Origin of the sequence: Chelatococcus albus, assembly GCF_030067675.1 — a bacterium.
Taxonomy (GTDB): Bacteria; Pseudomonadota; Alphaproteobacteria; order Rhizobiales; family Beijerinckiaceae; genus Chelatococcus_A; species Chelatococcus_A albus.
The window spans coordinates 279,286-391,146 of sequence record NZ_JASJEV010000003.1; the positions used below are offsets into that span (position 1 = coordinate 279,286).

Here is a 111,861-nt window from a genome sequence, read left to right on the forward strand (position 1 = left end):
GAGGCCGGTCGTTACCATTCGCTCACCGTCGAGCTCGACGAGGACGACGACGGCCCTCTCGTGCCGACGGCCTGGTCCGACGAAGGGGAGATCATGGCGCTGCGCCATCGGGAGGCGCCGACCTTCGGCGTGCAGTTCCATCCGGAATCGATCCTGACCGTGCACGGCCATGCGCTCCTCGCCAATTTCCTTCGCTTCGCGCGGGACGGAGGCGCTCCGTGATCTGGCTGAACGGACGACTGCATCAGGGCACGACCGTGCCCTTCGACGTGACCGACCGCGGCCTCCTCCTCGCTGACGGCCTCTTCGAGACGATCGCCGTCTTCGGCGGCAGGCCCTTCCGCCTTGCCGACCATCTCGACCGGCTGCTGCGGGGGGCAGGCGTCATCGGCCTGCCGGTCGAGCCCGCGCGGCTCAACGAGGCGGTCGCCGCCCTCGCACCGCACGCGGCGGAAGGGCTCGGCGTCCTGCGCCTCACCGTAACTCGCGGCGCCGGGCCGCGCGGCCTCGCCGCGCCGGCACAGGCGCTGCCGACCGTGCTTGCGACCCTCGCCAGCTGGTCCCCGTCGCTCGTCATGCGGCCCGTCAGGCTCGCCACGAGCCGCATCAGGCGCAATGCCGCCTCTCCCAGCTCCCGGCTGAAGACGCTCGCCTATCTCGACAACGTGCTGGGGCTCGAGGAAGCCCGCCGCGCCGGGGCGGACGACGCCCTCTTCCTCGACACGGCGGGGCTCGTCGCCTGCGCGAGCGCCGCCAATATCTTCGCCCTCTTCGGCGGGCGGCTCGTGACGCCGCGCGTCGACGGCGCGGTTCTGCCCGGCATCACCCGCGCCGTCGTTCTCGCCACGGCTGCCGATCTCGGCCTCGACGCCGAGGAGTGTCCGCTCACGCCGGCTGAGCTCGCGGAGGCCGATGCCGTCTTCCTGACCAACAGCGCGCGGCTCGTCTGCCCGGTCACGGCCATCGACGGGCGCCAGATGCCGGCGGGCGATGCCGTCGCGCGCAAGGTTCTCGCACGCCTTGAGGCGCTCGTGCGGGACGAATGCGGCGTTGCGCTGCCGATCCCGGACTTGCCATGCGCCTGAGCGCCGCCGCCGGGAGCGGGCTCAGACGGGCCGCTTCGCCAGGAGGTCGCGGATCTCGGTGAGGAGCTTCACATCGGCCGGCGGCTCGGGGGACTTCGGCGCCTGCGCCTCCTTGCGCTTCAGGCGGTTCATCGCCTTGACGACGATGAAGAGCACCCAGGCGATGATCAGGAACTTGAGGGCGATGGTGATGAAATTGCCCCACGCGAGAACGGCGCCCTGCTTCTTCGCCTCGGCGAGCGACGTCGCGGTCACCTCCTTCGCCAGGGGTATGAAATAGTTGGAGAAGTCGAGGCCCCCCGTCACCGCACCGACGATGGGCATGATGATGTCGTCGACCATCGACGACACGATGCCGCCGAAGGCCGCACCGATGATCACGCCGATGGCGAGATCGACGACATTGCCCTTCAGGGCGAACTCCCTGAACTCCTGCATCATCGACATGGCTCGTCCCCCTCGCCTCCTTCGCCAGCTGGCCTCCGCCGGGCGACCCGACTGCAACCGGAACGGTAGTTCAGGACATTGGCATGTTGAAGCGCGCGGCAGCGCCGGAACTGCAGCCGGATACCGGTTTCGGCGGGCCGGTCGGGCTCATGGCCCCGGTGGGTGATATTGGCCTAAGCACCGATGGCGCGCCTCTCGCCGCCGCGGTAGGTTGTAGCAGCCAGTTGGTCGGGAGAGATCAGGCGGACCATGCTTGCGGGCTGGGCAGTTGTACTGTCGGCGCTCGTCTATCTGTGCGGGCTGTTCGCCGTCGCGCATTTGGGCGACACGTCCGGGCGGCGCTGGGTGAACGGGCGCCCGCGCGCCACGATCTACGCGCTCGCCCTCGCCGTCTACTGCACCTCCTGGACCTTCTTCGGCTCCGTCGGCCTCGCCGGGCGATCGGGCCTCGACTTCCTGACGATCTACATCGGCCCCATCCTCGTCATCGGTCTCGGCCATGCCTTCATCGGGCGCCTCGTGCGGCTCGCGAAGGCGCAGAACATCACCTCGATCGCCGATTTCGTCGCCGCGCGCTACGGCAAGAGCGACCGCGTGGCGGCGCTCGTCGCCATCATCGCCGTCATCGGCGCGCTGCCCTACATCGCCTTGCAGCTCAAGGCCGTGTCGTCCTCGCTCACGGTCTTCCTGACTGCCACCGAGGACGGCGCGCTCAGCCACACGGTGCCGATCTTCGGCGATCTGGCGCTGCTCGTGGCCGGTGTCCTCGCCGCCTTTGCCGTCGCCTTCGGCACGCGCCATATCGATGCCACCGAGCATCAGGACGGCCTCGTGCTCGCCATCGCGCTCGAGTCGGTCGTCAAGCTCGTCGCCTTCCTCGCCGTCGGGCTGTTCGTGACCTTCGTCATGTTCGACGGCGTCGACGACATCGTTGCGCGTGCAGCCGCGCGAACGGCCGGTCCCGGCATCCTCGACCGCACGTCCGACTGGCTGAGTCTGCTCACCCTGATCCTGCTCGCCGCCTGTGCCGGGCTGCTGCTGCCGCGGCAGTTCCACATGACCATCGTCGAGAACCGGGAGCCGGACGATGTGCGCCGCGCGGCATGGATGTTCCCGCTCTATCTCGTCCTCATCAATCTCTTCGTCATCCCGCTCGTTCTCGCTGGCGAAGCCACATTCCCGAACGGCGAGATCGACCGCGACATGACGGTGCTCGCCCTGCCGCTGCGGGACGGGGCGGGCTACGTGGCGCTTGCAGCCTTCATCGGCGGCCTGTCGGCGGCGACCGCCATGGTGATTGTCGATTCGGTCGCTCTCGCCATCATGATCTCGAACGACCTCGTCATGCCGGTCATCCTCAGGCGGCGCGGTCTTGCGGGTCGCCTCGGGGGACGTTGGCGCGCGCGCGATCACGAGGAACTCTCACCCCTCGGCGCAGATCTCGCCGGCGACCTCGGCGGATTCGTTCTCATGGTGCGCAGGGCGGCGATCGTCGCCGTGGTCCTCCTCGCCTATGTCTACTACCGGGCAGCGGGCGAAGCCGCGCTCGCCTCCATCGGCCTCCTCTCCTTTGCCGCCATCACGCAGGTTGCGCCCGCCTTCTTCGGCGGCCTCGTCTGGCGCCGCGGCACCGCCTCCGGCGCTGTCGCCGGCCTCGCCGCCGGCTTCGCCCTCTGGGTGTACACGCTGTTATTGCCGAGCCTCGTCCCGCACGAAGGCTTCTGGGGCGACGTGATGGCGCACGGGCCGTTCGGGATCGCCGCCCTGCGGCCCTCCGCCATCCTCGGAAGCGACCTGCCGCAACTCACCCACGGCGTACTGTGGAGCCTTGCGGTCAACGTCCTGGCCTATGTGGGCGTCTCGCTGATGCGCCCGGTCACCTCCATGGAACGCCTGCAGGCGAACGTGTTCGTCGCTCCCGAAGCGGCGCCCATGGCGCAGGCCCTGCGCCTCTGGCGTTCGGCCGTCACCGTCGATGACCTTCGCGCCACGGTGGCGCGCTATCTCGGCACGGAGCGCACCGAACGCTCCTTCGAGGGCTATGCGAAGGGGCGCGGCATGGCGCTCGAGGGGCATCGCGAGGCCGACATCCACATGCTGCGCTTTGCCGAGCACCTGCTCGCCTCGGCCATCGGCGCAGCCTCCTCGCGTCTCGTCCTGTCGCTCCTGCTGCGACGGCGCAACGTGTCGACCAAGGCCGCCCTGAAGCTGCTCGACGACGCCTCGGCCGCGATCCAGTACAGCCGCGACCTCCTGCAGCACGGGCTCGACCACGCCCGCCAGGGCATCACGGTGTGCGACAAGGATCTGCGCATCATGGCCTGGAACCAGGCCTTCAGCGACCTGTACGATCTGCCGCCCGATTTCGTGCGCGTCGGTCTCGGGCTCGACGAGGTGGTGCGTTTCAACGCCGAACGCGGGTCCTACGGCCCGGGGCAGGTAGACGATCACGTGGCGGCCCGGCTCGCGAGCTTCCTGCACGATACCGAGCCGGTGCGCCTGCGCCTCTACCCCTCCGGCAAGGTGATCGAGATCCGCACCAACCAGCTCCCGGACGGAGGCCTCGTCACGACCTACACCGATATCACGGAGGCCGTCGCGGCCGAGGAGGCGCTGGAAGCCGCCAACGAGACGCTGGAACGCCGCGTCCACGAGCGCACGGAGGAACTGATGCGGCTCAACGTCGAGCTCACCCGCGCCAAGGCCGAGGCCGAGGAGGCCAACGTCTCGAAGACCCGCTTCCTCGCTGCGGCGAGCCACGACATCCTGCAGCCCCTGAACGCGGCGCGGCTCTATGCCACTTCGCTCGTCGAGCGCGACCGGCAGGCCGGCGATGCGACACTCGCGGAAAACATCGATGCCTCGCTCGACGCTGTGGAGGAGATTCTCACCGCCCTCCTCGACATCTCGCGCCTCGACACCGGGGCGCTGAAAGCCGAATGGTCGAGCTTCCGCATCGACGACATCCTGCGCCAGCTCCAGCGCGAGTTCGAGCCCATGGCGCGCGAGAAAGGGCTCGATCTCGTCTTCGTGCCGTCCTCGCTCACGGTCCGCTCGGACCGGCGCCTTCTGCGCCGCCTGCTGCAGAACCTCGTGTCGAACGCCATCAAGTACACACCATCGGGAACCGTCCTGGTCGGCGGACGGCGCCGCAAGGGGAAGTTGCGACTGGAGGTGTGGGACACGGGCCTCGGCATACCGCCCTCGAAGCAGCGGCTCGTCTTCCGCGAGTTCCAGCGGCTCGAGCAGGGGGCGAAGGCTGCCCGCGGCCTCGGACTCGGCCTTTCCATCGTTGAGCGCATCGCCCGCGTGCTCGACCACAAGGTGACGTTGAAGTCCACGCCCGGCCGCGGGTCGGTCTTCGCGGTCGAAGTGCCCGTCGCGGCGCCCCTGCCGGCGATGGCGACGCGCGCGGAGGCGGTGCCGACGCCCGCGGCACCGCTCGCCGGGCTCGTGGTGCTCGCCATCGACAACGAGCCGGCGATCATCGAGGGCATGCGCGTGCTCCTCACCGGCTGGGGCTGCGAGGTGCTGACCGCAAGCGGCCTGAAGGAGGCGCAGCAGGCCCTGAAGCGCAGGCGCAGACGCCCGGACGTGCTGATCGCCGACTATCACCTGGACGAGGGCGACGGCATCGAGACGATCGTCGCCCTGCGCTGGAAGGTCGGCGGCGACCTGCCCGCCATCCTCCTCACCGCGGATCGCTCGCCGGCCGTCCGCGACCTCGCAGCCGACAAGGACATCCACGTTCTCAACAAGCCCGTGAAGCCGGCGGCCCTGCGCTCGCTGCTCGCACAATGGCGCGCGACGCGCATGGCGGCGGAATGACCCGCGCCACGATCGAGGCAGCGCCCGCGCCACCTTGCAGGGACGCGGCGAGAACGAGGCGCTGACCGCCCTGCCTCACACCAGCGGCGAGTATACCGCGCGGCCGCTCGTCAACATGTCGTCGAGGAGTTCCAGCCGGTCCTGCCCCCAAAAGATCTCGCCGTCCACCACATAGGACGGCGAGCCGAAGACATCGGCGGCAACGGCGTCCTTGAAATTCTGCTCGTAGAGCGCCTCGGTCGCGTCGCCCTTGGCTTCGAGCAGGAGTGGCGTCGGATCGAGATCGGCGTCGCGGGCGATGGCCGCGACCACGCCCTCGTCAGCGAGGTTGCGCTCCTTCTCCCAGACGGCCGCGAAGGCACGCCGCAGGAATGCATCCGGATCGAGGCCCGCGGCGACGATGGCGATGACGAAGCGGTCGACGAGATTGACGTCGAAGGGCCAGAATTTCGGCCTGAGGTGAAAGTTGAGCCCGCGCTTCTCGCGCCAGCGCTGCAGCTCGACGAAGCGATATTTCTGCCGCGCCGGATGGCGCTTGGGCAACGGCAGCCCGCCCGTCTCGGCAAAGACCTGGCCCAGAAAGACCGGCTTGTAGTTCACCTTCAGCCCGTGCCGGGCGACGATGTCCATGAACGGCCCATGACCGATATAGGCCCAGGGGCTCGCGAGGGAGAAATAATAGTCGACGGTTCGTGCCATGTTGCGCCGTTCGCGGTTGCCTCGGGCGCAGGATCGGCGAAGACGGCGGGAAAATCCACCGCCTGTGGATCACGCTTTCTCAAGCGGCCTGTTTCAGCGCCTTCTCGGCCTCGATGAAGGCCGCGACCTCCGGCGACGGCGACGGCGCTTCCACCGTGCGGCCCAGCGCCCCGAACAGACGCGCGACCGGCACGAAACCGCGTTCCCGGCGGTCATACAGGCCGCCCAGCACCAGCGCGATGGCAGCGAGCGTCTCCCCCGCACGCCCGCCGGCGAGCAGGCGATGCTCCATGACGAAGCGCGTGTCCGACCACCAGACGACCCTCGACTCCAGGCGGAAGCGCTGGAAAAGCCTCAGCTCGCGGCGGAATCGCACCTTGCTCGCCGAGAGCACCGGCATCCAGCGCTGCGCGCGCACCTGCCGCCACAGGCCCGAGCGCAGCAGGAAGTCGGCACGCCCCAGGTCCATGATCGTCAGATAGCGGCCGTTGTTCATGTGGCCGTTCGTGTCGAGATCATGGGGCCACACTCGAAAAAAGAGGCTCGACGCGCCGAAGGGCGCGTCGAGCCGAGGGCGCCAAGGAGCCGTGATGAGGAGCCAGAGGAGGCGCAGCCACAGGTTCACGGGTCACGAACCTCCGCAAGGCGACGGAAGCCACGGAATGGCGATCGAGCTCGCCGGGTCATTCCAGAGCGGGGTCCGTGGCCCCGCCCCGGATGAGCAAGCGTCAGGACGGTCCGCGGCTCAGGCCGCCTTCTTCGCCTCCGCGGCGGCGACCCTGGCCACCGCGTCGTAGAAGGTGGAGCCGTCGCGCGCCATGCGGTTCAGCAGGCGGTTCGGCTTGAAGCGATCGCCGTGTTTCTTCGCGAGCTTCTTGGCGAGCTCGACGAAGGCCGCAGCCCCCATGCCGTCGATGTAGGAGAGCGTGCCACCGGTGAAGGGCGCGAAGCCGAAGCCGAGGATCGAGCCCACGTCCGCCTCGCGCGGATCGGTGATCACCTTCTCCTCGACCGTGCGCGCCGCCTCGAGCGCCTGGGCAACGAGGAAACGCTGCTTCAACTCCTCCACATCGATCGCGTCAGGATCGAGCTTCCGCTCCTGCAGGGCCGCGAGACCCGGCCACAGGCGCTTCGGCCCGTTCTCGGGATAGTCGTAGAAGCCCTTCCGGTTCTTGCGGCCGAGGCGCCCCTCCTTCTCGACCATGGCGACGAGGAGCTTCTCCTGCGCCGGATCGATGGCCTCCGGTCCCACCTGCGCCTTCGTGGCCTTGAGGATCTTGAGCGCGAGATCGAGCGCCACCTCGTCGTTGAGCGACAGGGGGCCGACGGGCATGCCGGCCTGCCTTGCCACGTTCTCGACCATCGCCGGCGGCACGCCCTCCATCAGCATCAGGTGCCCCTCGCGCACGTAGGCCATGACGCAGCGGTTGGCATAGAAGCCGCGCGCGTCGTTGACGACGATCGGCGTCTTCTTGATGGCGCGCACATAGTCGAGCGCCACCGCGAGCGCCCGGTCGCCGGTCTTCTTGCCCTCGATGACCTCGACCAGCATCATCTTCTCGACCGGCGAGAAGAAGTGGATGCCGACGAACTGCTTGGGCCGCGCCGAGGACTGTGCGAGGCCCGAGATCGGCAGCGTCGAGGTGTTGGAGGCGAAGATGGCCCGCGGGCGGATCACCGCCTCGACCTTGGCGATGACCTCGGCCTTGACCTTCGGGTCCTCGAACACCGCCTCGATGACGAGGTCGCAGTCCTTGAGGTCGGCGTAGTCGGCGGTGGCCCTGATGCGCGCGAGAAGCGCGTCGCGGTCCGCCGTCTTGGCACGGCCCTTCATGATCTGGTCCGAGACGAGCTTGTGCGAATAGGCCTTGCCCTTCTCGGCAGCCTCCAGCGTCTGGTCGACGAGCACGACGTCCATGCCGGCGAGCGCCGTGACATAGGCGATGCCCGCGCCCATGAAGCCGGCGCCGACGACACCGACCTTGCGCAGCTTCGACGGCGGCACGTCGGCCGGGCGGCGGGCGCCCTTGTTCAGCTCCTGCATGGAGACGAAGAGCGTGCGGATCATCGCCGCCGCCTCCTTCGAGCGCAGGATCTTGGCGAAGTAGCGGCTCTCCACCGTGAGCGCCCGGTCCATGGGCAGCTGCAAGCCCTCGTAGACCGCTTGGAGGATCGCCTTCGCCGCCGGGTAGTTGTCATGCGTCTCGCGACGGTAGATGGCGTTGGCCGGCGGCCAGATCTGCATGCCGGCGGGCGAATAGACCTTGTTCGACGGCAGCTTGAAGCCCTGCACGTCCCAGGGGGCGATGCCCTTGCCGCCGCCGCGGATCCACTCCTTCGCCGTCTCCACGATCCTGTCGCGCGACGCGACCGCGTGGACGAGGCCCATGTTCTTGGCCATCAGCGGGCGGATCTGCTCGCCCTTGAAGAGCATCTGCAGCGCATCGCCCGTCTGCATCAGCCGCGCCACGCGTTGCGTGCCGCCCGCGCCGGGGAAGAGGCCCACCTTGATTTCCGGCAGGCCGACGCGCGTCGCGTCGACATCGGAGAGCACGCGGAAATGGCAGGCGAGCGCAAGCTCGAAGGCGCCGCCCAGGCAGACGCCGTGGATCGCCGCCGCAAACGGCTTGCCGCAGGTCTCGAGGCGACGGTAGAGCAGCGAGAGCTTGCGCGACTCCTCGAAGAAGAAGCGCATGGCCTCCTCTTCGCCCTTCGCCTTGACGAGGCGCTTGTACTCGGCCCCGAGGCCTTGCAGCATCGTCAGGTCGGCGCCGCCCGAAAACGCCTCCTTGCCGGAGGTGATGACGCAGCCCTTGATCGTCTCGTCGCCGGCGACCTTGTCGATGATCCGGCCGAGCTCATCCATCACCTCGGGAGTGATGACGTTCATCGAGCGTCCGGGGCTGTCCCAGGTGGCGAGCGCAATGCCGTCGGCGTCGGTTTCGAAGCGAAAATTCTTGAGGTTCATCGTTGCCTCCCGTCAGACCCGCTCGATGATCGTCGCCGTGCCCATGCCGGCGCCGATGCACAGCGTGACGAGGGCGGTCTGCTTGCCCGTGCGCTCGAGCTCGTCCAGCACCGTGCCGAGGATCATGGCACCCGTGGCGCCGAGGGGGTGACCCATGGCAATGGCGCCGCCGTTGACGTTGACCCTGTCGGGGTCGAGGTCGAAAGCCTGGTGGTAGCGCAGGACGACGGAGGCGAAGGCCTCGTTGATCTCGAAGAGGTCGATGTCCTTCACCGTCATGCCGGCACGCTTCAGCACCTTCTCCGTCACGTCGACCGGGCCGGTGAGCATCAGGGCCGGCTCCGAGCCGATGTTGGCGAAGGCGCGGATGCGGCCGCGCGGCTTGAGCCCCGCCGCTCTGCCGGCTCTCCTCGACCCGAGGAGCACGGCGGAGGCGCCGTCGACGATGCCCGACGAATTGCCGGCGTGGTGGACGTGATTGATGCTCTCGATCTCGGGATGGGCCTCCATGGCGACGGCGTCGAAGCCGCCCATCTCGCCGATCTGCACGAAGGAAGCCTTGAGCTGGCCGAGCGACTGCATGTCGGTCGAGGGCCGCATGTGTTCGTCCCGGTCAAGGAGCGTGATGCCGTTGACGTCCTTGACCGGCACCACGGAATTCCTGAAGTAGCCCTTCTCCCAGGCATTCGCCGCGCGCTTCTGGCTCTCCACCGCATAGGCGTCGACGTCGTCGCGGCTGAAGCCATACTTGGTGGCGATGAGATCGGCTGAAACGCCTTGCGGCATGAAGTAGGACTTGATGGCGATCTCCGGCTCCACCGGCCAGGCGCCTCCGGAAGCGCCGATGCCGACGCGGCTCATCGACTCGACGCCGCCGCCCACCACCATGTCGTGCTGGCCGGCCATGATCTGAGCCGCGGCGAAATTCACCGCATCGAGGCCCGAGGCGCAGAAGCGATTGATCTGCACGCCGGGCACGTGATGGCCGTAGTCGGCGTTGAGCGCCGCCGCGCGGGCGATGTCGCCCCCGGCCTCGCCGACGGGATCGACACAGCCGAGCACGACATCGTCGACGAGCTTCGTATCGAGGCCGTTGCGGTCGCGCAGGGCGCGCAGTGCGTGCGTCGCCAGCTGCAGCGATGTCACCTCGTGCAGGGCACCGTCCGGCTTGCCGCGGCCGCGTGGGGTACGCACATGATCGAAGATGTAGGCGTCGGGCATCAGAGCCTCCCTCTCGTCCCGGCCCGCGTTCAACGGAGGCCGGAAATCCGGAACCGAATGTGGTTCGGCCGCATCTCGATTGCCCGGTGGCGTCGGTTCGGCAGCCCGGGCCCGGCCTTTCGCCGCTCCGGGACGCCCGTCCCGGAGCGGCGTCGATGCATCGTTCAGAACATCTCCGCCGGCATCGCCATCATCGTGTCGGCGCCGGTGGAGATGCGCGCGAGATGCGCGCCCGTTTCGGGCAGCATCCGCTCCATGAAGAAGCGCGCAGTGAGGAGCTTCGCATCCATCCGGGCCGCTTCGCCGTTCATGTGGGCGCCGTCAGCCTTCTTGGCGAGCGCCACCTTGGCCATCCTGGCCCACATGTAGCCGAGCGCCACGAGACCGAAGAGATGCATGTAGTCGTGCGAGCCGGCGCCCGCGTTGTCGGGCTTGGCCATCGCATTCTGCATGAACCACATGGTGGCCTGCTGCAGGTGGCCGAGCGCCACCTCGAGCGGCCTGACGAAGGGTTTCATCGCGTCGTCGCCGGCGTTCTCGGCCACGAACGTGCCGAGCTCGTTGAAGAAGGCCATGACGGCGCGGCCGCCGTCGCGCGGCAGCTTGCGGCCGACGAGGTCGAGCGCCTGGATGCCGTTGGCGCCTTCATAGATCATGGCGATGCGCGCATCGCGCACGAACTGCTCCATGCCCCATTCGGCGATGTAGCCGTGGCCGCCGTATATCTGCTGGGCCTTCACCGCATTGTCGAAGCCGACATCGGTGAGCACGCCCTTCAGCACGGGCGTGAGGAGGCCCATGTGGTCGTCCGCCGCTTGACGGTCGCCCTGGTTGTCCGAGCGGTGCGCGACGTCCGCCTTGAGGGCGGTCCACAGCACCAGGGCACGCGCGGCCTCGTTGAAAGCCTTGATGGCCATCAGGTTACGCCGCACGTCCGGGTGGACGAGGATGGGATCGGCGGGCTTCTCGGGGCTCTTCGGCCCGGTCAGGGACCGGCCCTGGAGTCGCTCCTTCGCATAGGCGACCGCGTTCTGGTAGGCGACTTCCGACTGCGACAGCCCCTGGATCGCCACGCCGAGCCGCGCCTCGTTCATCATCACGAACATGGCGTTGAGGCCCTTGTTCTCGGCACCGACGAGCCAGCCCCGCGCGCCGTCGTAGTTCATGACGCAGGTCGCGTTGCCGTGGATACCCATCTTGTGCTCGATGGAGCCGCAGGCAACGCCGTTGCGCGCGCCGAGCGACCCGTCCGGGTTCACCAGGAACTTCGGCACCACGAAGAGGGATATGCCCTTCACCCCCTCCGGCGCCCCCTCGATGCGCGCGAGCACGAGATGCACGATGTTCTCGGTCAGGTCGTGCTCACCGGCGGAGATGAAGATCTTCGTGCCGGAGATGGCATAGGAGCCGTCGCCGTTCGGCACGGCTTTCGTCTTGATGAGGCCGAGGTCAGTGCCGCAGTGCGGCTCCGTCAGGTTCATGGTGCCGGACCAGCTGCCCTCGATCATCTTGGGCAGATACGTCTTCTTCTGCTCCTCCGAGCCGTGAACGAGGAGGGCCGCGATCGCCCCCATCGTCAGGCCCGGATACATGGAGAAGGCCATGTTCGCGGAAGAGGCGAATTCGTTCATCACCGCGCCGAGCGTGTAGGGCAGGCCCTGGCCGCCGTATTCGGGATCGGCGGAAAGGCCGATCCACCCGCCCTGCGCGAAGGCATCATAGGCCGCCTTGAAGCCCTTCGGCGTCGTCACGCGGCCGTCGTCGTGACGCCGGCAGCCTTCGAGGTCGCCCACCCGGTTGAGCGGCTGCAGCACCTCCTCGCACAGCTTGGCCCCCTCGCCCAGAATGGCCGCGAGCGTGTCTGGCGTTGCGTCGGCGAAGCCGGGGAGGTTGTTGTAACGCTCGATGTTGAAGACGTCGTTGAGGAGGAACAGGACATCTTCGACGGGGGCCTTGTAGGTCGGCATGGCGACGCCTCTCCCTAGTGTCGCGGAACAGCGGCCGCACGGGGCATCTCGGGCGCCCTCGTCGTCGCATGATAGTTCACATATAAACCATCTTCCCGCATTTCGAAAGGGGGGAAGCGAGAAATCGCCTTCCCGCACATCATCCTCGCATGGATGCGCGCAAAGGGCGGAGAAAAAAGGGCCGGCGCCACGATGCGCCGGCCCTCGAACGGCCTGTGCGGATGTTCTTGAGAGGAACCCGGCCGCGGGTCGGAAAGCCGATCAGCCCTTGACGATCTTGGTCTGCATGCGCGCGCGCGTCGCCTTGAGCTCGGCGATCGCCTGCTCGATCTCGGACTTCTGGGCCTCGAGATGCGCGATCTGTTCGTTGACCTGGTCGACGGACAGATTGAGTTCGGCGGACGCGGGAGCGCCGCCGTCACCGGCGAGCATCGTGCCGATCTCGCCGAGCGTGAAGCCCAGTTGCTTGCCCTTCAGGATCATGGCAAGCCGCGCCCGATCACGTCCGTCATAGAGGCGCGCAGTGCCCTTGCGCGTCGGAGCGAGCAGGCCACGGTCCTCGTAGAAGCGCAAGGTCCGCAGCGTCACGCCAAATTCACGGGCGAGGTCACCGATCGTGTAGATGCGGCCGGCGGCATCGGCGGATGTTGCGAGCGACGTTGCGGCCGTCAAGGCCGCGGCTGCGGACGATTGGGGCTTCGACATCGGTTCGGTCCAACTCCTGGCGAATGGGGGCTGCGCCCGGCAGGCAAGCGAGCGCTGGAGGTTGACGTAACTGGAGGGCTTGCGCGCAGTTGCGCAGTAAAGTCGCCTCTAGCGCGGGTTACTTACCGTAAGGCCAGAGGGTTATGCGCCCCGGCGAGCGGCGCCCCCGTTAACGGAAAGGCCAGCATTCTTAACGGCTTGTTTACCATGGCTGCGAAAAGGTGCCGTTGCGGCGGGACCCACGGACTGCGTTGACCGATTCTTCAGCATCTCGTGGTCGCGCCGCAGCCGGCGTGATCGGACACGATCGTCGCCGCAACCGGCAACCCCGTGCAGGAAGAGCGCGGCGATGACACAGAATGCGCCACAGAACGCGCCTTGGAGCGTCAAGGGCATCGATCCGGAAGCACGCGACGCGGCCAAGGAAGCCGCGCGCCGCGCCGGAATGACGCTCGGCGAGTGGCTCAACGGGGTCATCGCGGGGCAGGCGGGTCAGGACATCGCCTCCCGCCCGCCGCTCGCCCGGCCGAAGGCGCAACGGCGCGCAGCGGTCGACCACGAAGCCCACGATCGCGTGGCCGATCGGCTCGCCCGCCGCCCCCGGGACATCGGCGACACGGCCCTCGATCTCCTCGACCTGCGCCGCCCGCTCGACGACGACCGCCTGAATGGCTCCGCATCCTCCGAGGCCCTCGCGACCATCGCCCGGTGGATGGGAGAAGCTCAGGCGCGCCTCGATGCCGCCACCCGCCTCTCGTCGGAGCGACAGGAACAGACTGCCGCTGCGATCGGCGACGCGCTTACGCTCGTCACTCGCCGCCTCGACGATATCGAGCGCCGGCTGGAAAAGGGTCACCGCGCCGCCATCGACCCCTTGCGGCATACGGTCGAGCAGATCGAGGCGCGCCTGGAGCGCCTGACGGAAACACCGACTGTCGCGCCGGAGACCGCTCCCGTCGAGGAGACGTTGCGCGTGCTCGAGGATCGCCTCGCCGCCATGGTGCAGCGCATGAGCGAGGAGCACCGGACGTCGCCCGGCGGGAAGGCGCGGGACAGCCTCGCCGAACCCTCAGCCGAGCGAGCCGCCGGCCGGTCGACGCCCCGCCCCCCAGTGGCCGCGCAGCCGGCAGAAGACGAGACGGGGGCCTCGCCCTCGGCCGGATCGCGGCCGGTGCCCCAGGACAGGCTTTCGGCGGCGATCGCCGAGATCAGGGGGCGGCAGCTCGACCTCGAGCGCGGTGCCACGCTCGGCGAGCGCTTCGCGGCCATAAGCCGTCGCCTCGCCCCGGCGCCTCAGCCGGTCACCCGGCCGGCGGAGGCGGCGCCGAACGCCACGGGCGGGGCAACGACGGCAAACGCCCCGACCGTCGATCCGTCCGCAGCCAAGGCGGACGAGAAGACCGACGCAGCCTGCCGCCCGGATCGCGACGAGGCACCGGCGACGGCGCTCCGAGCCGAATCCTTGGCCCCGCCGGAACTCGGCACCATCCCGGGCGACATCGCCGACCGGCTCGAAGCCCTCTCGCGCAAGATCGAGCAGGCGCTCAGGCCGATCGTCGAGGCGCCCTTCGACCAGATGCTGCAGCGGCTCGACCGGATCGACGCTCACGTCCAGTCGGGTCCCGATGCGGCCGATATCGAGCGCCTCGAGGATCTGATCCGCTCGCTCGCCGAGCGCATCGAAACCGTCCGTGCGCCGGGGAGCGACGCGAGCGCGCTCGATGCGCTCGAGCGTCAGATCGCGCATCTCGCCGCCCGCATCGACGAGCTCGCCGGAGCCCGCGAAGGCGGCCCTGGAATCGGCAAGACCCTCGGAACCCTCGAACGTACGATGGGCGACATCGTGGGGCACCTGGAGGCCCTGCACCGCGGTACGGCCGCGGCAATCGAGCAGGCGGCGCAGGCTGCGGTCGCCGACACCCTCGCCGGGCTGCCGCACGGCGACCCGGCGCGCATCGCCGAGATCGACGCACTCCAGCGCGACTTCGGGGAGCTGCGGGCCGCGCAGGATGCTGCCGACCGGCGCACGCAGGACACCCTCGAAGCCGTGCACGACACTCTGGAGCGCGTCGTCGAGCGCCTCGCCCTGCTCGAGGAGGACATGGCGGGCAAGCGCAGGCCGCCTGCAGACGGCCTGGCCCCGCAACGCGACGACGCCCCGCGCGCCTCGATCGGGCGGGCAAGCCTCGCGCCCCTGACGGCGGCCGACCGCCCGGCTCCCGACAGCGCTGCCCTCATGGATCACGATGTGCCCCTCGAGCCGGGTTCGGGCCGTCCCCTGCCCGCCCCGGCACTGGCCGGAGCGAGCGTCGGCCCCCCCGATCCGCACAAGCTGAAGGCGAGCTTCATCGCCGCTGCACGCCGGGCGGCACAGGCGGCGGTCGCCGAGACCAGCGCTGCCAAGGCGAAGGGCAGGGCCAGCGAGCCCCTGTCCGACGACCGAGGGGCGGGCCGCAAGGGCGCTTCGCCGATGGAGCGGTTGAAGAACCAGCTCGGCGCCAAGCGCAAGCCGCTCCTCCTGGGCCTTGCGGCCATCGTCCTCGCCGTCGGCGCGGCGCAAATCGTGACCGAGTTCCTCGGCCGCGGCCAGGATCGACCGGCCGCGCGCAGCTCCGTCCAGTCGCGCGACGTCACCGGCGAGGCGCCGGAGGGCGCCCCTCGTCAAGGCTCGCCGAAGCCGGCTGCGACAGAGGCAGGGCGGGCCGGGCCGGCCTCGGCCGCGGTTCCTCCTCCCAACCCGTTCGCCGCTCCCGACGGGCCGGCGATCACGGGCTCGATCAAGGTCGCGCCGGAGCGGGGAGCGACGCCCGCGCCCGCCCCCCTGCCAGACGCCGCGCAGACGGTCACCGAGACGGACAGCGGATCAAGTGCGATCGGGCCGAAGCTCGGTCCGATCCCCGACATGCCGGCCTTTGCCGAACTGCCGGCCAATGTCGGATCGGCCGGCCTTCGACGTGCCGTTCTCGCGGGGGATCCCGCCGCCGTCTATGAGCTCGCCTCGCGCCTCGCCGAGGGACGCGGCATGCCGCGCGATCTCGCGCTGGCTGCGAAGCTCTTCGAAAAGGCGGCCGCCCACGGGCTCGCGCCTGCGCAATACCGCATCGCCAGTCAGTACGAGAAGGGGCTTGGCGTGGCGCGCGATCCGCGCATGGCCCGGGACTGGTACGAGCGCGCCGCGCAGGCCGGAAACATCAAGGCCATGCACAATCTGGCCGTGTTGCTGGCCGAGGGCGTCAACGGCAAGCCGGACTATGCTGCCGCCATCGGCTGGTTCCGCAAGGCTGCGGAACACGGCGTCCGTGACAGCCAGTACAATCTCGCGATCCTGCTCGCGCGCGGGCTCGGGACGCAGCAGAACCTCGTCGAGTCCCACATGTGGTTCGCCCTGGTGGCGGCGCTCGGGGACGAGGATGCCGGCCGCAAGCGCGACGAGGTCGCCAGCCGCCTCAAGCCGGCCGAGCTCGCGGCTGCAAAGGCGGCGGCGGACCAATGGCGCCCCAGGACGCCGACAGCGGCTGCCAATGACGTGCAGGCGCCGGAGGCCGGCTGGGACAAGACGCCCTCCGTGCCGGCGAAGACGAGCGCGGGGGAGACCAGCCCGCGCGAAAAGGGGGCGAAGAAGGCGCGCGGATAAGCCGATCGGACGCCGCCTGCCGCCCGCACCGCGACGCAGCCGCCGGCCGGCCGGCCGATTCCGACGCGGGTTGACCGTTAAGCAAGCCGAAGGCTTGATCAGGCAAGATGATCCAGGCCATCCGCGCGAGCGGGGGGTCGTTTACGCTCGTCCGGGAAGCGTGGCGTGCAGCTCTATCTCCCCATCGCGGAAATGCCCGTGAACATGTTCCTGCTGCTTGCCATGGGGGCGGCGGTGGGCTTCATCTCGGGAATGTTCGGCGTGGGCGGCGGCTTTCTCATGACCCCGCTCCTCATCTTCGTCGGTATCCCGCCGGCGATCGCGGTGGCGACCCAGACGGCGCAGATCACGGCCTCTTCCGTCACCGGCGCGCTCGGCTACTGGCGACGGCGGGCGCTCGATCTCAAGCTCGGCGGGGTGCTCGTCGCAGGCGGCTTCCTCGGCACATTGCTCGGTGTCCTGTTCTTCAATTCGATGCGCCGCATGGGGCAGCTCGATTTCGTCATCGTCGTGTCCTACGTGACGCTCTTCGGCGTCATCGGTACGCTGATGCTCGTCGAAAGCCTCAATGCGCTATGGGCTGCCCGCAAGGGCACACCCCGCCTGCTGCGCAAGCCGGGCGAGCATGCCTGGTACCTCGGCCTGCCGCTGAGGATGCGCTTCCACCGCTCGAAGCTTTACGGCAGCGTCATCCCGATCATGCTGCTCGCCGTGCTCATCGCTTTTGCCGGCGCCGTGCTCGGCATCGGCGGCGGCTTCATCCTCGTGCCCGCGCTCATCTATCTCTTCCGCATCCCCGCCGCCGTGGTCGTTGGCACCTCGCTCTTCCAGATCCTGTTCACGATGCTGGCCGCGACGCTCCTGCATGCCGTCACCAATCAGTCCGTGGACGTCGTGCTCGCGATCCTGCTCATCGTAGGCGGCGTCATGGGCGCCCAGTTCGGCGCGCGCGCGGGCCAGAAGCTCAAGGGCGAGTCCTTCCGCCTTCTGCTTGCCATCCTCGTGCTCGGGGTGGGCCTGCGCTTTGCCATCGAGATCGTCGTCCGGCCCGACGAGCCGTTCTCGGTGGTGCAGGAGGGCAGCTGATGCCCCGCGGCGTCCTCGCCCTCCTGCTCCTCCTCGCCGGTGTCGCCGGTGTCGCCGGTGTCCGCGCCGAGACACTCGTCGCCTCGCTGTCGACCCACCGCGTCGCGATCACATCGAATTACACGGGCGCCGAGATCGTCGTCTTCGGCGCCGTCGAGCGCGATCAGCAGACGGTCGCCCGTGCCGCCGGCTATGACATCGTGGTCACCGTCCGCGGTCCCCGCCGCATGACGGTCGTGCGCGAAAAGGAGAAGGCCGGCTTCATCTGGCTGAACATCTCGCGCCGCCGCTTTCCGGAGCTGCCCGTCTATCTCGTCGTACAGTCGACCCGTCCGACCGAGGACATTGCCGACGAGATGCAGCGCCTGCGCTTCAAGATCGGCCTCGATGCCATCCTCGCCGACCCCGCGCGCCGGAACGAACCGAGCGAGGTCAAGTTCCGCGATGCCCTGGTGCGCCTCAAGACCGAACAGGGGCTCTTCGCCGAGAACAGCCGCGGCGTCACCTTCCTGACGCCGACGATCTTCCGCGCTCCGATCATCCTGCCGGCGATCGCGCCGACCGGAAACTACGAGGTGGAGGTGGCGCTGTTCTCCGACGGAGTGCTGCTCACGCGCCAGAGCACGAGCTTCGAGGTGATCAAGACCGGCTTCGAACAGACGACCGTCGAACTCTCCCGCGATCATTCCCTGCTCTACGGCGCGAGCGTCGGCGTCCTCGCCCTTCTCTTCGGCTGGCTCGCCACGATCATTTTCCGGCGCGACTAGCGCGCCGTCCCGAAGGGCGGAAGCCGGCGCGCCCGACCTGCCGGCAGCCGGCCTCAGTCCGGCACGAGCAGCGGCCCGGCGATCGAGTAGAGGCGCTCCTCGCCCAGGAGATGCGCCGTCAGCCCATCCGGGAACAGGGGCTGAAAGGCGCCATGGCGCACGTTGAGCCCGCCGGCATAGGCGCCGAGCGCCGGCAGGACGCACCGGCGCTCGCTTGCCACGAAACAGCGGCGCCGCACCGCGCGCCCACGCAGGCGCACCTTGGCGACGGGATGCAGATGTGCCGCCACCTCCGGCGCCTCCGTGCCGCCCGGCTCGTGGCGGAAGGTCACGCCGCCGAGGACGAGCGTCTCCGCCACTGTGCCGCCCGCGCCCGGAGGAACGGCCGGATCGTGGTTGCCCGTCACCCAGACCCAGTCGCGCCCCCGCTGCAGATCCGCGATCGCGGCGCGATCATCGACGTCGAGCCGTCCGTGCGCGTCTCCATCGTGAAAGCTGTCGCCAAGCGCAAGGACGGCATGCGGCGCATAGCGGGCGACGAGGCGGGCGAGGCGCTGCAGCGTGGTGCGGGTATCGTAGGGGGGCAGCAGGACACCACGGCGCGCATATGACGAGCCCTTTTCGAGATGCAGGTCGGCGACGACGAGCAGGCGGTCTGCCTCGCGGAAGAGGGCGCCGGCCGGGTCGGCGATGAACGCCGCCCCGCCGAGCGTGAGCACCGTCGGCGCACGCATGCCCACCGCGGCCTTGCCCTCCACGAGGCTCATGCCAGCGCCTCCTCGATCATCAGTGCCTCGGCCTCAGCCAGGATGGCCTCCGACGCTTCGCCGTAAACCGTCTCGCGCCCGATCTCCAGCATGACGGCGACGGACAGCGGCGAAAGATGGTCGAGCGACTGGTGCACGATATGCCCGCGAATGCGCGACAGCATGTCCGTCAGCCGCTTCAGGTCGAGAAGGCCGGTCGCCGCATCTGCCCGCGCCGCGCGCAGAAGGAGATGGTCCGGCTCGTGCCGGCGCAGCACGTCGTAGACGAGATCGGTGGACATGGTGACTTGCCGCCCGGTCTTCTCCTGGCCCGGAAAGCGTCGCTCGATGAGCCCGGCGATGATGGCGCAGTGGCGGAAGGTGCGCTTCATCAGGGCCGATTCGTGCAGCCATTCCTCCAGATCGTCGCCGAGCATGTCCTCGCAGAACAGGTCCGCCATACGGAGCCGCCCGCTGGCCACGGCGGCGCCGATGTCGGCGAGGCCCCAGACAGCGAGGCCGTAGTCGTTGCAGACGAAGCCGAGCGGCCGCAGCCGCGCGCGTTCCAGCCGGCGGGTCAGCAGCATGCCGAGCGTCTGGTGGGCGAGCCGCCCCTCGAAGGGATAGGCGACGAGATAGTACCTGCCCGCCCGCGGGAAGGTCTCGACGAGCAGATCCCGCCGGCCCGGCAGCCGCGACCTGCGCCGCTGAGCCTCGAGCCATGAGGCCACCTGCTCGGGCAGGCGGTGCCAGTCGTCGGGCGCGGCGATCATCCGGCGCACGCGCTCCGCGAGGAAGGTCGAGAGCGGGAACTTGCCCCCGGCGTAGGAGGGAATCTTCGGATCGGTGCCGGCACTCGTGCGCGAGGCGACGACCTCGTTCTCGACGATGCCCGCGAAGCGCAGCACCTCGCCGGCGAAGACGAAGGTGTCGCCCGGGCTCATGGTCTCGGCGAAATATTCTTCAATCTCACCGACGATGCGGCCGCCGCGCAGGATCGTCCCGGGCATGCCCGGCGCCCGCCGACGCGGCTTAGCAATGCGCACCTTCAGCATTGGCTCCTCGACGATGGTGCCGACGTTGAGGCGGTATTGCTGGGCGACACGCGGATTGGCGACGCGCCACAGGCCATCCTTGCCATGCACGATCTTGGCGAAGCGCTCATAGGCCGTGAGCGCGTAACCGCCGGTCGCGACGAACTGCAGGACGGTGTCGAAATCGGCGCGTGACAGGCCCGCATAGGGCGCTGCGGTCACGACCTCGGCATGAAGGGCATCGGCGGCGAAAGGCTCGGCGCAGGCGACGCCGAGCACATGCTGGGCGAGCACGTCGAGGGCGCCCGCGCGCGCGTCCGGCGTGTCCTGCGCCGCTGCGGCCACGGCGTCGAGCGCGGCGCGGCATTCCAGGATCTCGAAGCGGTTGGCCGGCACGAGGAAGGCCTTGGACGGCTCGTCGAGGCGGTGGTTGGCGCGCCCGATGCGCTGCATCAGCCGGCTCGCCCCCTTGGGCGCACCCACGTTGACGACGAGATCGACGTCGCCCCAGTCGATACCGAGATCGAGCGTCGAGGTGCAGACCACGGCCTTGAGCCGCCCCTCCGCCATCGCCGCCTCGACCTTGCGGCGCTGTCCGGCGTCGAGCGAGCCATGGTGGAGCGCGATGGCGAGACCGTCGTCGTTACGCCGCCAGAGTTCCTGGAAGACGAACTCCGCCTGCATGCGCGTGTTGACGAAGACGAGCGTCAGGCGATGCGCCCTGATGGCGGCATAGATCTCGCCCATGGCATGCAGCGCGGTATGGCCGGCGAGGGGCAGCACCGCCGCCGTCTCGAGGATCCGCATGTCGGGCCGCGCACCGCCTGCGGCCGCCACGACCTCGGCCCCCGGCGCCAGATAGCGGGCGAGCACCTCGGGCTCGCGCACCGTCGCCGAGAGGCCGACCGCAGTCAGGCCCGGCGCCAGCGCCCTGAGACGTGCGAGGCCCAGCGCCAGGAGATCGCCGCGCTTCGAGGTGACGAGAGCGTGCAATTCGTCCAGCACGACGCGGCGCAGGCCACAGAAGAGCTCGCGCGCGCTCCGGTGGGCGAGCATGAGCGCGAGCTGCTCGGGCGTCGTCAGCAGGATGTCCGGCGGACGCACCATCTGGCGCGCCCGCTTGTGGGCACTCGTGTCGCCGGTGCGCGTCTCGATGCGGATGGGAAGCCCCATCTCGGCGACGGGCACCTCGAGGTTGCGGGCGATATCGACAGCAAGCGCCTTCAGGGGCGAGATGTAGAGCGTGTGAAGCCGGAGGGCAGGCTCCTCCCGCTCTTCCCCATCCCGCTCCGCCAGTTCGACCAGGCTCGGCAGGAAGCCGGCGAGTGTCTTGCCGGCGCCGGTGGGCGCGACGAGGAGGGTGGAACGGCCGGCGCGCGCCTTTTCCAGGAGCACGAGCTGGTGGGCGCGCGGGCTCCAGCCGCGCAAGGCGAACCAGGCGGCGAATCGGGCAGGCAGCACCCCGGCTGCCGTCGGGAGAGAGCGGTCCGACACGCACCAGAGGTAGCGCCGTCAGGCGCGCTCGTCACCCTCGCGGCACGGCGCCCTTCAGGATGATCGGGTGAGGACCACCACGTGGCCCGGCACCGGCGCGCCGCGGTCGAGCCGCGTCGCGGCGGATTCCAGCGACAGGACGGCGAGACCGGCCGCGGCGGCGCGCGCGCGCAGGTAGCCGGAACCATGGGCATAGCGCATGTCCTCCCCCAGCTCGAACGCCTCCTCGCCGCCGGCGCCGGGCGCCTGGACGGTGAAGGCGAACAGCCCACGGTGCTGCAGCACGCGCGCGGCCGCGGCAAAGATCGCAGCGAGCTCGCCGACATAGACGAGCACATCCGCCGCGAGGAGGAGATCGGCGCTGACCTCCTCCTCCGCGCTGAGGAAGGTCAGGAGATCGGCGACAGCGAGCGCATCATAGACCCGCTTGGCGCGCGCCTTCTCCACCATGACGGGGGACAGGTCGCAGCCGGCGAGATGCTCCGCTCGCGCCCGAACGGCCTCTCCCATCAGGCCGGTGCCGCAGCCGAGATCGAGCACCCGAGCGAAGCGCAGCCCGCGCCCTGTTGTTGCCGCCGCGGCGCGGTCGACGGCCTGCAGAAGGAGCGCCGGGCCGCGATAGGCGAGATCGCGCGTCAGATGCGCATCGAAGCGGCCGGCGTAGTCGTCGAAGAGGGCACGCACGTAAGCATCGGTCATGGCCCCTTGCACGGGCGCGAGGCCAAGGCGGGCGAGCCGCGGCCCCGCCCCGAGCACGTCCGTCGGATCGAGCCTGAGGGCCTCCCGCAAGGCCGCCGCCGCACCGGCGCGGTCGGAGAGCGCAAGCCGCGCCGTGCCCAGCAGGATCCACGCCGGCACCCAGCCCGGAACGATCTCCACTGTCTGCTGCATGAGGTCGGCCGCCGCCGCGGCATCGCCCTCCTTCAACGCCGCCTCGGCATAGGCGTAACGCCGGTCGGCGCGGAGATCACCCGAGGAGCGATGCGTGACGGCAAGCGACATGGTGCGTAGGCGCAGAGGTGAGGGCATCGGCGCGAGACAAAGCGGCCGAACCTCTTCTGCGTCAAGGCTTTTCCTGCGTGCGCCGCCGCACCGCGATGGCCCGGTCGGCGCGGCACACTGCCATCATCGCCGATCGGAGAGGACGGCGACGCAGCGACAAGGGCGAAACGCCCGCATCGACAGACCAGAGGAACGAGCCATGACCATCCTGAAGAAGACCCTCGCCGCCGCCTTCACCGTCGCCGCACTCGGCACCGGCCTCGCCGCCACCACGACGTCGGCCTCGGCTTCGCCCTACTACAAGCCGTACTGGCACCATCCCAAGTGGCATCACGGCTGGGGCTGGGGTGCGGCCGGCTTCGCGGGTGGCCTTGCGCTCGGCGCGCTGGCCGCCTCGTCCGCCCCCACCTACTACGGCGAGTGCTACTTCACCCGCCGCGAAGTCGTCGACCGCTTCGGCAACGTCTACATCCGGCGGGTTCGCGTGTGTGAATGAACGACAAGACGCCTGCCGCGCCTTCCCGGGCCTCACCTTTCGAAGGGCGAGGCCCTTCTCTTTGGGTAGCGGGCGGATGCGCCTATCTTTGAACCATGCGTCCGGCCGACATCCTGACACTCACGCCGGCGGGTCTCTTTTGCCCGCCCGGCGATTTCCACGTCGATCCCGTGCGCCCTGTTGCGAGGGCCCTGATCACCCATGGTCACTCCGATCACGCGCGGGCCGGGCACGGTGCCGTGCTCGCCACTGCCGAGACCCTGGGGATCATGGGTGTGCGCTACGGCGAGGCTTTCGCCGGATCGACGCAGATCGCGACATATGGCGAACCGATTGCACTCGGGCCGGTGCGGGTCACCTTCGTGCCCGCGGGCCACGTGCTCGGTTCGGCGCAGATCATCATCGAAGCCGGGCCGACGCGCATCGTCGTCTCCGGCGACTACAAGCGCGCCCCCGATCCCACCTGCCGTGCCTTCGAGCCGGTGTCCTGCGACGTCTTCATTACCGAGGCGACCTTCGGCCTGCCGGTTTTCCGCCACCCGGCCCCCGGCGCGGAGATCGCGAAACTCCTGCAATCGGTCGCCCTCTTTCCCGAGCAGGCGCATCTCGTCGGCGCCTATCCGCTGGGCAAGGCGCAGCGGCTGATCGCCCTGATCCGGGAGACGGGCTATGAGCGGCCCATCTACGTGCACGGCGCCATGGAAAGGCTGACGGACTACTACGTCGCCCAGAGTGTGCAGCTCGGCGACATCCGCCTCGTCCGGGCGGAGGGTCGTGCGGCCCTCGGCGGCGCCATTGTCATCTGCCCGCCGGGTGCCCTGCAGGACCTGTGGGCGCGGCGTTTCCCCGACCCGGTCGCGGCCTTCGCCTCGGGCTGGATGCGCGTGCGCGCCCGCGCCCGCCAGCGGGGCGTGGAACTGCCGCTCGTCGTGTCCGACCATGCCGACTGGGACGATCTCTGCACGACCATCGTCGAGACGGGCGCCGAGGAGGTGTGGGTCACGCACGGGCAGGAGGATGCCCTCGTGCACTGGTGCCTCCTGAACGGCATCAAGGCGCGGCCGCTGCACATGCTTGGCTACGGCGACGAGGACGCGACCGAGGCTCCGCCCGCCGCTTCGGGCCAGGCGGGCGGCCTCGATTCGACCCCGGCTGTCCAGGTCGCAACCGGCCGAGTGCCGGGCCCCGGCAGGCCACGCGAGGGGGAGCCTTCGCCATGAACCGCTTCGCCGCCCTGCTCGATCGCCTCGCCTACGAGCCGCGGCGCAACGCCAAGCTGCGGCTCATGACGGAGTTTTTCCGCGTGACGGCCGATCCCGAGCGCGGCTATGCGCTCGCGGCCCTGACGGGTGCGCTCTCCTTCGCCGGTGCGAAACCGGGCCTCATCCGCAGGCTGATCACGGAACGCACCGATCGGGTCCTCTTCGCGCTGTCCTACGACTATGTCGGCGACCTGTCGGAAACGGTGGCGCTGATGTGGCCGCAGGGAAGGACCGGCCACAACCGCCCTCCCGCCCCGACACTTGCCGAGGTCGTCGAGGCGCTTTCCGCCACGTTGAAGCCCGACCTGCCGCCCCTGCTCGCCGGCTGGCTCGACGCCCTCGACGAGACCGGGCGGTGGGCGTTGCTCAAGCTCATCACCGGAGCCTTGCGCATCGGCGTTTCGGCCAGGCTCGCCAAGGCGGCCGTGGCCGACCTCGGCGGGCTCGCCGTCAACGAGGTTGAGGAGGTCTGGCACGGGCTCGAGCCGCCCTATGTGGCGCTCTTCGCCTGGGTCGAAGGACGCGGACCGCGGCCGCAGGCGAGCGATCCCGCTCCCTTCCGCCCGCCGATGCTCGCCCACCCGCTCGATGAGGAGGATTTCGCCGCCCTCGCCCCATCCGAATTCGCCGCTGAATGGAAATGGGACGGCATCCGCGTGCAGGCGGTAAAGGCCCGCCGCACCGACGGCCGCGCCGTGGCGCGGCTCTACTCCCGCACGGGCGAGGAGATTTCGGCCGCTTTCCCCGATCTGGTGCAGGCGCTGATCGACGACGAGGCCTTCTGGGGTGCGATCGACGGCGAACTGCTGGTCCTGCGCGACGGTCGCGTGCAGAGCTTCAACGTCCTGCAGCAGCGCCTCAATCGCAAGGCCGTGACGCCGAAGCTCCTCGTCGACTTCCCCGCCCATATCCGCGCCTACGATCTCCTGGCCGACGGCGAGAGCGACCTTCGCCCCCTCCCCTTCGCGGAGCGGCGCCAGCGCCTTGAGGAGTTCGTCCGGCGCCTCGCCTCGCACCGTGTCGACCTGTCACCGCTCATCCCCTTCGTCGACTGGGCCGCGCTCGCCTCCGCGCGTGCCGAGCCCGCGTCGGCGGGCGCGGTCACCGATGCGGAAGCCGTCGAGGGCTGCATGCTGAAGCGGCTCGACAGCCCGTATGTGCCGGGCCGCCCGAAGGGCCTCTGGTTCAAATGGAAGCGCGATCCCTTCGCCGTCGATGCAGTGCTCATGTACGCCCAGCGCGGCCATGGCAAGCGCTCGTCCTTCTATTCGGACTACACCTTCGGCGTCTGGCGCGACGGCGAGGGAGGCGACGAACTGGTGCCCGTCGGCAAGGCCTATTTCGGCTTCACCGACGAGGAGCTCAAGGCTCTCGACCTCTTCGTTCGCAATCACACGGTCAACCGCTTCGGTCCGGTGCGCGAGATCGCGCACGAGCCGGACCGCGGCCTCGTGCTGGAAGTCGCCTTCGAGGGGCTGCAGCGCTCGGCGCGGCACAAATCCGGCCTCGCCATGCGCTTCCCGCGCATCAGTCGCATCCGCTGGGACAAGCCGCCGCGGGACGCCGACCGGATCGACCTCCTGGAAACCATGCTCGCGCGGATCGAGGCGGGACGCGCCGCCAGGCCCCGCGCCGCCGAAAGGGAGTGACGCGATGACCCGCTCGCTCGTCCAGATTTCCGCCGGCCCCGCTCCCGTTCAGGCGCTCGCCCGCCTGATCGTGGAGACGCGCGGCCCGGGTTTCGTCGAGATCACCTCCGACGTCGCGCGCTGGCTCGCCGGCACGGCGGTGCGCGAAGGGCTCCTCACCGTCTTCTGCCGGCACACCTCGGCTTCCCTCACCATCCAGGAGAACGCCGATCCGGACGTGCGAACGGACCTCATGACGGCGCTCGACGGCCTCGCGCCGCGCCATGCGCACTACATCCACCGCACCGAGGGGCCGGACGACATGCCGGCCCACATCCGCGGCATGCTGACCGGCGTCTCGCTCGCCATCCCGATCACATCCGCATGCATGGCACTCGGCACATGGCAGGGCATCTACCTCATCGAGCACCGCGACGCCCCACACCGGCGCGAGCTGATCCTGCACGTCGCCGGCGCCACCTAGGCAGCCCCTGACGAGGGTGCAGGAGGCGACGCGGCCAGCGGTCCCGTTGAGGACCGTCAGGCCGCCCGGTCGGCAAAGGGCCGGGCACCGGGCTCTCCGGGCCGGGGAGCCTCGACCTCGGCCGCCGCCGGCCGAAGCGCGCGATCCGCGAGCGAGACGCCGATCATGACGAGCGCCCCGAGCGGGAGAGAGACGAGCGCGATCCCGAAGGGCATGAGGCCGAACCAGTTGGCGATGCCGCGCGCGTGGCCCTCGAGAACCGCGCGTGCGGCCGCCCGCGCTGCCTCCCCTGTCGCTGCAAGCCACTCCACCTTGAGCGCGGCATAGCGGGCCGCTGCAGCAGGCGACGCGTTCGACAGCATGCTCCACGTCTCGTAGAAGGCCGGCGCGGCGAAGCGGGTCGCGAGGACATAGTAGAGGCAGAGGCCGGAACCCGCGACCATGCCTGCGACCACGCCGGCGGCGGTTGTCCGCCGCCACCAGAAGCCGAGCACGAGCGCGGGGAAAAGGCCCGACGCCGCCAGGGCGAAGGCGGCTGGCGCGAGGGCGATCGCATCCTCACGCCAGCGGAGCGCCAGCAAGGCGGCCGCGCCGGCCACCGCGACGAGGGCCAGACGCGCCACGATCAGCCGGCGGGCCGATGGCGCCTGACGGTCGATGGTGCGATGATGCAGGTCGTGCGCCAGAACGGCCGCCAGCGCGAAGGCAAGACCACCGCTCGCGGCGAGCGCCGCCGCCAGCAGCCCGGTGAAACCGAGCGTCGCCACGACGATCGGCAATCCCGCTGCTCGAGGCCCGGCGAGAAGGAGGACCGAGGGCGCCAGAGCCACATTCTCCGGCCGCAGAAATCCCGCATCGCCGACAGCCCCGCTGCAGGCGGCGGCGACCGACACCGCGTCCACGGCCGCCATGCCGCAGATCTTTACGAGCCCCTGCCGGCCTTCCGTGAAGATCCAGTCCGGCAGGCGCGCCACGGGCCGGCCGACGAGCGTCGCCGCGACGTCGTGGGACAGGATGAGAGCGTAGGCCACACCGGCGAGGGCGAAGGCCGCGCCCAGCACGACGGCCCAGGCGACGGCGCGCCGCGCCTCGCGCGCCGACGACGCTGCGATCGGCCGATGCAGGAGATGCGGCAGCGAGGCCGTGCCGGCGGCGATGGCCACCACGAGCGCGGCAGCATTCAGCGGATCGGCAGCCATCTGCATGACCAGGCCGGCACTGTCGGGCGGCACACCGCTCGTGAGCGCCGGCACGAGGGGTTCTCCCATCCCGGCGCCGGCGCGCAGCATCCGGGCGCGCAGCCACAGCATGAGAAGTGGAAGGGTGGCGGCTGCGGCCACGACGAACGCCTGCGCCACCTGCGTCCAGGTCAGTGCGCGCAGTCCGCCGAACACCGTGCAGGCGATGACGAGAAGGCTTGCCGTGACGAGCGCCGTCTCGCGCGTGAGGCCGAAGCCCCAGGCGAGAAGTTCGCCGAGCGCCCAGAGTTGCGCGGCCAGGGCCGCGGCCCCGCTCGCGAGCACGACGACGACGGCCAGGAGGCGCGGCAGCGTGCCCCCGCAGCGCAGGGCGAGGGCATCCGGCACGGTCACGGCGCCCGATGCGTTGAGAGGCCCCGCCACGAGCGCGAGCATCAGCACGAGGCCCCCGGTCATGCCGAGAACCGCGAGCAGGGCCCCGACGCCGCCGAAGAAGACGGAGCCCGGCAATCCGGTCAGGACGGCGACGGGCAGGATCGATACCGCGAGCGCCAGGCCGTTCCAGGCGGCGGCAACGCGCCGGCCGGCGGTGAAGAAGCCGGAGACGCGCATGGTGCGGCTCGCCCAGCCGAACAGCACATAGGCTGTGATGGTCGTGACGGTGAAGCCATAGGTGATGATCTGCGGCGGCAGCCCGATGCGCTCCAGGAGCGCGAAAACGAGAAAGATCGCCGCAAGGCCAGCGGCATAGAGGCTGTAGACGCGGCCGAGCGTGCGACTCTGGGGGCGTTCCGACGGCATCTCCACGGCGTCACCTCGTTCGGGAAGACCACTTCACACGTCGTCGTCGGCCGCGAATCGGCGGGCGAGTGCCGCCTCGCGTCGCACGGACCAGAGCGCGGCGCCGACGAGGCCGATCACCATTGTCCACACGAGACTGGCAAATGGCCCCTCCCCGGCCCCGCCAGCTGGCGCCAGCGCCAGGAGCAGAACGGGCGCCCCCATGCACAGGACGGCGAAGGCCGCCAGGCCCAGGGCGAGGCGCCGAGCGGCGCGCCGATGGCCTTCCACGTTTCCGCCAGCCACGTCCTGCGCCTCCTCCTCGCACATCCCGGGCGCCAGGCCGCCCGGGTGGTGTGAAGGTTGCACGGCCGGCCGTTTCACGGAAGTCTCGGGAAACGCGCCTGCCGGCACGATCCTTCGCCAAAAAGCCGATGGTTCGGCTCTTGCGGGCGCGTCCCCGGGGCGGGACAATGACTCGGGGTTTTGGGAGGATCATGCGTGAGTGACCAGTCCGAGGCGCGGATCATCATCGCCGACGATCATCCGCTGTTTCGCGGGGCGTTGCGCCAGGCGATCGGCAGCCTCATCACAGGCGCGACGATCATCGAGGCCGGCAGTTTCGACGACATGACGAAGGAACTCGCTGGAACGGCGGACGCCGATCTCGTGCTGCTCGATCTCACCATGCCGGGCGTGCAGGGCTTCTCCGGGCTGATGTACCTGCGGGCGCAGCATCCCGGCATTCCCGTCGTGGTCGTCTCCGCCAACGACGATCCGGCCACGATCCGCCGCTGCATGGAGTTCGGCGCCGCGGGCTACATCCCGAAGTCGCTCGACATCGACGGCATGGGCGCGGCGCTCAAGGTGGTGCTTGCCGGTGGCACCTGGACGCCGGCCGACGTCGACCTGTCCGGCCCGGTGGACCGCGAGACGGGCGAGATCGTCAAGCGCCTCGCCAGCCTGACGCCGCAGCAAGTGCGCGTGCTCATGATGCTGTCCGAGGGGCTCCTCAACAAGCAGATCGCCTACGAGCTCGGCGTCTCGGAGGCGACGGTGAAGGCGCACGTCTCCGCCATCCTGCAAAAGCTCGGTGTCGAGAGTCGCACCCAGGCGGTGATCGCCGCCTCCAAGATCGCCGCCGGCCAGTGGGCCGCGCCGGCGGCGAGTTGACCGCGCGGTTGCCCACGCCTCGCCTCAGGCCACGGCGATCGCCTCGATCTCGGCGTGTCAGAGCGGGTCGAGGAGCTCCGCAACGACAACCGTCGCTGCCACCTTGTGGTCACCCAGCGCCTTGGTGCGCGCCGCGGTGTTGGCGGCGCGATAACTCGCATCCTTGAGGAAGGCGATCACCTTCACGAGATTGCGCACGTCCATGTCAGCATCGCTGAGGATGGCACGGATATTGTCCCACAAGACATCGAGCTGTTCCTCGACCGTCTCCGGAATCGTTCCGTCACGGCGGATGCCGAGCGTGCCGCTGATGAACAGCATCCGTGCCGCGCTCGTCGCTTCCACCGCGTGGGCGTAGGGCCCGACGGGCGCGAACACCCCGGACGGGTTGCGGGCCTTGATCTCGATCATGATGCTTCCTCCTCCCCTGCTTGCGGATGGGGTGTTTCGGGCGATCCATTTCGGGCTGCCTCAGGCGGCGCCCAGGAACTCGTCCATGCGGGCGAGCGCCCGCTCGGCGAGCGCGCCCGGAAAGGCGACGAAGACATGCGCGCCGCCGGGCCAGACGGCGAGCTCGCTGCGATTGCCCGCCGCAGCCCACCGGGCGCTCATGAAGAGCGTGTCGTCGACGAGGAGATCGCGCGTGCCTACCGTGAAGAGCGCCGGCGGCAGGCCGGCGAGATCGGCCTGGATGGGGGAGACGTCGGGGTCGCGCACATCCCCACGCCTCCGCAGGAAGCCCTGCACGAAGAGAAAGATGTCGCGCGTGTTGAGGATGAGCTTCTCCTCGCCCCAGTTGCGCACGCTCGGCGTCATCGCGAGGTCGTAGACGCCCGCGACGAGATTGGCGGCGCGAAAGGGCCGTAGGCCGTGCCTGTCGCGCAGGCGCAGCAGGGTGACGACGGACAGATGCGCACCGGCCGATTCGCCCCCGATCATGAACCGTTCGGTGCCGAAGCGGCGCGCCCCCTCGCGCAGGAGCCAGAGAGCCGCCGCCTCGCAGTCGTCCGGTCCGGCCGGATAGGGATCTTCCGGCGCGAGCCGGTAGTCGACCGAGACGCAGGCGAGTCCGGCATTGTCGGCAAGGCGCTCGAGGCGAGGGTCCTGCTCGTCGGCCGCGCCGAGCATCCAACCGCCACCGTGGAAATGCAGATAGACGCCGCGTGGGCGCTCCGGCGCGACGATGCGCAGGGACAGGGGCCCTCCCGGCCCCTCGATCGAGACCGTCTCGGCGCGCGGGCTTTTCGGAGCGAGCGGAAAGGGGCCGAGCCCGGCGGCACGCCGCTCGCGCACGACGGCGGCGGGGAACGACCACTGGTCCGGCGCGCCGGTGAGCCTTGCGAGGATGTCGGCGTTGAGCGCCGCGGTCTCGGCGTCGACGGCAGCGGGATCGAAGAGAGTGGGATCGAGCATGGCGGGGCTGGGGCGGCTTGCCTGGGCGGGAAGAGCCTGCGATGAAACATCGGCCCCGGCGCGCGGTCCAGCCCGCGCCGCGCTGGCCTGGCAGGGAAGGGGAGCAAGGGAATGGCCAACGGATCGATGCAGCGCTTCTTCGGCGGTTCGCCGGGCGCCGTCGTGGTCAAGCTCGTCTTCCTGTCGATCCTCGTCGGCGCCTTCATGGCCTTCTTCGACATCACACCGAGAGGGCTGATCGACGGCACCGTCCGGTTCGTCCGTGGCATCCTCAATCGCGGCTTCGCGGCTGTCGAAGAAGTGTTCTGGTGGCTCGTCTACGGCGCCGTGATCGTGGTGCCCGTCTGGCTCGTGCTGCGCCTCTTCGGCGGCGGACGCTAATGCCCCGGCGCGCGCCCTCCAGGGGAGCGCGCGCGAAGACCGCAGGCCTCAGGCGAAGGCGCGCGCGATCTCGGCCGCGTCCCGGCCGACCGAGCCCGCGAGGCTCGCATTCTCGCGCGTCAGCCGCTCCGCGAGGCCGCGCTTGATCGCGCAGGCAAGCCCGGGCCCCTTGTAGACCATGGCCGAGTAGAGCTGGACGAGGGTCGCACCGGCCCGGATCTTGGTCCAGGCAGCCTCCGCGCAGTCCACTCCGCCGACGCCCACGAGGGGAAAGGCCCCGTCCACGCGCAGACAGGCCTCGGCCAGCATGCGGGTCGACAGGCGGAAGAGGGGCCTGCCCGACAGCCCCCCCGCTTCGCCCGCGACGCGTCTGTCGGCAAGGCTCGCCGGGCGCGACACCGTCGTGTTCGAGACGATGAGGCCGTCGACGGCGCGCCGCTTCGCCACGGCGACGATGGCGTCGAGCTCGTCGAGCGTCAGGTCCGGGGCGATCTTGAGGAGCACCGGCCGGCGGCCGTGCCGCTCGGCGAGGCCGTCGCGCGCCGCCAGCACGCGGGCGAGGAGATCGTCGAGCGCCGCCTCCTGCTGCAGGTCGCGCAGCCCCGGCGTGTTGGGCGACGACACGTTGACGGTGAAATAGGCGGCATGGGGTGCGAAGGCCTCGATGCCGGCGACATAGTCGGCGGCGCGATCCGTCGTGTCCTTGTTGGCCCCGATATTGACGCCGACGATGCCCGCCCGCCCCGCGCGCCGCGCGAGCCGCGCCCGCGCAGCCGCATGCCCCTCGTTGTTGAAGCCGAGGCGGTTGATGACGCCCTCGTCCGCCGGCAGCCGGAAGATGCGCGGCCGCGGGTTGCCCTCCTGCGGGCGTGGCGTGACGGTCCCGACCTCCGCGAAGCCGAAGCCGAGCGCCAGCAGCGCGTCGGGAACCTCGGCGTTCTTGTCGAAACCGGCGGCGAGGCCGACGGGATTGGGGAAGCGCAGGCCGAAAGCCTCCACCGCGAGCCGCGGATCATCCGGGGCCGGGGCCGGCAGCGGCGCGGCGGCGAGCGCTCTGACCGTCAGGCGGTGCGCCGTCTCGGGGTCGAGAGCGAAGAGGAACGGCCGGGCGAGCCCAGCGAGCACATCGATCATGGCAGATTGTCGGGGAAGCGGTGCCTGCCGCCGGCATCGAGGAGGAGCGGCACGGCGAAGCGCACGGCATCGAGCCCGAGCGGCCCGTAGAGATGGGGGAAGAGGTCGCCGCCGCGCGAGGGCTCCCAGCGCAGCGCCTCGCCGAGACGGTCGGTCTCGACGCCGACGAGCACGAGGCCGTCCTGGCCGGCGAAGTGCCTGGCCGCCGTCTCGCGCACCTGCGCGGCGGTCGAGAAATGGATATAGCCGTCGGCGATGTCGACCGGCGCGCCATCGAAACGGCCCATGGCCTCGGCCTCGCGCCACAGGGCGGAGGGGCAGATCTTGTAGACGAGGCTCAAACGCGCTCCTCCCGGCTTCGCGATGCCACGGCCGAGGCTCTACGCGGCCCGGGCGCAGAGATCAACCGCAGTTGAACGGGCTTGCGGATGGCACGGCCGACCTCGGATTGCATCGGCGATCAAAAGGTATTAAGTCCTACATCCCGATCATTCTCCCACAGCGATCCGCCGACATGGCGGCGGAGGTTACGGCCATGCTGTCGCACGAACAGATCTGGAACGCGATCGATGCGCTCGCGGCGCGCTACGACCTGTCTCCCTCGGGCCTGGCGCGCAAGGCGGGCCTCGATCCGACGACTTTCAACCGGTCCAAGCGCGCCGGCGCCGACGGGCGGCTGCGCTGGCCCTCCACGGAATCGATCGCCAAGGTGCTGGACGCCACGGGGGCGAGCCTCGATGAGTTCATGTCCCTCATCACCCGCAACGAGCGCCCGGCGAGCAGATCCATCCCTCTCATCGGTTTCGCCCAGGCCGGGAATGGCGGCTTCTTCGACGACGGCGGCTTTCCCGTCGGCACCGGCTGGGACGAGGTGGCCTTTCCCGATCTCGGCGATGACAGGGTCTATGCGCTCGAGATTTCAGGCGATTCCATGCAGCCGCTGTACCGCGACGGCGACATCATCATCGTTTCGCCGACAGCCACCATCCGGCGCGGCGACCGGGTCGTTGTGAAGACGACCGACGGCGAAGTGATGGCGAAGGAGCTGAAGCGCCGCACCGCGAAGAGCGTGGAGCTGCGCTCGCTCAATCCCGATCACGGCGATCGCGTGCTGCCGGCCTCCGACATCGCCTGGATGGCGCGCGTGATGTGGGCGAGCCAGTGACACGCGCCACAGCCGGGGCGCCGGGCGCGCTCCGCCGATCAGGCGATCCTCGCCTGCGCGCGTTCCGCGAGGAAGGCCTCGTGCTCGCGCCTCAACTGCCCTGACAGCCCCTTGGCGATGAGCGCGCGCGTCTCTGCCACGCCGTAGAGGGCGATGAACGAGCCGAAGCGCGGCCCGCGCTGCTCGCCAAGCAGGATCTGGTAGATCGTCGAGAACCACTGCTGCGACACGCCGGGGCGGCCGTCAGGGCTCTTCGACTTGCCGGACAGGTCGGGAAAGTGGCTGCGCCCCACCTCGTAGACTGCATACTGCAGAGCCTCCGCGTCGGTCGAGCCTTCGTGCCCGGCGAGCTCGGCGTCGAGCGCGGCAAGCGCCGCGCGCTCCTCCGGCGTCGGATCGCGGTACTGCTTCGCCGGCTTCACGAAATCGCGGTAATAATTCACCGCATAGCCGACGAGCTTGTCGAGGCGCGGATGGGTCTCGGGCGAGGCGGTCGGCGCGTAGCGGCGGATGAAGCCCCACAGCACAGCCGGGTCCTCGGAATTGGCGACGCCGGCGAGGTTGAGCAGCATGCCGAAGGTCAGCTGCGTGCCCGCTCCATTGGCGCCTGTCGCCGCCTCGATCGTCTCGGGCAGCGGTGGGTTGCCGGTATGGATGTGCCAGACAGGATTGCCGAGGCGGTGCTTCCACTCCTGCTTGCCGTAGGCGCCGAGGAAGCCGAGGTAGTCATCCACCTGCCGTGGAATGACGTCGAAGAACAGGCGCTTGGCCTCGCGCGGCTTGTTGTACATGAACAGCGCCAGGCTCTCCGGCGTGCCGTACTGCAGCCACTCCTCGATGGTGAGGCCATTGCCCTTGGACTTCGAGATCTTCTGGCCCTGTTCGTCGAGGAAGAGCTCGTAGTTGAAGCCCTCCGGCGGCTCGGCGCCGAGCGCGCGCGCGATCTTGCCCGAGAGCTTGACCGAGTCGATCAGGTCCTTGCCGGCCATCTCGTAGTCGACGCCCAGCGCCACCCAGCGCATGGCCCAGTCCGGCTTCCACTGCAGCTTGGCGTGACCGCCCGTGACGGGCGTCTCGAAGCGCTCGCCCGTGGCGGGATCGCGCCAGACGATGGTGCCGGCCTCTCGCTTCACCTCGTCGATGGGCACCTGCATGACGATGCCCGTCCTCGGGTGGATCGGCAGGAAGGGCGAATAGCTCTGCGCACGCTCCTCGCGCAGCGACGGCAGCATGATGGCCATCACCGCATCGTAGCGCTCCAGCACGAGCCGAAGCGTCGCGTCGAAACGGCCTGCGGTATAGCACTCGGTCGCCGACAGGAACTCGTAGTCGAAGCCGAAGCTGTCAAGGAAGGCGCGCAGACGGGCGTTGTTGTGCTCGCCGAAGCTCGCATGCGTGCCGAAGGGGTCGGGCACGCGCGTCAGCGGCTTGCCGAGATGGGCCGCCACGAGCTCCTTGTTCGGGATGTTGTCCGGCACCTTGCGCAGGCCGTCCATGTCGTCGGAGAAGGCGACGAGCCGCGTCGGGATGCGATCCTCGGTCAGCACGCGGAAGGCATGGCGCACCATGGAGGTGCGGGCCACCTCGCCGAAGGTGCCAATGTGCGGCAGGCCGGAGGGACCGTAACCCGTCTCGAACAACACCTCTTTCTTGCCGGAGCGCTCCAGGCGCGCAATGAGCTTGCGCGCCTCCTCGAAGGGCCATGCGGCCGAGACCCGGGCGGCCTCGACGAGCGCGGAATCGAGCGTGAGCGGGGCAGTCATGAACCTGATCTCTTGAACTGGTCACGTTACGCGAGCGGCCGGCGCCTCGGTCCGGCGACGGAAGGCGCGGACACTAGAGCGTCACGGGCCGATGTGGAAGCGGTTTGGCCCATTCCGGCCCTGCTTGTCCATCCCCGGCGCTCCCCGCGAGGCAGCGCGGCGCGTCGCCCGCCCCGGTTTCGTCAATAAAAGCTCACCGGGAAGTAGCGCAGGTAGAGCTCGGCAAAGGTGCCGTCGTCCCAGAGCTTGTGCAAGGCGTAGTCGAGCGCCCGCCGCAGGGGTTCGTCGTCCGGACGCAGGATGAAGCCGACCCCCTCACCGAAGAAGCGGCTTTCCAGATAGGGACCGCCGCGGAAGGTGCAGCATCCGGCCGCGTCGCTGCCGTTGAGCCACAGGGCGAGCGTCAGGCCATCGGCAAACAGGTAGTCCACCTCCCCGCGGCGCAAGGCCGCCCTGGCGGCGGCGAAATCGAGGTAGTTCCGGCGGTCCGCCTGGGGAAAGAAGGCCTCGAGATAGGCCGCATGGGCGGAGCCGCCGACCACGGCGACGCTGCGCCCGGCAAGCGCCGGCGCCGACGGCTCGGGCGGCGCGGGCTCCTTGCGCGCCGCAAAGCGCGCCGGTGTGCGGTGATAGGGCGTGGTGACCGCGAACCTCCGGCGCAGGCTCGCCGTGATCGGGATGGCGGCGGCGACGACGTCGCCACGCGCCTCGTCGAGCGCATCGAGCAGGGTGTCGAAGCGGCGCACCTGAATGGTGCAGGTGATCTGCAGGGCCTCGCAGGCCGCGCGCGCGAGATCGACGGAGAAGCCCGCCGGCTGGCCCTCCGGATCGGCGAAGTGCAGCGGTGGATAGTCGTCTTCGGTCAGGAAACGGATGACGCGCAGACCGGACAGCTCGGGCTTCTCCGGCCTTGCCCGCGGATCCCAGAAATTCGGCACGACGACCTCCGCCGCCGCGGCGAGCCCCATCCCGACCGGCGCGCCCGTCGCCATGGCGAGCGCCAGCGTGCCCCCGGCGAGAAGCCGCATCACCCGCCGCATCACCCGCCGCATCGCCCGTCCCATCCCCGCCATTCGCCCGTCGAGCCGCTCGTGTCGGCGGCTCCCGTCGCGCGGCGCCGGCTCTCGGCAACCGGGCACTCGACGAAGCGCCGCAAACGCGTCAATACTCCGTTACCCATACCGCATCGCCTGCGGGACGGGTCCATTCGACTGAACTTTTTTTTCAGTGATTGCGCCATGCCTTTCTCGACGCCGAGCGCGCGCGCCGGAGGCGCCGCCCGTTTCCTGCCACCACCCTCCCCCGCATGGGCGAACCTCCGTGATCCCCGCGACGACCGGCGCCTCCCCACGCCGCCCGGGGCGCGACGCTCCCCTCACCGCGCCGACGACCCGCACGGCAACGCCTTCGCCGAGGCTCTGCCCGCGGACGTGGCCTTCCTCGCGGCCTACGGCGTGCCCGTTCCCCACCTGCGTCACGCCGCCGCCGTCGCACGGCGCTGGGGCGTCACGGCCTCGGAGGCGCTGCTCGCGCTCGGCTTCGTCGACGAGGATTACTTCTACCGCACACTCTCTGCGGAAACCGGCCTGCCCATGCTGCCGACGGATGCCCGGCCGGACGTTTGCGCCCGCTATCCCGAGGGTCTCCTCGCCGGCATCGTGCCGCTCGCGCCGAATCCCCGCGGCCTGCGCTTCGCCATCGCGCCACGGGGAGCGGCCGTACGCGAACTTCTGCGCAGCCCCTCCGGCGTGCGGCAGCCCGGCCTTGCTCTCGCGACGCCGCGTCAGCTCGCGGCGCGGCTGATGGCGCGCAAGGCTGCACTGATCGCCCATCGTGCGGCGAACACGCTGTCCGAGAGCGCCCCCGCCCTGTCCTTCCGCGGCGGTCTCGGACGAAGGCAGGCTTTCGCCCTTCTCGCCATCCTCGCCGCGCTGGGGCTCGCCGCCTGCGTCGCGACCTCCCTCGTCCTCCCGATCCTCGTCTCGGGCGCGAGCTTCCTCTTCCTGTGGATGGTGATGCTGCGGCTCGCGGCCGCCTGCGAGCCGGCGCCGATCGCTGCGCCTCCGGGGCTCGCCGGCGCCATCATGGACAAGTACCTGCCCGTCTACACGGTGATCGTGCCGCTCTATCGCGAAGCGCGCGTACTGAGGCGCCTGATCGCCGGCCTGACCGCACTCGACTATCCGCCGGCCAAGCTCGACATCAAACTCGTCCTCGAGAGCGACGACCACGCCACGCGCAAGGCGATCCTCGCCCTGCCGCTGCCGCCGCTTTTCGAGATCGTCGTGGCGCCCCCGGGCCGGCCGCGGACGAAGCCGCGCGCCCTCAACGTGGCGCTGCCTCTGGCTCGCGGCACCTTCACGGTGATCTACGACGCGGAAGACCTGCCGGCCCCCGACCAGCTGCGCCTCGCCGCCACGTTCTTCGCCCGCCTGCCGCGCGATGTCGCGTGCCTGCAGGCACGGCTGGTCATCGACAATCCGCATGCCGGCTGGTTGCCAACCATGTTTGCCCTGGAATATGCGGCGCTGTTCGATGTTCTCAATCCGTATCTCTGCAGCCACCGCATGCCGATTCCGCTCGGCGGCACGTCGAATCACTTCCGCACCTCCATCTTGCGCGCGATGCACGGCTGGGACGCATGGAACGTCACGGAGGATGCGGACCTCGGGCTCCGGCTGGCGCGCCTCGGCTACCGGGTCGCCGATCTCCCCTCGTCCACCTATGAGGAGGCGCCGGCCCGGCTCGGCAACTGGATGAACCAGCGCACGCGCTGGATGAAGGGCTGGATGCAGGTCTGCATCACGCACGGTCGGCAGCCCTTGCGCACGTTGCGGGAACTCGGGCCGGTGAACTTTCTTTCCGCGCTGACCACGAGCCTCGGCACCGTGCTGAGCGCTCTCGCCTTCCCGATCTTCGTGCCTGTAACCGCCGCAGCGCTCCTCGATGGTCGCCTGCTCGCCCCGACCTCCCTCGCCGGCGCCGCCGTGGCCGCGGTGGCGCTGACCCTGTTCGTCGCCGGTTTCGCGGCCATGATCCTGCCTGCGGTCGCCGGCCTGCGGCGGCGGCGGTTCGGGGCACTGACCCGCTACCTGCCACTGTTGCCGATCTACTACCTGCTCGTCTCGCTCGCCGCATGGCGCGCGATCCACGAGCTCGTCGTTGCGCCCGCCCGCTGGAACAAGACGGAGCACGGCTCGGCACCGGGAGGGCGCGGGCGATCCGTCACAGGTAGCGAAGCAGGTCCCGCGCAGCCTCGTCCGGCGACCGCTTGAGATTGAACGAGCCGACGAAGCGTCCCTTGGCGTCCATCAGATAGACGATGGCCGTATGGTCCATGGTGTAGCCCCCGTCCTTGAGCGGCACCTTCTTCGCATAGGCCTTGTAGGCCTTGGCCACGGCGTCGATCGCGGCGGGCGAGCCGGTGAGGCCGACGATGCGCGCGTCGAAGCTTCCGAGGTAGCTCTTCATCACCTCCGGCGTATCGCGCTCGGGATCGACGGTGATGAAGAGCGCACGCACGCGCTTCCCCTTGTCACCGGCGGCGCGCAACACCTCCGACACTTCGAAGAGGGTCGTCGGGCAGACATCCGGGCAGTGCGTGAACCCGAAGAAGACGAGGAAGGGAGCACCGGCGAAATCCTTCTCCGTGACCGTCTGCCCGTCCTGCCGGACGAGCGTGAAGGGACCGCCCACGCCGGCGCCCCCAGGGGCCTGCTGCTGCCCGGGGCTGAGTGCCAGGATCAAGGCCGCCCCGAGCACGAGGAGGCCCGCGAGAAAGGCCGCGAGTGGAATGGCAAGGCGTCGCGCACGGGCTGACATCATCAGATCGTCTCGATGAGTATGGCGGCCGGCGTCAGAAACAGCCGGCGAGCGCCGTCAGGAGATAGTTCGCGAAGAGAAAGTCGCCATGCCTCGCCCACAGCGCGAAGCCCGCGCCAAGGAGCATCACGGCCGCCGACGCCACGAGCAGCCAGGCGGCGCGTCTGTCGCGGCGCGCATGCTCGAATTTCGAAAGTGCGCCGACCATGCCCACGGCCGCCTCCACGAAGCCCTGCGCCCGGCCAGAAAACGCCGGCACTGGAGCGAAAGCTTGGAGCGGGCGATGGGGATCGAACCCACGACATCGAGCTTGGGAAGCTCGCGTTCTACCACTGAACTACACCCGCCCAGCCTTTGCCTGCAAAGGCCCGCTCGCTCCGCCCGCCGGACTTCCGGCCCCGCCAGCGGCGCGACGCACCCCTAGATAGCGGGTTCGGGTCTTCCTGTCATCAGGGTACGCTCTCCGTTCACCGGATTTCGCTTCCGCAATCGACGGACATGCGGCGCCACCCACTGCCGTTGCGCCCTGCGCCATCGAGACCGCTTCGAGACGCACCAGAAACATCCTAGTTTATTGCCGGACCCGGCTGCGGCATGGCGCATCCGATTGATATCGCATGCGGCGGGATCGGCCTTGACCACGGCCGTGCGATACGCGCCGATCCCACGTGACGTCACGGCGAACGAGAGGGCGTTGCCGACCATGAGCAATCAATCCGGCTGGGACAGCGAGCGCGAGAAGCGCCTGTGGATGATCGGCTATGGCGCGCTGATGCTCGTCGTCGGCCTTGGTGCGGCGCGGCAGCTCCTGAAACTCTTCGGCTGAGGCCGCCCGGCCGTCATGCTTCCATGCGAAAGTGCTTGGAGAGTTTGAGGCCCTGCGCCTGGTAGTTGGAGCCGGCTTCCGCGCCGTAGAGGACGCGCGGGCGCGTTGCCATGCGTTCGTAGACGAGGCGACCGACGATCTGCCCGTCCTCGAGAATGAAGGGCACGTCGCGCGAGCGCACCTCGAGCACCGCGCGCGCCCCGGCCCCTCCCGCCCCGGCATGGCCGAAGCCGGGATCGAAGAAGCCGGCGTAGTGCACGCGGAATTCGCCGACCAGCGGATCGAAGGGCACCATCTCGGCCGCATAGTCCGGCGGTACGTGCACGGCCTCCTTGGAGGCGAGGATGTAGAACTGGCCCGGATCGAGCACGAGCGCCCCCGCGCCGTCGGCATGGAGCGGCTCCCAGAACTCGCGGACGGGATAGACGCCCACACGATCGACATCGACGAGCCCCGTGTGGCGCTTGGCGCGGTAGCCGACCAGCCCGTCACCGAAACCGGACAAGTCGACGCTTACCGCAACGCCGCCCTGGATCGAGGGCTCGGCCGTGGTGACGACGCGCTCGCGCGCATGCACGGCCTTGAGCTCGACGTCATCGAGGCGGCTCGCCCCCACACGGAAGCGCAGCTGCGACAGCCGGGAGCCGGTGCGCACGAGGACGGGGAAGGTGCGCGGCGAAATCTCGGCGAAGAGCACGCCCTCATAGCCCGCGTCGATCATGTCGAACTCGCGAGCGCGATCTGCGATGACGCGGGTGAAGACGTCGAGCCGCCCCGTGGAGCTCTTCGGGTTCGCGGCGGCGGAGACGGCACCTGGCAGAGCGAGCCCCTCGAGGATCTCGGCGATATAGACGCAGCCCGTCTCGAGCACCGCGCCGCGCGTGAGATCGATCTCATGCAGCGCGAGCCCCTGCAGCCGCTCGCGCACGCTGCGCTCCCGCCCCGGCAGGAAGCTCGCGCGCACGCGATAGGCCTTGGCACCGAGCCTCAGATCGAGGCTCGCCGGCTGGATCTGCCCCGGCACGAGCGGCGCCGGCGCACGGACGATACCCTCCTCCATGAAGGCGGCGATCGTTTCGGCAGACTGGATGCCGGGAAGAACGGAGACCATGGGTCCTCGGCGGGGCGCAGCGGCGGACGGTCCGCCCTCCTAGCGCAGGTGGCAGCGCCCGCCAAGCGCCCACCCCTGTCGCCGTGCTCCGCCTCACCTCTCAGCGATCCCCGAACGCCCGCCAGGCGAGCGCGATGCGGCCGGCGGCAGTGATGAAGGTCATCGCAGCGAAGGCGTAGGCGATGAGCGGGAAATGCCCGGGAAGAAGCGTCATCGCGGCAAAGGCGAGGACTGTCTCCGTTCCCTCCGCGAGACCCGCCGTGAAGTAGATCGACTTCACCCCGCGCGAGGTCGTTTCCAGGCCACGCTTCGCGGCGATTGCCGCATAGGCCAGGAAAGTAGCACCATTGATGTAGAAGCTCGCCAGCAGCACGGCGGCCGGCAAGGCGTTCACCGCCGGGTCACGTAGCGCGAAGGCGAGCGGAAAGAGGCCGTAGAAGGCGAAGTCGCAGACGATGTCGAGAAAGCCGCCGCGGTCGGTCCGCTGCGTCGCCCGCGCCACCGCACCGTCGAGCCCGTCGGCGAGGCGGCCGAGGATGAGCGCCGCGCAGGCCACCGCATCGTGGCCCGCGACCACGCCGGCAGCCGCGCCAAGACCCAGGACGAAGCCGGCGATCGTCACCGCATCTGCCGATATACCCCACCCTGCGACCACCCGGCCCGTCTCGGTGAGCGGCGGGTCGATGAGCCGGCGCATGACGCCGTCAAGCATGATCGCTCCATCCCCTGCGTGACAGCAGCGCCAATTGACGCTTCGTGGATCGGGGCTTACCACGCTCGGGAGAATGTTGTCCGCTGAGGACCGTTCACGGAGCCGCGACGATGTACAGGGCCGTGACCCGCGGGATCCGCGTCACCGTGGAACCGCAATTCCTCGAGGAGGAGTCGGCGCCCGCCGATGGCCGTTATTTCTGGGCCTATACCGTCGAGATCGCCAATCTCGGCAAGGAAACCGTGCAGCTCAAGACGCGCCACTGGCGCATCACCGATGGCACCGGACAGCTGCACGAGGTGCGCGGTGCCGGCGTTGTCGGCGAGGAGCCGGTGCTCGCGCCCGGCGACACCTATTCCTACACGAGCGGCTGCCCGCTGGGCACGCCGCACGGAACCATGACGGGCGACTACACCATGGTGACGCGCAGCGGGGAGACCTTCCCCGTCGAGATTCCGCTCTTCCCGCTCGACAGCCCCTATGTGAAGCGCGTCGTGCATTGAACGCATGGCCGCCGCGAGCGGCGCAGCCACCCGGGTGGGCGGCGCGTTCGAACCGATTGGAGCAAGACGCAGATCGCCGCCGGGGCTCCTCCTTCGCGCGGGTGAGCGCCCCAGGACCGACCGCCTTTCACCAGATCCTACCGGAGCCTTCATGACCGGCCCTCGTCTCACGCCCCTCGACATGCTCGCGCGGCTCGTCGCCTTCGACACCGAGAGCACGAAGTCGAACCTGCCGCTCATCGCCTTCGTCGAGGACTACCTGAAGGCCTGGAACGTTCCCTTCGTCCGCATCCCCAACGCCACCGGCGACAAGGCGGCGCTCTTCGCGACCATCGGCCCGTCCGACCGAGGCGGCGTCGTGCTCTCCGGCCACACCGACGTGGTGCCCGTCGCGGGCCAGGCCTGGACGAGCGATCCCTTCGCGCTGCGAGTGGCCGACGGACGAGCCTATGGGCGCGGCGCCGTCGACATGAAGGGCTTCTGCGCCACGGCACTCGCCCTGGTTCCGGAATTCCTGGCAGCACGGCTCGAAACGCCGATCCACATCTTCCTGTCCTATGACGAGGAGACGACCTGCCTCGGCGTCGTCGACGGCATCCGTCGCATGGGCCATGACCTGCCGCGCCCGATCGCCGTCTTCGTCGGCGAGCCGACGGGCCTCGAGGTCACAGACGCACACAAGAGCGTCATCACGCTCACGACCGGCGTCTACGGACACGAGGCGCACTCCTCCAAACCCGCGCTCGGCGCGAGCGCGGTGATGGCGGCGGCAGAGCTCGTCACGGAGCTCGGCCGCATGGCGGAGGACTACGTTCGGCGCGGCGATGCCTCGGGGCGCTTCGACCCGCCCTATACGACGATCCACGTCGGCACCATCAACGGCGGCACCGCGCGCAACATCCTGGCCAGGGAATGCCACTTCCACTGGGAGTTCCGCGGCCTGCCGGATCTCGACGAGAGCGAGATCCCCGCCCGCTTCGCCCATTTCGCGGACAGCGTGGTTCTGCCGAAGATGCGCCGCACCGCTCCCGACGCGCGCATCGAGACCCGCATAGAGGTTTCGGTGCCCGGCCTCGCGCCCGAACCGGGGTCCACCGCCGAGACCCTGGCGCTGCGCCTCGCCGGCAGGAACCGCACGATCGCCGTGCCCTACGCCACCGAGGCTGGCCGCTTCCAGACCGCCGGCATCCCGACCGTCGTCTGTGGCCCCGGGTCCATCGACCAGGCGCATCAGCCCGACGAGTACATCACCCTCGCCGATCTCGAGGCGGGCGCGGTATTCCTGCGCCGGCTCGCGGCGAGCCTGGCGGCGTAAGGCGCACGAGACGCCCACCCATGAAGAAGATCATCCACTGCATCCGCCATGGGCAATCGACCTTCAATGCGCTCTTCGAGGTGACGCAGGCCGATCCGCTGCATTTCGACGCTCCGCTCTCGGCATTGGGGCATGAGCAGGTGCGGACAACGGCACCAGCCGTGGCGGATACGCACTACGAACTCGTTGTGACCTCGCCGCTGACGCGCGCGCTGCAAACCACCCTCGGCCTGTTCGGCGGCCATCCGCAGAACCCGCCCATCCTCGTCGAGGCCCTGCACCGGGAGCACCTGGCCAACAGCTGCGACGTCGGACGGCCGCCGTCGGTTCTCGCGCGGGACTTTCCCGAGCTCACCTTCGGGCATCTCGACGAGGTGTGGTGGCACAACGACGGCGCCCCCGACGAACGTGGCATCCATGTCGAGCCGATCGCCGTCGTCGAGGAGCGCGCCCACGCCTTCCGCGCGTGGCTCGCCGCCCGTCCCGAACGCTCGATCGCCGTGGTCGGGCATGGCACCTTCTTCTTCCATCTGATGGGTCACCGCTTCGCCAACTGCGAGATCGTAGCCTTCGACCTGTAGAGCCGCCCTGCGCCGGCAGGACCAAGGCAGGACCCGCGCGGGTGTCGGGCAGGACCGGCGCCCGCCGTTCGCGTCACCGGCCCGCCCCGCCAGCGGGCCCCTCGCATGCAACGCCGTCGGATGATCAGGCTTGCGACGCTTCGATGCCGGCCTCCACCGTTGCCGGGTCGAAATCGTAGTGACGCGAGCAGAACTCGCAGGTGATGCCGATGCGACCGTCGTCCCCCACCATGTCCCGACGATCCTCCGGCGAGAACCGATGCAGCATGGCAAGGATGCGATCGGTGGAGCACCGGCAGGCCTCGTGCACCGCGGAGGCCTCGAAGACGCGCACGCCACGTTCGTGGAACAGGCGGTAGAGCAGCCGCTCGCTCGACAGGTTGGGATCGAGAAGCTCGTGGTCCTCGATCGTCTCCGCCAGGACCTTGGCTTCCGTCCAGGCGTCGTCCTCGACGCGGGCCAGGGTGATGTTCTGATCCTGCAGCGCATCTCCGGGATGCAGGTCTGCCTGGCGCATGCGTTCCGGCGATTTCGGCAGGAACTGCATGATGAGGCCGCCGGCGCGGAAACTGTGCCGGGCTTTGCCTTCCGCACTGATGAATTCCTCGCCCACGGCCAGCCGGACGAAGGTGGGGATCTGTTCGGACTGGCGGAAATACTGGTGCGCCGCCTCCTGGAAGTCCTGCCCCTGCAGCGCGACCACACCCTGGTAGCGCGCCATGTCGGCCCCCTGGTCGATGGTCAGCGCCAGATGACCCTGGCCGAGCAGCGTGCCCGTCGAAGGCGCGCCTTCGGCTGCGATCCCCGCCAGCCGTTCCGCATCGAATCGTGCGCAGGCGCGCACGCGATCCGGCGTGTCGAAATCGACGACCACCATGTCGACCGGCCCGTCACTGCGCGTCTGCAACTGGAAGCGCCCCTCGAACTTCAGTGACGCCCCGAGGAGGACGGTGAGCGCCACAGCCTCGCCAAGCACGCGCGAGACCGGCGCCGGATAGGTGTGGCGCTCCAGAATCGTGTCGATGGATGCCCCAAGCCGCACGACCCGACCGCGCACGTCGAGCCCCTCGACCGCGAAGGGCAGTACGCGGTCGTCCCCCTCGTGACGCAGGGCGACCGTCATCCTTCGAGCGCCCCCAGGCACCAGGCGAGGATGCCCTTCTGCGCATGCAGGCGGTTCTCCGCCTCGTCGAAGACGACGGACTGAGGACCGTCCATGACCTCGTCCGTCACCTCCTCGCCGCGGTGGGCAGGCAGGCAATGCATGAAGATGGCATCCTTGGCGGCGGCGGCCATGAGCTTGCCGTTGACCTGGTAGGGCTGCAGGAGATTGTGCCGTCGCCCCTCGTCCTCGTCGCCCATCGACACCCAGCAGTCGGTGACGACCGCGTCCGCCCCGGCGACCGCCTCGAAGGCGTCCGTGGTCAGCGACACGCGCGCGCCCTCCCGGCGCGCCCAGGCCATCAGCTCCTCGCTCGGCGACAGCTCCGGCGGGCTGGCGATGTTGAGCGTGAAGTCGAGGCGCGCCGCGGCATGGACCCAGGAGGCGAGCACGTTATTGGCATCGCCCGACCAGGCGACGGTCCGCCCCTTGATGGGTCCGCGGTGCTCCTCGAAGGTGAGCACGTCGGCCATGATCTGGCACGGATGCGTGAGCTTGGTCAGTCCGTTGATGACCGGCACCGTTGCATGGCGCGCGAGCTCGAGCATGGCATCGTGATCGAGGATGCGGATCATGATGGCATCGACGTAGCGCGACAGCACGCGGGCCGTATCCGCGATCGTCTCGCCGCGGCCGAGCTGCATTTCGCTGCCCGTGAGCATCAGCGTCTCGCCGCCGAGCTCGCGCATGCCGATATCGAAGGAAACCCGCGTGCGCGTCGACGGCTTGTCAAAGATCATGGCGAGCACCTTGCCGGCGAGCGGGCGCTCGCCGGCCGGCTCGCCCTTGCGGCGGCGGGCCTTGATGGCGGCACTCGCGTCGAGCACGCGCCGCAGCTCCTCGCTCGAGAAATCGGTGAGATCGAGGAAATGGCGTGGGTCGGGCCGCATCATTCCGCCGCTCCCCGCTGGGCCACACCCCGGATTTCGGCCTCCATGGCGCTCGCGGCGGCGTCGAGGCGGGCAAAGCCCTCCGCGATCTCCGCCTCATCGATGATGAGAGGCGGCAGGAGGCGCACGACATTGTCGCCGGCACCGATGACGATCAGGTTCTGCTGCCGCGCGGCATTGACGAAATCGGTGTTGGGGACGTTGAGCTTGAGACCGAGCATCAGCCCTTCGCCGCGGATCTCGGCGATGATGTGCGGATGGCGGTCCTTGAGCTCGGCGAGGCGTTGCTTGAGCAGGAGCCCCACCTTGCGCACGTGCTCCAGGAAGCCCGGCTCGAGCACGACGTCGAGCACGGCGTTGCCCACCGCCATGGCGAGCGGATTGCCGCCGAAGGTCGTGCCGTGCACGCCGACCGTCATGCCCTTGCCGGCCTCCTGCGTGCACAGGCAGGCGCCCATGGGGAAGCCCCCGCCGATGCCCTTGGCGACCGCCATGATATCGGGCGTGATGCCGGCCCATTCGTGGGCGAAGAGCTTGCCGGTACGCCCCACCCCCGTCTGCACCTCGTCGAGGATGAGCAGCAGGCCCTTCTCGTCGCAGAGCGCGCGCAGGCGCTTCAAGTCCGCCGGCGGCACCGGCCGCAGTCCGCCCTCGCCCTGGATGGGCTCGATGAGGATCGCGCCCGTCTCAGGGCCGATGACGGCCTCGAGCGCCTTCCAGTCGCCGAAGGGCACCTGGTCGAAGCCTTCGACCTTCGGGCCGAAGCCTTCCAGGTACTTCTTCTGGCCGCCGGCGGCGATGGTCGCGAGCGTGCGGCCGTGGAACGCCCCTTCGAAGGTGACGACGCGGAAGCGCTGCGGGTTGCCGCAGGCCGAATGATATTTGCGCGCCATCTTGATGGCGCATTCGAGCGCTTCCGCCCCGGAATTGGTGAAGAAGACGTGGTCGGCGAAGGTGGCATCGACGAGGCGCCGGGCCAGCCGCTCGCCTTCGGGGATGCGGAAGATGTTGGAGGTATGCCAGAGCTTCTGCGCCTGCTCGGTGAGCGCCTTCACGAGGTGCGGATGGGCGTGCCCGAGCGCGTTGACCGCAATGCCAGCGCCGAAGTCGAGATATCGCTGCCCGTCGCGCGCCACGAGCCAGGCGCCCTCGCCCTTCTCGAATTCCACATCGGCACGCGCATAGGTTGGCAGCAACGGCGAAGTCACGGTGTCAGTCTCCGCTCCGGAGTGGGATGGTTTTCCGGCAATCCCCGGAAAATCAAAGTGCCGCCCCAATGGGGGCGGCACGAACGCAATTCTAGATGGGGCGCCGGTGCTGTCAATTCAAAGGCGCTGATCCGAGCCATCATCGCCGGCGCGCTGCACTGCCCGCAGAACGTCATCATCTTGGGGAAAAAAGCCGCGCAATCCGCCGGACTGTTGCACCGGACTTCCGGCATATTGTAGTTTCCGACCCGTCGACTACGACATCTCGTGCGGCGGACTTTCCATCGACGTATCAGTCGGGTGGTTCGCGACAGGGCGTCATCGCCTCGTCGCGATCGGCGAGGGATTCCGCGAGCCGACGAGATATCCCGTGCGGAGGCAGCGATGAGCGATCCGAGCCAGACCTGGAGCGACGAGCGGGTGGAGCTTTTGCGGAAGCTCTGGTCCGACGGCCTGAGCGCCAGCCAGATTGCGGCCGAGCTCGGCGGCGTGACGCGCAATGCCGTGATCGGCAAGGTGCACCGCCTCGGCCTGTCGGGGCGCGCCAAATCTCCGACGCCCGCCGCCTCCCGCCCGCGGACCAAGGTGACGCGGCCTCCGAGCCATCCCATGAGCCACGGCAACCCGACCGCCGTGCGCGGCAACGTGGCGCTGGCGGCGTCGGCCGCGCCCGAGGCGGAACCCGAGGTCGAGGAAGCTCCCGCCCCCCGCGAGAACGTGGTGGTGCCGCTCTCCGAGCGCGTCACCATCATGGAGCTGCGCGAGTTCATGTGCCGGTGGCCGATGGGCGACCCCACCTCGGCCGAATTCCGCTTCTGCGGTGCGAAGTCGGTGACGGGCCTTCCCTATTGCTCCTACCATGCGCGCATCGCCTACCAGCCGGCGACCGACCGCAAGCGCGACCGCAAGGCGGTCCGGGCCTGACCGGACGGGGCGCGTCGCCGATCATCCAGAGGCGCAGGGCGGCCGCAGCCGCCCTTTTTCGTGACCGTCTCCCGCGGCCCGTGCCCCTCGGGCCGCGCGACATCGGCTGCGGCCGAGAGGATGCCGGGGGCGGTCTCAGCTCACCGCGGCGGCGAACGTCTCGTCGAAGGAATAGCCTGCGCCGCGCACGGTGCGGATCGGATCGGGCCGGCGCGGCCGGTTGATGGCCTTGCGCAGCCGCCCGACATGGACGTCGACCGTGCGCTCGTCGATATAGACGTCGTGCCCCCACACGCCGTCGAGCAGCTGCTCCCGCGTGAAGACGCGCCCCGGGCTCTGCATCAGGAACTCGAGGAGCTTGAACTCGGTCGGCCCGAGGTGCAGCTCGCGACCGCCGCGGCGCACGCGCCGGGTCTCCCGGTCGAGTTCGATGTCCCCGGCGACGAGCAGCGTCGCAACGTGGCCGGGCTTGGCGCGACGCAGCAGCGCGCGCACCCGCGCCAGGAGCTCCGGGACCGAAAAGGGCTTCACCACATAGTCGTCAGCGCCGGTGGCGAGGCCGCGGACACGCTCGCCCTCCTCCCCGCGCGCGGTCAGCATGATGATGGGCATGCGCTCGGTCTCGCTGCGGGCGCGCACGCGCCGGCACAGCTCGATACCGGAGAGCCCGGGCAGCATCCAGTCGAGCAGCACCAGATCCGGCACCTGCTCGCGCAGGCGGATTTCCGCCTCGTCGCCGCGCGCGACGCTGTCGACCTCGTAGCCCTCGGCCTCGAGATTGTAGCGGAGGAGAAGCGTCAGCGGCTCCTCGTCCTCGACGATCAGGATGCGCGTGCCCATGGTCCCGTCACCTGTCCCCGGATCACTTGTCGACCGCTTCGGTCGTGGTGAAGCTCGACTTGTCGCCCTTCGGCCGCTCGACGCTCAGCGCAACGCCCGTGACGAGGTAGTGGATCGTCTCGGCGACATTGGTCGTGTGATCGCCGATGCGCTCGATGTTCTTCGCCAGGAAGAGGAGATGCGTGCAGAAGGTGATATTGCGCGGGTCCTCCATCATGTAGGTGAGGAGCTCGCGGAAGATCGAGGTGTAAAGTGCGTCGATGCGCTCGTCGCGCTGCCACACGTCCATGGCGCGCTGGTCATCGCGCTGGGCGTAGGCGTCGAGCACATCCTTGAGCTGCGCCTGCACGAGATCGCTCATGTGCTGCACGCCGCCGACGATCTTGGGCGGCTGCAGCTCGCCGCTGATCGCCACCACGCGCTTCGCCGTGTTCTTGGCGAGGTCACCGATGCGCTCGAGGTCGCCGGCGACGCGGATGGCCGACACTACCTCGCGCAGGTCGACGGCCATCGGCTGGCGGCGGGCGATCGTCAGGATGGCACGCTCCTCGATGTCGCGCTGCAGGGCGTCGAGCCTCGCGTCGGCGGCGATGATGGTCTGGGCGAGCGCCGCGTCCCGCCGCACGAGGGCGAGCGTCGCGTCGCCCAGCATCTTCTCCGCGATCCCGCCCATCTCCGCGATCTTGCTGCGCAGCGTGTCGAGATCCGTGTCGAAGGACGAGACGATATGTTCCGACATGGCTCACGATCCTTTTCGTTATCGGGCCGCCGCCGCGCCGGCTCGCGGGCGGCGCTCGCCTCGTCTCAGCCGAAGCGCCCGGTGATGTAGTCCTGCGTCCGCTTGTCTTCAGGCGTCGTGAAGATGTGCTCCGTCGGCCCCTGTTCCACGAGCTTGCCCAGGTGGAAGAAGGCCGTGCGCTGCGAAACGCGCGCCGCCTGCTGCATCGAATGCGTGACGATGACGATGGTATAGTTCTCGCGCAGTTCGTCGATCAGCTCCTCGATGCGCGCTGTGGCGATGGGGTCGAGCGCCGAGCAGGGCTCGTCCATCAGGATGACCTCTGGGCTCACCGCAATCGCGCGCGCGATGCACAGGCGCTGCTGCTGGCCGCCGGAAAGCCCCGTGCCCGGCGCGTCGAGGCGGTCCTTCACCTCTTCGAAGAGGCTCGCGCGCTTCAGACTGCGCTCCACGATCTCGTCGAGCTCGGCCTTGGATTGCGCCAGGCCGTGGATGCGCGGACCGTAGGCAACGTTCTCGTAGATGGATTTCGGGAAGGGATTCGGCTTCTGGAAGACCATGCCGACACGGGCGCGCAGCTGCACGACGTCCAGCGAACGGTCATAGATATCCTCGCCGTCGAGCTCGATGCGCCCGGTCACGCGGCAGCTCGCAATCGTGTCGTTCATGCGGTTGATGCAGCGCAGGAACGTCGACTTGCCGCAGCCCGAGGGGCCGATGAAGGCGGTCACCGCCTGTTCGGGAATGTCGATCGAGACATTGTGCAGGGCATGCTTCTCGCCGTAGTGCACGTTCACGTCGCGGGCGACGACCTTGGGCTTGGCGACGGCGGTCGCGGGCTGCACCCCTGCTCCGGCCAGGTCGATCTGCGGCATCGTCGTCATGGCTCACTCCCGGGAAATAGCGCGTCACCAGCGACGCTCGAAGCGGCGCCGCAGCAGGATCGCCACGCCGTTCATGATGAAGAGGAAAACGAGGAGCACGATGATGGCGCCCGCCGTCTTGGCCTGGAAGGCGGCCTCGGGCAGATCGGACCAGAGGAAGATCTGCACCGGCAGCACCGTGGCGGCGTCCGTCACCGCAGCCGGCACGTCGACGATGAAGGCCACCATGCCGATGAGGAGCAGCGGCGCCGTCTCGCCGAGGGCGTGCGCCATGCCGATGATGGTGCCCGTCATGATCCCCGGCATGGCGAGCGGCAGCACGTGGTGGAAGACCGCCTGCTGGTGCGACGCCCCGATGCCGAGCGCCCCCTCGCGAATCGACGGCGGCACGGCCTTCAGCGCCGCACGGCTCGCGATGATGATCGTCGGCAGGACGAGCAGCGCAAGCACGAGGCCGCCGACGAGCGGCGCCGAGCGTGGCAGGCCGAAGAAGTTGAGGAATACCGCGAGACCGAGCAGACCGAAGACGATCGACGGCACGGCCGCAAGATTGTTGATGTTGACCTCGACGAGGTCGGTCAGCCGGTTCTTCGGGGCGAATTCCTCGAGATAGATCGCAGCCCCGACCCCGACAGGCAGGCACAGCACGAGCGTGACCAGCATGGTGAGGGCCGAGCCGACGAGTCCGCCCAGGATGCCCGCCTGCTCCGGCTCGCGGCTGTCGCCGGAGGTGAAGAAGCGCGTGGCGAAGGCGCGCTCGACAAGGCCCTTGTCGCGCAGCTGTTCGAGCCAGGCAATCTGCTGGTCGCCGAGCTTGCGGTTGGCCTCCGGCTGGTCCAGCGTCACGACCTTCCAGGACCCGGCTGCCGCCGGCTGGGTCGAGGCGAGGGGCGCGAGCACGATGCCCGTCGCCTCGTTCGTGCCGAGCGAAGTCAGCTTGATGATGCCCCCATCGAGCACGACGAGCTTCGAGGGCTCGCTCGCGTCGAGCGGCTCCGCCCCGCCGGTCGCTGCGAGGCGCTGTTCCTTGTCCGCGGCCTGGGCGACGATCTCGGCGGCCTGCTGCTCGAGCCTGGCGCGCTCGTCCCCGGCAGGCAGAGCCGCGGCGCTGCGGAGCAGACGCTCGGCCTCGCGCCTGAGGCTGCGGGCGGTGGCCGCGAGCGCGCGCTTCGTATCGGCAAGATCGGCCGAGAAATCATCCGCCGTGCTCGTGAGCGTGATTTCGCCGGTCGTTGCGCTCGGGATGAGCGTGCCGCGGCCGCCGCGCTCGGAGCGCCCGGTCATCAGGCCCTTGAAATAGAGGTCGGCTGCATCGTCGAGAAGCGCCGGCACCGTGAAGGTCTTGCCGACGAGGGACGGATCGGCGAGCACGCGCTCGCGCACGGCGGCGGATGCCCCGGTCGACAGGAGGTCGTTGAAGAGCTTGCGCCGCGAGGCGCGATCCTTCACGCCGGGGAAGAGCTCCTGCAGGCTCGTCCGCAGCACCGCGTCGTAGTCGCCGCCCATGAGCGAGGTGCGCTCGAGCTTCCCGTCGGTCGATACCTGTTCCAGCGTCGGCGTGACGCCGAGCCTCACACGCGTCTCGAAGAAGGCTGGCCAGGCCTTGTTCACGACGTCGGCGATCAGCACGACGAGCATGAGCGCGGCGAAGCCGACGGCGAGCATGCCGTAGAGGCGGAAACGGGCTTCCGCGCGATAACGTCGGCGGATGCGCGCCCTGGCCGCGTCCGGCGAGAGCCCGGCGCCGCTGGCACGCGTCAGAGGTGCGGCGAGATCAGTCATATTGCTCTCGATATTTGCGGACGATGCGCAGCGCCACGACGTTCAGGAGGAGCGTGAAGAAGAAGAGCACGAAGCCGAGGGCGAAGGCCGAGAGCGTCTTCGCGCTGTCGAACTCCTGATCGCCCACGAGCAGCGTCTTGATCTGCACCGTGACGGTCGTCACCGCTTCGAGCGGATTGAAGGTCAGGTTGCCCGCGAGCCCCGCCGCCATCACCACGATCATCGTCTCGCCGACGGCGCGCGAGACGGCGAGCATCAGCGCCGAGACGATGCCGGGCAGGGCCGCCGGCAGGACAACCTTCTTGATCGTCTCGGACCTGGTGGCGCCCATGCCGTAGGAGCCGTCGCGCAACGACTGGGGCACGGCGTTGATCACGTCGTCCGACAGGGACGAGACGAAGGGGATGATCATCACCCCCATGACGAGGCCGGCCGCGAGCGCGCTCTCCGACGCGACCGAGAGCCCGAGCGCCTCGCCCGTACTCTTGATGAAAGGCGCGACCGTGAGCGCGGCGAAGAAGCCGAAGACCACCGTCGGGATGCCCGCGAGAACCTCGAGGACGGGCTTGGCCACCGCCCGGAACTTCGGCGTCGCATATTCCGACATGTAGATCGCCGCGAAGAGGCCGACGGGTCCCGCGACGAGAATGGCGATCAGCATGACGAGCGTGGTGCCGACGAAGAGCGGCACGGCGCCGAAGGCGCCGGACTGGCCCACCTGATCGGCGCGGATGGCGATCTGGGGCGACCACTGCAGGCCGAAGAGAAAGTCGTGCCAGGGATAGCGGCCGAAGAAGCGCAGCGTCTCGAACAACACCGAGAAGACGATGCCGACCGTGGTCAGCACCGCCACCGCCGAACAGGCGATGAGCGCGACCTTCGTCACGCGTTCGAAGCGGTTGCGCGCCCGGAAGTCGGGAGCAAGCTGGCGAGAGCCCCAGACGAAGCCACCGGCCGCCGCGGCGATGCCGAGCGCGAGCAGCAGGACCTCGGCAGCTGCGCGCGCCGAGCGATAGGCCTCACCCGCGGCCGCGAGCCCGGGGCTCGGCGCGCCCGCATACTGGCCGACGGCGACCAGACGCGCCTCCCGCAGCCGCGCGTCGTGCTCGAGCTCGCTCTTGGGTTGCAGGTCGGCCGGCAAGGCGGCGATCGCCCGGCTCTCCACGACGCGCGGCGCAAGCGGCGTCCAGGCGACGACGACGGCGAGCATCGGGATGACGCAGGCGACAGCGAGGAAGAGGCCGTGGTAGGTCGGCAGGGAGTGGAGGCGCGCCCCGGCGGCGACAAGGCGCTGCCCCTTCAGCCGTCCGGCGAGATAGGCGGCGACCGCTATGGCGACGAGAGCCAAGAAGAAGACAGCAACCATCTCCATCCCCGATAGGAGGCGCGGCGTCCGCGGTCAGGGTCACCACGCCTTTGGACGCAAGAGGCGCGCATCACAAGGGCGGACGGCCCGAGAAGCCGCCCGCCCATGTGGATATCGCACGCCTCAGAGGCCGGCTTCGGCCGAGAGCGTCGTCAGCGCCTGAACGTCGGCGCGCACCTTGGCGAGCTCAGCCTTCGGCAGCGGCACGAGGCCCTTGCGCGAGAGATACCCGTCCTCGCCCAGCGCCTTGTCGGAGACGTATTCGGCAATGAACTTGTCGAGCCCGGGCACCACGCCGACGTGCTGCTTCTTGAAGTAGACGAAGAGCGGGCGGGCGACCTTGTACTGGCCTGACGAGATCGTGTCGAAGTCCGGCGCGACCCCGTCGACCATGGCGCCCTTGATCTTCGCCGTGTTCTCCTCGAGGAACGAATAGCCGAACACGCCGACCGCCTTCGGGTTGGCGTCGAGCTTCTGCACGATGAGATTGTCGTTCTCGCCGGCATCGACCCACGCGCCGTCCTCGCGCAGCGACTTCCACGTCTTCTCGAAGGCCTTTGCATCGGCCTTCTTCAGCGCGGCGAGGGCCGGCACCTTCTCCGCGCCCTGCTCCATGACCAGTTCGAGGAAGGAGTCGCGCGTGCCCGACGTGGGCGGCGGGCCGAGCACTTCGATCTTCTCGTTCGGCAGCGACTTGTCGAGGTCCGACCAGGTCTTGTACGGATTGGCGACGAGCTTGCCGTCGGCGCCGGGTACTTCCCTGGCGAGGGCCAGGAACAGCTGCTCCTTCGTGAGCTTGAGGTCCGGCCCCTTCTTGGCGTTGGCGATGACGATGCCGTCGAAGCCAACCTTGAGCTCGACGATGTCCTTCACGCCATTCTTGGCGCAGTCGTCGAACTCCGACTTCTTCATGCGGCGCGAAGCATTCGTGGCATCCGGATGATCCGTGCCGACGCCGGCACAGAACAGCTTCATGCCGCCGCCCGTGCCGGTCGACTCCACGACCGGAGCCTTGCCGGCACCCGACTTGCCGAACTGCTCGGCGACCGCGGTCGTGAACGGGTAGACGGTGGAGGAACCGACGATGCGGATCTGGTCACGGGCCTCGGCGGCGCCGGCAATCGCCACGCTCGCGATCACGAGGGCCGCGGCGCTGATGGTGGAACGGAGAGTCACGCTAGGTCTCCTTGAGCTTTGCACCGGCAGGGCGCGACATGGCCGTCGCTTCGGCTCGACCTCTCTCCCTGCCCTGGACGATGCCGATTGGTATCGTCCGACGACGCACTGTCTATGACATCGACGTGACGTCTCGATGACAGTTCAACGCATTGATTATAAACGATCTTCAGGCCCCGTCGGCAGGGGGAATGACAGGCAGCGAGACGCAGAACGATGCGCCTTCGCCGGGTTGGCTGTCGATCGTCAGGCGGCCGCGATGGCGGTTGACGATATGTTTGACGATGGCGAGGCCGAGCCCCGTGCCTCCCTTCTCACGGCTGGCGGCGACGTCGACGCGATAGAAGCGTTCCGTCAGGCGGGGCAGATGCTCGGGCGCGATGCCGGGCCCGTAGTCGCGCACGCATACGGTCACTTCGCCGGCCGCACCGTCCGAGCGCTCGATGCCCACGTCGACCCGGCCGCCCGACTGGCCGTATTTCACCGCGTTCTCGATCAGGTTCTCGAAGACGCGCAGGAGCTCGTCGCGCTCGCCGCGCACGGTCACCGGCAGGGGCGGCGCCTTGAGATTGATGTCCACGCCCCTCTCGCGCGCGAGCGGAGCGAGCGTGTCGATCATGTGGCGGACCACGGCGACGAGGTCGACCGGCGTCTGCGGCTGCACATGGGCGCTGAGCTCGATGCGCGACAGCGAGAGAAGATCGTCGATGAGGCGCGACATGCGCCGCGCCTGTTCGCGCATGATGACGAGAAAACGCTCGCGCGCCGCCTGGTCGTTCCGCGCCGGCCCCTGCAGGGTCTCGATGAAGCCCATGAGGGAAGCAAGAGGCGTGCGCAGCTCATGGCTTGCATTGGCGACGAAATCGACGCGCATGTGCTCGAGCCTTCGGGCGGCCGTGAGATCGCGGAAGAACAGCGCCGCTCCCGCGTAGTGCCCGCCCTCCGCCTGCACATCACCGAGGGCAGTGATGTGCACCTCGAAGACCCGTTCGACGGGCACGCGTTCCAGATACTCGGCCGTCAGTGCTTCACCCTTGCGCAGCACGGCCTCGATGCCGTCGAGAACCTCGGGCGCCCGCAGGGCGAAGGAAAATGGATGCGCGAGGCGCAGACCCGGCAGCATGGCCTTCGCGGCGCGGTTGGCATCGACCACGAGGCCGCGGCGATCGACGATGACAACCGGGTCCGGAAGCGCGGCGAGCACCGCCGCCGGCGAGGCGAAGGCATCGTCCCTGCGTTCGCGCGGCGAGGCGATCCTCTCGCTCAGCGGCCGACGATCGCGAAACAGGAGGACGGGCAGGCCCACGGCGGCAACGCCCGCCGCCAGCAGCCACCAGCCCCAGCTACCCGACACAACGGCGGCGAGCGTGAAGACCCCGCAGGCCAGCAGGGCGGCGCGGAGCGCGATACCGCGCGCACTGAGACGCAGCCGGCCGCGCACAGGCCGCCGCATGTCCTCGTCCAGGTCACTATCCGGCACGCAGGTCCCCTCCGGATCGGCGCGTCTTCTTCGCTTCTAGAGCATGATGCCGGGGACCACGAAGTGGTTTTCGCCGGACATCACGATCCAACCCATTAGAATCGAACGGCTTCGCAAGTTCGGAGCGAATCGCCGCGAAGCCATCGCGACCGGAAGGCCGCGGCCCCGTCTTGCCCGTGGATCACCTGCGAACGCACCGGGCGAAACAAGGTGCGGTGTGGCCGCAACGAGCGTCCCTGGAGCCGCGCTGCGGCCGCTCTCCCGCTTGCCTTGCGACCATGGGTCAGTTTGTTAGCCTCGCCCCAATCGCAAGGCGGAGGAAACGACCATGGTTCGGCGTCGCGACGATGACGGCCCGAAGGACGGCCCCAAGCCGAAGCGCAACAAGGCCGCGAACGACACCGCCACGGCGCGCTTCGCCATCGAGAAACCCGGTCTGCCCAAGGCGATCGACGATGCCGCCATGTCGAGCGGCGATTATCCCTATGCCAAGAAGCTGAAGCGTGGACGCTACGAGGAGGAACTCCGTTCGCTGCAGATCGAGCTGCTCAAGCTGCAGGCCTGGGTGAAGGACACCGGCGAGCGCCTCGTCGTCGTCTTCGAAGGGCGTGACGCGGCCGGGAAGGGCGGCACGATCAACCGCTTCACGCAGCATCTCAACCCGCGCGGCGCGCGCGTCGTGGCCCTGCCGAAGCCGACTGAGGCGGAGGCGGGCCAATGGTACTTCCAGCGCTACGTGGCCGCACTCCCGACAGCGGGCGAAATCGTCTTCTTCGACCGCTCCTGGTACAACCGCGCCGGCGTCGAGCGCGTCATGGGCTTCTGCTCGCCTGATGAGACAGAGCACTTTCTCCACGAGGCACCGGTTTTCGAACACATGCTGGTGCGCGACGGTATCCGACTCGTAAAGCTCTTCCTGACCATCGGCCGGGAGATGCAGATGAAGCGCCTGCACGCGCGCTACCACAATCTGCTGAAGCGGTGGAAGCTGTCCCCCATCGATTTCGAGGCGATCAACCGGTGGGACGACTACTCGCGCGCCTACGAGGCAATGCTCCGACACACCTCCACGTCCGACGCGCCGTGGACCGTCGTGCGCGCCAACGACAAGCTGCGTGCACGCCTCGGCGCCATCCGCCACCTCCTCGAGGTCACGCCCTACAGGGGCAAGGACAAGACTGCGCTCGGCGAGAGCGACGGCAGGATCGTCCTGGACGCGCGGCGCTTCCTCGTCAACGGCGGCGAGCCCGAAGTTGCCTGATTCGCCGGCCCGACCCGCGATCCCGGGTCAGCAGCTCGCGCTGTTGTCGTCTCGCATGGTGCTCAACGCCTTCAGTCGGTTCTTGATCTCGTAGGCACCGAGCAGGGCGAGCGCCAGCACGAAGGGGATGAGATAGTAGATCAGGCGGAAGAGGAGCAGCGCGCCGAGCAAGCCCTCGCGCGAGAGGCCGGACAGGGCGATGAGCATGGTCGCCTCGAACACGCCGAGCCCGCCGGGCGCGTGGCTCGCGATGCCCAGCATGCAGGCGAAGACATAGATCGCGAGGAAGGTCTCGAAGCTGATGTTGTGACCGCCGGGCAGCAGCACGAAGAGCACGCCGGCCGCGGCGCAGACGTCGCCAACGCCCAGGAGCATCTGCCCGAGCGAGAGGCGCACGCCGGGGAGTTCGAGCCGCCAGCCCTGAATCGTCACCGCGCGACGCTTGAACGACACCCAGACGAAATAGCCCGCCAGCGCGACGACGCCGCCAAGGCCGATCGCCTGCACGAGATCGACGCGGGTGTAGGCGAGCGCGGCGATGGCGTCGGCGCTGCGGATCAGGCACCAGGCGAGCACCGCCGTCATGCCGAGCCAGAACGTCAGCCCTGCGATCACCGTGAGGCTGACGATCATCGACGCCTTCACCCCGCGCGCCGAATAGATCCAGAAGCGGACCGTTCCGGCGGTGAGCAATGGAAAGCCGAGCGTGAAACTCACCGCATAGCTCGTGAAGGAGGCGAGCGCCGTCGTGCGATAGGGCACGCGTTGGGCGAGCTGCTTCAGGGCGAGGAAGTCGTAGCCCGTGAGGAGCAGATAGCTCGTCGCCGTGAACAGGGCGGCGAGCGAGAGCTGTCTGAGGCTCGCGGCGGCGAAGGCGTTCTTCAGCTCCTGCCAGCTGATCTCGTGGGCGATGCGCCACAGCACGACGAGCGACACGACGAAGATCGTCGCGCTGGCGATGGTGCCGAGAGCATGCAGACGCCGGCGGCGGCGCGCCGCTCGCTCATCCTCGGCAGTCCGGCCGGCCGCGGCATGCTCGACCTCGACGATCCGGCGCTCCGCCTGGACGAACGTCAAGCGCTCCCGGGCCACGCGCATACCGTCGTCCTGACCCGCCGGCTCGATCTTCGGGTCCCCACCGTCCATGGGTCGATCGCTCTCCCGCCTTCTGCGGCGCCCGGAACGCGCCTCGCGCCGCTGGCCGGCGGCTCGCCCCGTTATGGTGACGGGGCGGAGGCACCGCAAGGTCCGGCCGTTCAGACCTGGCCTGCAAAGACCGGCCCGGCCGCGAGCGCGCCGCCAATGGCACCGATGAAGAGGGCGGCATCATGGCCGGCGAGCACGAGGCGGGAGGGGGTGCCGTCGCGGTGGAGCCAGAGCGTCGTCGCGAGCGTGGCGAGTGACCAGCCGGCGCCGAGAAGCAGGAGGGCGATGTTGAACATCGCTTCCGTCGCAGCCCCGGCGAAGAGGGCGGCCGCCCCCAGGAGGAGCGCAAGCCCCGCCAGCGCGATGGTCTCGGCCTCGACCGAGTCCGGCAGCCGCGCCACGAGGAGTGCCGGGGCGTACATGGCGACGACATGCCAGGCGATGGAGCCCATGGCGGCGCTGCCGCCCAGGCCGCAACCCGCCATGGCGAGGGGCCCCGCGGCCATCAGCAGGGTCATCACGAACCAGGCGACGACGCCGATTCCGGTCGGCAGGAGCGCCCCGCGCCAACCGGTCCGCACCGGCGGCTGGGCTGCAACGAGCGTAACCGTGGGCACCGGCCGCACGACCGTGAGCAGCAGTCCGGCGACATGCGCGAGCGCGGCGAGGAGGGCCGTGCCGACGAAGAGACGCGTCGCCGCAAGCCCCTCCGCGAAGCCGGCGAGCACAGGGGCGACGAAGCCGACGAGAGCGCCAGCACCGATCACGCCTGCGACCGCGCCGCGCCCGCCGCGAGCCCCGCCCGCCGCCGCGACGTGGCGGTAGAACAGGCCGAAGCCGTTGGCTATTCCGAGCCAGAAGGCGCCGAGCACGAGGGCTGGAAACTGCCCGTGCGCCAGGCCCCAGGCGGCGATCGCCCCACCCGCGGCACCGAGGCTTGCACCGAGCGCCAACGCGGCCCGGCGGCCGAAGGCGTCGAGCAGGAAGGATGCCGGAAAGCTCGCGAGCGCCGAACCCACGAGCATGGCGGCATAGGGCCATGTGGCGCGGGACGGTTCGGGTGCGATCAGCAGCCCCGCGAGCGGCAGCATGCCGAGGGTCAGCACCTGTGACAGCACGGCGAGGGCGAAGCCGGCGGCGAGCGTCGCGACCTCCGCCGGTGCAGCGGGTGCCGAGCGCTGCCCCGCTGCACCCGGCGGGCAGAGGCAGGCGAGCCGTCCCGCACGTACCCCCATGTCCCGGTCAGCGGCCATTGCGCGTCAGGTCCTCGTCCGAGAGCACCCGCACGGCTGCCCCGTCCATGTCCTCGTACTGGCCGTTCTTCAACGACCAGAGGAAGGCGAAGAGCCCGGTGAGGCCGAGGCCGAGGGCCAGCGGCACCAGATAGACGAGAACGTTCATCGCAGATCCCCTGAGGTCATCGATCCACGCCTCCCGCCGCGGGCGCCCAGTCCGCCGCCCGCGCTTCGGAGGCGGCGAGCCCGGGCGCGGCGGCTCGCGCGCTGCGCGCCGCGGTCCCGCGAGCCTGGGCGTCGAAGCGTCCGGCACGCCGGGCACGCAGCGCGTTGAGCGTGACGATGAGGGACGAGCCGGACATGGCGAGCGCGGCGATCAGCGGGGTCACGAAACCGGCGATGGCGATGGGCACAGCAATCGCATTGTAGACGACGGCGAGCCACAGGTTCTGGTGCATGAGCGCGCGCGCGCGCCGCGACACGGCGAGGGCCTCCGCGACCGGGGCCAGGGCATCGCCCAGGAACACGGCATCAGCCTGGGCCTGCGTGATGTCGGCTGCCGAGATGGGAGAGATGGACACGTGCGCCGCCGCGAGGGCCGGCGCGTCGTTAAGCCCATCGCCGACCATGAGCACGCGCCGCCCTTCGGCCTTCATGGCCTCAATCAGGGCGATCTTGTCCGCCGGCTTCAGGCTCGCCCGCCAGCGGCTGATGCCGAGCCCCGCAGCGACGGGAGCAACCGCCTCCGCCCGATCGCCCGAGAGGATCACCAGATCGAGGCCGCGGGCGGCCAGCGCCCGCACGACCGGGGTGGCGTCCGGGCGCAGGCTCTGCCGCACGACAAACACGGCGCGCTCGTCGCCGTGCGCGAAGGCGATGAGGGAGGCGTCCGCGGCCTCGCGCAGGCCGCGGGCCATGTCCTCCGCGCCGCAGAAGGCAGGACTGCCGAGCCGCGCCTCGACGCCGTCGATCAGGCACCGGACGCCCCGTCCAGCCTCCTCGCTCGCGCCTTCGTAGGGGCTGCGTTCGTTCGCCTCGCGGGCCACAGCAGCCGCAAGCGGATGGCGGCTCGACAGGGCGAGCCGCGCGGCGCGCTGCAAGAGCCGCGGATCAACGTCGGCGGCATTGGCGATGCGCCCTTCCGGCAAGGTCAGCGTACCGGTCTTGTCGAAGACCACGGTGTCGACCTCCGCCAGCCGCTCGATGGCGTCACCACTGTTGAGGAAGATGCCCGCCCGGAAAAGCGTGCCGGATGCCACCATCTGCACCGCCGGCACGGCAAGGGCCAGCGCGCAGGGGCAGGTGATGATGAGCACGGCGACCGCCGTGAGGATGGCCGTATGCGCGCTTGCCCCGGCAGCGAGCCAGCCGACGACGGTGAGCGCCGCGGTGGCGTGCACCACGGGTGCATAGGCGCGCGCGGCCCGGTCGGCGAGCCGCACATAGCGCGACCTCGCCTCCGACGCCTTGTCGAGGAGGCGCTCCACCTCATCGATGAGCGTGCCCTGCCCCGCCGCGGTCACCCTGAGCGTCAGCGTGCCGCCCATGTTCAGGCTGCCGGCATAGACGGTCTCGCCCGCGCGCACGCCGCGATGCGCCGTTTCGCCGGTGATGAGGCTCTCGTCGATGTCCGACGTGCCCGCCGTCACGACACCGTCGGCCGGCACCCGCTCGCCCGGGGCGATCTGCACATGGTCGCCCGGCGCGAGTGCCGCCACAGGCACGAGGGTGAGCTCGCCGGCGGCATCGAGCCGGTGCGCCACCTCCGCCTTGAGGGCCGCGAGATTGCCCGCCACAGCACGCGTGCGCCGGCGCATGGCATGGTCGAGATAGCGGCCACAGAGCAGGAAGAAGAGCAGCATGACCGCCGAGTCGAAATAGGCATGCTCGGCGTGGCCGATCGTCTCGACGACGGACACGCCGAGCGCCAGCAGCACGCCGAGCGAGATCGGCACGTCCATGTTGAGCCGGCGGCGGCGGATGGCGGCGAGTGCGCTGCGGAAGAAGGGTTGCCCGGCATAGCCGGCTGCCGGCAGCGCAATGAGGGCGGACAGCCAATGGAAGAAGTCACGCGTTTCCTGCGTGATGTCGGTGACGTTGCCCGACCACACCGATACCGACAGCAGCATGATGTTCATCATGGCGAAGCCGGATACGCCGAGGCACTTGAGCAGCCACTGCGCCTGCCGCGCCTCCTCCGCCTCGGCACGCCTCAGCTCGAAGGGATGGGCGCGATAGCCGATGCGTGCCAGCGCCGCCACGATCGCCGCGGGATCCAGGCTGCCGTCGCGCCATTCCACGCCGAGGCGGTGCGTCGTGTAGTTGAGGCGCGCCGACAGGAGGCCGGGAAGATGCTTCAGCCCCCCTTCGATGTCGTCGATGCAGGCGGCGCAGGTGATGCCCTCCACCGCGAGATCCATGCCCGCCGTGCCATCGTCGTCGCGGCGCACGAAGATCGAGAGATCGACGCAACCCGTCATGGCCTCAACTCCCGCCGGCCGATAGGGAGCAGAGAACGCCGCCCCGCCTGCTCCGATGGAGGGGCTATGCGGCGGGCAAATCCCATGCGCTGATCAGCAGGTCGCGGCATCGTGGCAGCCTCCCTCAGCGCAGCGTGACACGGCTCTTGGAACGGAAACTGCGCTCGCCGCCGCGCACCGCCTCGATCACGAGATCCCACTGACCCGGCGCCGCCGAGGTCTGGCCGCGGAACATGCCTAGGGCCTCCTCCTCGAGCGCGATCGCATGGTCGAGGCGGGCATCGGTGGGATGGCTGAGCCTCGCCGTCACGGCATGACCTGCGAGCGGCATCCCCTTCGCATCGCGCAGATCGACCGTGAGCGGACGCTCCCCGGACGCATCGCGCGCGCCGAAGGCTGCGCCGATCTGCCAGCGGCGCGCATCCTGGGCGCGTGCCGCGGCCAGCTCGCGCGAGAAGGCGAGGCCGGCCTTGTAAGCGCTGTCCGTCTCGACGCCGCCGAAGGTGGACACCGCGACGCGCACCAGGAAGACGTTGGCGACAAGGATGACGCCGAAGAAGGCGAGCAGACACATGAGGACCATGCGTCCGGTGATCTCGCGCGGCCGGCGGTTGTCGTTGGCCAGGGAGGCGCTGGGGGGCATCGGCACTCTCCTTAGGGTCCCTTGAAGTGGTCCGTTGCGGTCGCGCGGCCGCCGCCCGTGGTCTCGTCGATGCGGAAGGTGACGGGAAGCGCCGCCGCCGGCGGCAGGGTGCCGCGCGCGGTGACGAGCACGCGGAATTCCTGCGTCTGGTCCGGCCCGACCTCCACGAGCGCACGGCCGTCGGCGCTGGGGCTCTCTCCGACGACCTCGAGCGTCGCATCGGGCAGGCCGTCGATGGTCACGACGTAGCGCCGCGGCTCCCGCGTCTTGTTGAGCACGCGCATCGTATAGGCGTTGCGGATGGCCCCGTCCGACAGGCGCACGAAGATCGGGTTGCGGTCGTGGATGACGCTGACCCCCGATGCCTCGCGCGTCGCGAGCGCATAGAGCATGACGCCGCCGACGAGCACGATGAGCGCAAGGTAGAGGATGGTGCGCAGGCGCAGAATGCGCACTCTCGTCGGCTTGCCCTCGATGCGGCGGCGGATGTTGAGGTCGGTATCGTAGGCGATGAGCCGGGGCGGCCGCCCGATCTTCTCCATGACGCCGTCGCAGGCGTCGATGCAGAGTCCGCACTGGATGCAGCCGAGGTTTGCTCCCTCGCGGATGTCCACGCCGGTGGGGCAGACATTGACGCACTGCAGGCAATCGATGCAGTCGCCCGCAGGCTGGCCCTGCTCGCGCAGGAGGGCGTTCTTCTTCGCCGATCCGCGCGGCTCGCCGCGGTCGTAGCGATAGGTGACGTTGAGCGCCTCCTCGTCGGTGAGCGCCGCCTGGATGCGCGGCCAGGGGCACATGTAGAGGCAGACCTGCTCGCGCATGTGACCGGCGAGCGCATAGGTCGTGAAGGTGAGGATGCCGATCCAGACATAGGCCACGACCGGCGCCTCGAATGTGGCGAGTTCCTTCACGAGCGTCGGCGCGTCGGCGAAGTAGAGCACCCAGGCCCCACCGGTCCACCAGGCGATCAGGAGCCAGATCGCGTGCTTGGCGGCCTTCTCCGTGACGGTCTGGAGCGTGAGGACCCGCGCGTCCTTGCGCATGCGCTCGCGGCGGTCGCCCTCGATCCAGCGCTCGACCGTGAGGAACAGGTCGGTCCACACCGTCTGCGGGCAGAGATAGCCGCACCAGACCCGGCCGGCGACCGCGTTCATGAGGAAGAGAACGAGCGCGGCGATGATCAGGAGCCCGGTGAGGTAGTAGACCTCCTGCGGCCAGATCTCGATGAAGAAGAAGTAGAAGCGCCGGTTGGGAAAGTCGACGAGCACCGCCTGGGCAGGCGCGTTCGGGCCGCGGTCCCAGCGCACGAAGGGCAGGAAATAGTAAATGCCGAGCGTGATGAACAGCACGATCCACTTGATGCGGCGGAACGCGCCCGTGACGCGCTGGGGATAGATCTTCCGGCGCGCCTCGTAGAGCGGCCCGTCCACGGCCGCCGGCGCCTCGTCCGAACTCGCGGTCCTCGTCTGCATGCTGCTCTCCGGGCCGCAAGGCCCTTCAGAAACGGGGGGTACCGGGCGGGGCCTCGCTTCCCCGCCCGGCTTTGCCCACGGCCTACTTCTCACCGCCCCCCAGCGTGTGGACGTAGACCGTGAGTGCCTTGATGGTCGTGTCGTCGAGGCGGTTCGCCCAGGCGGGCATGACGCCGCCGCGGCCGTTCCAGATCCCCTCGATGATGGCCGCCCTGTCGGAGCCGTAGAGCCAGATCTTGTCGGTGAGGTCCGGTGCCCCGAGATCGCGGTTGCCCTTGCCCGCCTCGCCGTGACAGGCGGCGCAATTCTCCGCGAAGACCTTGGCGCCCCGCGCAACGTCGGCCTTCGGCTGCACGGCGAGCCCGGCAATGGAGCGGACATAGTCCGCCGCGGCCTCGACATCAGGGCGTGGGATCATGCCGTCCCGGCCGAAGGCCGGCATCGAGCCCTGGCGCCCCTCCGCATCACCCGCGCGGATACCATGGCGCACGGTGAGCGCGATGTCGTCGAGCTTGCCGCCCCACAGCCAGTCGTCGTCATTGAGGTTGGGGTAGCCGTGCGCGCCGCCGCCGGCGCCGTGGCACGGCGCGCAGTTGTCGCCGAAGGCCGGCTTGCCGAGGGCGCGGGCAAAGGTGAGAAGCTCCGGCGTCGACTCGATCTCGGCGAGGGACGCCTTGGCGAGCTTGTCCATCATGGCGCCGCGGCTCGTCTTCAGCGCCGCGAGGTCCTGCTCCACCGCCTCGCGCGAGTGCCAGGCGAACAGTCCCTTCGTGTACGAGGTCACCAGCGGCCAGGACGGATAGACCACCCAATAGGCGATCGACCAGAGGATCGTGAGATAGAAGGTCCACAGCCACCAGCGGGGCAGCGGATTGTTCAGTTCCTTGATGCCATCCCAGGCGTGGCCGGTGGTTGCGACCCCGGAGACGGCGTCGACCTGCGGCCCGTGATGGCCATCCTGTGTCATCTTCTCATAGGCCATGGATCAGTCCTCCCGCAGGGGCGTGTGCGCGGCTTCCTCGAAGCGGGCCTTGCGCGAGGGAGAGAGCGCGTATGCAACGACGATGAGGAAAAGGCCGACGAAGTAGAGGAGCCCCCACGTCTGGGCGAAGCCGGCGAGGGCCTTGTAGGTGTCGATCATCGTCGGCTCCTCAGCGGATGTTCGCCTTGTCGTCGTAGAGCTTGAAGTCCACCTGCGTGCCGAGCATCTGCAGATAGGCGATGAGCGCGTCGGCCTCCGTGATGCGCTGCGGATTGCCGTCGAAATCGCGCGCCAACGCCTTGGGATAGCGCTTCTGCAGGGCGTCGGCGTCGGGATCGTCGGTTGTGGCCTGCGCCTTGAGGTCGGAGACGGCCTTCTCGATCATCTCCGCGCTGTAGGGCACGCCGAGCGCGGCCTGCACCTTGAGGTCGTCGGCGATGGTGTCGGCCTTCAGTTCCGTCTCGGCGAGCCAGGGGTAGGCCGGCATGACGGAACCCGGCACCACCGACTTGGGCGACTTCAGGTGATCGCGGTGCCAGTCGTCGGAGTACTTGGCGCCCACGCGCGCAAGATCGGGCCCCGTTCGCTTCGATCCCCACTGGAAGGGGCGGTCGTACATGCTCTCGGCGGCGAGGCTGTAGTGCCCGTAGCGCTCGATCTCGTCGCGCAGGGGCCGGATCTGCTGCGAGTGGCAGTTGTAGCAGCCCTCGCGCACGTAGATGTTCCGGCCGGCCAGCTCGAGCGGCGTGTAGGGCCGCACGCCCTCCACGCGCTCGATGGTGCTCTTCAGGTAGAAGAGCGGCACGATCTCCACGAGACCGCCGATGGCGATGACGATCAGCACGCCGATGACGAGAATGATCGAGTTCTTCTCGAGGATGGCATGCTTGTTCCAGAGCGACATGCGCCTCACTCCTTATTCGGCGGGCACCAGCGCCGGCTGCCCCTCGGGGGCGGCGGCCTCGGTCGCGGTGATGGTCTTCCAGAGGTTCCAGGCCATCATCAGCGCGCCGACGAGGAACAGGGCCCCGCCCATGGCGCGGATGACGTAGAAGGGGTGCATCGCCTCCACCGTCTCGATGAACGAGTATTCGAGGAAGCCGAGGCTCGTATAGGCGCGCCACATGAGCCCCTGCAGGATGCCGGACACCCACATCGCCGAGATGTAGAGGACGATGCCGATCGTCGAGATCCAGAAGTGCCAGTTGACGAGCTTGGTCGAATACAGGCCCTTGCGGTTCCACAGCCACGGCACGAGGCAGTAGATGGCGCCGAAGGAGATGTAGGCGACCCAGCCGAGCGCCCCCGAATGGACGTGGCCGATGGTCCAGTCGGTGTAGTGCGACAGGGAGTTGACCGCCTTCACCGACATGAGCGGCCCCTCGAAGGTCGCCATGCCGTAGAAGGCCACCGACACCACCATCATGCGAAGGACCGGATCGGTGCGCAGCTTGTCCCAGGCGCCCGACAGCGTCATGAGGCCGTTGATCATGCCGCCCCAGGAGGGCATCCAGAGCATGACCGAGAAGGTCATGCCGAGGGTCTGCGCCCAGTCCGGCAGCGCCGTGTAGTGCAGATGGTGCGGCCCGGCCCAGATGTAGAGGAAGATCAGCGCCCAGAAGTGGATGATCGACAGGCGGTAGGAATAGACCGGCCGGTCGGCGCGCTTGGGGATGAAGTAGTACATCAGCGCCAGGAAGCCGGCGGTGAGGAAGAAGCCGACGGCGTTGTGGCCGTACCACCACTGCACGAGGGCATCCTGCACGCCCGCCCAGACGATGTAGCTCTTCGGCGAGAACAGCGACACCGGCACCGCGGCGTTGTTGCCGAGGTGGAGGACGGCGATCGTCAGGATGAAGGCGAGATAGAACCAGTTGGCGACGTAGATATGCGGTTCCTTGCGCCGCATCACCGTGCCGAGGAAGACGAGGAAATAGGCGACCCAGACGACGGTGAGCCACAGGTCGGCGTACCACTCCGGCTCGGCATATTCCTTCGACTGCGTGATGCCGAGGAGGTAGCCCGTGCCGGCGATGACGATGAAGAAGTTGTAGCCGAGCACCACGAACCAGGGCGCGATGTCGCCGGCAAGACGGGCGCGGCAGGTGCGCTGCACGACATAGAAGGAGGTCGCGATCAGCACGTTGCCGCCGAAGGCGAAGATGACCGCCGAGGTGTGCAACGGCCGGATGCGCCCGAAACTGAGCCAGGGCAGATCGAGGTTGAGGACCGGGAAGGCAAGCTGCAGCGCGGCGAGCAGGCCGACGGCGAAGCCGGCGATGCCCCAGACCATCGCCGCGACGGTCGCAAACCTGACCGGCCCCATGCTGTAGTTGGGCTTTCCGGCGATCTCGAGCGGCGGCAGGTCAGCCGGCCGATCATAGTAGCGGTCGAGGATCTTGAAGACCGCCCAGAGGCTGCCCGCCGCGAAGAGATAGGCGTGGAAGGCATATTCGGGCGTGTAGGCCTTCGCCGCCACGACGATGGAGAGAACGGCGAGCGCCGCGAAGGCTGCCGCGGCCCCGACCTCGCCGAAGGTCATGTTCTTTTGGGATGTGATCGTCTGCGCCATGTCCGAGAGCCCCGGTCGTGACGGCAGCCGAACTCCCCTCTCGGAGCCGGCCTTCGCCACCCTCGCCCGGACCATGGGGAGCAGGGCGCGCGCGCTCCTTGACGCAAATCAAACAGCAACGGGGCATCCGTGCGGCGCCTTGCCGCGCGTGCAGGCGCGGCGCGCAAATGCGAACGGCCGTGCGGGCGGCGTCGGCAACGAACATGGCGACGATGGATGGTCCGGCCAGCCGGGCGCAGGGCCCTGTGGCCTCACGCCACGGCGAGGCGCTCGAGACGCGGCAGGTCGAGAAGCCGCACGCCGTCCGGCACGATGAGCAGGGCCCGCTCGCGGGCGAGCCGCGTCAGCGTGCGGCTCACCGTCTCGATGGTGAGCCCGAGGAAGTCGGCGATGTCCTGCCGTCCCATCGGCAGCGGCACGGTGACCGAGGCGCCGGTGACGCGCGCCCAGCGGTCGCGCAGCGACATGAGGAAGGAGGCAACCTTCTCCTCCGCCGTGCGGCGGCCGAGGAGCACCATCTGGTCCTGTGCGAGGCTCAGTTCGTGCGAGGCGAATTCGTGCAGGCGGCGCAGGAGATGCGGCTTCGTATCGACGAAGGCGGAGAAGACCTCCCGCGGGAATCGGCAGGTCGTCACGCGCGTGACGGCATCGGCCGAGAAGCCAAACCGATCGGCCATCGACAGGCCGAGGAAATCGCCCGGCAGGGCGAAGCCGACGATCTGGCGGCGCCCGTCCGGCAGGAGGCGATAGAGGCGCACGACGCCATCGGTGACGTTGTACACGATCTCGGCCGGCTCGTCCTGCAGGAAGAGGGTCGTGCGCGGCTCGAAGCAGGCCGGATGCGAGAGGCTCTCCAGCTCGCAGAGCTCGCCCGCGTCGAGAGCGGCACAGATGCTCAGGAGCCGCACCTTGCAGTCGACGCAGCCCTCGCGGCTCCGCGCATGCGGACAGGGCGAAGGTGTATCAGCTCCGCGAGCCTGCTCACACGACATCATCGCCTGCCTCCAAACCGAAGCACGATACCACAGCGCGTGTTCCATAGCCGAGCCGACGCGAAACTTGACCTGTATCAATGTCGCACCCCGGCCGCCTCCGCATCGTCGAAGCGGGGGAAATCCTGAACGTGCAAGGCGATGGTCGACCTTTTCCGCATGGCTCCTTTGCGTCCGGGTGATGCCCGGCAGGCCTATGCGCTCGTCCGCCTCGCCTATCCGCAGGTGGCCCTGCGCGACTGGCTCGCCTTCGCCCGGCGAGCGGCGCGGCAGTCGCCGCGGCGGGGCGGCCTCGTGGCGCTGCGCGACGCCCGCGGCTATGTTCATGCATTGTTCTCATACCAGGTGGCTGTCGACCTCGAGGGCGGGCCGGTCCTGACGCTCGCCAACCTCATCGTCGGGCGCCTGCCCGGCCCGCTGCTCGACGATGCCGTGCAGACGGCGGCCGACGGGCTCGCCCGCAGCCTTGGTTGCCGATCCATCGTCGTCTCTGTGGCCGAGAACGGCCCTGCGGAGGAGATGGCCGCCTTCGCCCGGCGCGGTTTTTCCCCCCTGGCGAGACGCCTCCTGGAGCGCCCCGCCGCGCCGACGCGGGACGAAGCCCAACAATGTTGACTTGCGTCAACGAAGCGCGGCGGCGGCCGGACGATTGTGCCCCCATGCAGGCCGATCTCATCACCCGCTACGACCAGCGCGTCCCGCGCTACACGAGCTACCCGACAGCGCCGCATTTCGGCGCCGACGTCGACGGAGGCGTCTACGCTGGCTGGCTCGAAGCGCTCGACGAAACCACGACGCTTTCGCTTTATCTGCACGTGCCGTTCTGCGCCGAGCTGTGCCTCTACTGCGGCTGCCATACGACCGTCGCACGCCGCTACGGACCGGTCGCCGCCTACGTCGAGCTGCTCCTGCGCGAGATCACGCTCGCCGCCGCGCAGCTGCCCGGCCGCTTCGCCGTCTCGCACATCCATTGGGGCGGCGGCACGCCGACCATCCTCGCCCCCGAAGACCTGCTGCGCGTGACGGAGGCGCTGCGCAGCCACTTCTCCGTCCGCGACGATGCCGAAACGGCGATCGAGATCGATCCCCGCACGCTCGCGGCGGAGCACGTGCCGGCGCTCGCCGCCATGGGTGTGACACGGGCGAGCCTTGGCGTGCAGGATTTCGACCCCAAGGTGCAGCGGGCGATCGGGCGCACCCAGTCCTACGCGCAGACGGCGCGGGCGGCCGGCTGGCTCGGCCTCGCCGGCGCCAGGAGCCTCAACCTCGACCTGATCTACGGCTTGCCACACCAGACGGTCGAGAGCGTCGTCGCCTCGGTCGGGCAGGCGCTGAGGCTCGGGCCCGACCGCATCGCCCTCTTCGGCTACGCGCATGTGCCGTGGATGAAGAAGCACCAGAAGCTGCTGCCGGAGGATGCGCTGCCGGACACGGCCGAGCGACTCGCGCAGATGCAGGCCGCGACCGACGCCATCACGAGTGCCGGCTACGTCGCCATCGGGCTCGACCATTTCGCCAAGCCGGGCGATGCGCTCGCCCGCGCCCGGGCGGAGGGCCGCCTGCACCGCAACTTCCAGGGCTATACCACCGACGCCGCGCCGGCCCTCATCGGCTTCGGCACGTCGGCGATCGGCTCGCTGCCGCAGGGCTACGTGCAGAACGCGGCGACCACCGTCGCCTACCGCGACGCCTTGACTGCGGGACGTCTGCCCATTGCCCGCGGCATCGTGCTGACGTCCGAGGATCGCCTGCGTCGCGCCGTCATCGAGCGGCTCATGTGCGATCTTGCGGTCGATCTCGCGGCGGTGGCCGCGATTCACGGCCGCCCGGCACACGTGTTCGCCGGAGAGCTCCCGGCACTCGATCGCATGGCGGCGGACGGCATCCTGCAGCGCGATGGCTGGCGCATTGCGGTACCGGACAGCGCCCGCCTCTACGTGCGCAACGTCTGCGCCGTCTTCGACGCCCGGCTCGCCGAGGGGCAGGCCCGCTACTCACGCGCGCTGTAGGGACCGCCCCGGGCGGTACCGCCGGTCGCGGCACCGCCCTTGGCGACGCTTCAGTCCCTGCCCTGGTTGAGGGCGACGGGAGCGAGCTTGTTGGCCGTGAGGCCGTGCTTGGCGAGAAGCTGGTCGTAGGCACCGCTCTTCTGCAGCCGTTCGAGGGCGCCCTTCACCGCGTCGCGCAGGCCGGCCTCGGTCTTCAGGAAGGGAATGCCCGAGAGCGATTCCGTGAATGCCTCGCCGAGGAGCACATAGGTGTTGGGCTCGAGCTGCTGGAAATAGGGCAGCGTCTCGTTGCCCTGCACCGCGCCTTGGATGCGCTGCGTCTTGAGCTGGTTGCGCGCATCCGCCGAGCCCTCGGTTCCCACCACCGTGATGGCCGGCTTGCCCTTGGCGACGCAGTTCTTCTCGCTCCACGCGGCGATCTGGTTCGGCCAGTTCGTCGAGCGGCTGGCGCCGACCGACTTGCCGCACAGGTCCTCGGGCGTCTTGATGTCCTTGGCGAGCGCCGTGATCGTGTAGAACTGCGCGCCCGACTTCATGTAGTCGACGAAATCGACCGTCTCGCGCCGCGACGGCAGATCGCTCATGCCGGCGAGCACCATGTCGACGCGGCCGGTCTGCAGCGACGGCAGCATCTGCGCGAAGGCGATCTCCTGCCATTCGACCGTCACGCCGAGCTCCTTGGCGACGGCCTCACCGAGGTCGATGTCGAAGCCCTGCAACTTGTTGGTGGCCGGGTCCTTGTAGGTGATCGGCGCGTAGTTCGGATTGGTGGCGACGACGATCTTGCCTGCCTGCCTGATGCGCGCCGGCAACTCCTGCGCCAGCGCCGGCACGGCCGCGAGCATGGCCGCGGCTGCGGCGAGTGTTGCGAACGTCTTCATTCTGGTTCTCCCCTGCACTCGTTATGGAGGTCGCCGGTCAGGACAGGACGGCGGCAATGAAATCGCGGGTACGCTGCTCGCGCGGGTCGACGAGGACCTCTCGGGGCGGGCCGACCTCGACGATGCGCCCCCGGTCCATGAACACGACGCGGTTCGCCACCTCGCGCGCGAAGCCGAGTTCGTGCGTGACGACGATCATGGTCATGCCGGTCGTCGCGAGGTGGCGCATGACGGCGAGAACCTCGCCGACGAGCTCGGGGTCGAGCGCCGAGGTCGGCTCGTCGAAGAGCATGAGCTTCGGCTTCATCGCCAAGGCACGGGCGATGGCGATGCGCTGCTGCTGGCCGCCGGACAGCTCGCTCGGATAGGCGTTGCGCTTGTCGGCGAGGCCGACGCGCTCGAGCAGCGCCAGGGCTTCCGCGCTCGCCTCCTTCTTCGCCCGCTTCTGAACGGTCACCGGCCCCTCGATGATGTTCTCGAGGGCGGTCATGTGGGCGAAGAGGTTGAAGCGCTGGAAGACCATGCCGCTCGCCAGCCGCTGGCGGGCGACCTCGGCGTCGGTCAGCTCGTAGAGGGCGTCGCCGTCGCGGCGGAAGCCGGCGAGCTCGCCGTCGACCCAGATGGCGCCCGCGTCGATGCGCTCGAGCTGGTTGATGCAGCGCAGGAACGTGCTCTTGCCCGAGCCCGACGGCCCGATGATGCACAGGACCTCGCCGCGCGGGATTTCGAGCGACACGCCCTGCAGGGCGTGCAGCGGCCCGAAATGCTTGTGGACGTCGACGGCGACGACCATGGGCGTCGCGGCAGCTCCCTGCATGTCGTCACCTCCCCGCATCACGCGGCCTCCGGCGCGGCCGCCGCCGCGCGCGCCGGGCGGCGGTCGCCGCGCCCCCTGGAGAAGTACCGTTCGAGATAGTGCTGCCCGATGGACAGGATCGTCACCACGACGAGGTACCAGATGGCCGCGACGATGAGCAGCTCGATGACGCGCGCATTGGCGTAGTAGATCGTCTGCGCATTGCGCAGGATCTCGGCATACTGGATGACGCTTGCCACCGAGGTGAGCTTGACCATGCTGATCACCTCGTTGCCCACCGGCGGGATGATGACGCGCATGGCCTGCGGCAGGACGATGCGGCGCAGCGTCGTCAGTCGCGTCATGCCGATGGCCTTGGCCGCCTCCGTCTGGCCGACGTCGACGGAGAGGATGCCGCCGCGCACCACCTCCGCCGTATAGGCCCCCTGGTTGATGCCGAGGCCGAGGAGTGTGGCCACGAATGGCGTCATCACGTCGACGGTCCGCGCCTCGAAGAGGCCCGGGATGCCGAGCCGCGGGAAGACGAGCGCGAGGTTGAACCAGAGCAGCAGCTGCAGCAGCAGCGGCGTGCCGCGGAAGAACCAGATGTAGAAGACAGCGACGTTCTTCAGCACCGGGTTCGGCGACATGACCATGATGGCGAAGAGGACGCCGAGCGCGATGCCGAGGACCATGGCGCATACGGTCATGAGGATGGTGTTGGCGAGGCCGCTGAGAATCGCCGGCGCGGTGAAGAACTGCGCCACCACTGGCCAGGCGATCTGGCCTTCGGCAAAGGCCTTGGCAACCGCCGCGAAGGCGAGAAGGATCAGCGCCGCCGCGACCCAGCGGCCATAGTGCCGGCGCGGCACGTGGCGCAGATGCGCGATGGAATAGGCCGAGGTGACACCCACCGGCTTGGCTTCGGCTGCACTGGTGTTCACGACCGTCCGATCCATTCCCGCAATCCCGCTCCCTGCCGGCGCCTCAGCTGCGCGGTCCGTCGTAGGCCGCCGCCCATTCTCGCTGCGCCTCCAGCGTTCCGGCGAGCCGCGCCAACTGCTCGCGCACCCGCTCGGGCGCAGTGCCGCCGTAGCCCCTCCGAGCCGCCACCGCCGCTTCCGCCGTCAGGCAGCTCCTGATCGCCGGCTCGAGTCGCACGTCCACGGCGGCGAGATCGGCCTCGGCGAGGTCATCGAGCCCGATGCCGCGGTCCTCGCAATGCCGCACAAGGGCGCCGGTGATCTCGTGGGCTTCGGAAAAGGGCACGCCACGGCGCGCCAGCCAGTCCGCCACCTCGGTCGCCAGCGTGAAGCCATCAGTCGACTGTTTCTTCAGCGCGGCGACGTTGACCCGCATGGTGCGCACCATGCCGGCCATCGCCGGCAGCACGAGGGACAGCGTGTCGACCGCCTCGAATGCCGTACGCTTGTCCTCGGCGAGATCGCGGTTGTAGGCGAAGGGCAGCCCCTTCAGGGCGGTGAGCATCGCTGCGAGGCCGCCGATCAGCCGGGCCGCGCGCCCGCGCGTCAGCTCCGCGATGTCGGCGTTCTTCTTCTGCGGCATGATCGACGAACCGGTGGCATAGGCATCGTCGAGTTCGATCCAGCCGAACTGGCGCGACGACCACAGGAAGATCTCCTCCGCGAGGCGTGACAGATGCACGCCGAGCATCGCCGCGACGAAGAGGAATTCCGCCACGTGGTCGCGGCTGCCCACCGCATCGATGGAATTCTCGCAGGGCGCCTCGTAGCCGAGTTCCCGCGCCGAGAGCTCGGGCCTGAGCGCGATCGCCGAACCCGCAAGGGCCGCGGCCCCGAGCGGGGAACGCGCGGCGCGACGGTCCCAGTCGCGCAGGCGCTCCACGTCGCGCGCGAAGGTCTGGCTGTGGGCGAGAAGCTGATGGGCGAAGGTGACGGGCTGTGCCGGCTGCAGATGCGTGAAGCCGGGCGCCACCGTTTCGACATGCCTCTGTGCCTGGGTCACGAGCGCGTCCTGCAGCGCGAGAACGTCGAGCGCCAGGCGCCGGCCCACGTCGCGCAGGTAGAGCTTCAGGTCGTTGGCGGCCTGGTCATTGCGCGACCGGCCGGCGCGGAGCTTGCCGCCGACGGGCCCGAGCCGATCGACGAGCACGCGCTCGAGAAAGGTGTGCACGTCCTCGTCCGTCTCGGAGGGGCGGAGCGTGCCGGCCGAGACATCCTCGTCGATCGCCGTGAGTGCCGCCGCAATGCATGCCCCCTCCTCCTCGCTCAGCGCACCCGCCCGCACGAGCTCCCGGGCATGGGCGAGCGATGACGCGATGTCATAGGGGACGAGACGGAAATGGCTGCTGTCCGAACGGGACAAGCTCATCAGCTCGGGCGCGGGGCTTGCGCGGAAACGGGCTCCCCACAAGCGTTTCGGCTGGTCCATGCAGATCTCCGTCGGCTCCGGGGAGGCTGACAGGGTGTCGCAGGCATCACAAATGAAATGATCTCCCATCGGTAGTCGGTGTTGGAATATCTAGAGGGCTCGTATTCCCTTCCGGCAACGGTCGTCATGCAGGCGCGCACTCTCCCCTCCACCACCGCGCTCCGGGTCCTCGTCGCGCTCGCCGAGCACGGTTCGGCATCGGAAGCCGCCAAGGCCGTGCATCTGACGCAGAGCGCGGTCAGCAAGCAGTTGAAGGGGCTCGAGGAGAGCGTGGGCATGCCGCTCTTCCTGCGCAATGGTCGGGGCCTCACGCCGACGGAGGCCGGCCAGATCTATGTGCGCCAGGCGCGCGTCGCCCTCGGCGCGCTCGAAGCGGCCGCCGCGCGGGTCGCTGCCCTGCGGGGCTCTCCCCATTCCATCCGCCTGCATGTCCTGCCCATCCTCGGCGACCGCTGGCTCGTACCTCGCTTCTCCCGGTTCACCGAGCAGCATCCCGGCGTCGACGTGCAGTTCACCACCTTCGTCACGAGCACGATGGCGGAGGAGGCGGACGCGGTCTTCCGTTTCGGCGAAGGCCACTGGCCCGGGCAGGATGCGGACTATCTCTTCGGCCGCAACGTGGCGCTCGTCGCGGCGCCGCAGCTGCTGCAGCGCATGGGCGGCATCGAGACGGCCGACGACGTGCGCCGCTACACGGTTCTCGACCACTTCCAGACGCCCTTGCGCTGGAGCGAATTCGCCGAGGCGCAGGGGCTCACTGACTTCACGCCGGCGCATACGGTGCGTTTCGGCTTCTACGCCCTCGTCATCCGGGCGGCCATAGCCGGGCAGGGCCTCGCGCTCGTGCCGCGCAGCCTGATTGCGGACGAACTGGCGGCCGGCCGCCTCGTCAATCCGAACGGGCTCGGCTTCTTCAGCCGTCACGGTTACTGGCTGACGGTGCCGAACGACCGGCCGCCGCGACCCGGCCTCGTCGTCTTCCGCGCCTGGCTGCTCGAGGAGGCGCGGGCACTCGGTCCGGACGCGTAAGGCCGCCGGACGCGAGAGGGCCGGTCGGGAAGATCCGATCAGAAGAAGTCGGCGTTGCTGAAGACGCGCTGTTCGGGGCGCAGATGCGCGCCGACCGTGGTGAAGGTGCGCGGGATGGAGATGACACCCTGCAGGTGCTGCCACAGCGCCTTGGGCGAGATCGGCTTCGCCAGCACTTCATTGGCGCCTGCCGAGGTCGCCTTGATGACGTTGTCCTGGGTGCACTGCGCCATCGTCACGATGACCGGCACCTTCGGCGATGGCGATACCGCGGGAGAGCGGATCATGCGCACCAGCTCCTCGCCGTTGAGAAGCTGAACATCCCAGTCGACGAGCACGATATTCGGCCGCCGCTGCTCGAAGATGCCGATGGCCTCGGCGCCGTCGGTCGCCTCCAGGATGCGCCGCAGGCCGACCTGGTTGAGCAGATCCCTATAGATCCGGCGCAGGTGTGGACTGGCCTCCACCACCAGCACGCAGAGATTGGGAAACATGGGGGCTCCGTGGATCATGAGCCGGGCTCACCGACAGCAACGCCTCTCGCCGATCATCGCGGGCGATGAATAAGCCCCGGTGAATCGGCAAGGTTGATTTTCCGTGACCACGGACCGTGGCAGAACCTTCCGCGATCGCCCGCCGCGCCGGCACCGGGGCGTGCGTCCCTGCGCTCAGGCGGTGCCGAGCACCTTCTGCAGACGGACATCGAGATCGCCGATCTCGTAGGGCTTCACCACATAGTGGTTGGCGCCGATCGCGGAGGCTTCCTTGAGCTTCTCGACGGAGCGCTCGGCCGTTGCCATGATGACCTTGATGTGGTTGAGCTCGGGCACGCTGCGGATGGCGCGCAGGAGGTCGATGCCACTCATGCCCTCCATGTTCCAATCGAGCAGGATGACGTCATAGGCCTTCTGCTGCATCTTCTTCAGCGCCTCCATGGCGCTCTCGGCCTCGTCGATCTGACGGAAGTCGAGCTGCTGAAGATAGTATGAAGCAAGGCCGCGCATGCTCTTCTGATCGTCGACCACGAGGATGCGAATCTGATCCTTCGGCTTCATGGATCGCTCCTTACCTGACTCGAGATGCTTTTGGTTCTTGCGCGATTCTATAAATGTCGTTGGCGATCTCATCGAGCGGCACGACATGGTCCGCCGCGCCGATCTCGAAGGCGGCCTTGGGCATACCGTACACGACGCAGGTTTCCTCGCTTTGAATCAAAGTCGCGGATCCGGCCTTGCGCATTGCCAGCAGCCCCTGTGCGCCATCGCGCCCCATACCGGTGAGCAGGACGCCGATGGAGTTGTGGTGCGCGAGCCTGGCGACCGAGTGGAACATCACGTCCACGGACGGGCGGTGGCCGCTGACGAGCGGCCCTTCGACGAGCGACACGCTCAGGCTGCTGCCGCGTTCGACGACCTCCATGTGCCGGTTGCCGCCCGGCGCGATGTACACTGTGCCCGGCTCGAGACGCTCGCCGCCGGCTGCCTCCCGCACGGTGAGTCCGGTCACCTGTTCGAGGCGCGCGGCGAAGCGGCCGGTATAGCCCGGCGGCATGTGCTGGGTGACGACCACGGGCAGACGATAGGGTGCGAGGTCGCGCAGCACCCGCTGCACCGCGGGTACGCCGCCTGTCGAAGCGCCGATGGCGACCAGGGGCAGATGGCCGCGGGCCAGTTCCGTGACCTTGCGGGCCTCGCGCGCCGGCCGGGGCGCAGCATTGACACGGGCAACGGTCTTCCTGCTGCCGGCGGCGCGACGCAGCGCTGCCAGCAGCGTCTCCATGAAATGCTCGAGGGTGTTCGTGCCGGCGTCCGGCTTCTCGATGAAGTCGACCGCGCCGAGCTCCAGCGCCTGGATCGTGTTGTCCGCACCGGGACCGCCGAAGGCCGAGACCACGAGGACCGGCAAGGGGTCCTGGCGCATCAGGCGGTTGAGCAGGGCGAGGCCGTGGCGCCCCGGCAGTTCGAGATCGAGCGTCACCACGTCCGGCCGCGTCTCCTGGATGGCGTCCCAGCCCTCCTCGGCGCTGGCGGCCGCCCCCACCACGGTGAAGCCCTCGGCATTGTTGATGATGCCGGTGAGGAGGCGGCGCATGAGCATGGAATCGTCGACGACGAGCACGCGCACGTCGCCGGTGGTTGCAGATCCGTAGCCCATCACTCGAAGATCTCCACGGAGCCGGCGACGGGCCGCACGGTGACGCGATTGAGATATGCCATTTCCTGACCGGCGAGATTGGCGTGTTGCGGCCGGTCGACGTGCTGGACCCAGACCCGGCCGCTGTGGGGATGGAAGTGGATGCGCCGCGGGCTGTCGCCGCCCACGTCGCTTGAGGCGACGGGGATGCGCTCGCGGGCGAGGAACTCCTGCACGAAGGCGATGTTGCGCTGCCCGATGGCGAGGCTCGTCGGACCGGCGAGAACGCGCGCGCCGCCGAAGATCTTGGCCTCGAGGTTCTGCCGCTGGGCGCCACGCTTGAAGAGCGCGTTGAGGAGCACCTCCATGGCGGTGTCGCCGTAGCAGAGCCCGGCCGTGTCGGGTCCCAGGGGCCCCGCACCCACCTGTGGCAGAAGGAAGTGATTGAGCCCGCCGACGCCGGTCGTCTTGTCGCGTACGCACGCCGAGACACAGGACCCAAGCACGGTCGCGAGCACCTCGCCCTTGTCCGTCGTCACCTCGTGGTCGCCCGGTGCCACCGTAATGATCGTCGCGTCGAACCGCGGATCGAAGTAGCGACGGGACGTCGTTGCAGGCCGAACGGCCCCCTTTGAACTCATCGTTACTTCCTGCGATAGATCGTGCGCCCGATGACCTCGAGCGATGGATGCAGATGCGGCCGCGACTCGGAATGTCCGAGATAGAGCCATCCCCCCGGCCTCAGCACCTCGACGAAGCGGTCGATGATGTCGCTCGTTGTCGGCTGGTCGAAGTAGATGAGCACGTTGCGGCAGAAGATCACGTCGAACGGGCCGCTCACCGGCCAGGGCTCGATCAGGTTGAGACGCTTGAACGTCACCAGCCGGCGGATTGCGTCCGGAACGCGGTATTCCCCCGGCGTCTGCGTGGCCTCGAGCTTGAGGAGCGGCCGCAGGTCGGCGGGCATGCGCTCCACCGCCTCGCTGGCATATCGGCCCGCCTCGGCCCGACGCAGGATGTCGGAGTCGATGTCCGTCGCGAGGATCCGGAAATCGCCCTTGGGAGGCCCCTTGAACGCGTCGTGGACGCAGGCGGCGATGCTGTAGGGCTCCTCTCCCGAAGAGCTCGCCGAGCACCACAGCCGGACCCGTCCAGCCGGCCGGTGGGTGATCTCCATCAGGGACGGCAGCACCGCTTGGCGCAGATGGTCGAAGTGATGGCGCTCGCGGAAGAAGGACGTGTGGTTGGTGGTGACGGCATTGATGAGCTCGCCGATCTCCGAGGCCCCCTCGGGGCGCCGCAGGAGGGCGCAGTATTCCGCCACCGAGGTCAGGCCGAGCGCCTTGACGCGGCGCGCCAGCCGCCCGCGCGCCATGGCCTCCTTGTGCTCGCGGATGACGATGCCCGCGTGGCTGTGCACGACCTGGGCGATGAACCGCAGATCGTCACGGGTGATGGACAGATCGAAGCTCGGCGAGAATTGCGACATCTTTCACCGCAAGGGCAACCCGACCGGGGCAGCGCAACATCCGATCCTCACACTGGACGGCGCCGCAATGCCCCCCTCTTTCATGCAGTCTCCCGCCCGCCCCCGTGCCGTTCCCGGTTCCTCCGGAGGGACGCGCATCCCCACCGTCCGGCGGCCTGGGCCTCCGGCGAGGGCGGCGCATGGCCCAGCGCCGCTCCTCTCAGGCGGCGTTGGCGTGGCGCGAGGAGGCGTCTTCGACGATGCCGTCCTGGGTGATGGCGGCAAGGTCGAGAAGGGCGACGATCTCGTTGTCGAGCAGGGCCAGGTGCTCGATCAGGCCCGAGTGGTCGCGCTCCACGTCCGGCGTCGGCCGGATGGCGCTCGCCGGCACGTCGACGATGTCGGACACGGTGTCGACCAGGATACCAGCGGTCCGGTCGGCGATGTCCACCACGACGATCACGTGGGCTGCGGTCGCCTGCGTCGTGCCGAGGCCGATGCGGGCCCGCAGGTCGTAGACCGGCAGGATGACGCCGCGCAGGTTGACCACGCCGCGCACGTAAGGCGCGGCATGCGGCAGCGGCGTCGTCTCCTGCCAGCCCTTGATCTCACGCACCGTCTGCACGTCGATACCGAAGGTCCTCTCGTCGACGCAGAAGGTGACGATCCGGCGCGACGCGTCGGAACCCGCCGAGGGAGAGGTTTCCGTCATGTTGAGAGCCTGTGTCATCGCTTGTTCACCGTCATCGCTTCCACGAGGGGACGCCGCTGCTGCGCCGCGAGCCGCGGCATGGTGTCGACGTCGAGAATAAGGGCGACGAGGCCGTCGCCCAGGATGGTGGCGGCTGAGGCGCCGGTCACGCGGCCGTAGTTCGTCTCGAGGCTCTTCACCACGACCTGCTGCTGACCCAGGATGTCGTCTACCGCGATGCCGATCCGGTCGCCGCGGTCCGTCTCGGCAATGATGATGACGGTCTCGTCGCTCGGCGGGCTGTCGGTCATGATGGCGCCGAGGCGCGCCACCGGCACCACGTCGTTGCGCCAGCGCAGCACCTCCTGGCCTGACGGCAGATGCTCGACGGTGTCGTCGCTGAGCCGCAGCGTCTCGACGATGCTGGTGATCGGCACCACGAAGCGCTCGCCGGCCGAGCGCACGATCATGCCGTCGAGCACGGCGAGCGTCAGCGGCAGCGACATGGTGAAGCGGCAGCCTCGGCCGGGATCGGAATCGACGGTGATGCGGCCGCCGAGCGCCTCGACATTGCGGCGCACGACGTCCATGCCCACGCCGCGCCCCGAAACGTCGGTCACCTTGTCGGCGGTCGACAGCCCCGGCGCGAAGATGATCTCGTCGATCTCCTGCGGCGAGGGGCGCGCGTCGGGAGCGACGAGCCCCTTCGACCTGGCCTTGGCGAGGAGTTTCTCGCGGTTGATGCCGCGACCGTCGTCGGCCACCGAGATGACGATGCGGCCAGCCCGGTGCTCCGCCGAGAGGTGGATGACGCCCTCGGCCGGCTTGCCGTTGGCCGTGCGCTCGGCCGCCGTTTCGAGACCGTGATCCATCGAGTTGCGGATCATGTGGGTGAGCGGGTCGGCCAGCTCCTCGATGACGGTCTTGTCGACCTCGGTGTTCTCGCCCGAGAGGACGAGACGCGCCTCCTTGCCGAGCGTCTGTGCGAGCTCGCGCACAAGGCGCGGCATGCGCTGGAAGACCGTCTTCACCGGCTGCGCGCGCACCGCCATCACATGGTCCTGCAATTCGCGCGTCTGGCGCGTCAGCGTCAGGATGCCGTCGGCGAGCTTGGTGCCTTCGTCGATGGTCAGCATGCGCGCGCGCTCGGCCAGCATCGACTGGGTGATGACGATCTCGCCGACGAGATTCATCAGGCGGTCGATGCGGTCGAGATCGACGCGGATGCTGCCGACCTGCTTCGCGCGGCCCGCGGGAGCGCCGCCGCGCTGCGGCTGGCCCGCGTCGTTGGCGGCCCTGGCGGGCATACCTGCCGCGGCGGGCGCCGCCGCGCCTTCCGCATCGTTCCTCGTCGCCATGCTGGCTTCGGCGCTGGCAGCGATGGCCGCAAGGCTCGCGGCGAGGCTCGCCGGCACTTCCGGCGCTCCGCCCGGCGCCGCTGCGCCAACGGGAGCGGCACCGGACGGCGCCATGCCCCCTTCGGGACCGCCAACCGAAAACTCCTGCGCGTCGAGGAACATGTCGAGCGCGTTCGCAATCGCCTCCCGCGGCACGGCGCCCTCGAAGGCAACGTCGAACTGCAGGCAGCAGTCGCCGACGTCGAGCTCCTGAAGCGACGGGACGGCCGCAACATCCGCGGTGATCGTCAGCGGCCCGATCGCCTCGAGCGAACGCAAGAGCACGCGCGGGTCGATGCCGCGGCGGAACAGATCCCGATGCGGACGGATGCGCACGACCGTTCCCTGTGCCGGCCTTGCGGCTGCGGAGGCAGCCGGCGGGGCGACCGCGGGCGCGGGCCTCGGGTTCTCGAAGGGGTCGTCGTCGGGGTTCCAGGGTGTCTCCTCGGCAGGCGCGGAAACCGGTTCGGGCGCGGCGCCCGGCACGGTGCCGCTCGCCACCTGGGCGATTAGCTTGTCGAAGATCGCCGTCAGCTCCGGCGCCTTTTGCTCGGTCTTGGCCGGCGTCTCGAGCACCTGGCCGACACGCTCGAGTTCAGCGATGAGGTCGGCACGCTTGTTCGCCGGCTCGCCGTTGCGGGCGGCGGCGACAAGATCAGCCACCGCATCCGAGCAGCGCAGGAAGAGGCCGGTCGGCGCCTCCTGCACCGGCACGCGCCCGGTGCGCAGGTGATCGAGCGAGGCCTCGAAGGCATGCGCGAAATTGACGAGGTCTGCGAAGCCGAAGGCGCCCGCTCCACCCTTCACCGAATGGATGGCGCGGAAGGCGGCATTGACATCCTCGGGATCCGTCGACCCCTCGTCGAGCGCCTGCAGCCGCGCCTCAAGCGCAGCCAGAAGCTCTTCGCACTCCTGAAAGAACGACTGCTTGAGTTCGTCGAGGAAGTCCATAGCCGGCCAACTAGTTCTTGAAGCGCTCGAGCAGCGCCAGCAGCGTTGTCGGTTCGAAGGGCTTGACCATCCAGGCGGTCGCCCCGGCGCGGCGGCCTTCGGCCTTGGCGTCGGGACCGTTCTCCGTGGTCAGGATGATGATGGGCGTCTGTTCGCCGCCCGGGCGGGCGCGGCATTCGCGGGTGAATTCGATTCCGTTGAGGATCGGCATGTTGAGGTCGGTGATCACCACGTCGGGCTTGGCCTCCTGGAAGCGCGCCAGACCCTCCTCGCCGTTCTCCGCCTCCACGACGTCGTGGCCGGCCGAGCGCAGGGTCATGCACAGGAGGTCCCGCAGGGTCTTGGTGTCATCGATGGCTAAGATCTTCACGGCCTCACTCCACACTCAGAGGGCCATCGTTCAAGTCGATCCCAAACGCGTCGAAGGACGCGAGGCAGGACGCCGACGGCTTTCTAAGGACAACGCGCTGGCCGCACTGCGCCGCGCTCTTCGCAGCCGCCACGAGCAGCTGCACCCACATCGCCGGCAGGGCGTCTATTGCATCGGCATTGATGGCAATACTTTCGCCCTGCTGCAGCGCAACCAATATCTGATTGCGAATGGCGACAGCGTCAGCCTGCGAATAGCTTGTTGGTATTGCGACAGAGACGACCATCTTCTGCTACCGCCCGAATTTTGTCTCATTCGTTTCTCGGACGGCAGGCGTTAAAATTAAATTGATGCAGCGGCGGGCCGATGCCGCGGGGCCTATCGATCCTGCCTTCCCCGACAAGACGCGTCCCCTCGCCGGCGACGCAGCCGGGCTCGCCGCTGCAAGGCGGTCAGGGAACATCCGTTACCGCGGGGAGCCCCGGCTTGCCTCGTGGAGGCCGCGAGGGCGAGCGCGATTCGCCATCTGCGGCAGCCCGTGCGGGGCTATTCCCCTCCCGCGCCGCCCGGCGTCGTTGGGCGGCTCCTTGCGGACAACCTTCTCCCAGGGCAGCTTGCCGCCCCAGTAGCCGTCGAAGCGCTCGGGCACGAGCTGCTCGTTCGGCATCCGGGAGACGAACTTGTAGGGGCCGGTGCCGATGGCGCCTTGCCCGAGCTGAAGCCCTCGTTTGCCGTGTCCTCTGGTGGAGAAGTCCCCGGCGGCCCTGGAGGAGACGACGAAGAGCCAGATGCTCGCCGCCGTCGGCATCGACGCGCAGGCGAACGCCCTGCCCGGCGCCGTCCATTCCCGGCCAGGACAAGCGGCGGGTTCTCTCTCACCATGGCGGGCTGGGGCACGCTGACGGGCGAGGCCAACCACACGCTCTCCTGCCTGTTCCACACCAACGACCCGAAGACGAAGCTCGGCGCCTTCAACGTGCGGGCCTGTTCCAACCCGGTGATGGACAAGGTCATCGAGGAGAGCAACAGGCTCGTGGCCGTCGATCGCCCCTCCCTGCCGATCGCCGCCGTCGCACCGCCTGGGCCAAGCAGAAGGACAAGGTGACCATCGTCCCGCGCGCCGACGAGGCCACGCTGGCCATGAACATCGCGCCGGCGCGGTGGTAACGTTCCCCGGCGAGCGGCCCCGGCCCGGGACGCAACGTCCGGGCCGGGATATCCGATACGATTACAAGGCGTGATCGCCGAACGGGGCGCGGCGAGGTATCATCGGGCGGTCGGGGTCACCGGCCATGACAACGGTCGCCACGTTCTCCATCGCCTTCACCCGCATTCTCGCCCCCTCGGGCGAGCTCGTTGCACCGCTTCCCGCCTTCGCGGCCGATCCCGCCGAGCTCGTTGCGCTTTTCCGCGCGATGGTGCTGACGCGCACCTTCGACGCCAAGGCGGTGGCGCTGCAGCGCACCGGCCGGCTTGGCACCTATGCCTCCTCGCTCGGGCAGGAGGCGGTCGCCGTCGGCATCGGTGCCGCCATGCGCCCCGCTGACGTTCTCGTGCCGAGCTTCCGGGAGCACGGCGCCCAGCTCATGCGCGGCGTGAGCGCCAAGGAGCTCCTGCTCTTCTGGGGCGGCGACGAGCGCGGCAACGATTTCGCCGGGCCGCGCGAGGATTTTCCCGTCTGCGTGCCGGTGGGCTCGAATGCGCCGCACGCGGTCGGCGTCGCCCTCGCCTTCCGTCTGCGCAAGGAGAAGCGGGCCGTGGTCTGCGTCGTCGGCGACGGCGCGACGTCGAAGGGCGATGTGGCGGAGGCGCTCAACATGGCGGGGGTGTGGAAGGTTCCCGCCGTCTTCGTCGTCAACAACAACGGCTGGGCGATCTCCGTGCCGCTGGAGAGGCAGACGGCGGCCGTCACGCTCGCCCAGAAGGCGGTCGCTGCCGGCATCCCGGGCGAACAGGTGGACGGCAACGACGTCATCGCCGTGCGCAGCGTCCTGGAGCGGGTGCTTGCGCGGGCGCGCGATGGCGGCGGCCCGAGCCTCGTCGAGGCCGTGACCTATCGCCTGTCGGACCACACGACCGCCGACGACGCGAGACGCTACCGCGACGATGCGGAGGTGAGCCGCCATTGGGCCGAGGAGCCGCTCGTCAGGCTGCGCACCTATCTGACGCAGCGCGGCATCTGGACCAAGCAGGATGAGGAGACGCTCCTCCAGGAGTGCGGCCGCGCGGTCGAGGAAGCCGCGAGCGCCTATCTCGCCACGCCGCCGCGCGAACCGGCCGCCTTCTTCGATCATACCTTTGCCGCGCTGCCCGCCGATCTTGCCGAGCAGCGCGCGGGCATGACCGCCGAACGGCGAGGTGAGCCATGAGCGAGGTCAGTCTCGTCCAGGCCGTCAATCTGGCGCTGAAGCGCGCCATGGCGGAGGATCCGCGCGTCATCGTGCTGGGCGAGGACGTGGGCGTCGACGGCGGCGTCTTTCGCGCGACCGAAGGCCTGCTCGCCCTCTACGGAGAAGAGCGCGTCCTCGACACCCCGCTCGCCGAGGCCGCCATCGCGGGCGTGGCGATCGGGCTCGCGGCACAGGGATTCCGGCCCGTGGCCGAGATCCAGTTCACCGGCTTCGCCTACAGCTGCATCGACCAGATGCTCAATCACGCCTCGCGGCTGCGCACCCGCACCTGCGGGCGCCTGACCTGCCCGATGGTGCTGCGATCGCCGGGCGGCGGGGGCATCCGCGCCATCGAGCATCACTCGGAGAGCCCGGAGGCGATCTTCGCCCACATTCCAGGGCTCAAGGTCGTGATCCCCTCGTCGGCCGCACGCGCCTACGGGCTCCTCCTCTCCGCGATCCGCGACCCCGACCCGGTCATCTTCCTGGAGCCGACCAGGCTCTACCGCGTCTCGCGCGGGGAAGTGGCGGACGACGGCGCGGGGCTGCCGCTCGAGCGCTCCTTCATTCTGCGCCCCGGCACGGACGTGACCCTGGTGGCCTGGGGGGCGATGATCCGGGAGACACTGGCGGCAGCGCAGCAGCTCGCCGACGAGGGCATCGAGGCGGAGGTCATCGACGTCGCCACGCTGAAGCCGCTCGACACGGCCACGATCCTCGACTCGGTGGCACGCACGGGACGCCTCGTCGTCGTCCAGGAGGCACCGCTGACCTGTGGCTTCGGCGCCGAGATAGCCGCCCGCGTCGCCGGCCGCGGTCTCATGAACCTTGTCGCGCCGATCGAACGCGTCGCCGGTTACGATACCGTGATGCCGTATGCCCGCACCGAAACCTTCTACATGCCCGACACGGCGCGCATCATGGCGGGCGTGCAGCGTGTGATGAGCTACGCATGAACGAGTTCCGCCTGCCCGATCTCGGCGAGGGCCTGCAGGAGGCCGAAATCGTCGCCTGGCACGTGACCGCGGGCGATCACGTCGTCACCGACCAGCCGCTCGTCGCGGTCGAGACCGAGAAGGCGGTGGTGGAAATCCCCTCGCCACGATCGGGGCGCATCGCCGAGCTCCTTGCTCGCCCGGGCGAGCGGGTGCAGGTCGGGGCGCCCCTGCTCGTCTTCGAGACCGAAGGCACGAGCCGCGAGACCGGCACCGTCGTGGGCGAGCTCGCCCCGGCCGAGCCGGCCCCGGCCGCACCACGGGGCACCGCCCCGCAGACCACCCCGGCCGCCGGCCCGGCGCCCGGTCGCGCCCCGGTCCGCGCCGCCCCGGCGGTTCGCGCACGGGCGAAGGCACTCGGTGTCGATCTCACGCGCGTGACGCCGAGCGGGACGGACGGCACCGTCACGCTTGCCGATGTCGAGGCTGCCTCCGGCGGTCTGGCGAAGGTGGGGGAAGGGGAGCGCGAGACGACGGGCGAGGCGCTGCGCAGCGCGCGCCGGACGATGGCGCTCAATATGGCCCGCGCCGGCCGCGAGGTGGTGCCGGCGACACTCATGGACGACGCGGATATCGAGGGCTGGCGCCCCGACGAGGACGTGACGGTGCGGCTCATCCGCGCCATCCTCGCAGGCTGCGAGGCAGAACCCGCCCTCAATGCCCGCTTCGATGGAGCGAGCCTCGCAGTGCACCCCAATCCGCGCCTCGACCTCGGGATCGCCGTCGACGACCCGGAAGGGCTCTTCGTGCCCGTGCTGCGCGACGTCGGGGGCGATGATGCGGCCGGCTGGCGCCGGCGCATCGACGCGCTGAAGGCCGCCGTGCGCGACCGCAGCCTGTCCCCGGCCGATCTGCGCGGCGCGACCTTCACCTTGTCGAATTTCGGTACGATCGCCGGCCGGCACGCCACCCTCGTCGTCGTGCCGCCGCAGGTGGCAATCCTCGGGGCAGGACGAACCGTTGACCGGCCGGTCCGCTCCGGCGGAGGCATCGTGCTCCGGCGCATGCTGCCCCTCTCGCTCACCTTCGACCACCGGGCCATCACCGGCGGCGAGGCGGCGCGCTTCCTGCGCGCGGTCATCGCGGACCTCGAGCGCATGGGCTGAGCAGCCCGGCGGCGGCGCCCCCTTTGCCGCCTCGCATACCGCCCTATATCTACGCCCAAGAGAACGCATCCGCAGAGCACGCAAGGAGACCGGATGGGGAGTGTACCGGCCCGCGCGAAGCGTTCGCCGTCGGGATCGCGCGGCGCGGCAACGGCTCCCGCGCAAGCGATCATGGCCGGAATTGTCTTGGGTCAAATCGCGGCCGGGCCGTCGATGCTATGCGAAGGTTGCGTTCTCGAGCGATCTCGCGCCGGTGAGCGACACCGGTCCGCACCGGGGGGATGATCGCGAGGCGCTGGGCTTGCGGATCGATCGCGGCGACGCGAATGTGCGGCTCACCGTTCGGTCCATCGCACCCGCACAGGAGGAATGCCATGGAACGCCATTTTCTCCCCAGCCTATTCGGACGGAGTGGCAGGGCGGTGGGCGATGTCTTCGCCGACCTGCAGAAGGAGATCGATCAGGTCTTCGACGATTTCCTGGGCCGGCGCTGGCCCATGAGCGTCGGGGCGATGGGTCAATTCACGCCGTTGGTCGATGTCGCCGAGACGGCCGACGCCATCGACATCACTGCCGAGCTGCCAGGCTGCGATCCGAAGGACGTCGAGGTGACGGCCACTGACAGCACACTGACCATCCGCGGCGAGAAGAAATCCGAGAAGGAGACGAAGGACAGGAATTGGCAGATGGTCGAGCGCTCCTACGGCGCCTTCGTCCGCACGCTGCCCATCCCCTTCGCGGTCGACCCGGCGAAGGTCGACGCCACCTTCGACAAGGGCCTGTTGAAGATCCACCTTCCCAAGCCGCCGGAAGCCAAGAGCGAAGCGAAGAAGATCACCATCAAGTCATAACCGCTCCGGCCACGGCCGGGACAACGAGAAGCCCGCAGCAGCGCGAGCGGGGGCGCGCCTTCCCGTCGCAACGGACGGGGCGGCGCGCCTGCCGGGCGCGGGCTTCATTCTGATCACCACACGACAGGGCGTCGCCACCCCGGGTTGACGGCCCCCCTCCCCCCTTCCGATCCTCGACCGGGCGTGAACTCACCTCGGTCTCGATTGCCGGAAGCACGAGGGACTATGCTTCCCTTCGCAAGGTACGACATCGAGCCCGGGGCCGATCAGCGCCACACCCAGCCGGCATCGGCCCTGTCGCCCGACGACAGGGGGGCACGATCCCATGACGGCGAATTCCGAGACGGCGCTGCACGCAAAGCCCGTTGCGAGGAACGACAGGGAGCCGGTCGGCGTCTTCGCCGATCTTGCGATGCTCATCGGCGCCTTGAGATCGTCACCCCAGAAGGCCCCGCTCGCCTTCCTCACCGCCGCGATCGTCGGCGTGGTCGTTGCGACGGTCATCGGGCAGATCAGGCTGAACGCCTGGCACCAGCCGTTCTACGATGCGTTGGCGCAGAGGGATCTCGGCCGGTTTGTCCACCAGCTCCTTGTCTTCGGCGCAATCGCCACAGCGCTGCTCGTCCTCAACGTCGCCCAGACGTGGCTGCATGAGATGCTCAAGATGCGCCTGCGCGCGGGCGCGACGAATGATCTCGTCAGGCAATGGCTCATGCCCGGGCGTGCCTCGAAACTCGCATGGTCCGGGACCATCGCCGTCAACCCCGACCAGCGCATCCACGAGGACACGAGACATCTGACCGAGTTGTGGGTGGACATGGCGGTGGGACTGTTCCAGTCCGCCCTGCTGCTCGCGAGCTTCACTGCCGTGCTCTGGATCCTCTCGCGGGACGTCGTATTCACCTATGCCGACCGGACGTTCGCCATCCCCGGATACATGGTGTGGTGCGCCCTGTTGTACGCCGCAACGGGGTCCTGGCTGAGCTGGCGGGTCGGTCGGCCGCTCATTGCCATGAACGCCGAACGCTACGCCCGCGAGGCGGACTTGCGCTTCCTGCTCGTCCATACGAGCGAGCATGCGGACGCCATCGCCCTCTACCGCGGCGAGAAGGACGAGCACCTGCGGCTGCGCCGCGAGGTCGACTCGGTGCTCTCGGTCATGCGCCAGCTCGTCGGCGCTCACACCCGGCTGACATGGGTGACGGCCGGTTACGGCTGGTTCGCCATCGTGGCCCCCGTCGTGGTCGCGGCGCCGGGTTATTTTTCCGGCGAGCTGTCCTTCGGTCGGCTGATGATGGTCGTGGGCGCCTTCTTCCAGGTCCAGCAGGCGCTGCGCTGGTTCGTCGACAACTTCAGCCGCATTGCCGACTGGCGCGCCACGCTCCTGCGCGTGGCCGCCTTCCGCCGCGCCCTGATCGAGGTCGAGGCCCCGGGCCGGAAGGCGGAGCGCATCGAGCTCGTCGCGCATCCCGACCGCGCATTGGCCTTCGAAGACCTGCGCATCGTCTCCGGCACCGGCAGTGCCACCCTCAACGCCGGCCGCATCGAGATCGCTCCCGGGGAACGCATCCTCATCGTCGGAGGCCCGGGGATCGGCAAGAGCGCGCTCTTCCGCGCGATGGCAGGGCTCTGGCCCTGGGGGCGTGGCCGCATCAGCCTGCCCCCGCGCGACGGCATCATGTTCCTGCCGCAGCGCCCCTATATTCCGATTGCCCCTCTGAGGGCCATCCTGTCCTATCCGAAAAGGCCAGCGGCCTTCGCCGACGGCGTGCTGATCGGCGCCCTGCAGCGCACCGGCCTCTCCCACCTCGTCGGCCAGCTCGACTCACGCCAGCGCTGGGACAAGGAGCTGAGTGTCGACGAGCAGCAGCGCATTGCCATTGCGCGCGCGCTGCTGCATCGGCCGCAATGGCTCATCCTCGACGAGGTCATCGATGCGATCGACACCGAACACCGCCGGCGCATCCGCTCGCTCTTCGAGGACGAGCTGGCGGAAACGACGGTCGTCAGCCTGGGACGCCACGCCCGGCGGGAAGGCTTCTACACGCGCATCCTGCGCATGACGCGACACACCAATCGGGCGGGTTTCGCCCCGCCGGACAGCGCCTCTCCAGCACTGGCCCCGGCGGCGGCCGGCACCGGGCGATCGAAGGCCGGTTCGGGCTGAGGCAAGGCACACGGCCCGCCGTGGTCTGCCTCGCAGAACTCGCTGCTCCGGGGCGGGGCCGACGCGGCACGAACCGCCGCGCCTCCAGGCTATGGCGCCGAGCCGGCACCGTCGGAGGGCATGCCCCGCTCCCAGCCGTGGGCCTCCTCCAGGAGGGCGATCACTTCGCCGTCCTCCACCTGCGTGAAATCCAGGTAATGCATCCCGATCGCCATCAATGCCTCGGGCACATGGAGGCAGACGATCTCGTCGGCTTCCACTTCCAGGCGGTCGAGCGTGTCCTGCGCCGCCACGGGCGTGGCGATGACGACCCGCGCCGCGCCCGCTCCCTGCAGCCCCTTGAGTGCCGCACGCATCGTCGCCCCCGTCGCGATGCCGTCGTCGACCACGATCACGGTCCGTCCCTTCACCGACACCGGCGTGCGGTTGCCGTGATAGAGCACGCGGCGGCGCTCGATCTCCGCGAGCTGGCGGGCGCATTCGTCGCGGATGTAGTCCTGCCGCACGCGCAGCTCGCGCACGAGAACCTCGTCGATCACCATCTGGGGATCGGCCCCGTCGACGACGGCGCCCAGGGCGAGCTCCGGCTGCCAGGGCACGCCGATCTTGCGCACGAAGATGACGTCGAGCGGCGCCCCGAGTGCGCGGGCGATCTCGTAGCCGACGGGCACCCCGCCCCGCGGCAACGCCAGGACGACAGGCCGCTCGCCGGCGAGCCGACCGAGCCTCGCAGCCAACTGCCGTCCTGCAGACCTGCGATCCGCGAACATGGCTGACTAACCCGCGGGCGGCGCGAGATGGCGCAGGAACCAGCCCCGTGCGAGATCGATCACCTCGTCGAGCGCACCCGTCTCCTCGAAGAGATGAGTGGCGCCCGGCACGACGGCAAGCCTCTTCACGCAGCCGAGCGCCTCGAGCGCCGCCTGGTTGAGCGCGAGCACCGGCGTGTCGGCTCCGCCCACGATCAACAGCGTCGGCGCCCGCACCTCGGGCAGCGCGGTGGCCGCGAGATCGGGCCTGCCGCCGCGCGACACGACCGCCGCCACCGGGTTGTCGGGGCGGGCCGCGGCCACGAGCGCCGCGGCCGCGCCGGTGCTCGATCCGAAATAGCCGATCGAAAGGCCGCGCAAGTCCGGGACCTCCGGATCGGTACGCTCCGCGCCGGCTTGCTCCCTCAGCCAGCGTGTGGCGGCGAGCAACCGGTCGGCGAGCAGGGGGATGTCGAAGACAAGGCGGCGGTCGAGCGCCTCCTCCTCCGTGAGCAGGTCGAAGAGCAGCGTGGCGAGGCCGCCTTCCTGCAGGGCCGAGGCCACGTGCCGATTGCGCGGGCTGAGCCGGCTGCTGCCGCTGCCATGGGCGAAGAGCACGATACCCCTCGCCCCGGTCGGGCAGGCGAGATCGGCCGCGAGCCCGACCGGCGTGATCAGCATCGAGACCTGCCGGACATCGTGCGCCGGCGGTCGTGAACCCGCGTCCGTCATCGCGAGCTCCCATGGGGCCCGGGGCCGGTCGCGGACGAAACCCTGCCCCGCCGGCAGCCGAGCCTGCAGCAGGCTGCCCGAGCTGCCACCATTCTTCAAGGATTGGGCGCGCCGCCGCGGTACCTGCATGGTGGCTACGCGCCAAATCGGGCCTGCGCCGCCTTGACGCGGCCGCTGTCGGATTATAATTAGATCGACTAGTCGATTTATTTTTGACGACCCGTCGCGCGTCAACAGGCGATCCCCATGCGCAAGGTCGATCCCGAGAAACACGCGGCACGACGCCGCCAGATCGTCGCGGCCGCTGTCCTCTGCTTCGCGCGCAAGGGCTTCCACCGGACGAGCACGGCCGAGATCTGCGCCGAAGCCGGCATGAGCCCGGGCAACCTGTTTCACTACTTCGCCAGCAAGCAGGCGATCATCGCGGCCATCGTCGACCAGGAAGGGCTCGAGACGGCCGCCTATTTCGAAGAGGCGCGGCAGGCGGAGGACCTGTTCGGCCAGGTCCTGGGTTTCATGGACCTCGTCGCCGAACTCGCGGCCGACCCCACCTATGCGCGGCTCGCCCTCGACATCTCGGCGGAGGCCATGCGCGACGAGGAGGTCGCTGCGCGCGTCGCCCGAAACGACGCAGCGCTCCGGGGCCACCTGCGCGAGATCCTCGCCGCGGCGGCCGAGCGCGGGCAGATCGATGGCTCCCTCGACCTCGACGGGGCCGCGACCTGGATCGCCGCCCTCGTCGACGGGATCTTCGCGCGGGTCGCGGTCGACCCGGCCTTCAGGCCGACGGGCGAGAAACCGATGCTGCGGCTTCTCCTCTCCCGCTTCCTGCGATCCGGAGGGCCCGGCTGACGCGTCCGCATCCGCCGGCTCGATCGGACCATACGACTGCACGATGCTCGAGGACCCTGTGCCATGCCTGCCACCGCCCCGGCGCGGATCACCGATGTCGACGCCCTGCGCGGCTTCGCGCTCCTCGGCATCCTGGTCGTCAATTCCTGCGCCTTCGGCTCGGTCTACTACGGCACAGGGCTCGTCGACCCTGCCTTTACGGCGCCCCAGGACACCGCTGTCCGCTTCCTCGTCACGTTCCTGTTCGAGGCCAAGTTCTACCTCCTCTTCTCCTTCCTCTTCGGCTACAGCGTCACCTTGCAGATGCGCTCGGCCGAGCAGGCCGACGAGCAACTGATGCCGCGCATGCTGCGGCGGCAGCTCGGCCTGTGGGTTATCGGCCTCGCGCATGCGGTCCTCCTGTTCCACGGCGACATCCTGACGACCTATGCCGTGCTCGGCCTCGCCCTCCTAGGGCTGCGCCGCCGACCCGAGCCGCGCCTGCTCACCCTCGCCGGCCGGCTGATCATCGTCACGGCGGCGGCCTGGGGACTGGTCGGCCTTCTCCAGCTCCTGAACGGCGAAGGGCTCGATACGGCAGCGGCGCTCGCGACCGTGCGTGGCGCCGAGCTCGACTATCGGGGTTCCGTGGCGACCGTGATCAGCCGGAACCTGCGGCAGCTTCCGGAGACCGCGGTCGTCATCGTCCTCGCCCAGGCGCCCTGTGCCCTTGCGATGTTCCTCATCGGCTTCGTCGCGGGCAGACGACGGCTGCTCGAACGCGATCAGAACCGGCGCCCACTCGAGACCCGCCTGCTGCGGCTGGGTGCCACGGTCGGACTGCCCGGCGCCCTGTTCTGCGCCGGCACAGCGACCTTCCTCGTCGGAAGCGGCTGGGAAGTGCTGGGTCTGGCAGTGGGTCTGGCGAGCGCGCCCTTCCTGACCGGTGCCTATGTCGCAGCCCTGCTGCGCATCTTCCAGACGCGCGGCGGCACGAAGATCGCGGCAGTGCTCGCGCCCGCCGGGCGCATGGCGCTCACCAACTACCTGCTGCAATCGCTCGCCTGCGCCGTCCTCTTCACGGCCTACGGCTTCCGCCTGGTCGGGCAGGTCCCGCCCTGGGCCGTGGCTGCGATCACGGTCGCCCTCTTTTCCACCCAGATCGCCCTCAGCGCCGCCTGGTTGCGGCACTTCGCCTATGGGCCGGTGGAGTGGCTCTTGCGCGCGCTGACGGTCGGTGCCTGGCCGACCTGGCGGCGGCGCCAGCCGTCGGTGGCCGTCTAAGGCCCACCATCCGCTGCCGCGACGACAGCCCTTGCCAGTGCGAGATCGTGCCGAACCCGGTCGATGGCCGCCGTCGTGCTGGCCTTGTCGACCTGCGGGATCTCGAGGCTCACGGGAATCTCCGGCGGCAGGGCGCGCAGGATGGCGCGCAGGTCAAGCCCTCCCTCGCCGGGTGGCAGCCGCTCCGCCCGCGCCGTATGCAGCATGGCCTCGATGCTCGCCGGCCGCTCTGCCGGTGCATCGCAGAGCTGCATGTAATGGCACCTCGCGGCGGGGATGGCCGCGAGGTCGGCGACGGTCGAGCCCGCGCGGTCGAAATGCAGGGCATCGACGAGCACCCCGGCATTGGCCGCGCCCGCTCCTTCAACGATGCGCCCGGCGGTCGCGACATCCGGAACGTCGGTCCAGGGCATGGGTTCGAGGTCAATGGTGAGATCGAAGGCGCCCGCAAACGCGGCGAGTTCCGCCAGGTGCTCCGCCGCCCTCGCCGCGTCCGGATCGTTGCCGGCCACCAGCACGTGGCGCGCGCCGAGCATCTGGGCCACCGCCAGCAGCGCCTCGCAGTCGCGGGCGGAGAACGCCGGCACGAGCCGCAGGATCTCGACATCGAGGACGCGAAGACCGGTGTCGTTCAAGGCCGCGAGGGTCGCGGCGCGCAATCGCGCGTCCTTCGTCACGTCGTAGATCGGCTCGCTGACCGTTGCCGGGGCGAGCCGGATACCGACGGCGTCGAAGCCTGCGTCCGCCGCGAGGCGGATGAGATCCGGCGGCGTGAAATCGAGCACGGTCAGGTGCGAGAGCGAGAACAGGCGTGTCATGGGGTCCCGGGGTGGATGACAGGCGACAGTCGCGGCATGGTCACGCCGCCGGAGCGAGCGCGACGCGAGCTCCCGCCTGGGCCGAACGCCCGACGGCAAGCACCGTTTCGAGCGTGCGCAGACCGTCCGCGGCATCGACGAGCGGCGCTTCCTCGCCGCGGATGACGCGCAGGAAATGCCGCATCTGCTCGACAAGCGGATCGGCCGGCGTGACGGGAGCGATCTCGCGGGCAAGAGGCGCGCTCCATCCCCGGCCGCGCGGATAGCTCCAGACTTCGAGCATGGGGAGCGACAGCGTGCCCTCGGTGCCGCTGACGAGGTAGCAGCTCTCGAACTGCCGCGGATAGAGCCGGTTCTCGCCGGCGCTCAGCTCCCAGGAGTAGGGGCCGGCCGCCGCGTCGGACACGCAGAAAGTCCCGACCGCCCCGTCGGCGAAGAGGACGGCGGCGGCGGCGCTGTCCTCCACCGGATGCCGGCGCGCCACGTTGGAGGCGACCGCCTGCACCGCGACGATGTCGCCGCAGATGAAGCGCAGATTGTCGATGTCGTGGACAAGGTTGATGAGCACCGGACCGCCCCCCGGCTGCACGCGCCAGGACACCTCGAAATAGTCGTCCGGCTTCAGGACGAGGCAGGTAGCCACGACACAGGTGATCCGGCCGAGCTGTCCCGAGCGCACGATCTCCCGGGCCTTGCGCAGGATGGGATTGTGCCGCCGGTAATGCCCGACGAGGACGGGCACGCCCGCCCGCGCCTGGGCCTCGACGAGCCGCCGGCCCTCCTCCAGTCCGTCGGCGAGCGGCTTCTCGACGAGCACCGGCACGCCGGCCGCAAGGCAGGCGAGCGCCCCCGGCACGTGCAGCTGGTTCGGTGTCGCGAGAACGACGCCGTCCGGCCGCACGGTCTGCAGCATCGCCTCGATCGCGTCGAAGACCGGAACGCCCGCGCCCGCGATGCCGCGCGCGGACGGGGAAGGATCGACGATGGCTGCGAGCTCGGCCTCGGGCAGCGCCTCGATGACGGCGATGTGGCTGCGCCCGATGGCGCCCGCGCCGACCACGGCGATCCGGGTCCACGTCATCGGGTTGTTCCTCCTTCGCGGGCGCTCGTCGCATTCAGCGCAGAGGCACGGCGAGCGGCCGGCTGTCGCGCCGCTGGGCCGCGAGCCGCACGGGGGCGTTCGCCGCGCCGTAGCCCACGTAGCCACGGCGCTCGACGATCTCGAAGAAGACGCCGCCGACGACGGCATGCGTGTAGACCTGGAAGAACTCGCCCTCGTCGTTGCGCTCGTAGAGGATCTCGTTCGCCCTCAGGGCGGCGATGCGCTCGGGCGCGAGGTCGTAGCGCGCCTCGAGGTCGTCGTAATAGTTGTCGGGGATGTCGAGGAAGGTCAGGCCGCTGGCCCGCATGGCTTCGACGGCGGCGAAGATGTCGTCGGTCGCGAAGCTGACGTGCTGGGTGCCGGAGCCGAAGAAGTCCGACAGGAAGCGGCCGGACATGGTCTGGGCCGCCTGCGAACCGTTCAGCACGATGCGGACATGGCCGTCGGGCGCCTCGACCGCGCGGCTGAGCACGAGCCCGCCGGGATCCGCCACCTCGACCTGCGACCGCTGCTCGAGCGCGAAGATCGACGTGTAGAACAGGAGCCAGGACAGCATCTCGTCGTACTGCATCGACTGTGCGACGTGATCGACCCTTCTCAGGAGCGGCGCTGCCTCCGCCTCGTCGCGGGGGACGAAATCGTGGTGCCAGATATCGGCGAGGTCGCCCTTGGGCTCGGTGAAGTAGATGAGGCTGCCGCCCACGCCCCGAATGGCCGGGATCGTGAGTTCGCCCGGGCCGACCGGCTGGCTGAAGGGCACCGCCTGCAACGCTGCAGCGCGGCGCAGGGTCTCGCCGACGTCCGTGACGCGAAGCGCGAGCGCGCAGATGCCGGGGCCGTGGGTGATGTAGTGGGCGTGGCCAAAGCCCTCCTTGTCCATGTTGAGGACGATATTGATGTCGCCCTGGTGCCAGTGCTCGACGGCCTTGCTCACGTGCCGGCCGCTCAGCCTGAAGCCCATGGCCGCGAGGATGACGCCGAGCTGGGCACCGGCCTCCTCGTCCACCGCGAATTCGATGAACTCGACGCCCGCGATCTGCGACCGCCTCGGCAGGACGGCGGCGGTGCCGGGGCAGCTGCGTGCCACGTCGTCTTCGAGGACGCGCAGCGAGCGCAGGCCGTCGACGGCCGTGCGCGCGGCGGAGCCGGCGCGGAACTGGTCGTTGAAGATCTCGAGCGACAGCGGGCCGTCGAAGCCCGTCGCCTCCACCGCCTGCATGAAGGCGCCGACCGGCAGGTCGCCCTGGCCGGGGAAGCAGCGGAAATGCCGGCTCCAGGAGAGGATGTCGAGATCGAGCTTCGGTGCGTCGGCGAGCTGCACCATGAAGATGCGGTCGCCGGGGATGGCGCGGATCGGTTCCACCGGCAGGCTGCGGGAGAGCACATGGAAGCCGTCGAGGATGATGCCGACGTTCGGATGGTCGGCGCGGCGCACGATCTCCCAGGCGTCGCGGTAGTCATTGACGTGGCGCCCCCAGGCGAGCGCCTCGAAGCCGATGCGCAGGCCCCGCCGGGCCGCACGCTCGCCAAGCTCGCGCAGATCCGCCGCGGCCCGGTCGATGCCGCCCAGGGACTGGGCGGCAACATTGCTGCAGACGAGGAGGAGATCGGTTTCGAGCTCCTGCATCAGGTCGAACTTCCGCTCGGCGCGCGCGAAGGCGCGGGCGCGGTACGGCTCCGGCAGGCCCTCGAAATCGCGGAACGGCTGAAAGGCGAAGAGCGTGAGGCCGAGATCGCTCACCATCCGCCCAACATCCCGTGGCGTGCCGGGAAAGGCGATGAAGTCGTTCTCGAAGATCTCGCAGCCCGTAAAGCCGGCTGCCGCGATTGCCCTGAGCTTCTCGTCCAGGGTGCCGCTCAGCGACACGGTGGCGATCGAGGTCTTCATGGGAAGTCCCCCCGCAATCTCTGGCGGGCGCCTGACGCGCCCATCCGCGTTCAGGCCGCGAGGCCGCCGCCGAGGAAGAGCTGGCCGATGCGCGGGTCGTGCAGGATCCTGTCCGCCTTGTCGACGATGCGCGTCTGGCCGAGCTCGAGCACGATGCCGTAGTCGGAGATCTCGAGCGCCGAGCGCGCGTTCTGCTCGACCATGAGGATCGACACGCCCCGGGCGCGCAGGTCCTTCAGGATGCCGAAGGTCTCCTGCACCATCATCGGCGAGAGGCCGATGGAAGGCTCATCGATGAGCACGAGCTTGGGGTCGAGCAGCAGGCCGCGCACGATCTCGAGCTGCTTCTGCTCGCCGCCGGAAAGCGTCGAGGCCTGCTGATTGGCCTTCCTGCGCAGGACCGGGAAGCGGTCGAGCGCCGCCTCGATGCGCCGCGGCATGTCGGTGATCGACCGCCCGGCGGCAACCGCGCCGAGCTCGATGTTGTGGCGCACGGACAGCTCGGGAAAGATGTTGCGCCCCTGCGGCACGTAGCAGATCCCGGCCTCCAGCAGCCGGCGCGGCGGCGCATTCGTGACGTCGCGACCGAGGAAGCGGATCGAACCGCTGCGCACCTTCAGGAGGCCGAAGATCGCCTTGAACGCCGTCGACTTGCCCGCGCCGTTCGGGCCGATGATCGTCGTGATCGCGCCCTTCGCCACGTCGAAGCTCGTCCCGTTGAGGATCGTCATCGGCCCGTAGCCGCCGACGATGTCGCGGACCTCGAGAACGATGTCGTTCATGCTCTGCACTCCTCAGTGCCCGAGATAGGCGTCGATGACGGCGGGGTTCCGGCGGACCTCCTCGGGACGGCCTTCCGCCAGGACCCTGCCTTCGGCCATGACCACGACACGCGTGCACAGGGACATGACGAAGTCCATGTTGTGCTCGATGACCACGAATGTCGCCCCCTGCTCGCGGTTCATCGCCTGCAACCGGTCCTTCAGGTCGCCGAGCATCGTCAGGTTCACGCCGCCGGCCGGCTCGTCGAGCAGGACGAGGCGCGGGCCGGCCATGAAGGCCATGGCGGCGTCGAGGAGCTTCTGCTGGCCGTAGGAGAGCCCGCCCGCCTTCTCGCCGGCGAGATGGCTCATCTTGAAGAAGCCGATCATCCGGTCGGCAGCCGCCGTCAGGCCGGCGTCGCGCGGGCCGAGAAGCCGGCTCAGCATCGTGCCCTTGTGCTCCTGCCCCGCCAGGATCAGGTTCTCGCGCACCGAGAGCTGCGGAAAGACCTGGAGGAGCTGAAAGGTGCGGCTCACGCCGAGCCGGTTCAGCTCCGACGGGCGCATGCCGGTCACCACCCGCCCGTCGAGCCTGACCTCCCCGTCCGTCGGCGCGAGCTGGCCGAGGATGCAGTTGAACGTGGTCGACTTGCCGCAGCCGTTGGGACCGATGAGGCCGAGGATCTCCCCCTCCTCCACGTGGAAGGACACGCCGTCGACCGCCTTGATGCCCCCGAAGTGCTTGCGCAGCCCGGAGACTTCGAGCACGCGAGCCATCACGCTGCCTCCGAATTGAGGACCGGCTTCGCCGCCGCGCGCGCCTGTGAGGCGGCGCGGGTGCGACGGGCGGTCAGATGACGGTCGAGGATGCCGAGGATGCCGGTGGGCGAGATGACGAGCAGCACCATGACGAAGACGGCATAGGCGATGAGATACCAGCCCTCCATGAAGCGCAGCCACTCCGGCAGGAGCACCGCGATGAGGGCACCGAGGAACGGGCCGAGGAAGAAGCCCGCCCCGCCGACGATGACCATCATCAGGAGATTCAGTGACAGGGCGAGGGTGAAGGGGGTCGGGTCGACAAACTCGACGAGCGGCGCGTAGAAGGCGCCCGCCACGCCCCCGAGCGCCGACCCGATGGCGAAGGCCATCAGTGTGTAGCGCCGGGTGTCGACGCCGAGCGACAGGGCCCGCACCGGATTCTCGCGGAGCGCGACGAAGGCGCGCCCCCAGGGCGAACGCACCAGCCACCAGACCGCGAAGCTCACGACCGCGAGCGCGCCGAGGCACAGATAGTAGAAGGGCAGCGGCTTTGCCGTCGCGATGCCGAGCACCGACGGGCGCGGCACGCCGACGATGCCGTAGATGCCCTTCGTCAGCCACTCCTCGTTGCGGAACACGAGATAGGCGAGCGTCGAGAAGGCGAGCGTGACGAAGGCGAGATAGTGGTGCTGCACCCGGAGTGCGGGATAGCCGAGAAGCCACCCGACGGCGAAGGAGACAGCAAGCGCCGCGGCGAGCCCGACGACGAAGGGAAAGCCGCTCGTCGTCAGGATGGCGACCGCATAGGCGCCGATGCCGACGAAGGCCCCCTGGGCGAGCGATATCTGGCCGGCGTAGCCGAGCGTCAGGTTGAGGCCGATGGCGGCGATGGTCATGACCGCCCACAGGCTGAGGATGTAGATGCCGTAGCGGTTGAGCGCGAGCGGCAACAGGACGAGGGCGGCGGCGCCGGCGATGCCGGCGAGCCAGGCGGCGAGAGAGCGGGTCATACCGTGCGCTCCTCCACACGACCGAGGAGCCCCTGCGGCCGGAACAGGATGATGACGATGAGCAGGAAGAGCGGCACCGCGGCGCGGTACTGCGCCGACACATAGGCCGCCGCCAGATTGTCGACGACACCCAGCAGGAGGCCGCCGGCGACGGCGCCGCGCACCTGGTTGAAGCCTCCGACGATTGCCGCGATGAAGGCGGCCTGGCCGAGGATCTCGCCCGTGGAGAACTTGGCGAGGTAGATCGGCGTCACGAGCAGCGAGCCGAGCGCGACAAGCCCCGCGTTGATGAGGAAGGTGTAGAGGATCATCCGCTCGACCGGGATGCCGACGATGCGCGCCACGGTGGGGTTCTGCGCGGTGGCCTGCATCTGGTGGCCGACCGAGGTGCGCGTCAGCAGCAGGTTGAGCGCCACCACCGCGAGCACGGCAATGACGAGCACGCCGAGGCTCTGCATCGACACGGGCACGCCCAGGACGTCGACGTTGCCGGCGGGGACGACCGACGGGAAGGGATGCGCCTCGGCGCTGTAGAGCTCCTTGACCGATTCCTTGAGGGCGATCGACAGCGCCATCGTGGCGATGGCGAGCGGCAGGACGCCGTGGCGCAGCATCGGGTCGACCAGCACGCGCTTGAACAGGAGGCCGAGGACGAGGAGCGACAACCCGATGCCGACGAGCACCGCCAGCATGAACGGCAGACCGAGGTTCATGGCCGCGAGCATGAAGAAGGCCGGCAGCATGACGAACTCGCCCTGAGCGAAGTTGATCGTCTGCGACGTCTGCCACAGCAGGGTGAAGCCGATGGCGACAACCGCGTAGATGGCACCCGTCGCAAGACCCGCGATGAGCAGATTGAGAAAATTCGACATGATCGCACTCCAGGGACGCGTTCCGCCCGTCGGTCCCTTGCAGGCCGGGAGACGCGAAGACCTCGCATTCTCCAAACCCGTTCCGTTCGGCGTCCGTGCCGTGTCGTCGGCGCGCATCGGCGCCTGTGCCCGGTGTCCCGCCCGGTCGGGAGCGCCGCGCCTTGCCGACGCTCCCGACAGTCACCTCAGTTGCCGAGCTTCGGCAGCACCTTCTTGACGACCTGCCGGCCGTTCTCGACCTCCACCAGGAAGCCCTGCCGGTCGATGTCGCCGTTCTTGTCGTAGGTGACGTCCATAAGGATGCCGGGCTCCTGCGCGGCGCTGATGGTCAAGCCGTGCAGCGTGTCGGCGAAGGCCTTGCGATCCACCTTGCCCATCTTCTCGGTCACGGCCTTAACCACGTAGACCGCGAGATAGCCCTTCAACCCGTTGTGGTCGGGGACGTAATTGTACCTCTTCTGGAACTTCTCGCGGAATTGCTGGATCGCCGGCACGGGCGCATCGGTGGTGAGGCCGACGTGGCCGCGCGCGCCGTTCGCCGCCTCCCCGGCGAGATCGATGACCTTCTGGCCGACGAGGGTCGTCTCGCCGATGAGCGGCAGGGTGAGGTTCTGGCGCTTGATCTCCTTCAGGATGCGCGCGCTCTCTTCCTCGTTGAGGTAGATGAAGGCGGCATCGGCGCCTGACGCCTTGACCTTCGCGACATCCGCCGCGAAGTCGGCCTGGCCGGCCTCGGTCGAGATGTCCGCCGCGACCTTGACGTTGCGCTTCTGCAGCTCGGCCGTGATCACGTCGCGGCCACCCTTGCCGAAGTCGTTGTTCACCCAGACGACGGCAACTGACTTTGCCTTCAGGTCGTCGGCGAGATAGGCGGCGACCTTGGGCATCGACGACTGCTGGCCGAAGGACGTACGGAAGAGATGCGTGTGGCCGGCCTTGGTCAGCTCGGCCGCCTCGCCGCCCATGATCTGCGGGACCTCGGCCTGCTGCGCGAGCGACGCCGTCACCTTCACCGATCCGGAGTAGCCGGGCCCCAAGAGGACGTAGGGCTCACCGTCGAGGGCCTTCTGTACCTGGGCACGGGCGATGCCGGGGTTCGACTGGGAATCGGCGTGGGTCACCTCGAGCTTGCGCCCCAGGATGCCGCCCTTCTCGTTGATCTCGGCGACGGCAAGGTCGATGCCATTCTTCCAGTTCGTGCCCACGGTCGCCCCGGGGCCGGAGAGTTCCGCCACGTTGGCGAGCTTGATCGTGCCGCCCGACTGAGCATGGGCCGCCGTGAGCGCCGCCAGCCCCGCCAAGGCGGCGAAGGTCGTCTTCAACACCTTCATTCCAGGTTCCTCCCTTGCACTTGTCGTTCGGCCGTTCACCGGTCGTCTTCTTGCGCCTCGCGCATCGCCATCACGGCGTCGAAGGCGCTCGCCATCGCCTCGGGCTCGGGATCGACGCCGACAAACAGGCGGAAGGCGTCGACCGCCTGGGCGATGGCGAGATCCCGCCCCGTCATGACGCGGGCGCCGGCGGCCCGTGCGTCCCTGAGAAGCGTCGTCCACAACGGCGTATAGACCGCGTCGGCGACGAACAGCCCCGCATGCAGGAGCCGCGCGTCGACCGGGCTCGCAAAATTCGGTTTCATGCCCGCAGGTGTGCCGTTGACCAGGCCGACGGCGCCGGCGAGTGTTTCCTCGATCGAGCCGGCGACGTGTGCCCGGCACCGCCCCTCGAGGGCTGAGGCGAGGTGCTCGGCCTTGCCGGTCGCGCGGTCGAAGATGCGCAGCTCGCGCACACCCTGCTCCGCCAGGGCGAAGGCGGCCGCCTTGCCGACGCCGCCGGCGCCGATCAGGGCGACCGGCCCGAAGCCGGCCTCGCGCACGAGGGGCGCGCTCACGCGGGCAAAGCCAGAGGCATCGGTGTTGTGGCCGACGAGCCGGCCATCCCGCACCACCACCGTGTTCACGGCGCCGATCATGGCGGCGGCGGGCGACAGTTCGTCGAGGAGCGGGACGACCGCCTCCTTGTAGGGAAAGGTGACGTTGATGCCGGCGAAGCCGAGGCGGCGAACGCCCTCGAGCATGGCGCGCAACGCGTCGCCGTCGGCCCCCGGCACCTCGATCAGGTGGTAACGGCAGGACAGGCCGGCGTGCTGCGCCGCGGCCTCGTGCATGGCCGGCGACGCCGAATGGGCGATCGGATAGCCGAGAAGCCCCGTGAGCAGACGCCGTTCCGGCGGCGTCGGATCGACGATCGCGGTGCGAAGTCCGGTTTCCCTGGCGGCGGCAGGCTGGAGCGCGGCCATTCGGCCCTTCCTCCCCTCAGACGTTCCCTTCGGCGCTCGTTGTCATGGCGCCTTCGAGGGGAGCATCGGTACTCTCCACCGCTAACACAAGTACCATTTTGTACGTGATGCGTAACATGATGTTATGGGCGTGCCACGGCACTTCCACGTGTTGCGGCGGCTCGCGGCGCATTTGCCACGCCCCGCATCTCCTCGCTGAGAAGCTTGACGAAATGCTCCGCGTAGACCGAGAGCGTGACGTCATTGCGCGTCATGAGAAAGGTCTTGAACTCGGTCTTCTCGCTGATCTCCAGGGCGGTGATCCCGGGCTGGCTGCCATAGGCGAGCGTGAACTGGTCGATGACCGCGATGCCAAGCCCCGCCCGGACCAGCGTGCATACCGTCGAGCCGAAGCGGGCGCGGATCGTGATCTCGAAGGAGATGCCGCTGCGCCGGAAGATGTCGGCCATGATGCGGCCGTAGGGGTCGGCGGGATCGATGCCGATGAGCGGGTGGCTCGCGATCTCGCGGGGCGTGACCTCCGTGCGGCTCGCGAGCGCGTGCCCCTCCGGCACGATGCAGAACAGGCGCCCGTGGGCAAGCTCGCGCGAGGCGATGTTGGGATGGGCGATGCTGTGGCTCATGGCCACGAGCTCGCCCTTGCCCAGGAGCAGGTAGTCGAGCGTCTCCTCCATCTTGAGGATGTTCAGGTCGATGACGAGGTCGGGATGGCGCCGCCGCAGGCGGACGATGGCCCGCGGCACCATGACCATCGAAATGCTGGGGGCAGAGCCGATCTTCAGCTCCTGCCCGGTACCGATGTCGACCCGCTCGATGAGGTAGCGCAGGTCCTCGACGTCCTTGTAGACGTTGTTGATCTGCTCGAAGATGTGCGCCGCGCGCGGGGCCGGCAGATAGCGCCCGTGGCGCCTCTCGAAGAGACGGAAGCCGAGCGATTGGTCGGTGTATTTGAGCAGCCGGCTGACGCCGGGCGCGGAGATGTTGAGAAGCCGCGCCGCCCCCGCGATGGTCCCCGTCACCAGAATCGCGCGGATGATCTCGATCTGCCGCAGCGTGACCACGACCCGTTCCCGCCGCCCTCATCGCCTCGATCTTCAGCAAGCGGCGGGGCGGGCGGGCTGTCAAGCGCGGATGCAGCGGAGGGCCCCATGCCCCGCACCGGCGAGGCACGACGGCGTGATCACAGACGCCGGGCGCCTGGGGTCGGCGGGCGGAGAGTGTGCTATCCTGATTTCCCGTGCAGCCCGCCGGCCGGGCAACGGTCGGGTGGCTTTCCGTTGCGCCGAACCGCGCTTCGGCTGACCCCCACCTCCCGGAAATCATCGCCCTTGCGGCGGAGCTGGACAGGCTCATCGGATCGCAAGACCGGGAGTGAGCGATGGAAACCCCACCCCAGATCGAGTTCCACGGCGTGGACGCAACCGATGCCGTGCGCGAGACCATCGACGCGCAGATCGGCGCGCTCGAGGAGCGCTTCGGCCGCATCACCGCCTGTCGGGTCGTGCTCAGGGGACCGGGCGGCCGCCACCGCAACGGCGGCCTCTACGAGGTCAACATCTGGCTCTCGCTGCCCGGCGGGCGGGAGGTCGCCGTGGGGCGCACGCCGCACGCGGATGTACGCTATGCCGACCTCGCCTTCGCGCTCAACGACGCCTTCAAGCGGGCCCGCAGGCGCCTGCAGGACAAGGTCCGCCGCCTGCAGGGCCAGATGAAGGTCCACGAGGCGCATCCCACCGCCACGGTGGCACGGCTCGAGCAAGGGGCCGACTTCGGCTTCCTCGAAACGAGCGACGGCCGCATCGTCTACTTTCACCGCAACAGTGTCCTGAACGAACAGTTCGATCGGCTGAAGGTCGGCACCCGGGTCGCCTATGTCGAGGAGGCCGGCGTGCAGGGCCCCCAGGCGAGCACGGTGAAGCGGCTCGGCCGGCACGGCATGCGGCCATGACGGGCACCACCGCGAGCAACGCGGTCGGGAGGGGGCCGGGCCGCTGGGAGCATTTCCCGCACGATGCCGACGTCGGTGTGCGCGGTTTCGGGGCGACAATGCAGGAAGCGTTCGAGCAGGCCGCGCTTGCCCTCACCGCCGCGGTCACCGACGCGCGGATCCGGCCGGAACACAGTGTCGCGGTGACCTGCCAGGCGCCCGATCCGGACCTGCTCTTGGCCGCGTGGCTGAACGCCATCATCTATGAGATGTCGGTGCGACGCATGCTGTTCGGAGGCTTCGAAGTCGAGATCACGGGCGGTCAGCTGCGCGGAACGCTGGCGGGGGAGCCCGTCGACGTCGCGCGGCACGCGCCCGCCTGCGAGCCGAAGGGCGCGACCTTCACGGAGCTGCGTGTCGCGCGGGAGGCGGACGGCCTGTGGACCGCCGCCTGCGTCGTGGACGTCTGACGCCAGCCGGCGCCGGCCCGCCCCCCGCCACGCATCGCCGACCGCGAGAGGCCCGGTGACGGGCCGCACACCGTGCCGCGCCGGCGCGACAGGCAGCGGATGCCGCCGCATCGCGGCGGCCCGACAGCCAGAGGAGGATCGCGATGGATCCCCGGCGCTTCACCCAGATCGACGCCACCACCTGGCGGATCGAACCCACAGGCGCGATGCGCGTGCCGGCCGTCATCTATGCCGACGAGGACCTGATCCGCGGCATGGACGACAAGGTCGGCGTCCAGGCCTGCAATGTCGCAACCCTGCCGGGCATCGTGACGGCCTCCTATGCCATGCCCGACGCGCACTGGGGCTATGGCTTCCCCATCGGCGGCGTCGCGGCCTTCGATCCCGACGGGGGAGGCATCGTCTCGGCCGGCGGCGTCGGCTTCGACATCTCCTGCGGCGTGCGCACCATGCTCACGGACCTCGCCGTCGCTGACATCGAGCCGGTGCAGTCGCGGCTCGCCGATGCCCTCTTCCGAGAGATCCCCGCAGGCGTCGGCAGCCGGGGCGCGATCACGCTCGACACGGTGGAAATGGATCGCATGCTCACGGGCGGCGCCCGCTGGGCGGTCGAGAACGGATGGGGCGAGAGCCGCGACCTGGAGCGCATCGAGGAGGGCGGCGCCGTGCCGGGCGCCCGGCCCGATTGCGTCTCCGAGCGTGCCAAGGGGCGCCAGCGTCACGAAATGGGGACGCTCGGCTCCGGCAATCACTATCTCGAGGTCCAGGCCGTTGCCGAGATCGTCGACCGCGACGCGGCACGCGCCTTCGGTCTCGCACAGGACCAGGTCGTTGTCACGATCCACTGCGGCTCGCGCGGCCTCGGCCACCAGATCGGCACCGAATATCTGGCGGGCATGCCGGTCGCTGCCGCGGCGGCCGGAATCGCCCTGCCCGACCGCGAGCTCGCCTGCGCGCCGATCAACTCCGATATCGGCCAGCGCTATCTCGGCGCCATGCGCGCCGCCTCCAACTGTGCCCTGGCCAATCGCGAGATCCTCGGCCACTACGCGCGGCGCATCCTGCGCGACTTCTTCCCGGAAGTGGCTGTCGACCTGCTGTTCGACGTCTCGCACAACACCTGCAAGGCCGAGACCCACACCGTCGACGGCGAGCCGCGCGAGGTCTACGTCCACCGCAAGGGCGCGACGCGCGCCTTCGGCCCCGGCCACCCGAGCCTGCCGGATGCCCTGCGGGCCGCCGGCCAGCCCGTGCTCATCGGCGGCAGCATGGGCACGGGCTCCTACATCCTGGCCGGGCTCGCCTCCAGCGAGGAGAAGGCGTTCGGCTCGGCCTGCCACGGCGCGGGCCGCGCCCTGTCGCGCCATGCGGCGCTGAGGCAGTGGAGCGGGCGCGGCATCGTCGACGAGCTGGCGGCGAGGGGCATCCTCGTCTGCAGCCCGTCGGCCCGCGGCGTCGCGGAGGAGGCGCCAGGGGCCTACAAGGATGTGGGAGCCGTGGTGCTGGCGGCGGAGCGGGCGGGGCTCGCCCGCCGCGTGGCGCGCCTCAGGCCGCTGATCTGCATCAAGGGGTGAGAGCGCCGAGCCGCCCGCGCGCCCAGCCGGCGGATGCGTGATCCTCGCAGCGCGCTATGCTGGAGGCGCCTGTGGCGCCGCCGTCACCGCGCGTCGCTCGCGACCGGCCGAGGGAGAAAGACCGTCCCATGTCACCAGACGAGCTCGAGCCTGCCGATCACGCCGCCAACTCCCCTCTTCGGCTGCCGGCCGAGCGTCTCTACCGCCCCGCCGACCTGTCGGCGGTGAAGCTCGAGACGACCGCCGACCTGCAGCCGATCGACGGGCTCGCCGGCCAGCAGCGGGCGCTTGACGCCGTCCGCTTCGGCAGCCGGGTCGCGAAACCCGGCTTCAACCTCTTCGCCATCGGCTCGACAGGGGCACGCATGCATGAGGCCGTCGAGGCGATGCTGCGCGCCACCGCGGCGGACAGACCCACCCCCTCGGACTGGGTCTACGTCAACAATTTCGCCGAGCCCCACAGGCCCTGCGCGATCGAGCTTCCCGCCGGGCGGGCGCCGCAGTTTCGCGATGCCATGCGGTGTCTGATCGAGGATCTGAAGGCGGCCTTGCCGGTCGTCTTCGAGGGTGAGGACTACCAGACCCGGCGGGGCGCCATCGACGAAGCCTTCCAGAAGAAACAGGCCGACGCCTTCGCCGAGCTGCGCGGCAAGGCGGAGGCGAAGGGGATCGTCATCCTGCGCACGCCGCTCGGCTTCGCCCTCGCGCCGGCCCGCAACGGCCAGGTGGTGCCGCCCGATGAATTCAATGCCTTGCCGGAGGCTCAGAAGCGCGCGGTGCAGGAAGCCATCCAGGGCCTTGAGAAGGACCTCGAGCGCATCGTGCGCCAGATCCCCTCATGGGAGAAGGAGCGGCGCGACGAACTGCGCAAGCTCAATCGCGATACAGCCAAGCGCGCGGTCAGCCAGCCCATCGACGACGCGAAAGCCGGCTTCACGGACATCGCGCGTGTCGTCGAACATGTCGAGGCCGTGCGGACCGATCTGGTCGAGAACATCGCCATGTTCGTGATGAAGGGCGACGGGGATGAGGCCGTGACGATCGACACCGGGTCCGGCAGCCCCTTCGACCGCTACGAAGTCAACGTGCTGGTGACGCAGGCCGGGCGGGCGCAGGGCCAGCCGATCGTCCAGGAGCTGCACCCCACGCTCAGCAACCTGACCGGAAGGATCGAATATCTGTCCCGCCAGGGAGCGCTCGTCACCAATTTCCGCCTGATCAAGGCCGGGGCGATGCACCGGGCCAACGGCGGCTATCTCCTGCTCGACGCCCGCAGCCTCCTCACCGAACCCTTCAGCTGGACCGCGCTCAAGCGGGCGCTCCGGCGCCGCGAGATCGTGACCGAGGACGTGGGTCGTTTCCTGGGCTTGACCAGCACGGTCTCGCTCGAACCCGACCCGATCCCCCTCGACGTCAAGGTCATCCTGTTCGGCGACCGCCTGCTCTACTACCTCCTGGCGGCGCTCGATCCGGAACTCGGCGAACATTTCAAGGTCCTGGCCGACTTCGAGGATGACATCGATCGCTCCGCCGAGAACGAGGCCGTGCTCGCCCGCCTCATCGCCACCATCGCCCGTCACGACGGCTTGCGAGCGATCGACCGCGACGGGGTTGCCCTCGTCATCGAGCATGCGGCGCGCGTCGCCGACCACGCGGGCAAGCTCACCCTGCTCGTCGACCAGATCCGCGACCTCGTCGTCGAGGCCGACTTCTGGGCCGGAGAGGCCGACGGCGGCGTCGTCTCGCGCGCAGACGTCCAGCGCGCGCTCGACGAACGCGTCCGGCGCAATTCGCGGCTGCGCGACCGGGCCCGGGAAACGATCCTCCAGGACGTGGCCCTGATCGACACGACAGGCGCCCGCATCGGGCAGATCAACGGCCTCAGCGTCATCGAGCTGGGCGGCTTCCGCTTCGGCCGGCCGACGCGCATCACCTGCCGGGTGCGCCCCGGCCGGGGCCAGGTGGTCGACATCGAGCGCGAGGTGAAGCTCGGCGGCCCCGTCCATTCCAAGGGCGTGCTCATCCTCTCCGGGTTCCTGGCGGGGCGCTATGCCCTGGACACCCAGATGTCGCTCTACGCGAGCCTCGTGTTCGAGCAGTCCTACGCGGGCGTCGAAGGCGACAGTGCTTCGTCGGCCGAGCTCTATGCGCTCCTCTCCGCCCTCGCCGGCATCGCCCTGCGCCAAGACATCGCGGTGACCGGCTCGGTCAACCAGCACGGGGAGATCCAGGCGATCGGCGGCGTCAACGAGAAGATCGAGGGCTTCTTCGACATCTGCAAGGCGCGCGGCCTGACAGGAACGCAGGGCGTCGCGATCCCGAAGGCGAACGTCCAGCATCTCATGCTGCGCCGGGACGTGATCGACGCCTGCGCCGAAGGCCGGTTCGGCGTCTACGCGATCGCCACCGTCGACGAAGGCATCTCGCTGCTTGCCGGGCGTCCTGCCGGAGAGCGCGGTGCCGATGGACGCTACCCCGCGGACACGGTAAACGGGCTGGTGGAGGAGCGGCTGCGGGCCTTCGCGAGCATCCGCCGCCGCTTCGACGAGACGGGCCGGCCGTTGCAGGAAGGAGCGCCGGAGGAGGCGCCATGACGGGTGCCAGCCCGCAGTTCCGACGGATCGTGCTCGAGCTGCACCGAAGCGGCTACGATCCAACGACCGTGCAGCTCGCCGTCGAGCTCGCCGAGCTCATGCATCTCGATCTGTTCGGCCGCTTCATCGACGACCCGGGCATCGTGAGCCTCGCCGGCCTGCCCTTCGCCCGCGAATTCCGCGTCCTGGAATGCGAGTGGCACGTCCTCGACTCCGAAGGCGTGACGCGCTCCCGCGACCTCGCCATCGCAGCGGCGCAGCGCCTGTTCGCCAAGGCCGCCAGGACGTCGACCGCCACCTGCCACTTCGAGATCGTGCACGAAACCGCTGCCGGTGCCGCGCGGGCTGGCGTTCGCGCCGAGGACATCCTCGTCGTTTCCCAGGCGACGGGCGCCGCCGGGCGCGCCGCCGAACCCCTGCCGCTCGCGGTGGACGCGGCCTTCCGGACGGCCGCGGGCGTGCTCATCGTGCCAGGACGCATCGCGCGGCGTCACGGGCCGGTCGTCGCCGTCGTGGGCGGCCCCGACGACCCCAGTGTCGATGTGGCGAACGCTCTCGCGATAGAGGCGAAGGAAGCTCTGCTGCTGCTCGATCTGCGATCCGGCGTCCTCTCCCGTGCCGAAACGGGCGAGCGCGCCACCCGCACCGATGACCTGCTCGGCCTTCAGCGGACACCTGCTGCCACGGCGGATGCGGGCGCGGTCACGCACCTGCTCGGCCCCACGCGGGAACGCCTCATCGTCGTCCGCCGCGGCGTCATTGACGACGCGATCCTGTCGACGATCGCATCGCGGCGCGGGGTCCCCGTGCTCGTCCTCGGCTCGAACGGCGCCGGCCGTCCCAGGTCCGCCGCCAGCACACGCCCGCTGAGGGCAGTCGG

The 111,861-nt window shown here is 69.3% G+C and carries 105 protein-coding genes and 1 tRNA gene (2 of these 106 cut by a window edge); 37 read left to right on the forward strand and 69 right to left on the reverse strand.

Features of this window, described 5'->3' with window-relative positions; genetic code table 11:
- Positions 1-222, forward strand: partial view of an anthranilate synthase component II gene (locus tag QNA08_RS06960; protein ID WP_283739959.1) — the 3' end only. The gene continues 366 nt to the left of window position 1, outside the view; only the last 222 of its 588 coding nucleotides appear in the window; its start codon lies beyond the left edge, outside the window; its stop codon occupies positions 220-222.
- Entirely contained in the window at positions 219-1,085 is an 867-nt protein-coding gene (locus QNA08_RS06965) for an aminotransferase class IV (RefSeq protein WP_283739960.1), read from the forward strand. The genes QNA08_RS06960 and QNA08_RS06965 overlap by 4 nt, the downstream gene beginning before the upstream one ends.
- 21 nt (positions 1,086-1,106) lie before the next feature.
- On the opposite strand, the gene mscL is transcribed toward QNA08_RS06965, so the two are convergent.
- On the reverse strand, positions 1,107-1,526 hold the full coding sequence (mscL, locus tag QNA08_RS06970; protein WP_283740091.1) for a large conductance mechanosensitive channel protein MscL: 420 nt from the start codon (positions 1,524-1,526) through the stop codon (positions 1,107-1,109).
- A gap of 255 nt (positions 1,527-1,781) precedes the next feature.
- On the opposite strand from mscL, the gene QNA08_RS06975 reads away from it, so the two are divergent.
- A complete protein-coding gene (locus tag QNA08_RS06975) occupies positions 1,782-5,360 on the forward strand; it encodes a PAS domain-containing hybrid sensor histidine kinase/response regulator (protein WP_283739961.1) in 3,579 nt (1,192 codons plus the stop codon).
- Between the two features lie 75 nt (positions 5,361-5,435).
- Here QNA08_RS06975 and QNA08_RS06980 read toward each other — a convergent pair whose 3' ends face one another.
- The 6 genes from QNA08_RS06980 to QNA08_RS07005 form a co-directional block, all read right to left on the reverse strand.
- Entirely contained in the window at positions 5,436-6,059 is a 624-nt protein-coding gene (locus QNA08_RS06980; RefSeq protein WP_283739962.1) for a 2-hydroxychromene-2-carboxylate isomerase, read from the reverse strand.
- Between the two features lie 79 nt (positions 6,060-6,138).
- A complete protein-coding gene (locus QNA08_RS06985) occupies positions 6,139-6,684 on the reverse strand; it encodes a thioesterase family protein (RefSeq protein ID WP_283739963.1) in 546 nt (181 codons plus the stop codon).
- 120 nt (positions 6,685-6,804) lie between these two features.
- On the reverse strand, positions 6,805-9,027 hold the full coding sequence (locus QNA08_RS06990) for a 3-hydroxyacyl-CoA dehydrogenase NAD-binding domain-containing protein (RefSeq protein WP_283739964.1): 2,223 nt from the start codon (positions 9,025-9,027) through the stop codon (positions 6,805-6,807).
- 12 nt (positions 9,028-9,039) lie between these two features.
- The gene (locus tag QNA08_RS06995) at positions 9,040-10,248 is read right to left on the reverse strand and encodes an acetyl-CoA C-acetyltransferase (protein WP_283739965.1); all 1,209 of its coding nucleotides are present in this window, start codon (positions 10,246-10,248) and stop codon (positions 9,040-9,042) included.
- A gap of 164 nt (positions 10,249-10,412) precedes the next feature.
- Positions 10,413-12,215, reverse strand: a complete 1,803-nt coding sequence (locus QNA08_RS07000) for an acyl-CoA dehydrogenase C-terminal domain-containing protein (RefSeq protein ID WP_283739966.1) — start codon at positions 12,213-12,215, stop codon at positions 10,413-10,415.
- Positions 12,216-12,476: 261 nt separating this feature from the next.
- Positions 12,477-12,920 (reverse strand): MerR family transcriptional regulator, encoded by a 444-nt coding sequence (locus tag QNA08_RS07005; RefSeq protein ID WP_283739967.1) that lies wholly within the window; start codon positions 12,918-12,920, stop codon positions 12,477-12,479.
- A gap of 349 nt (positions 12,921-13,269) precedes the next feature.
- Between QNA08_RS07005 and QNA08_RS07010 the strand changes: the two genes are divergently transcribed.
- The 3 genes from QNA08_RS07010 to QNA08_RS07020 all read left to right on the forward strand — a co-directional run bounded on the left by QNA08_RS07010 (position 13,270) and on the right by QNA08_RS07020 (position 18,407).
- On the forward strand, positions 13,270-16,554 hold the full coding sequence (locus QNA08_RS07010; RefSeq protein ID WP_283739968.1) for a hypothetical protein: 3,285 nt from the start codon (positions 13,270-13,272) through the stop codon (positions 16,552-16,554).
- Positions 16,555-16,719: 165 nt separating this feature from the next.
- On the forward strand, positions 16,720-17,640 hold the full coding sequence (locus QNA08_RS07015) for a sulfite exporter TauE/SafE family protein (protein WP_283739969.1): 921 nt from the start codon (positions 16,720-16,722) through the stop codon (positions 17,638-17,640).
- The gene (locus QNA08_RS07020; protein ID WP_283739970.1) at positions 17,640-18,407 is read left to right on the forward strand and encodes a TIGR02186 family protein; all 768 of its coding nucleotides are present in this window, start codon (positions 17,640-17,642) and stop codon (positions 18,405-18,407) included. The genes QNA08_RS07015 and QNA08_RS07020 overlap by 1 nt, the downstream gene beginning before the upstream one ends.
- 53 nt (positions 18,408-18,460) lie before the next feature.
- Here the strand turns inward: QNA08_RS07020 and pdeM are convergent, their stop codons facing one another.
- From pdeM to QNA08_RS07035, 3 genes are read right to left on the reverse strand one after another with little or no spacing between them, the layout of a single operon-like run.
- Positions 18,461-19,174: a ligase-associated DNA damage response endonuclease PdeM gene (pdeM, locus tag QNA08_RS07025; protein ID WP_283739971.1), complete on the reverse strand. Its 714-nt coding sequence runs from the start codon at positions 19,172-19,174 to the stop codon at positions 18,461-18,463.
- The gene (locus QNA08_RS07030) at positions 19,171-21,681 is read right to left on the reverse strand and encodes a ligase-associated DNA damage response DEXH box helicase (protein ID WP_422679869.1); all 2,511 of its coding nucleotides are present in this window, start codon (positions 21,679-21,681) and stop codon (positions 19,171-19,173) included. Before QNA08_RS07030 ends, pdeM begins: the two co-directional genes overlap by 4 nt.
- A gap of 54 nt (positions 21,682-21,735) precedes the next feature.
- Entirely contained in the window at positions 21,736-22,683 is a 948-nt protein-coding gene (locus tag QNA08_RS07035) for a class I SAM-dependent DNA methyltransferase (protein ID WP_283739973.1), read from the reverse strand.
- A gap of 199 nt (positions 22,684-22,882) precedes the next feature.
- Between QNA08_RS07035 and QNA08_RS07040 the strand changes: the two genes are divergently transcribed.
- The 4 genes from QNA08_RS07040 to QNA08_RS07055 all read left to right on the forward strand — a co-directional run bounded on the left by QNA08_RS07040 (position 22,883) and on the right by QNA08_RS07055 (position 26,553).
- Entirely contained in the window at positions 22,883-23,179 is a 297-nt protein-coding gene (locus QNA08_RS07040) for a hypothetical protein (protein WP_283739974.1), read from the forward strand.
- 95 nt (positions 23,180-23,274) lie between these two features.
- Complete coding sequence (locus tag QNA08_RS07045) at positions 23,275-24,399, forward strand: ligase-associated DNA damage response exonuclease (protein ID WP_283739975.1); 1,125 nt, start codon at positions 23,275-23,277, stop codon at positions 24,397-24,399.
- Entirely contained in the window at positions 24,396-26,090 is a 1,695-nt protein-coding gene (locus QNA08_RS07050; RefSeq protein ID WP_283739976.1) for a cisplatin damage response ATP-dependent DNA ligase, read from the forward strand. Before QNA08_RS07045 ends, QNA08_RS07050 begins: the two co-directional genes overlap by 4 nt.
- 4 nt (positions 26,091-26,094) lie before the next feature.
- Positions 26,095-26,553 (forward strand): secondary thiamine-phosphate synthase enzyme YjbQ, encoded by a 459-nt coding sequence (locus QNA08_RS07055; protein WP_283739977.1) that lies wholly within the window; start codon positions 26,095-26,097, stop codon positions 26,551-26,553.
- Positions 26,554-26,609: 56 nt separating this feature from the next.
- Here the strand turns inward: QNA08_RS07055 and QNA08_RS07060 are convergent, their stop codons facing one another.
- Complete coding sequence (locus tag QNA08_RS07060) at positions 26,610-28,553, reverse strand: sodium:solute symporter family transporter (protein WP_283740092.1); 1,944 nt, start codon at positions 28,551-28,553, stop codon at positions 26,610-26,612.
- 33 nt (positions 28,554-28,586) lie between these two features.
- Positions 28,587-28,838 carry a hypothetical protein gene (locus tag QNA08_RS07065; protein ID WP_283739978.1) on the reverse strand — a complete coding sequence of 84 codons (252 nt, stop codon included), beginning with the start codon at positions 28,836-28,838 and terminating at the stop codon, positions 28,587-28,589.
- Between the two features lie 195 nt (positions 28,839-29,033).
- On the opposite strand from QNA08_RS07065, the gene QNA08_RS07070 reads away from it, so the two are divergent.
- The gene (locus QNA08_RS07070; RefSeq protein ID WP_283739979.1) at positions 29,034-29,705 is read left to right on the forward strand and encodes a response regulator; all 672 of its coding nucleotides are present in this window, start codon (positions 29,034-29,036) and stop codon (positions 29,703-29,705) included.
- Between the two features lie 57 nt (positions 29,706-29,762).
- Here QNA08_RS07070 and QNA08_RS07075 read toward each other — a convergent pair whose 3' ends face one another.
- On the reverse strand, positions 29,763-30,116 hold the full coding sequence (locus tag QNA08_RS07075) for a RidA family protein (RefSeq protein ID WP_283739980.1): 354 nt from the start codon (positions 30,114-30,116) through the stop codon (positions 29,763-29,765).
- Positions 30,117-30,176: 60 nt separating this feature from the next.
- A complete protein-coding gene (locus QNA08_RS07080) occupies positions 30,177-31,118 on the reverse strand; it encodes an alpha/beta hydrolase (RefSeq protein WP_283739981.1) in 942 nt (313 codons plus the stop codon).
- 111 nt (positions 31,119-31,229) lie between these two features.
- Between QNA08_RS07080 and QNA08_RS07085 the strand changes: the two genes are divergently transcribed.
- Positions 31,230-31,499, forward strand: coding sequence for a DUF6460 domain-containing protein (locus QNA08_RS07085; protein WP_283739982.1), 270 nt, complete (start codon positions 31,230-31,232; stop codon positions 31,497-31,499).
- Positions 31,500-31,547: 48 nt separating this feature from the next.
- On the opposite strand, the gene QNA08_RS07090 is transcribed toward QNA08_RS07085, so the two are convergent.
- Entirely contained in the window at positions 31,548-32,633 is a 1,086-nt protein-coding gene (locus tag QNA08_RS07090; RefSeq protein ID WP_283739983.1) for a quinone-dependent dihydroorotate dehydrogenase, read from the reverse strand.
- On the reverse strand, positions 32,630-32,974 hold the full coding sequence (locus QNA08_RS07095; RefSeq protein ID WP_283739984.1) for a DUF952 domain-containing protein: 345 nt from the start codon (positions 32,972-32,974) through the stop codon (positions 32,630-32,632). The genes QNA08_RS07090 and QNA08_RS07095 overlap by 4 nt, the downstream gene beginning before the upstream one ends.
- A gap of 194 nt (positions 32,975-33,168) precedes the next feature.
- On the opposite strand from QNA08_RS07095, the gene QNA08_RS07100 reads away from it, so the two are divergent.
- On the forward strand, positions 33,169-33,798 hold the full coding sequence (locus QNA08_RS07100; protein WP_283740093.1) for a S24 family peptidase: 630 nt from the start codon (positions 33,169-33,171) through the stop codon (positions 33,796-33,798).
- 38 nt (positions 33,799-33,836) lie between these two features.
- Here the strand turns inward: QNA08_RS07100 and QNA08_RS07105 are convergent, their stop codons facing one another.
- Both QNA08_RS07105 and QNA08_RS07110 read right to left on the reverse strand, forming a co-directional pair.
- Positions 33,837-35,561, reverse strand: coding sequence for a lysine--tRNA ligase (locus QNA08_RS07105; RefSeq protein ID WP_283739985.1), 1,725 nt, complete (start codon positions 35,559-35,561; stop codon positions 33,837-33,839).
- A 182-nt stretch (positions 35,562-35,743) separates the two neighbouring features.
- Positions 35,744-36,625, reverse strand: coding sequence for a transporter substrate-binding domain-containing protein (locus QNA08_RS07110; RefSeq protein ID WP_422679870.1), 882 nt, complete (start codon positions 36,623-36,625; stop codon positions 35,744-35,746).
- A 174-nt stretch (positions 36,626-36,799) separates the two neighbouring features.
- Between QNA08_RS07110 and QNA08_RS07115 the strand changes: the two genes are divergently transcribed.
- Entirely contained in the window at positions 36,800-38,836 is a 2,037-nt protein-coding gene (locus QNA08_RS07115) for a glycosyltransferase family 2 protein (protein ID WP_283739986.1), read from the forward strand.
- On the opposite strand, the gene QNA08_RS07120 is transcribed toward QNA08_RS07115, so the two are convergent.
- The 3 genes from QNA08_RS07120 to QNA08_RS07130 form a co-directional block, all read right to left on the reverse strand.
- Positions 38,787-39,383 (reverse strand): SCO family protein, encoded by a 597-nt coding sequence (locus QNA08_RS07120; RefSeq protein ID WP_283740095.1) that lies wholly within the window; start codon positions 39,381-39,383, stop codon positions 38,787-38,789. The genes QNA08_RS07115 and QNA08_RS07120 overlap by 50 nt on opposite strands.
- Positions 39,384-39,417: 34 nt before the next feature.
- The gene (locus tag QNA08_RS07125) at positions 39,418-39,591 is read right to left on the reverse strand and encodes a hypothetical protein (RefSeq protein ID WP_283739987.1); all 174 of its coding nucleotides are present in this window, start codon (positions 39,589-39,591) and stop codon (positions 39,418-39,420) included.
- Between the two features lie 64 nt (positions 39,592-39,655).
- Positions 39,656-39,730 (reverse strand) — tRNA-Gly (locus tag QNA08_RS07130).
- Between the two features lie 356 nt (positions 39,731-40,086).
- On the opposite strand from QNA08_RS07130, the gene QNA08_RS07135 reads away from it, so the two are divergent.
- Positions 40,087-40,209, forward strand: coding sequence for a hypothetical protein (locus QNA08_RS07135; protein WP_283739988.1), 123 nt, complete (start codon positions 40,087-40,089; stop codon positions 40,207-40,209).
- A gap of 13 nt (positions 40,210-40,222) precedes the next feature.
- Here the strand turns inward: QNA08_RS07135 and QNA08_RS07140 are convergent, their stop codons facing one another.
- Both QNA08_RS07140 and QNA08_RS07145 read right to left on the reverse strand, forming a co-directional pair.
- Positions 40,223-41,320 carry a 2'-deoxycytidine 5'-triphosphate deaminase gene (locus tag QNA08_RS07140; RefSeq protein WP_283739989.1) on the reverse strand — a complete coding sequence of 366 codons (1,098 nt, stop codon included), beginning with the start codon at positions 41,318-41,320 and terminating at the stop codon, positions 40,223-40,225.
- Between the two features lie 100 nt (positions 41,321-41,420).
- Entirely contained in the window at positions 41,421-42,032 is a 612-nt protein-coding gene (locus QNA08_RS07145) for a CDP-alcohol phosphatidyltransferase family protein (protein ID WP_283739990.1), read from the reverse strand.
- 110 nt (positions 42,033-42,142) lie between these two features.
- Between QNA08_RS07145 and apaG the strand changes: the two genes are divergently transcribed.
- The 3 genes from apaG (at position 42,143) to QNA08_RS07160 (ending at position 44,431) form a co-directional block, all read left to right on the forward strand.
- Positions 42,143-42,535 carry a Co2+/Mg2+ efflux protein ApaG gene (gene apaG, locus QNA08_RS07150; protein ID WP_283739991.1) on the forward strand — a complete coding sequence of 131 codons (393 nt, stop codon included), beginning with the start codon at positions 42,143-42,145 and terminating at the stop codon, positions 42,533-42,535.
- Between the two features lie 151 nt (positions 42,536-42,686).
- Positions 42,687-43,850, forward strand: coding sequence for an acetylornithine deacetylase (gene argE, locus QNA08_RS07155; RefSeq protein ID WP_283739992.1), 1,164 nt, complete (start codon positions 42,687-42,689; stop codon positions 43,848-43,850).
- A gap of 20 nt (positions 43,851-43,870) precedes the next feature.
- Positions 43,871-44,431 (forward strand): histidine phosphatase family protein, encoded by a 561-nt coding sequence (locus tag QNA08_RS07160; protein WP_283739993.1) that lies wholly within the window; start codon positions 43,871-43,873, stop codon positions 44,429-44,431.
- A 124-nt stretch (positions 44,432-44,555) separates the two neighbouring features.
- Here QNA08_RS07160 and QNA08_RS07165 read toward each other — a convergent pair whose 3' ends face one another.
- Genes QNA08_RS07165 through QNA08_RS07175 form a run of 3 tightly spaced genes read right to left on the reverse strand, consistent with a single transcriptional unit; the run spans position 44,556 to position 47,691 of the window.
- Positions 44,556-45,554 carry an Hsp33 family molecular chaperone gene (locus QNA08_RS07165; protein ID WP_283739994.1) on the reverse strand — a complete coding sequence of 333 codons (999 nt, stop codon included), beginning with the start codon at positions 45,552-45,554 and terminating at the stop codon, positions 44,556-44,558.
- The gene (gene argF, locus QNA08_RS07170; RefSeq protein WP_283739995.1) at positions 45,551-46,486 is read right to left on the reverse strand and encodes an ornithine carbamoyltransferase; all 936 of its coding nucleotides are present in this window, start codon (positions 46,484-46,486) and stop codon (positions 45,551-45,553) included. Before argF ends, QNA08_RS07165 begins: the two co-directional genes overlap by 4 nt.
- A complete protein-coding gene (locus QNA08_RS07175; protein ID WP_283739996.1) occupies positions 46,483-47,691 on the reverse strand; it encodes an aspartate aminotransferase family protein in 1,209 nt (402 codons plus the stop codon). Before QNA08_RS07175 ends, argF begins: the two co-directional genes overlap by 4 nt.
- 384 nt (positions 47,692-48,075) lie before the next feature.
- On the opposite strand from QNA08_RS07175, the gene QNA08_RS07180 reads away from it, so the two are divergent.
- Positions 48,076-48,615 (forward strand): GcrA family cell cycle regulator, encoded by a 540-nt coding sequence (locus QNA08_RS07180; protein ID WP_283739997.1) that lies wholly within the window; start codon positions 48,076-48,078, stop codon positions 48,613-48,615.
- A gap of 135 nt (positions 48,616-48,750) precedes the next feature.
- Here the strand turns inward: QNA08_RS07180 and phoB are convergent, their stop codons facing one another.
- The 7 genes from phoB to QNA08_RS07215 form a co-directional block, all read right to left on the reverse strand.
- Positions 48,751-49,455 (reverse strand): phosphate regulon transcriptional regulator PhoB, encoded by a 705-nt coding sequence (phoB, locus tag QNA08_RS07185; protein WP_283739998.1) that lies wholly within the window; start codon positions 49,453-49,455, stop codon positions 48,751-48,753.
- 22 nt (positions 49,456-49,477) lie between these two features.
- The gene (phoU, locus tag QNA08_RS07190; protein ID WP_283739999.1) at positions 49,478-50,194 is read right to left on the reverse strand and encodes a phosphate signaling complex protein PhoU; all 717 of its coding nucleotides are present in this window, start codon (positions 50,192-50,194) and stop codon (positions 49,478-49,480) included.
- A 65-nt stretch (positions 50,195-50,259) separates the two neighbouring features.
- Positions 50,260-51,069 carry a phosphate ABC transporter ATP-binding protein PstB gene (pstB, locus tag QNA08_RS07195; protein ID WP_283740096.1) on the reverse strand — a complete coding sequence of 270 codons (810 nt, stop codon included), beginning with the start codon at positions 51,067-51,069 and terminating at the stop codon, positions 50,260-50,262.
- Between the two features lie 33 nt (positions 51,070-51,102).
- Entirely contained in the window at positions 51,103-52,860 is a 1,758-nt protein-coding gene (gene pstA, locus QNA08_RS07200; RefSeq protein WP_283740000.1) for a phosphate ABC transporter permease PstA, read from the reverse strand.
- Complete coding sequence (gene pstC / locus QNA08_RS07205; RefSeq protein WP_283740001.1) at positions 52,853-54,226, reverse strand: phosphate ABC transporter permease subunit PstC; 1,374 nt, start codon at positions 54,224-54,226, stop codon at positions 52,853-52,855. Before pstC ends, pstA begins: the two co-directional genes overlap by 8 nt.
- A gap of 123 nt (positions 54,227-54,349) precedes the next feature.
- A complete protein-coding gene (locus tag QNA08_RS07210; protein WP_283740002.1) occupies positions 54,350-55,402 on the reverse strand; it encodes a PstS family phosphate ABC transporter substrate-binding protein in 1,053 nt (350 codons plus the stop codon).
- A gap of 169 nt (positions 55,403-55,571) precedes the next feature.
- Positions 55,572-56,855: an ATP-binding protein gene (locus QNA08_RS07215; protein ID WP_422679875.1), complete on the reverse strand. Its 1,284-nt coding sequence runs from the start codon at positions 56,853-56,855 to the stop codon at positions 55,572-55,574.
- 355 nt (positions 56,856-57,210) lie between these two features.
- On the opposite strand from QNA08_RS07215, the gene ppk2 reads away from it, so the two are divergent.
- On the forward strand, positions 57,211-58,143 hold the full coding sequence (gene ppk2 / locus QNA08_RS07220) for a polyphosphate kinase 2 (protein ID WP_283740004.1): 933 nt from the start codon (positions 57,211-57,213) through the stop codon (positions 58,141-58,143).
- Between the two features lie 27 nt (positions 58,144-58,170).
- On the opposite strand, the gene QNA08_RS07225 is transcribed toward ppk2, so the two are convergent.
- From QNA08_RS07225 to QNA08_RS07275, 11 genes are all read right to left on the reverse strand, one after another.
- Positions 58,171-59,289, reverse strand: a complete 1,119-nt coding sequence (locus QNA08_RS07225) for a lysylphosphatidylglycerol synthase domain-containing protein (protein ID WP_283740005.1) — start codon at positions 59,287-59,289, stop codon at positions 58,171-58,173.
- Positions 59,290-59,399: 110 nt separating this feature from the next.
- Positions 59,400-60,542: a hypothetical protein gene (locus tag QNA08_RS07230; RefSeq protein WP_283740006.1), complete on the reverse strand. Its 1,143-nt coding sequence runs from the start codon at positions 60,540-60,542 to the stop codon at positions 59,400-59,402.
- The gene (ccoS, locus tag QNA08_RS07235; protein ID WP_283740007.1) at positions 60,532-60,690 is read right to left on the reverse strand and encodes a cbb3-type cytochrome oxidase assembly protein CcoS; all 159 of its coding nucleotides are present in this window, start codon (positions 60,688-60,690) and stop codon (positions 60,532-60,534) included. Before ccoS ends, QNA08_RS07230 begins: the two co-directional genes overlap by 11 nt.
- Before the next feature lie 16 nt (positions 60,691-60,706).
- A complete protein-coding gene (locus QNA08_RS07240) occupies positions 60,707-63,004 on the reverse strand; it encodes a heavy metal translocating P-type ATPase (RefSeq protein ID WP_283740008.1) in 2,298 nt (765 codons plus the stop codon).
- A gap of 124 nt (positions 63,005-63,128) precedes the next feature.
- Positions 63,129-63,647: a FixH family protein gene (locus QNA08_RS07245; protein ID WP_283740009.1), complete on the reverse strand. Its 519-nt coding sequence runs from the start codon at positions 63,645-63,647 to the stop codon at positions 63,129-63,131.
- A gap of 11 nt (positions 63,648-63,658) precedes the next feature.
- Positions 63,659-65,119 carry a cytochrome c oxidase accessory protein CcoG gene (ccoG, locus tag QNA08_RS07250; RefSeq protein ID WP_283740010.1) on the reverse strand — a complete coding sequence of 487 codons (1,461 nt, stop codon included), beginning with the start codon at positions 65,117-65,119 and terminating at the stop codon, positions 63,659-63,661.
- Between the two features lie 82 nt (positions 65,120-65,201).
- The gene (gene ccoP / locus QNA08_RS07255) at positions 65,202-66,086 is read right to left on the reverse strand and encodes a cytochrome-c oxidase, cbb3-type subunit III (protein ID WP_422679876.1); all 885 of its coding nucleotides are present in this window, start codon (positions 66,084-66,086) and stop codon (positions 65,202-65,204) included.
- 18 nt (positions 66,087-66,104) lie between these two features.
- A complete protein-coding gene (locus QNA08_RS07260) occupies positions 66,105-66,260 on the reverse strand; it encodes a cbb3-type cytochrome c oxidase subunit 3 (protein WP_283740012.1) in 156 nt (51 codons plus the stop codon).
- Positions 66,261-66,270: 10 nt separating this feature from the next.
- Complete coding sequence (ccoO, locus tag QNA08_RS07265; RefSeq protein ID WP_283740013.1) at positions 66,271-67,005, reverse strand: cytochrome-c oxidase, cbb3-type subunit II; 735 nt, start codon at positions 67,003-67,005, stop codon at positions 66,271-66,273.
- 12 nt (positions 67,006-67,017) lie between these two features.
- Complete coding sequence (gene ccoN, locus QNA08_RS07270; protein WP_283740014.1) at positions 67,018-68,673, reverse strand: cytochrome-c oxidase, cbb3-type subunit I; 1,656 nt, start codon at positions 68,671-68,673, stop codon at positions 67,018-67,020.
- Positions 68,674-68,924: 251 nt separating this feature from the next.
- Complete coding sequence (locus QNA08_RS07275) at positions 68,925-69,668, reverse strand: helix-turn-helix domain-containing protein (protein ID WP_283740015.1); 744 nt, start codon at positions 69,666-69,668, stop codon at positions 68,925-68,927.
- A 156-nt stretch (positions 69,669-69,824) separates the two neighbouring features.
- Between QNA08_RS07275 and QNA08_RS07280 the strand changes: the two genes are divergently transcribed.
- The gene (locus tag QNA08_RS07280) at positions 69,825-70,280 is read left to right on the forward strand and encodes a hypothetical protein (protein ID WP_283740016.1); all 456 of its coding nucleotides are present in this window, start codon (positions 69,825-69,827) and stop codon (positions 70,278-70,280) included.
- A gap of 44 nt (positions 70,281-70,324) precedes the next feature.
- Positions 70,325-71,674: an oxygen-independent coproporphyrinogen III oxidase gene (gene hemN / locus QNA08_RS07285; protein WP_283740017.1), complete on the forward strand. Its 1,350-nt coding sequence runs from the start codon at positions 70,325-70,327 to the stop codon at positions 71,672-71,674.
- Positions 71,675-71,724: 50 nt separating this feature from the next.
- Here the strand turns inward: hemN and QNA08_RS07290 are convergent, their stop codons facing one another.
- Genes QNA08_RS07290 through argH form a run of 4 tightly spaced genes read right to left on the reverse strand, consistent with a single transcriptional unit; the run spans position 71,725 to position 75,763 of the window.
- Entirely contained in the window at positions 71,725-72,555 is an 831-nt protein-coding gene (locus QNA08_RS07290; protein ID WP_283740018.1) for an ABC transporter substrate-binding protein, read from the reverse strand.
- A 37-nt stretch (positions 72,556-72,592) separates the two neighbouring features.
- The gene (locus QNA08_RS07295; RefSeq protein WP_422679871.1) at positions 72,593-73,372 is read right to left on the reverse strand and encodes an amino acid ABC transporter ATP-binding protein; all 780 of its coding nucleotides are present in this window, start codon (positions 73,370-73,372) and stop codon (positions 72,593-72,595) included.
- A gap of 17 nt (positions 73,373-73,389) precedes the next feature.
- Positions 73,390-74,310: an amino acid ABC transporter permease gene (locus QNA08_RS07300; RefSeq protein WP_283740019.1), complete on the reverse strand. Its 921-nt coding sequence runs from the start codon at positions 74,308-74,310 to the stop codon at positions 73,390-73,392.
- Positions 74,311-74,338: 28 nt separating this feature from the next.
- Positions 74,339-75,763 (reverse strand): argininosuccinate lyase, encoded by a 1,425-nt coding sequence (gene argH, locus QNA08_RS07305; protein WP_283740020.1) that lies wholly within the window; start codon positions 75,761-75,763, stop codon positions 74,339-74,341.
- A 126-nt stretch (positions 75,764-75,889) separates the two neighbouring features.
- Between argH and QNA08_RS07310 the strand changes: the two genes are divergently transcribed.
- The gene (locus QNA08_RS07310; protein WP_283740021.1) at positions 75,890-76,792 is read left to right on the forward strand and encodes a LysR substrate-binding domain-containing protein; all 903 of its coding nucleotides are present in this window, start codon (positions 75,890-75,892) and stop codon (positions 76,790-76,792) included.
- 38 nt (positions 76,793-76,830) lie between these two features.
- Here the strand turns inward: QNA08_RS07310 and QNA08_RS07315 are convergent, their stop codons facing one another.
- The 8 genes from QNA08_RS07315 to QNA08_RS07350 all read right to left on the reverse strand — a co-directional run bounded on the left by QNA08_RS07315 (position 76,831) and on the right by QNA08_RS07350 (position 83,802).
- Positions 76,831-77,286: a response regulator gene (locus tag QNA08_RS07315; protein ID WP_283740022.1), complete on the reverse strand. Its 456-nt coding sequence runs from the start codon at positions 77,284-77,286 to the stop codon at positions 76,831-76,833.
- A gap of 174 nt (positions 77,287-77,460) precedes the next feature.
- A complete protein-coding gene (locus QNA08_RS07320) occupies positions 77,461-77,847 on the reverse strand; it encodes a response regulator (protein ID WP_283740023.1) in 387 nt (128 codons plus the stop codon).
- A 10-nt stretch (positions 77,848-77,857) separates the two neighbouring features.
- Positions 77,858-78,946 (reverse strand): protein-glutamate methylesterase/protein-glutamine glutaminase, encoded by a 1,089-nt coding sequence (locus QNA08_RS07325; protein WP_283740024.1) that lies wholly within the window; start codon positions 78,944-78,946, stop codon positions 77,858-77,860.
- Entirely contained in the window at positions 78,946-79,566 is a 621-nt protein-coding gene (locus QNA08_RS07330) for a chemoreceptor glutamine deamidase CheD (protein ID WP_283740025.1), read from the reverse strand. Before QNA08_RS07330 ends, QNA08_RS07325 begins: the two co-directional genes overlap by 1 nt.
- A 2-nt stretch (positions 79,567-79,568) precedes the next feature.
- The gene (locus QNA08_RS07335; RefSeq protein WP_283740026.1) at positions 79,569-80,414 is read right to left on the reverse strand and encodes a CheR family methyltransferase; all 846 of its coding nucleotides are present in this window, start codon (positions 80,412-80,414) and stop codon (positions 79,569-79,571) included.
- 199 nt (positions 80,415-80,613) lie between these two features.
- Positions 80,614-81,123, reverse strand: a complete 510-nt coding sequence (locus QNA08_RS07340) for a chemotaxis protein CheW (protein ID WP_283740027.1) — start codon at positions 81,121-81,123, stop codon at positions 80,614-80,616.
- Positions 81,120-83,432: a chemotaxis protein CheA gene (locus tag QNA08_RS07345; protein WP_283740028.1), complete on the reverse strand. Its 2,313-nt coding sequence runs from the start codon at positions 83,430-83,432 to the stop codon at positions 81,120-81,122. Before QNA08_RS07345 ends, QNA08_RS07340 begins: the two co-directional genes overlap by 4 nt.
- A 10-nt stretch (positions 83,433-83,442) precedes the next feature.
- The gene (locus tag QNA08_RS07350; protein ID WP_283740029.1) at positions 83,443-83,802 is read right to left on the reverse strand and encodes a response regulator; all 360 of its coding nucleotides are present in this window, start codon (positions 83,800-83,802) and stop codon (positions 83,443-83,445) included.
- Here QNA08_RS07350 and QNA08_RS07355 point away from each other — a divergent pair.
- Positions 83,786-84,142, forward strand: a complete 357-nt coding sequence (locus QNA08_RS07355) for a hypothetical protein (RefSeq protein WP_283740030.1) — start codon at positions 83,786-83,788, stop codon at positions 84,140-84,142. The two genes, QNA08_RS07350 and QNA08_RS07355, sit on opposite strands and share 17 nt — an antisense overlap.
- A gap of 126 nt (positions 84,143-84,268) precedes the next feature.
- On the opposite strand, the gene QNA08_RS07360 is transcribed toward QNA08_RS07355, so the two are convergent.
- Positions 84,269-84,610, reverse strand: coding sequence for an ABC transporter substrate-binding protein (locus QNA08_RS07360; RefSeq protein WP_283740031.1), 342 nt, complete (start codon positions 84,608-84,610; stop codon positions 84,269-84,271).
- 72 nt (positions 84,611-84,682) lie between these two features.
- On the opposite strand from QNA08_RS07360, the gene QNA08_RS07365 reads away from it, so the two are divergent.
- From QNA08_RS07365 to QNA08_RS07390, 6 genes are all read left to right on the forward strand, one after another.
- Positions 84,683-84,907, forward strand: a complete 225-nt coding sequence (locus QNA08_RS07365) for a hypothetical protein (protein WP_283740032.1) — start codon at positions 84,683-84,685, stop codon at positions 84,905-84,907.
- A gap of 187 nt (positions 84,908-85,094) precedes the next feature.
- The gene (pdhA, locus tag QNA08_RS07370; RefSeq protein ID WP_283740033.1) at positions 85,095-86,171 is read left to right on the forward strand and encodes a pyruvate dehydrogenase (acetyl-transferring) E1 component subunit alpha; all 1,077 of its coding nucleotides are present in this window, start codon (positions 85,095-85,097) and stop codon (positions 86,169-86,171) included.
- A complete protein-coding gene (locus QNA08_RS07375) occupies positions 86,168-87,148 on the forward strand; it encodes an alpha-ketoacid dehydrogenase subunit beta (RefSeq protein WP_283740034.1) in 981 nt (326 codons plus the stop codon). The genes pdhA and QNA08_RS07375 overlap by 4 nt, the downstream gene beginning before the upstream one ends.
- Entirely contained in the window at positions 87,145-88,293 is a 1,149-nt protein-coding gene (locus tag QNA08_RS07380) for a dihydrolipoamide acetyltransferase family protein (RefSeq protein ID WP_283740035.1), read from the forward strand. The genes QNA08_RS07375 and QNA08_RS07380 overlap by 4 nt, the downstream gene beginning before the upstream one ends.
- A 422-nt stretch (positions 88,294-88,715) precedes the next feature.
- Complete coding sequence (locus tag QNA08_RS07385; RefSeq protein ID WP_283740036.1) at positions 88,716-89,144, forward strand: Hsp20/alpha crystallin family protein; 429 nt, start codon at positions 88,716-88,718, stop codon at positions 89,142-89,144.
- Positions 89,145-89,469: 325 nt separating this feature from the next.
- Positions 89,470-91,311 carry an ABC transporter ATP-binding protein/permease gene (locus QNA08_RS07390; protein ID WP_283740037.1) on the forward strand — a complete coding sequence of 614 codons (1,842 nt, stop codon included), beginning with the start codon at positions 89,470-89,472 and terminating at the stop codon, positions 91,309-91,311.
- A gap of 89 nt (positions 91,312-91,400) precedes the next feature.
- Here the strand turns inward: QNA08_RS07390 and QNA08_RS07395 are convergent, their stop codons facing one another.
- Both QNA08_RS07395 and QNA08_RS07400 read right to left on the reverse strand, forming a co-directional pair.
- Positions 91,401-92,048 (reverse strand): phosphoribosyltransferase, encoded by a 648-nt coding sequence (locus QNA08_RS07395; RefSeq protein ID WP_283740038.1) that lies wholly within the window; start codon positions 92,046-92,048, stop codon positions 91,401-91,403.
- A gap of 39 nt (positions 92,049-92,087) precedes the next feature.
- A complete protein-coding gene (locus QNA08_RS07400; RefSeq protein WP_283740039.1) occupies positions 92,088-92,741 on the reverse strand; it encodes a dienelactone hydrolase family protein in 654 nt (217 codons plus the stop codon).
- Positions 92,742-93,038: 297 nt separating this feature from the next.
- Between QNA08_RS07400 and QNA08_RS07405 the strand changes: the two genes are divergently transcribed.
- Positions 93,039-93,644 carry a TetR/AcrR family transcriptional regulator gene (locus QNA08_RS07405; RefSeq protein WP_283740040.1) on the forward strand — a complete coding sequence of 202 codons (606 nt, stop codon included), beginning with the start codon at positions 93,039-93,041 and terminating at the stop codon, positions 93,642-93,644.
- A gap of 63 nt (positions 93,645-93,707) precedes the next feature.
- Positions 93,708-94,907, forward strand: coding sequence for a DUF418 domain-containing protein (locus QNA08_RS07410; RefSeq protein WP_283740041.1), 1,200 nt, complete (start codon positions 93,708-93,710; stop codon positions 94,905-94,907).
- Here the strand turns inward: QNA08_RS07410 and QNA08_RS07415 are convergent.
- The 10 genes from QNA08_RS07415 to QNA08_RS07460 all read right to left on the reverse strand — a co-directional run bounded on the left by QNA08_RS07415 (position 94,904) and on the right by QNA08_RS07460 (position 105,477).
- The gene (locus QNA08_RS07415; protein WP_283740042.1) at positions 94,904-95,725 is read right to left on the reverse strand and encodes a sugar phosphate isomerase/epimerase family protein; all 822 of its coding nucleotides are present in this window, start codon (positions 95,723-95,725) and stop codon (positions 94,904-94,906) included. The two genes, QNA08_RS07410 and QNA08_RS07415, sit on opposite strands and share 4 nt — an antisense overlap.
- Positions 95,726-95,765: 40 nt before the next feature.
- The gene (locus tag QNA08_RS07420; protein ID WP_283740043.1) at positions 95,766-96,806 is read right to left on the reverse strand and encodes a Gfo/Idh/MocA family protein; all 1,041 of its coding nucleotides are present in this window, start codon (positions 96,804-96,806) and stop codon (positions 95,766-95,768) included.
- Positions 96,807-96,840: 34 nt separating this feature from the next.
- On the reverse strand, positions 96,841-98,715 hold the full coding sequence (locus QNA08_RS07425) for a bifunctional sugar phosphate isomerase/epimerase/4-hydroxyphenylpyruvate dioxygenase family protein (RefSeq protein ID WP_283740044.1): 1,875 nt from the start codon (positions 98,713-98,715) through the stop codon (positions 96,841-96,843).
- A gap of 50 nt (positions 98,716-98,765) precedes the next feature.
- Positions 98,766-99,497, reverse strand: coding sequence for an ABC transporter ATP-binding protein (locus QNA08_RS07430; protein WP_283740045.1), 732 nt, complete (start codon positions 99,495-99,497; stop codon positions 98,766-98,768).
- A 12-nt stretch (positions 99,498-99,509) separates the two neighbouring features.
- Complete coding sequence (locus QNA08_RS07435) at positions 99,510-100,253, reverse strand: ABC transporter ATP-binding protein (protein WP_283740046.1); 744 nt, start codon at positions 100,251-100,253, stop codon at positions 99,510-99,512.
- A complete protein-coding gene (locus tag QNA08_RS07440; RefSeq protein WP_283740047.1) occupies positions 100,253-101,248 on the reverse strand; it encodes a branched-chain amino acid ABC transporter permease in 996 nt (331 codons plus the stop codon). The genes QNA08_RS07435 and QNA08_RS07440 overlap by 1 nt, the downstream gene beginning before the upstream one ends.
- A complete protein-coding gene (locus tag QNA08_RS07445; RefSeq protein WP_283740048.1) occupies positions 101,245-102,120 on the reverse strand; it encodes a branched-chain amino acid ABC transporter permease in 876 nt (291 codons plus the stop codon). Before QNA08_RS07445 ends, QNA08_RS07440 begins: the two co-directional genes overlap by 4 nt.
- 185 nt (positions 102,121-102,305) lie before the next feature.
- Entirely contained in the window at positions 102,306-103,451 is a 1,146-nt protein-coding gene (locus tag QNA08_RS07450; RefSeq protein WP_283740049.1) for an ABC transporter substrate-binding protein, read from the reverse strand.
- A 35-nt stretch (positions 103,452-103,486) separates the two neighbouring features.
- A complete protein-coding gene (locus tag QNA08_RS07455) occupies positions 103,487-104,416 on the reverse strand; it encodes a shikimate dehydrogenase (RefSeq protein WP_283740050.1) in 930 nt (309 codons plus the stop codon).
- 122 nt (positions 104,417-104,538) lie between these two features.
- Positions 104,539-105,477, reverse strand: a complete 939-nt coding sequence (locus QNA08_RS07460; protein ID WP_283740051.1) for a LysR family transcriptional regulator — start codon at positions 105,475-105,477, stop codon at positions 104,539-104,541.
- Between the two features lie 317 nt (positions 105,478-105,794).
- On the opposite strand from QNA08_RS07460, the gene QNA08_RS07465 reads away from it, so the two are divergent.
- From QNA08_RS07465 to QNA08_RS07485, 5 genes are all read left to right on the forward strand, one after another.
- Positions 105,795-106,364, forward strand: coding sequence for an HPF/RaiA family ribosome-associated protein (locus QNA08_RS07465; RefSeq protein ID WP_283740052.1), 570 nt, complete (start codon positions 105,795-105,797; stop codon positions 106,362-106,364).
- Positions 106,361-106,813, forward strand: coding sequence for an archease (locus QNA08_RS07470; protein WP_283740053.1), 453 nt, complete (start codon positions 106,361-106,363; stop codon positions 106,811-106,813). The genes QNA08_RS07465 and QNA08_RS07470 overlap by 4 nt, the downstream gene beginning before the upstream one ends.
- Positions 106,814-106,956: 143 nt before the next feature.
- Positions 106,957-108,387, forward strand: a complete 1,431-nt coding sequence (locus QNA08_RS07475) for an RtcB family protein (protein WP_283740054.1) — start codon at positions 106,957-106,959, stop codon at positions 108,385-108,387.
- 128 nt (positions 108,388-108,515) lie between these two features.
- A complete protein-coding gene (locus QNA08_RS07480) occupies positions 108,516-110,981 on the forward strand; it encodes a Lon protease family protein (protein ID WP_283740055.1) in 2,466 nt (821 codons plus the stop codon).
- Positions 110,978-111,861, forward strand: partial view of a hypothetical protein gene (locus tag QNA08_RS07485; RefSeq protein ID WP_283740056.1) — the 5' portion only. Its footprint extends 10 nt past the window's final position; only the first 884 of its 894 coding nucleotides appear in the window; its start codon is at positions 110,978-110,980; its stop codon lies beyond the right edge, outside the window. Before QNA08_RS07480 ends, QNA08_RS07485 begins: the two co-directional genes overlap by 4 nt.

What these genes read in the sequence shown, in the direction of transcription:
- mscL (WP_283740091.1), bottom strand. Translation starts at nt 1,526, where the DNA reads ATGATGCAGGAGTTCAGGGAGTTCGCCCTGAAGGGCAATGTCGTCGAT.
- QNA08_RS06975 (WP_283739961.1), top strand. Translation starts at nt 1,782, where the DNA reads ATGCTTGCGGGCTGGGCAGTTGTACTGTCGGCGCTCGTCTATCTGTGC.
- QNA08_RS06980 (WP_283739962.1), bottom strand. Translation starts at nt 6,059, where the DNA reads ATGGCACGAACCGTCGACTATTATTTCTCCCTCGCGAGCCCCTGGGCC.
- QNA08_RS06990 (WP_283739964.1), bottom strand. Translation starts at nt 9,027, where the DNA reads ATGAACCTCAAGAATTTTCGCTTCGAAACCGACGCCGACGGCATTGCG.
- QNA08_RS06995 (WP_283739965.1), bottom strand. Translation starts at nt 10,248, where the DNA reads ATGCCCGACGCCTACATCTTCGATCATGTGCGTACCCCACGCGGCCGC.
- QNA08_RS07000 (WP_283739966.1), bottom strand. Translation starts at nt 12,215, where the DNA reads ATGCCGACCTACAAGGCCCCCGTCGAAGATGTCCTGTTCCTCCTCAAC.
- QNA08_RS07005 (WP_283739967.1), bottom strand. Translation starts at nt 12,920, where the DNA reads ATGTCGAAGCCCCAATCGTCCGCAGCCGCGGCCTTGACGGCCGCAACG.
- QNA08_RS07010 (WP_283739968.1), top strand. Translation starts at nt 13,270, where the DNA reads ATGACACAGAATGCGCCACAGAACGCGCCTTGGAGCGTCAAGGGCATC.
- QNA08_RS07020 (WP_283739970.1), top strand. Translation starts at nt 17,640, where the DNA reads ATGCCCCGCGGCGTCCTCGCCCTCCTGCTCCTCCTCGCCGGTGTCGCC.
- pdeM (WP_283739971.1), bottom strand. Translation starts at nt 19,174, where the DNA reads ATGAGCCTCGTGGAGGGCAAGGCCGCGGTGGGCATGCGTGCGCCGACG.
- QNA08_RS07035 (WP_283739973.1), bottom strand. Translation starts at nt 22,683, where the DNA reads ATGTCGCTTGCCGTCACGCATCGCTCCTCGGGTGATCTCCGCGCCGAC.
- QNA08_RS07040 (WP_283739974.1), top strand. Translation starts at nt 22,883, where the DNA reads ATGACCATCCTGAAGAAGACCCTCGCCGCCGCCTTCACCGTCGCCGCA.
- QNA08_RS07045 (WP_283739975.1), top strand. Translation starts at nt 23,275, where the DNA reads ATGCGTCCGGCCGACATCCTGACACTCACGCCGGCGGGTCTCTTTTGC.
- QNA08_RS07050 (WP_283739976.1), top strand. Translation starts at nt 24,396, where the DNA reads ATGAACCGCTTCGCCGCCCTGCTCGATCGCCTCGCCTACGAGCCGCGG.
- QNA08_RS07055 (WP_283739977.1), top strand. Translation starts at nt 26,095, where the DNA reads ATGACCCGCTCGCTCGTCCAGATTTCCGCCGGCCCCGCTCCCGTTCAG.
- QNA08_RS07060 (WP_283740092.1), bottom strand. Translation starts at nt 28,553, where the DNA reads ATGCCGTCGGAACGCCCCCAGAGTCGCACGCTCGGCCGCGTCTACAGC.
- QNA08_RS07075 (WP_283739980.1), bottom strand. Translation starts at nt 30,116, where the DNA reads ATGATCGAGATCAAGGCCCGCAACCCGTCCGGGGTGTTCGCGCCCGTC.
- QNA08_RS07080 (WP_283739981.1), bottom strand. Translation starts at nt 31,118, where the DNA reads ATGCTCGATCCCACTCTCTTCGATCCCGCTGCCGTCGACGCCGAGACC.
- QNA08_RS07085 (WP_283739982.1), top strand. Translation starts at nt 31,230, where the DNA reads ATGGCCAACGGATCGATGCAGCGCTTCTTCGGCGGTTCGCCGGGCGCC.
- QNA08_RS07090 (WP_283739983.1), bottom strand. Translation starts at nt 32,633, where the DNA reads ATGATCGATGTGCTCGCTGGGCTCGCCCGGCCGTTCCTCTTCGCTCTC.
- QNA08_RS07100 (WP_283740093.1), top strand. Translation starts at nt 33,169, where the DNA reads ATGCTGTCGCACGAACAGATCTGGAACGCGATCGATGCGCTCGCGGCG.
- QNA08_RS07105 (WP_283739985.1), bottom strand. Translation starts at nt 35,561, where the DNA reads ATGACTGCCCCGCTCACGCTCGATTCCGCGCTCGTCGAGGCCGCCCGG.
- QNA08_RS07110 (WP_422679870.1), bottom strand. Translation starts at nt 36,625, where the DNA reads ATGGGACGGGCGATGCGGCGGGTGATGCGGCGGGTGATGCGGCTTCTC.
- QNA08_RS07115 (WP_283739986.1), top strand. Translation starts at nt 36,800, where the DNA reads ATGCCTTTCTCGACGCCGAGCGCGCGCGCCGGAGGCGCCGCCCGTTTC.
- QNA08_RS07120 (WP_283740095.1), bottom strand. Translation starts at nt 39,383, where the DNA reads ATGTCAGCCCGTGCGCGACGCCTTGCCATTCCACTCGCGGCCTTTCTC.
- QNA08_RS07125 (WP_283739987.1), bottom strand. Translation starts at nt 39,591, where the DNA reads ATGGTCGGCGCACTTTCGAAATTCGAGCATGCGCGCCGCGACAGACGC.
- QNA08_RS07135 (WP_283739988.1), top strand. Translation starts at nt 40,087, where the DNA reads ATGAGCAATCAATCCGGCTGGGACAGCGAGCGCGAGAAGCGCCTGTGG.
- QNA08_RS07140 (WP_283739989.1), bottom strand. Translation starts at nt 41,320, where the DNA reads ATGGTCTCCGTTCTTCCCGGCATCCAGTCTGCCGAAACGATCGCCGCC.
- QNA08_RS07145 (WP_283739990.1), bottom strand. Translation starts at nt 42,032, where the DNA reads ATGCTTGACGGCGTCATGCGCCGGCTCATCGACCCGCCGCTCACCGAG.
- apaG (WP_283739991.1), top strand. Translation starts at nt 42,143, where the DNA reads ATGTACAGGGCCGTGACCCGCGGGATCCGCGTCACCGTGGAACCGCAA.
- argE (WP_283739992.1), top strand. Translation starts at nt 42,687, where the DNA reads ATGACCGGCCCTCGTCTCACGCCCCTCGACATGCTCGCGCGGCTCGTC.
- QNA08_RS07160 (WP_283739993.1), top strand. Translation starts at nt 43,871, where the DNA reads ATGAAGAAGATCATCCACTGCATCCGCCATGGGCAATCGACCTTCAAT.
- QNA08_RS07165 (WP_283739994.1), bottom strand. Translation starts at nt 45,554, where the DNA reads ATGACGGTCGCCCTGCGTCACGAGGGGGACGACCGCGTACTGCCCTTC.
- argF (WP_283739995.1), bottom strand. Translation starts at nt 46,486, where the DNA reads ATGATGCGGCCCGACCCACGCCATTTCCTCGATCTCACCGATTTCTCG.
- QNA08_RS07180 (WP_283739997.1), top strand. Translation starts at nt 48,076, where the DNA reads ATGAGCGATCCGAGCCAGACCTGGAGCGACGAGCGGGTGGAGCTTTTG.
- phoB (WP_283739998.1), bottom strand. Translation starts at nt 49,455, where the DNA reads ATGGGCACGCGCATCCTGATCGTCGAGGACGAGGAGCCGCTGACGCTT.
- phoU (WP_283739999.1), bottom strand. Translation starts at nt 50,194, where the DNA reads ATGTCGGAACATATCGTCTCGTCCTTCGACACGGATCTCGACACGCTG.
- pstB (WP_283740096.1), bottom strand. Translation starts at nt 51,069, where the DNA reads ATGCCGCAGATCGACCTGGCCGGAGCAGGGGTGCAGCCCGCGACCGCC.
- pstA (WP_283740000.1), bottom strand. Translation starts at nt 52,860, where the DNA reads ATGACTGATCTCGCCGCACCTCTGACGCGTGCCAGCGGCGCCGGGCTC.
- pstC (WP_283740001.1), bottom strand. Translation starts at nt 54,226, where the DNA reads ATGGTTGCTGTCTTCTTCTTGGCTCTCGTCGCCATAGCGGTCGCCGCC.
- QNA08_RS07215 (WP_422679875.1), bottom strand. Translation starts at nt 56,855, where the DNA reads ATGCGGCGGCCTGTGCGCGGCCGGCTGCGTCTCAGTGCGCGCGGTATC.
- ppk2 (WP_283740004.1), top strand. Translation starts at nt 57,211, where the DNA reads ATGGTTCGGCGTCGCGACGATGACGGCCCGAAGGACGGCCCCAAGCCG.
- QNA08_RS07225 (WP_283740005.1), bottom strand. Translation starts at nt 59,289, where the DNA reads ATGGACGGTGGGGACCCGAAGATCGAGCCGGCGGGTCAGGACGACGGT.
- QNA08_RS07230 (WP_283740006.1), bottom strand. Translation starts at nt 60,542, where the DNA reads ATGGCCGCTGACCGGGACATGGGGGTACGTGCGGGACGGCTCGCCTGC.
- ccoS (WP_283740007.1), bottom strand. Translation starts at nt 60,690, where the DNA reads ATGAACGTTCTCGTCTATCTGGTGCCGCTGGCCCTCGGCCTCGGCCTC.
- QNA08_RS07240 (WP_283740008.1), bottom strand. Translation starts at nt 63,004, where the DNA reads ATGACGGGTTGCGTCGATCTCTCGATCTTCGTGCGCCGCGACGACGAT.
- QNA08_RS07245 (WP_283740009.1), bottom strand. Translation starts at nt 63,647, where the DNA reads ATGCCCCCCAGCGCCTCCCTGGCCAACGACAACCGCCGGCCGCGCGAG.
- ccoG (WP_283740010.1), bottom strand. Translation starts at nt 65,119, where the DNA reads ATGCAGACGAGGACCGCGAGTTCGGACGAGGCGCCGGCGGCCGTGGAC.
- ccoP (WP_422679876.1), bottom strand. Translation starts at nt 66,086, where the DNA reads ATGACACAGGATGGCCATCACGGGCCGCAGGTCGACGCCGTCTCCGGG.
- QNA08_RS07260 (WP_283740012.1), bottom strand. Translation starts at nt 66,260, where the DNA reads ATGATCGACACCTACAAGGCCCTCGCCGGCTTCGCCCAGACGTGGGGG.
- ccoO (WP_283740013.1), bottom strand. Translation starts at nt 67,005, where the DNA reads ATGTCGCTCTGGAACAAGCATGCCATCCTCGAGAAGAACTCGATCATT.
- ccoN (WP_283740014.1), bottom strand. Translation starts at nt 68,673, where the DNA reads ATGGCGCAGACGATCACATCCCAAAAGAACATGACCTTCGGCGAGGTC.
- QNA08_RS07275 (WP_283740015.1), bottom strand. Translation starts at nt 69,668, where the DNA reads ATGATGTCGTGTGAGCAGGCTCGCGGAGCTGATACACCTTCGCCCTGT.
- QNA08_RS07280 (WP_283740016.1), top strand. Translation starts at nt 69,825, where the DNA reads ATGGCTCCTTTGCGTCCGGGTGATGCCCGGCAGGCCTATGCGCTCGTC.
- hemN (WP_283740017.1), top strand. Translation starts at nt 70,325, where the DNA reads ATGCAGGCCGATCTCATCACCCGCTACGACCAGCGCGTCCCGCGCTAC.
- QNA08_RS07290 (WP_283740018.1), bottom strand. Translation starts at nt 72,555, where the DNA reads ATGAAGACGTTCGCAACACTCGCCGCAGCCGCGGCCATGCTCGCGGCC.
- QNA08_RS07295 (WP_422679871.1), bottom strand. Translation starts at nt 73,372, where the DNA reads ATGCAGGGAGCTGCCGCGACGCCCATGGTCGTCGCCGTCGACGTCCAC.
- QNA08_RS07300 (WP_283740019.1), bottom strand. Translation starts at nt 74,310, where the DNA reads ATGGATCGGACGGTCGTGAACACCAGTGCAGCCGAAGCCAAGCCGGTG.
- argH (WP_283740020.1), bottom strand. Translation starts at nt 75,763, where the DNA reads ATGGACCAGCCGAAACGCTTGTGGGGAGCCCGTTTCCGCGCAAGCCCC.
- QNA08_RS07310 (WP_283740021.1), top strand. Translation starts at nt 75,890, where the DNA reads ATGCAGGCGCGCACTCTCCCCTCCACCACCGCGCTCCGGGTCCTCGTC.
- QNA08_RS07315 (WP_283740022.1), bottom strand. Translation starts at nt 77,286, where the DNA reads ATGTTTCCCAATCTCTGCGTGCTGGTGGTGGAGGCCAGTCCACACCTG.
- QNA08_RS07320 (WP_283740023.1), bottom strand. Translation starts at nt 77,847, where the DNA reads ATGAAGCCGAAGGATCAGATTCGCATCCTCGTGGTCGACGATCAGAAG.
- QNA08_RS07325 (WP_283740024.1), bottom strand. Translation starts at nt 78,946, where the DNA reads ATGGGCTACGGATCTGCAACCACCGGCGACGTGCGCGTGCTCGTCGTC.
- QNA08_RS07330 (WP_283740025.1), bottom strand. Translation starts at nt 79,566, where the DNA reads ATGAGTTCAAAGGGGGCCGTTCGGCCTGCAACGACGTCCCGTCGCTAC.
- QNA08_RS07335 (WP_283740026.1), bottom strand. Translation starts at nt 80,414, where the DNA reads ATGTCGCAATTCTCGCCGAGCTTCGATCTGTCCATCACCCGTGACGAT.
- QNA08_RS07340 (WP_283740027.1), bottom strand. Translation starts at nt 81,123, where the DNA reads ATGACACAGGCTCTCAACATGACGGAAACCTCTCCCTCGGCGGGTTCC.
- QNA08_RS07345 (WP_283740028.1), bottom strand. Translation starts at nt 83,432, where the DNA reads ATGGACTTCCTCGACGAACTCAAGCAGTCGTTCTTTCAGGAGTGCGAA.
- QNA08_RS07355 (WP_283740030.1), top strand. Translation starts at nt 83,786, where the DNA reads ATGGCTAAGATCTTCACGGCCTCACTCCACACTCAGAGGGCCATCGTT.
- QNA08_RS07360 (WP_283740031.1), bottom strand. Translation starts at nt 84,610, where the DNA reads ATGCCGACGGCGGCGAGCATCTGGCTCTTCGTCGTCTCCTCCAGGGCC.
- QNA08_RS07365 (WP_283740032.1), top strand. Translation starts at nt 84,683, where the DNA reads ATGGCGGGCTGGGGCACGCTGACGGGCGAGGCCAACCACACGCTCTCC.
- pdhA (WP_283740033.1), top strand. Translation starts at nt 85,095, where the DNA reads ATGACAACGGTCGCCACGTTCTCCATCGCCTTCACCCGCATTCTCGCC.
- QNA08_RS07375 (WP_283740034.1), top strand. Translation starts at nt 86,168, where the DNA reads ATGAGCGAGGTCAGTCTCGTCCAGGCCGTCAATCTGGCGCTGAAGCGC.
- QNA08_RS07380 (WP_283740035.1), top strand. Translation starts at nt 87,145, where the DNA reads ATGAACGAGTTCCGCCTGCCCGATCTCGGCGAGGGCCTGCAGGAGGCC.
- QNA08_RS07390 (WP_283740037.1), top strand. Translation starts at nt 89,470, where the DNA reads ATGACGGCGAATTCCGAGACGGCGCTGCACGCAAAGCCCGTTGCGAGG.
- QNA08_RS07400 (WP_283740039.1), bottom strand. Translation starts at nt 92,741, where the DNA reads ATGCTGATCACGCCGGTCGGGCTCGCGGCCGATCTCGCCTGCCCGACC.
- QNA08_RS07405 (WP_283740040.1), top strand. Translation starts at nt 93,039, where the DNA reads ATGCGCAAGGTCGATCCCGAGAAACACGCGGCACGACGCCGCCAGATC.
- QNA08_RS07410 (WP_283740041.1), top strand. Translation starts at nt 93,708, where the DNA reads ATGCCTGCCACCGCCCCGGCGCGGATCACCGATGTCGACGCCCTGCGC.
- QNA08_RS07415 (WP_283740042.1), bottom strand. Translation starts at nt 95,725, where the DNA reads ATGACACGCCTGTTCTCGCTCTCGCACCTGACCGTGCTCGATTTCACG.
- QNA08_RS07420 (WP_283740043.1), bottom strand. Translation starts at nt 96,806, where the DNA reads ATGACGTGGACCCGGATCGCCGTGGTCGGCGCGGGCGCCATCGGGCGC.
- QNA08_RS07425 (WP_283740044.1), bottom strand. Translation starts at nt 98,715, where the DNA reads ATGAAGACCTCGATCGCCACCGTGTCGCTGAGCGGCACCCTGGACGAG.
- QNA08_RS07430 (WP_283740045.1), bottom strand. Translation starts at nt 99,497, where the DNA reads ATGAACGACATCGTTCTCGAGGTCCGCGACATCGTCGGCGGCTACGGG.
- QNA08_RS07435 (WP_283740046.1), bottom strand. Translation starts at nt 100,253, where the DNA reads ATGGCTCGCGTGCTCGAAGTCTCCGGGCTGCGCAAGCACTTCGGGGGC.
- QNA08_RS07440 (WP_283740047.1), bottom strand. Translation starts at nt 101,248, where the DNA reads ATGACCCGCTCTCTCGCCGCCTGGCTCGCCGGCATCGCCGGCGCCGCC.
- QNA08_RS07445 (WP_283740048.1), bottom strand. Translation starts at nt 102,120, where the DNA reads ATGTCGAATTTTCTCAATCTGCTCATCGCGGGTCTTGCGACGGGTGCC.
- QNA08_RS07450 (WP_283740049.1), bottom strand. Translation starts at nt 103,451, where the DNA reads ATGAAGGTGTTGAAGACGACCTTCGCCGCCTTGGCGGGGCTGGCGGCG.
- QNA08_RS07455 (WP_283740050.1), bottom strand. Translation starts at nt 104,416, where the DNA reads ATGGCCGCGCTCCAGCCTGCCGCCGCCAGGGAAACCGGACTTCGCACC.
- QNA08_RS07465 (WP_283740052.1), top strand. Translation starts at nt 105,795, where the DNA reads ATGGAAACCCCACCCCAGATCGAGTTCCACGGCGTGGACGCAACCGAT.
- QNA08_RS07470 (WP_283740053.1), top strand. Translation starts at nt 106,361, where the DNA reads ATGACGGGCACCACCGCGAGCAACGCGGTCGGGAGGGGGCCGGGCCGC.
- QNA08_RS07475 (WP_283740054.1), top strand. Translation starts at nt 106,957, where the DNA reads ATGGATCCCCGGCGCTTCACCCAGATCGACGCCACCACCTGGCGGATC.
- QNA08_RS07480 (WP_283740055.1), top strand. Translation starts at nt 108,516, where the DNA reads ATGTCACCAGACGAGCTCGAGCCTGCCGATCACGCCGCCAACTCCCCT.